A 115343-nucleotide genomic window follows, 5' to 3' on the forward strand; every position below is an offset into this window, starting at 1 on the left:
GCCGAGCAACAAGCTCGCCGACTCAAGCCCCACGCCCTGCTCGACCTGCGCGAGCAAGCCGTTTCCAGTGACCGCGCCGATTACTTCTCGCCGAACCTCGACCAGCCCTTCCCGTCCCTGAGCGATTGCTACCAGCTGCTCGGCGCCGAATCCGCGGCCGTGCCCAAGGACGAGCGACTGGTGAACTGGCAGGTGAGCATCGGCATTACTGACGTCGAGCAGATCTACCTCAACAGCGCCGGCGCCGAACTGCGTCAGGCACAGCGTTTTGTCTATCCGAGCCTGGAAGTCACTGCCTACGACGGCAGCGACAGCCAGACCCGCACCCTCGGCCGCGAGAACTTCGGCCAACAGGGTGGGTTTGATGTGATCAGCCGCTGCGGCCTGGTGGGTGCCGGCCCGAAAATCGCCGACCAGGCGCTGCAATTGTTGCTGGCGCCGAACACGCCACAAGGCCCGCGCGACCTGTTGTTGATGCCGGATCAGATGATGCTGCAGATCCACGAGTCGATCGGTCACCCCCTGGAACTGGACCGCATCCTCGGCGACGAGCGCAATTACGCCGGCACCAGTTTCGTCAAGGCACAAGACTTCGGCAGCCTGCAATATGGCTCCGAACTGCTGAACGTGACCTTCGATCCGGACATCCCTGAACAGCTCGCCAGCTACGGTCATGACGACGACGGTACCGCCGCCAGCAAGCAATTCCTGATTAAAGAAGGTTTGCTGCTACGGCCACTGGGCGGCGCACTGTCGCAATTCCGTGCCGGCATGAACGGCGTCGCCAACAGCCGCGCCTGCGGCTGGAACCGTCCGCCGATCGACCGCATGGCCAACCTGAACATCGAGCCTGGGGATCAACCGCTGGCGCAACTGATCGGCGGGATCGAGAACGGCATCCTGATGAGCACCAACCGTTCCTGGTCCATCGACGATGCGCGCAACAAGTTCCAGTTCGGTTGTGAGTGGGGCCAGTTGATCGAAAACGGCGAACTCAAGGGCGTGGTGAAAAACCCCAACTACCGGGCGATTTCCGCGCAATTCTGGAAAAACCTCAGCGCCGTCGGCGACGCCAGCACCGTCAAGGTCCTCGGCACTCCGAACTGCGGCAAGGGTGAACCGAATCAGGTGATCCGCGTCGGTCATGCGTCGCCGGCCTGCGTGTTCAGCAAAGTTGATGTGTTTGGGGGAGACGCCTGATGAGTACGTCCAACAATCAGGCCGAAGCGTTCAAGGCCTTGGTCCACTGGTTGCGCGATGCGGTGCGCGAACCGGAACAATTCACCCTCAGCTACGCCGCCGAGTCGTCGGCCTTCGTGCGATTCAACCACGCGAAGGTGCGCCAGGCCGGCCAGGTGCAGCAAGCAAGCATCGGCTTCAAGCTGATCGACGATGGGCGCCATGCCGACCTGAACATTACCCTCTCCGGTGATGCGCAGGTCGATGTTCAGCGCCTGGCCGAAGGGTTGCAGCAGCTGCGCGATACCTTACCGCTGCTGCCGCAGGACCCGTACCTGCTGCTCAACTATACCGGCTGGCAGAGCACCAATGTGCAGGAGCATCCGCTGCCGGACACCGCGCAAGTGGTCGCGCAAATCACCCAGGCAGCCGAAGGGTTGGACTTGGTGGGCTTCTACGCCGCCGGCCCGATCAGTCGGGGTTTTGCCAGTTCTTCGGGCGCGTTTGGCTGGCATCAGGCCAACAGCTTCAACTTCGATTTCAGCCTGTTCCATGACAATGGCCAGGCCGTCAAAGCCAGCTACGCCGGGCACGACTGGGACAGCGAAGGGTTCGCCAGACGTTTTGCGCAAGCGCGCGAGCAGCTGGCGTTCCTGGGCAGGCCGCAACGCACCCTGGCGCCGGGTCAGTACCGCGCCTACCTGGCGCCGGCAGCCATGGGTGAAATCATGGATATGCTGGGTTGGGGCGGTTTCTCGGCGCAGTCGATTGCCAGCAAGAACAGTCCGCTGCAAAAGCTTTACGCGGGGGACAGTTCGTTCAGTGCGCTGGTGTCGCTCGAGGAAAAGGTCAGCGGTTCGTTGAGCCCGGCGTTCTCCGGCGAAGGCTATCCGCGCAGCGATCTTGAGTTGATCGTCAAGGGCAAGGCCGGCGCGCAGATGGTCAGCTCCCGCAGCGCTGCCGAATATGGCCTGACGGCCAATGGCGCCAGCGGCGGTGAAATGCCGAACGCGTTGAACATGGCGGCCGGAGAGTTGCCTGATGCAGAGATTCTCAAGCAGCTGGGCACCGGGTTGTACATCAGCAACCTCTGGTACCTGAACTACTCGGACCAGCCGGCGGCACGCCTGACCGGCATGACGCGGTTTGCGACCTTCTGGGTCGAGAACGGCGAGATCCAGGCGCCGGTGAGCACCATGCGCTTTGATGACAGTGCTTACAGTTTGCTCGGTTCGCAGCTAGAAGCGTTGACCGAAGAGCGCGAGTTGCTGCTGTCGGCCAGTACCTACAGTCAGCGGGCCACGGCCTCGGCGTTGTTGCCGGGGGCGCTGGTCAGCCGCCTGACGCTAACCCTGTAACCCCGCAAAACCCTTGTAGGAGCTGGCTTGCCAGCGAAGGGGCCGGCACATTCAACATCATTGTTGCCTGACAGCCCGCCTTCGCTGGCAAGCCAGCTCCTACAGGGAGTCGGTGTAACGCAGACACTCCCTGACAAGAGGCCCCATGCCCAACCGCCAACCTCTCGATGCTGTCACTGCCCGCTGGCTGCCCTGGGTGGTTGCCATCGCCTTCTTCATGCAGTCCCTCGACGGGACCATCCTCAATACCGCCCTGCCCGCCATGGCCCGAGATCTGGCCGAAGATCCGCTGCGCATGCAAGGCGTAATCATCGCCTACATGCTCACCGTTGCCTTGTTGATCCCGGCCTCGGGCTGGATCGCCGACCGCTTCGGTACCAAGAAAATCTTCTTTGGCGCGATCCTGCTGTTCAGCTTCGGCTCCTTGCTCTGCGCCCTGTCGAACACCTTGAGCATGCTGATCGGCGCCCGGGTGATTCAGGGCCTGGGCGGTGCGCTGATGCTGCCGGTCGGACGCCTGGTGGTGCTGCGCGCGTACCCGCGCTCGGAGCTGGTGCGGATCATGGGCTTTATCACCATTCCCGGTCTGCTCGGCCCCTTGCTCGGCCCGACCATGGGCGGCTGGATGGTGGAATACCTGACCTGGCACTGGATCTTCCTGATCAACCTACCGGTGGGCGCCATCGGTTGCTACGCCGTGTGGAAGTTCATCCCTGATCTGCGCGGCACCGAGCGCACCCGTTTCGACAGCCTGGGCTTTTTGCTGTTTGGCGCGGCGATGGTGCTGATCACCATTGCCATGGAAGGACTCGGCGAACTGCACCTGCCGCACCTGCGTGTGATGTTGCTGCTGTTCGGCGGCATGGCGTGCCTGGCTGCGTACTGGCTGCGGGCCGGACACATCGAGAATCCGCTGTTCGCGCCCTCGCTGTTCAAGACCCGGACGTTTGCCGTGGGCATTCTCGGCAACCTGTTCGCCCGCCTGGGCAGCGGCGCGCTGCCATTCCTCGTGCCGTTGCTGCTGCAAGTGGCGCTGGGTTATTCGCCCTCCCAGGCCGGGATGAGCATGTTGCCGCTGGCGGCCGCGGCGATGGTCGCCAAGTCGGTGGCGCGGCCACTGATCGAGCGCCTGGGTTATCGCATCGTGCTGACCGGCAACACCCTGGCCCTGGGCATGATGCTGGCGAGCATGGGCCTGGTCAGCGAGCAGACACCCTATTGGCTGTTGCTGGGGATGCTGGCGATTCTCGGGGCCATCAACTCGCTGCAGTTCACCGCGATGAACACCGTGACCCTGATCGACCTCGACGACGCCAGCGCCAGCAGCGGTAACAGCTTGCTGTCGGTGGTCGCGCAATTGTCCCTGAGCCTGGGTGTTGCCTGCGCCGGTGCCTTGCTCGGCGGGTTCACTGCGGAGGCCGGAAACGACGGCGTAGACACGGTGCTCGGGGCGTTCCAGCTGACCTTCGTGACGGTAGGAATCATGGCGATGCTGGCCGCGACTATCTTCTCCCAGCTTTCAAAGGAAGACGGACGGCGCGTCAAGCGTCCGGAAGAACACATCGAGCCTTAGGGTGAACGGCCCCGGGACTGATACACTGCGCGACATTTTGTTTTGCAGGCCAGTCCCGTGACCACCATCGCCACCGCTTTTAATACTTTGCCGCTGTCCGCCGCCATGCTGGCTAACCTCGACTCCCTCGGTTATGCCCAGATGACGCCGATCCAGGCGCAAAGCTTGCCGGTGATCCTCAAGGGGATGGACCTGATCGCGCAAGCCAAGACCGGCAGCGGCAAGACCGCCGCCTTCGGCATCGGCCTGCTGAACCCGATCAATCCGCGCTTCTTCGGTTGCCAGGCACTGGTGATCTGTCCGACCCGTGAGCTGGCCGACCAGGTCGCCAAGGAAATCCGTCGCCTGGCCCGCGCTGAAGACAACATCAAGGTCCTGACCCTGTGCGGCGGCGTGTCGTTCGGTCCGCAGATCGGCTCCCTGGAGCACGGCGCGCACATCATCGTCGGTACCCCGGGCCGTCTGCAGCAGCATTTGCGTAAAGGTTCGCTGGTGCTGCATGGCCTGAACACCCTGATCCTCGACGAAGCCGACCGCATGCTCGACATGGGTTTCTACGATTCCATCGAAGAAATCATCGCCCAGACCCCGGAACGCCGCCAGACACTGCTGTTCTCCGCCACGTACCCGACGGGTATCAAGCAGTTGGCGGCGAAATTCATGCGCACTCCTCAGATAGTGAAGGCCGAGGCGTTCCACGACGATACCCAGATCGAGCAGCGCTTCTACGAGATTTCCCCGGAAGAGCGCATGAGCGCCGTGACCAAAGTCCTCGGCCACTTCCGCCCGGCATCTACCGTGGCCTTTTGCTTCACCAAGCAGCAGGTGCAGGAAACCGTTGATCACCTGACCTCCAAAGGCATCTCTGCCGTCGGCCTGCACGGCGATCTGGAACAGCGCGATCGTGACCAGGTGCTGGCCATGTTCGCCAACCGCAGTACCTCGGTACTGGTCGCCACCGACGTCGCTGCACGCGGCCTGGACATCGATGCGCTGGACATGGTGATCAACGTCGAACTGGCCCGTGACTCGGAAATCCACATCCACCGTGTTGGCCGTACCGGCCGCGCCGGTGAGAAAGGCATCGCGATCAGCCTGGTCGCGCCGTCCGAAGCGCACCGCGCCCAGGCCATCGAGCAACTGCAGAAGTCACCGTTGAGCTGGGATCAGCTGGACAACCTCACCTCCCAGGGCGGCGCACCGCTGCTGCCGGTGATGAGCACGCTGTGCATCGGCGCGGGCCGTAAAGACAAGGTGCGTCCGGGTGACATTCTGGGTGCGCTGACGGGCGATGCCGGGATCCCGGGTGCCCAGGTGGGCAAGATTGCGATCTTCGATTTCCAGGCATTTGTAGCCGTGGAGCGCGGGATCGCCAAGCAGGCCCTGCAGCGCCTGAACGACGGTAAAATCAAAGGCCGTTCGCTGCGCGTGCGTATCCTGTAAGAACACCGCCACCCACTTGTAGGAGCGAGCTTGCTCGCGAAAAACCCGAGCTCATCGCGTTCAGCCAGGCTGCCAGCGTTATCGTTGACGTCCTTCGCGAGCAAGCTCGCTCCTACAAGGTCCGGGTTAGCCCTGAGATTTGTAAGAGGACACCGTTTTGCGCTCTACCGAAGTCGTGATCATTGGCGCTGGCGCCGCAGGATTGATGTGTGCGCTGACCGCCGCCGGGCGTGGGCGCAAGGTGATGTTGCTCGATCATGCGAACAAGGCCGGCAAGAAAATCCTGATGTCGGGCGGTGGCCGTTGCAATTTCACCAACATGTACAGCGAACCGGGCAATTTTCTCTCGCAAAACGAGCACTTCTGCAAATCCGCCCTGGCACGTTACACCCAGTGGGATTTCATCGGAATGGTCGCCAAACACGGCGTGCCGTACCACGAGAAAAAACTCGGCCAGCTGTTCTGCGATAACAAATCCAGTGACATCCTCGAGATGCTGCTCAACGAGTGCGAGCAGGTCGGCGTGAGCCTGCACCTGGACACTTCGATCCAGACCATCGAGAAACTCGAACGGGGTTACCTGCTGGACACCACCCTCGGCCAAATCACCTGCGAATCGCTGGTGATCGCCACCGGCGGCTTGTCGATCCCGACCCTGGGCGCCACCGGTTTCGGTTATCAAGTGGCCAAGCAGTTCGGCCACGACTTGTTACCCACCCGCGCCGGCCTGGTGCCGTTCACCATCACCGACCAGCTCAAAGAACTGTGCACCGAGCTGTCCGGCACATCGGTGGATTGCCTGGTGAGCTGCAACGACCAGAGCTTTCGCGAGAACATCCTGTTCACCCACCGCGGCCTCAGCGGCCCGGCGATTTTGCAGATCTCCTCGTTCTGGGAGTCCGGCGACACGGTGCAGATCAACCTGCTGCCGGATCACGACGTGCCAAGCTGGTTGCAACAGCAACAAGCCGAACGCCCGAACAGCGAACTGAAAACCCTGCTCGGTGAACTCTTCACCAAGAAGATGGCCAACCTGCTGGCGGACAACTGGTTCGTCTCCAAGCCGATGAAACAGTACACCCACGCGGAAATTGCCGACATCGCAGAAAAACTGGCGAACTGGGAAGTCGTGCCGGCCGGCACCGAAGGGTATCGCACGGCGGAAGTGACCCTGGGCGGCGTCGACACCCGTGAGGTTTCGTCCAAGACCATGGAATCGCTGAAAAACCCTGGCCTGTACTTCATCGGCGAAGTGCTCGACGTGACCGGGCATCTGGGCGGTTTCAACTTCCAGTGGGCGTGGGCCTCCGGGTACGCGGCCGCGCAATTCGTCTAACCACATCGCCCCCTGTAGGAGCTGGCTTGCCAGCGAAGGGGCCGGCAAATTCACATCGTTGTTGCCTGACAGTCCGCCTTCGCTGGCAAGCCAGCTCCTACAGGGGATCGCATTTCAAATGAGGGGATGGTTCGCACGGAGAAGGAACAGATTTTGCTGTCAGATGTGATCGGCGCCATTGCGTCGACGTCATTACTGGCTCAATTTAGCGTCATTGCCTCGGAAGGCCTTCGCACTTCATGTCATCGACCCCGTTCAGTCAGTCACTGCGGCGCCTCTGGGCGCTGGATAAATTCAGCTACAGCGTGCGGGTGTTCATCGCCCTGACCGGCAGCATGGCGCTGTGTTGGTATCAGGATGAAATGGCGCTGCTGATCCCGTTGTTCCTGGGCATCATCGCCAGCGCCCTGGCCGAGACCGACGACAGTTGGCAAGGCCGTCTCAACGCCCTGGCCGTGACGCTGGTGTGTTTCAGCGTCGCCGCCCTATCCGTCGAACTGCTCTTCCCCTACCCCATCGTCTTTGTCATTGCCCTCGCGTTGGCCAGTTTCGGCTTGACCATGCTGGGCGCCTTGGGCGAACGCTATGGTGCGATTGCGTCGGCAACGCTGATCCTGTCGGTCTACACCATGATCGGTGTCGACCAGCGCGGCGGAGCGGTGACCGACTTCTGGCACGAACCGTTGCTGCTGGTGGCCGGTGCGGCCTGGTACGGCTTGCTCTCGGTGCTGTGGCAGGCGATGTTTTCCAACCAGCCGGTGCAGCAGAGCCTGGCGCGATTGTTCCGTGAATTGGGTTATTACCTGAAGCTGAAATCGTCGCTGTTCGAGCCGATCCGGCAGATGGACGTCGAAGCACAGCGCCTGGAACTGGCCCAGCAGAACGGCCGAGTGGTGGCCGCATTGAACGCCGCCAAGGAAATCATCCTGCACCGGGTCGGCAATGGTCGACCAGGGTCGAAAGTCAGCCGTTACCTGAAATTGTACTTCCTCGCCCAGGACATCCACGAGCGCGCCAGTTCCTCGCACTACCCTTACAACGCCCTGGCCGATGCCTTCTTCCACAGCGACGTGCTGTTCCGCTGCCAGCGCCTGCTGCGCCAGCAAGGCAAAGCCTGCCGCGCGCTGGCCGAGTCGATCCAGATGCGCCAGCCATTCATTTATGACGCCAGTTTTGCCCAGGCCCTGAGCGACCTGCACGCCTCCCTCGAACACCTGCGCAACCAGAGCAACCCGGCCTGGCGCGGCCTGTTGCGGTCATTGCGCGCACTGGCGGCCAACCTCGGCACCCTGGACCGCTTGCTCAGCGATGCCAGCAACCCCGACGCGCTGGCCGATGCCACCGACAGCAGCCTGCTCGACCGTTCGCCACACAGCCTCAAGGATGTGTGGATACGCTTGCGCACCCAACTGACACCGACCTCGCTGCTGTTCCGCCACGCCCTGCGATTGCCCCTGGCCTTGAGCATCGGTTACGGCATGGTGCATTTGATCCACCCGTCCCAGGGGTACTGGATCATCCTCACCACGCTCTTTGTCTGTCAGCCAAACTACGGCGCCACAAGACTCAAGCTGGGTCAGCGGATCATCGGCACCGGCATCGGCCTGACTGTGGCCTGGGCGTTATTCGATCTGTTCCCCAACCCCTTGATCCAGTCGTGCTTCGCGATCGCGGCCGGGGTGGTGTTCTTTATCAGCCGCACCACCCGCTACACCCTGGCGACGGCTGCGATCACCCTGCTGGTGTTGTTCTGCTTCAATCAGGTCGGGGACGGCTACGGGCTGTTCCTGCCGCGACTGTTCGATACCTTGCTCGGCAGCCTGATCGCCGGGCTGGCGGTGTTCCTGTTCCTGCCGGACTGGCAGGGTCGACGCCTGAACAAAGTGCTGGCCAACACACTGACCTGCAACAGCGTTTATCTGCGCCAGATCATGCAGCAATACGCCGTCGGCAAAAGCGACGACCTGGCGTATCGCCTGGCCCGACGCAACGCCCACAACGCCGACGCCGCGCTGTCGACCACCTTGGCGAACATGCTGATGGAGCCGGGGCATTTCCGTAAGGAGGCGGATGTCGGGTTTCGGTTTCTGGTGCTGTCGCACACCTTGCTCAGCTATTTGTCAGGTCTGGGCGCGCATCGCGAAACCCGGCTACCGCCGGAGGTGCGCGAGCATTTGATCGAGGGTGCAGGGGTGAGACTGGCGGCCAGTATCGATGAGATCGCCCAAGGGCTGGCGAGCAAACTGCCGATTGCGATTCAGAGCGATGAGGAAGAGGCGCTGGCCAATGAGCTGGAACACATGCCGGATGAGATCGATGAAGGGCAGCGGCTGGTGCAGACACAGCTGGGCTTGATCTGCCGGCAACTGGGACCGTTACGCACGTTGGCGGCGCATTTGATCAAGGATACGAACGAGGCGTGAGAGGTACGAAATGCCCAGTGACATTTAGCCCCTTTGTCACTGATTTGTTCGCCATAAAGACATCTTTGGCCTGGGCGCTTAGTATCGGAGCGAGTTGATCAAGGAATGTGAAGATGACAATCGATTGGGTCTGCAAACACCACAGTGACTTGGGCAAAGAGCAGCTGTACGCCATTCTGCAGTTGCGTGCGCAGGTGTTCGTTGTCGAGCAGAAATGCGTCTACCAGGACGTGGACGGCCAGGATCTGGAAGGCGACACCTGCCATTTGATGGCGTGGGACGGTGATCGGCTGGTGGCGTACCTGCGGTTGCTTGACCCGGAGCTACAGGGTGGCGATGTAGTGATCGGACGGGTGATTACCGCACCAGAGGCACGAGGCCAGGGACTGGGTCACGAGTTGATCAATCAGGCATTGAAGCAAGCTGAAAAGCGCTGGCCTGAAGTACCGATCTATCTGTCGGCCCAGTCGCACTTGCAGGGTTACTACGGGCGGTACGGGTTTGTGGTGGCGGGGGAGGAATTTCTGGAAGATGACATTCCGCATATCGGGATGCGTCGTTCCTGAGGGCCCCTTCGCTGGCAAGCCAGCTCCCACAGGTTCCGGGCGGGATTACAAATTTGTATTCCATCCGCGATCCCTGTAGGAGCTGGATTGCCAGCGAAGGCGACAAATCAAACGCCGCAGAAGCTAGGGGTAATCCAACACCGCCTTGATCTGCCGCAAATGACGCTCGATCCACCCCCGGTCAATCGCCCCCCACTCGCGAATCCGGTAACGCCCGGCATGATTGCGCGCGCCTTCTTCCTGTTCGAACTCGCAAACAATATCCAGATCCGCCAGCGCCGCGATGGTGTCCTGCGCGGTGCGCCGGGGCATTCCGGTCACGTCGGTCAACGCCGGGACGCTGCTCGCCAGGCCACTGTCGATCAGGTACGCCACGTACAACCGGCGGTAGAAGCTGCTTTTAGTCTTGCTGACATCCATCCCTGCGCTCCGCATTACAGAAGATCAAAAGATCGCAGCCCGCAGGAGCTGCCGAAGGCTGCGATCTTTTGATCTTGATCTTTATTGCATATCCCGCCAAGTCAGGTACACCCGCAAGTCAAACTCCACCTGGTGATACCCCGGCAACATGTGTTCGCACAACTGGTAGAACGCCTTGTTGTGATCCGACTCTTTGAAATGCGCCAGCTCATGCACCACGATCATTTTCAAAAACTCCGATGGTGCCTCCTTGAACAACGAGGCCACGCGAATTTCTTTCTTGGCCTTGAGCTTGCCGCCCTGCACCCGGGAGATCGTGGTGTGCAGGCCGAGGGCACGATGGGTCAGATCCAGGCGATTGTCGAACAAGACCTTGTCGATGGCCGGGGCGTTACGCAAGAACGCCTGCTTCAATTCCAGCGCGTACGTATACAGCGCCTTGTCGCTCTGCACGTCGTGCTTCTGCGGGTAACGCTGGCTCAGATAGGCATCCAGACGACCTTCGGCGATCAGCTGGCGCACCTGGTCCTGCAATGCAGCAGGATAGGCCTGGAGGTATTTCAACACGGTCATCGGGACGGACAACATCAGAACGAACAGGCCGCCAGTGTAGCGAATTCAGCGGACCAGCGTGCTCCAGTCGAACGGCTGCACAAAATCGCCGACGTCCTCGGCCATCATCGGCCGAGCGACCAAAAACCCCTGTACGTACTCGCAGCCATTGGCGTGCAGCCACTCATATTGCGCAACGGTTTCTACGCCCTCGGCAACTACCAGCATTCCGTATTGCCTGCACAGGTCGATCACATTGCGCACCAGCGCCGCATCCCGTGAAGACGCCGGCAGCCGAGAGATCAAGTGCCGGTCGAGCTTGAGTGTGTCCAGTTCCAGGTCGCGCAGATGAGACAGCGAACACGGCCCGGTGCCAAAGTCATCCAGGGCCACCCGCACCCCCAGGTTGCGCAGCAAGCGCAGCTGTTTGCGGGTTTCGTCGGGATTGTGCATCAAGGACTCTTCGGTGATCTCGACTTCCAGATGGCGTGCCTGCAAACCGTTGCGCTCCAGCACCTGGCGCAACTCGGCGACCAGATTGGGCATGCCGAACTGCGTGCCGCTCAAACTGACACCCAGCACCAGGTCCTCGGCAAACAAGGTTTCCCAGGCCTTGCGCTGGCCTGCCCCGCGCTGGTAGATCCAGCTGCCCAACCGACTGATCAACCGCGCCTCTTCCAGCAACGGCAAAAACAACCCTGGCGGCACATCGCCGACACTCGGATGGTGCCAGCGCAGCAGCGCTTCAAAGCCACGAATCTGTCCGCTGGCAATGGCCACCTGAGGTTGATACACCAGATTGAAATCACGGTTATCGATGGCCGTGCGCACACTTTCTTCGAGCATCAACCGCGAGCGTGCCCGGCCATTCATTTCGTGATCGTAGAAGCGATACTGCTGGCGGCCGGCACGCTTGGCTTCATACATGGCGATGTCCGACGCTCGCAGCAAGCCGTCGAGATTGGCCCCGCAATCCGGGAAAGTGGCAATACCGATGCTCGCGCCCAAGGCAATATCCAGGCCGTCGATCTGTTGACGGATCGACACACGCTCAATCAGCTTCTCGGCGATCTTTGCCGCCTGCTCGGGGAATTCCAGGTCCAGTAACGCCGTGAACTCGTCGCCGCCCATGCGCGCCAGAATGTCGAAAGATCGCAGGCAGGCTTTCAACTGTTCGGAGACCCAACGCAGTGCCCGGTCACCGGCATCGTGACCGAGGGAGTCATTGACCCGTTTGAAGCCGTCGAGGTCCAGATACAGCAATACCCAGACACTGTCAGTACGTTCGCCCCGCAGCAGAAGGTTTTCCACCGTCTGGTAGAAACCCCGACGATTGAGCAGCCCGGTCAGCGGGTCGGTGACCGCTTGATACTCCAGCTGTTGGTGCAAATGACGCACGACCGACATGTCCAGCACCGTCACCACCATGGCCTGTTGCTCGGCGGGTAAAGGTGCGCAGGACAGCGCGACCGGCACTTGTTGGCCGGGCGCCGTGCGCAGCAATGCATCATGCAGGCGCAGGGTCTCACCGCGCCTGTAACCGCGGAGCAATTCGGAATCGGCCCAGACCGGGATGTGTGGCTTTTGCAGGAAATCCAGGAACTCCTTGCCCTGCAGGTCTTGCACCGTGGCATTGAGCAGCCGCGACATCGCTGGATTGGCAAAGCGGATCAGCCCCTCCTCACCCACCACCAGGATGCCTTCGGCGGCGTTGTCCAAAACCGAGGCATTAAACGCGCGAGCGAGTTCCAGATCATGGCTCAGGCGCTGCAATACGCGGCGATTGCGCTGATGTTCAAGCAGCGCCTGGATTTTCGGCTTGAGGATTTGCGGGTCGAACGGTTTGAACAGGTAATCCACCGCGCCACTGGCATAGCCCTTGATCACGGCGGCCTGCGACTGTTCGTTGGCGGTGAGGAAAATGATCGGCGTGTGGCAGGTACGCTGACTGCCGCGCATCAGTCGCGCGACTTCAAAGCCGTCCATCCCTGGCATCTGCACATCCAGCAGCACCAGGTCGACATCGTATTCGAGCAACAGGTCGAGGGCTTCGAAGCCCGAGGCGGCGGTCAAGATCTGCCAGTCCTGGCGCTGGAGCAACGCGCGCATGCTGATCAGGCTTTCGGGGTAGTCATCGACGATTAAAAGAATTGAGCTGGCTTCGGCTGGCGTCGCTTGCGCGCATTCCATGCTGCTTCTCTTTTTTGGGGCGGCAGGCCGGCTTCTGATGAAAGCCGGACCGGTACTAAGCCTTCACTCTAGACCGGGATCTGTGAAAGCAGAAGGTGTCAGTACGCCATCATTTAACCATTGCGTACATTTGCCGACTAACGGTCGCCCCTACAGGCCCCTGAAACCGGGAAAGATGGCATTTCGACAGGATGTTGACGCCAATCATCTGCCCGACGGGCATTAACAAATCAGCCTGCTGCGATTATAAAGACCGCCCTCCAAGGCGCGTACTAGAGCATCTGGCACGTGCGTGCAGCAAAAAAATCGTGGAAGCTTTTTGACTATGATCGATCTCGCAACCTGGAACCTGAGTGTTCCCGTCGGCAATCCGCCGTACACCGTCGACACTCCAAAACTGGTGAACGGCTTCAAGGATCAATACTTCCACTCCAATACCGGCACCCTTTTTTTCTGGTCGCCGGTGACGGGTACGCGCACTGAAAACGCAAAATATCCTCGCACTGAATTGCGCGAAACCTATAGCAACGGAACCCTGCGCAACTGGCTCTACCCGGACGCCGACAACTCCCTGCGTGCCACGCTGGCCGTCAACCAGGTACCCAGTTCCGGCAAGATCGTCATCGGCCAGATTCACGCTTATAAAAGCCAGAAGCCCATGGTGAAGGTCGAGTACCAGTACAAGACCAGCACGAAGACAGGCAACATTGTCGCCAAAGTGCGCATGCGCCCCGATGACGGCGAGGGTCGGGTGATCACCATTGCCACCGGCGTGAAACTGGATCAGCAATTCTCCTACATGATTCACCTGAGCCCTCGCGGCGCATTGGGCATCAGTGCCGCCGGTTACCAGTGGGACACCGACATCAGCAAGACCTGGAGCGTCAAGCCGCTGTACTTCAAGGCCGGGGTGTATGTGCAGGACCACACCGGGTACACCAGTGAAGGCGGGAAGGTAACGTTCACCAAGCTGGATATTGATCACGATAAGTAACTGGATCGCACAATCCAAAATAATAAAAAACCCGCATTAATGCGGGTTTTTTAATACTGCTAAAACGCTGAGGACTTAGTTGACCTTGGCGTTCAACTCACCCTTCAGGTAACGCTGATACATCCCTTCCAGCGAGATCGGCTTGATCTTCGAAGCATTGCCAGCCGTACCGAAGGCTTCGTAACGAGCGATGCACACGTCGCGCATTGCAGTCACGGTCGCGCCGAAGAACTTGCGCGGGTCGAATTCGCTAGGGTTGGTGGCCATCAGGCGACGCATCGCACCGGTGGACGCCAGGCGCAGGTCGGTGTCGATGTTGACCTTGCGCACGCCGTGCTTGATGCCTTCGACGATTTCTTCAACCGGCACGCCGTAGGTTTCTTTGATGTCGCCGCCGTACTGGTTGATGATCGCCAGCCAGTCTTGCGGTACCGAAGACGAACCGTGCATCACCAGGTGAGTGTTCGGGATGCGCTTGTGGATTTCCTTGATGCGGTCGATGGCCAGCACGTCACCGGTCGGTGGTTTGGTGAACTTGTAGGCGCCGTGGCTGGTGCCGATGGCGATGGCCAGGGCGTCGACCTGCGTGCGCTTGACGAAGTCGGCGGCTTCTTCCGGGTCGGTCAGCATCTGGCTGTGATCCAGAACGCCTTCGGCGCCGATGCCGTCTTCTTCACCGGCCATGCCGGTTTCCAGCGAACCCAGGCAGCCCAGCTCGCCTTCTACCGAGACGCCGCAGGCGTGAGCCATGGCCACGGTTTGCTGGGTAACGCGGATGTTGTAGTCGTAGTCGGTCGGCGTCTTGCCGTCTTCGCCCAGGGAGCCGTCCATCATCACCGAGCTGAAGCCCAGTTGGATGGAGCGCTGGCAGACGTCAGGGCTGGTGCCATGGTCCTGGTGCATGCACACCGGGATGTGCGGGAACTCTTCGATTGCCGCCAGGATCAGGTGACGCAGGAACGGGGCGCCAGCATATTTGCGAGCACCCGCCGAAGCCTGGACGATCACCGGGGAGTCAGTCTTGTCAGCGGCTTCCATGATGGCGCGCATCTGCTCAAGGTTGTTGACGTTGAAGGCTGGAACGCCGTAGCCGAATTCGGCTGCGTGGTCCAGCATCTGGCGCATGCTGATAAGTGCCATTGTGCGTGTCTCTCCCGGTTTGGGTCGTTAATCGTGCCAGCCTGCCGGAGCGGCGGCGGCTATTCAAGTTTTTGCAGATCGGGGGTTGGTCCGGGCTGCGAATTCGGATGTTGCATCACTCTAAACGTCAGCCCTTCTGTAGGAGCGAGCTTGCTCGCGATGGTGGCCCAGACAACGCGGACACTCTGGTATCCAGCGTCATCGTTAACGACCATCGCGAGCAAGCTCGCTCCTACAAGTGGCAACCGCGGCCAATCAGATCATTGGTGGCGACCCAGTACACCAGGCCTTCCTCACCTTTTATGTGAAACGCCAGCATGTCGTTGCTGTACAGCGAGCCTTCGGCGCCCGGTTCAAGCTTCAAACGGTAGACCTGATCGGCACCTCCCAGGCGAACGTCGACGTCCTTGCGGGCGGCGTCGGTGTAGCGCCAAAGCACCTTGGCCTGGCTGTCGCAGGTCCAGGTGGTCCAGCTGTCCGTCGATTCGGCAGGCTTGAACAGGTTCAGACTGGAGCAACCTGCCAGCAGGGCCAGCGCCGTAATGGCGATAAAACCTTTCATCCATGTTCCTCGACTGACGGCGCACGCCGCCAGTCCTGAGTAAAGTGTCAGACCCGTCAAGGGCAACCATGTTCCTTGGCCGGGGTCTGGGTCTCGTATTTTTCCAGGCCATCAGGCCCGGAACGCTTGTTGATCACCGGGTTGGTTTCGGCCTGCCAGTCGGCCTGGTAGCAGCCTTTGTCCTGTTCAGGCGTCTCGGGCACCGACGGGGCTTTCGGGTTACTCCCGCAAGCCGCCAGCATCCCCGCAGCGATCAACAGCGCTAACGTCTTGACCATGTGAACACTCCTTTGCCTGGTCAGATCGGCAGTCTCAGGCCTTGGCCCGGCTTTCAAGCACTTCAACGGCCGGCAGTACCTTGCCTTCGACGAATTCGAGGAACGCGCCGCCACCGGTGGAAATGTAGGAGATCTGATCAGCTACGCCATATTTATCGATGGCTGCCAGTGTATCGCCGCCACCCGCGATGGAGAACGCCGAGCTTTCTGCGATGGCCTGGGCCAGGACCTTGGTGCCGTTACCAAACTGATCGAATTCGAATACGCCCACCGGGCCGTTCCACAGGATGGTCTTGGACGACTTCAGCAGCTCGGCGAAATTCGCCGCGGTCTGTGGGCCGATGTCCAGGATCATGTCGTCTGCGGCCACGTCGGCAATCAGCTTGACGGTAGCGGTGGCGCTTTCAGCGAATTCCTTGGCCACGACAACGTCCACCGGCAGTGGCACGCTGACTTTGGCGGCGATTTCGCGCGCGGTGTCGAGCAGGTCCGGCTCGTACAGGGACTTGCCGACCGGGTGACCGGCAGCGGCCAGGAAGGTGTTGGCAATGCCGCCGCCGACGATCAGTTGATTGCAGATCTGGCTCAGGCTGTTGAGTACGTCGAGTTTGGTCGAGACCTTGGAGCCGGCAACGATGGCCGCCATTGGCTGAGCCGGGGCACCCAGGGCCTTGCCCAGTGCATCCAGTTCGGCCGCCAGCAGAGGGCCGGCAGCGGCGACTTTGGCGAACTTGGCCACGCCGTGGGTCGAACCCTCGGCACGGTGAGCGGTGCCGAAAGCGTCCATCACGAACACGTCGCACAGGGCGGCGTATTGCTTGGCCAGTTCGTCGGCGTTCTTTTTCTCGCCCTTGTTGAAGCGCACGTTTTCAAACAGCACGATGTCGCCGGCCTGCACGTCAACGCCGCCCAGGTAATCGGCCACCAGCGGCACTTCACGACCCAGCGCCTTGCTCAGGTAGTCAGCGACTGGCTTGAGGCTGTTCTCGGCCGAGAACTCGCCTTCGGTCGGACGGCCAAGGTGCGAGCAGACCATCACCGCCGCGCCTTTTTCCAGGGCCAGCTTGATGGTCGGCAGCGAGGCCAGGATTCGCGCATCGCTGGTGACAACACCGTCCTTGACTGGGACGTTGAGGTCTTCGCGGATCAGTACGCGCTTACCTTGCAGATCGAGGTCGGTCATCTTCAACACGGTCATGGGTCGCATTTCCTGGGTTACTGTTTTTAAGAAACTGAAAGCTTGGTAGCTGTTTGCAGATAGTGCTCGGCAACGTCCAGCATTCGGTTGGCAAAACCCCATTCGTTGTCGAACCAGGCCAGGATGTTCACCAGCCGTGGGCCGGAAACTCGGGTCTGACTGGCATCGACGATGGCCGAATGGGGGTCATGATTGAAATCACAGCTTGCGTGAGGCAACTCGGTGTAGGCCAGCAGGCCTTTGAGCGGGCCATGGGTGGCGGCCTCGCGCAGAATCCGGTTGACCTCGGTGGCGTCGGTGTCGCTGACGGTCTGCATCGTAATATCGAGGCAAGACACGTTAACCGTCGGCACCCGTACGGCTTTGGCCTGAATTCGCCCGGCAAGTTCCGGCAACAGGCGTTCGATGCCACGCGCCAGACCAGTGGACACCGGAATCACCGACTGGAACGCCGATCGGGTGCGGCGCAGGTCTTCGTGATGATAGGCATCGATCACCGGCTGGTCGTTCATCGCCGAATGGATGGTGGTGATCGATACATATTCCAGACCAATGGCCTGATCCAGCAGGCGCAACAGCGGCACGCCGCAGTTGGTGGTGCAGGATGCATTGGACACCAGCAACTCGTCGCCGGTCAGGCAATCCTGGTTCACGCCATAGACGATGGTGGCGTCGACATCCGCCTCGCTGGCCATCGGCTGGGAAAACAGCACCCGCGGTGCGCCCGCGTCGAGGAAACGCTGGCCATCTTCACGGGTGTGGTAAGCGCCGGAGCACTCCAGCACCAGATCGACGCCGAGCGACGCCCAATCGATGCCTTCGGGGGTGGCACTGCGCAGGACTTTCACGCAGTCGCCATTAATATGCAGACAATCGCCATCGACCTTCACTTCGCCGGGAAAGCGCCCGTGGGTGGAGTCGAAGCGTGTCAGGTATTCGATGCTGGCCATGTCAGCCAGATCGTTGATCGCGACAATTTCAAACCCGGCCGTCGAGCCTCGCTCAAACAACGCACGCAAGACGCAACGACCAATCCGGCCGTAGCCGTTGAGTGCAACTTTGTAGGGACGCGGTTGAGGCATGGGGTTCTCGATAATGCGCAGCCAGACGAAATTCTCATGTGCAACACAACCCTCTGTAGGAGCTGGCTTGCCAGCGAAGGGGCCGGTACATCCATCACATATTCTGTGACAGAAACACCGCCTTCGCTGGCAAGCCAGCTCCTACACAGGGACCGCGGCAGCCTGGGCAACCGCGTCGTGCTTTAGTCTTCCAGCAGCTCTTCAGCCTGACCAAGGATGTTTTCCAGGGTAAAGCCGAACTCTTCGAACAAGGCTGGCGCAGGCGCCGACTCGCCGTAGGTGGTCATGCCGATCACGCGACCTTCCAGGCCCACGTACTTGTACCAGTAGTCCGCATGCGCGGCTTCGATCGCGATACGGGCGCTGACCTGCAATGGCAGGACCGCTTGCTTGTAGCCGGCGTCCTGGGCATCGAACACGCTGGTGCACGGCATCGAAACAACACGCACCTTGCGACCTTGCTCGGTCAGCTTGTCGTATGCCTGAACCGCCAGGCCGACTTCCGAACCGGTGGAGATCAGGATCAGCTCCGGCTCGCCGGCGCAGTCCTTCAACACGTAACCGCCACGCGCGATCTCTTCGATCTGAATCGCATTGCGGGTCTGGTGCTGCAGGTTCTGCCGGGAGAAGATCAACGCCGACGGACCGTCGTTACGCTCCAGGGCGAGCTTCCAGGCCACGGCCGATTCAACGGCATCGGCTGGACGCCAGGTGTCGAGGTTCGGCGTGCTGCGCAGGCTGGTCAGTTGCTCGATCGGCTGGTGAGTCGGGCCGTCTTCGCCCAGGCCGATGGAGTCGTGGGTGTAGACGAACACCACGCGCTTCTTCATCAGCGAAGCCATGCGTACCGCGTTGCGCGCATATTCCATGAACATCAGGAAGGTCGCGCCGTACGGCACCAGACCGCCGTGCAGGGTCACGCCGTTCATGATCGCGCTCATGCCGAATTCGCGAACGCCGTAGTACATGTAGTTGCCGCTGGCATCTTCCGCCGTGACACCTTTGCAACCTTTCCACAGGGTCAGGTTGGAACCGGCCAGGTCAGCCGAACCGCCCAGCAGTTCCGGCAACAGCGGGCCGTAGGCATTCAATGCGTTCTGGCTGGCTTTACGGCTGGCGATGGTTTCGCCCTTGGCCGCCACTTCAGCGATGTAGGCATCGGCCTTCTCGGAGAAGTCAGCCGGCAGTTCGCCGCTCAGACGACGCACCAGCTCGTTGGCCAGCTCAGGGAAGGCGGCGGAGTAGTCCGCGAAACGCTGATCCCATTCGGCTTCGGCCGCGTGACCGGCTTCCTTGGCGTCCCACTCGGCGTAGATGTCGGCCGGGATTTCGAATGGACCGTGGTTCCAGTTCAGTGCCTTGCGGGTCAGGGCGATTTCCGCGTCACCCAATGGGGCGCCGTGGCAATCTTCCTTGCCTTGCTTGTTCGGCGAACCGAAACCGATGGTGGTCTTGCAGCAGATCAGGGTCGGTTGCTCGCTTTTGCGTGCAGTCTCGATCGCGGTCTTGATTTCTTCCGGGTCGTGACCGTCGACGTTGCGGATCACCTGCCAGTTGTAGGCTTCGAAACGCTTGGGCGTGTCGTCGGTGAACCAGCCTTCGACTTCGCCGTCGATGGAGATGCCGTTGTCGTCATAGAACGCGATCAGCTTGCCCAGGCCCAAAGTCCCGGCCAGGGAGCCGACTTCGTGGGAAATGCCTTCCATCATGCAGCCATCACCGAGGAACACGTAGGTGTGGTGATCGACAACGTTATGGCCAGGACGGTTGAACTGCGCCGCCAGGACTTTTTCTGCCAGGGCGAAACCCACGGCATTGGCCAGACCCTGGCCCAGTGGACCGGTGGTGGTTTCCACGCCCGGGGTGTAGCCGAATTCCGGGTGACCCGGGGTGCGGCTGTGCAGCTGGCGGAAGTTTTTCAGGTCATCGATCGACAGGTCGTAGCCGGTCAGGTGCAGCAGCGAGTAGATCAACATCGAGCCGTGACCGTTGGACAGCACGAAGCGGTCACGGTCGGCGAACGATGGATTGCTCGGGTTGTGCTTGAGGTAGTCACGCCAAAGTACTTCGGCGATATCCGCCATACCCATAGGGGCACCGGGATGGCCGCTGTTGGCTTTTTGCACGGCATCCATGCTGAGGGCACGAATGGCGTTGGCACGCTCACGACGGCTGGGCATCGCTGTTCTCCTGCGGGTTCTGAATCGAGAGTGAATAAAACGAAACGGAAAAAAGGCGAGCATTTTCCCTCACCGACACGCCTCGGGGCAATGACAGATAATCATCTGAGAAGGTTTTTCCAATGGATAACCGCGTATTCGCCTGATGAAACCTTTCCGCTATCCGTCTATTGAGTGAACCTGGGCCTGAGAAGTGCCATCTATCGAGCAATATCAAAACTTTTTGATATTGCCCTTGCGATGCTATCTGAGCGTCACTAGACTGCCGGCCTATGAACTTACGCGCGCGCTCCATTCGACATGACCCTTGCGATGAGCTGTCGGCCCTGTGCAAGGCCGGTGGCGATCCTCTGCGCCTGACGGTATTGCGCGCGTTGGCCAATGACTCGTTTGGCGTACTGGAACTGGCGCAGATCTTCGGCATCGGCCAATCGGGCATGAGTCATCACCTCAAGGTGCTGGCCCAGGCCGACCTGGTGGCCACCCGCCGTGAAGGCAATGCGATTTTTTACCGTCGCGCCCTGCCCCACACCGACCTGCCGGGCGGCAAGCTGCATGCCGCGCTGCTGGATGAGGTGGATAACCTGAGCTTGCCTGCCGACGTGCAGTCGCGCATCGCTCAGGTCCATGGACAACGAGCCGCGGCCAGCCAGGACTTTTTTTCACGGGTAGCGGAGAAGTTTCGCGCCCAGCAAGACTTGATCGCCGGCCTGTCGCAATACCGCGAAAGCGTGGTGGCATTGCTCGACAAGCTGAGTTTCAACCCAGGCGCCACGGCCATTGAAGTCGGCCCCGGCGACGGCGCCTTTCTGCCGGAACTGGCGCGCCGCTTCACTGGGGTCACGGCGCTGGACAACAGCCCGGCCATGCTCGAACTGGCGCGCCAGGTCTGCGAGCGCGAGTCCCTGCTCAACGTCAGCCTGCAACTGGCCGATGCATTGAATGGTGTGAGCCTCAAGGCCGATTGCGTTGTACTGAACATGGTGCTGCACCACTTTGCCGCGCCGGCCGATGCGCTCAAGCACATGGCCAGCCTGCTGCACCCCGGCGGCAGCCTGTTAGTGACCGAGTTATGTAGCCACAACCAGAGTTGGGCCAGGGAGGCCTGCGGTGATCTCTGGTTGGGGTTTGAACAGGACGATCTCGCCCGTTGGGCCACCGCCGCGGGACTCGTTCCCGGGGAAAGCCTCTATGTAGGCTTACGTAATGGTTTCCAGATTCAGGTCCGCCACTTTCAGCGACCGACTGGCGACACTCACCATCGGTAAATTCAGGAAAAAATCGAGATGAGCGAATACTCCCTCTTCACCTCCGAGTCCGTGTCTGAAGGGCATCCGGACAAAATCGCCGACCAGATTTCCGATGCAGTGCTGGACGCCATCATTGCTGAAGACAAGTTCGCCCGCGTGGCGTGCGAAACCCTGGTGAAAACCGGCGTGGCAATCATTGCCGGAGAAGTCACCACCTCGGCCTGGGTTGACCTTGAGCAGATCGTTCGTGACGTCATCACCGACATCGGCTACACCAGCTCCGACGTCGGGTTCGACGGTGCGACCTGCGGCGTGATGAACATCATCGGCAAGCAGTCTCCCGACATCAACCAGGGCGTCGACCGTGCCAAGCCTGAAGATCAGGGCGCCGGTGACCAGGGCCTGATGTTCGGCTACGCCAGCAACGAAACCGACGTGCTGATGCCCGCACCGATCACCTTCTCTCACCAGTTGGTACAGCGCCAGGCCGAAGCCCGTAAATCCGGCCTGTTGCCGTGGTTGCGTCCGGACGCCAAGTCCCAGGTCACCTGCCGTTACGAAAACGGCAAGGTGGTGGGCATCGACGCGGTCGTGCTGTCGACCCAGCACAACCCTGAAGTGTCGTACAAAGACCTGCGCGAAGGCGTGATGGAGCTGATCGTCAAGCACGTGTTGCCTGCTGAACTGCTGCACAAGGACACCCAGTTCCACATCAACCCGACCGGCCAATTCATCATCGGTGGCCCGGTAGGCGACTGCGGCCTGACCGGCCGCAAGATCATCGTCGACACCTACGGCGGCATGGCTCGCCACGGTGGCGGTGCGTTCTCCGGCAAAGACCCGTCGAAGGTTGACCGCTCGGCCGCCTACGCCGGTCGTTACGTGGCCAAGAACATCGTTGCTGCCGGCCTGGCCGAGCGTTGCGAGATTCAGGTGTCCTACGCCATCGGAGTGGCCCAGCCAACGTCGATCTCGTTGAACACCTTCGGCACCGGCAAGATCAGCGATGAGAAAATCATCAACCTGGTCCGCGAAGTGTTCGACCTGCGTCCCTACGCAATCACCACCATGCTCGACCTGCTGCACCCGATGTATCAGGAAACCGCTGCGTACGGCCACTTCGGTCGCACGCCGGCGACCAAGACCGTGGGTGACGATACGTTCACCACCTTCACCTGGGAAAAAACCGATCGCGTCGACGCCCTGCGTTCGGCTGCCGGCCTGTAAGACTTTCCTGGCAGTACAAAAAGCCTCGCCCGGTTCGCCGTGCGGGGCTTTTTATTGTCTTGCACTTTAGACTGCGTCGCCGCTTTCGCCGGCAAGCCGGTCTCGCTCCCACAGTGAATCTGCGTCGTTCACAAATCCCCTGTGGGAGCGGGCTTGCTCGCGAAGAGGCCAGCCCGATCACCACAGAAACACCAGGCAAAACACCCACCCTGCTCGCCAGACAATATTGACTAACCTTCGAGCATCCCCAACGAGCAAGGACGCTCTCGATGCTCCCCGACCTGCGTGCATTACTCGGTTTCGTACTGAGCTTTCTCTGTCTGACCACCCACGCCACCGAATGCCCGGATTGGCCGCCGACTCGCGCCCAGGCCGAAATCAGCGCACTGCAAAAACAGATCGACCTCTGGGACGACAGCTATCATCGCGACGGTCGCTCATTGGTCGCCGACGAACTCTACGACCAGGCCCGTGTTCGACTGGACGAATGGCGAGAATGCTTCGCCGCCGGCTCCTCCCCCGAACCGTTGCGCACGGCAGGTGGCCCCGTTGCTCACCCCATCGCCCAGACCGGCCTGGGGAAACTGCATGACAGTCGCGCCGTCGAAGCCTGGCTGCAAGGTCGCAACGATGTCTGGATTCAGCCCAAGGTCGACGGTGTGGCGGTGACACTGATCTACCGCAAAGGCCTGCTGGCCCAGGCGATCAGTCGCGGCGACGGACTCACTGGCCAGGACTGGACCACCCCGGCACGCCAGATTGCCGGCATCCCCCAGCAATTGACACAACCACTGGATCTGCTGGTGCAAGGCGAACTCTATTTGCGCGTGACCGACCACGTACAAGCGCAGGCTGGCAGCCTCAGTGCCCGCGGCACCGTGGCCGGCCTGATGGCCCGCAAGGTACTGAGTGCCGAGCACGCTGCCGGGGTCGGCCTGTTTGTCTGGGACTGGCCCCAAGGGCCGGCCAGTTTGACCGCACGCACGGCAGCACTGGATGAATTGGGGTTCTCGAGCACTGCGCCCTACAGTCAACCGATCAAGACATTCGCCGATGCTGAACGCTGGCGCGATCACTGGTACCGCTCCCCCCTGCCCTTTGCCAGCGATGGCATCGTCCTGCGCCAGGAGCAACGTCCACCCGCCGAACGCTGGCAGGCCAAGGCACCTTACTGGATCGTTGCCTGGAAATACCCCTTTGCCCAGGCGCTGGCCGAGGTGCGCAGGGTCGACTTCAAGATCGGCCGGACCGGGCGCATCACGCCGGTGCTGGAACTGACGCCGCTGAGGCTCGATGACCGGCAGGTCAAGCGAGTCAGTGTGAGCTCTCTGCAACGCTGGGAAGCAATGGACATCCGGCCAGGCGATCAGGTCGCCATCAGCCTGGCGGGCCTGACCATTCCCAGGCTCGATGGTGTGGTCCTGCGCAGCACCGAACGCACTGAGTTGAAGGTGCCGCTGGCAGCGGACTTTCATCCGCTCAGTTGTTGGCAGCCGACTCCGGGGTGCGAAAGTCAATTTCTTGCACGCCTGGCCTGGCTCAGTGGCAACCAGGGGCTGGCCTTGCCCCATGTCGGTACGGGCACTTGGGAGAAACTTCTCGAAACAGGCCACCTGAACGGACTGCTGGATTGGTTAACCCTCGATGCCCAAGAGCTTGCTAACATTGACGGCTTCGGCGAGCGCAGCAGTGCGCGCCTGTTGAACAGTTTCAGCATCGCCCGGCAACGACCGTTCGTGCGCTGGCTCAAAGCCCTGGGCATGCCGCCGACCGGCCAGGCACGCCTCGCCGACTCATGGCAGGTACTGGCGCAACGCAACACCGAACAATGGCAGGCCGAAACCGGTATCGGTCCGGGACGCGCGGCGCAATTGAGCGCATTTTTCCGCGATCCGCAGGTCCTGGCCTTGAGTGAAACATTACGTGTGGCGGGGATTGACGGGTTCTAGCGGCCGTTGATGCCCGCCACACCTGGAACCCAATGGTGTCGGCGGGCTCAAACATCCCATCGCCACATCGACCCGATTGCCTTCACATGGAGCTTTTATGAAATTTCTTTCACCCCTCGCCCTGTTGACCCTATGCAGTGTGATGGCCGCTCCGCTGATGGCCGCCGAAGAAGCTCCGGGCCTGACCGGGTGCGCCGCCAAGAAACAGGGCATCATCAACCAGATCGAACTGGCCAAGTCTCGCGGCAACGCCGATCAACAGGCTGGCCTTGAAACGGCCCTGAGCGAAGTCACCGCCCATTGCACCGAGGCATCCCTGAAGAAAGAGCGGGAGAACAAAGTGCTCGACGCCAAGCACGAAGTGAGCAAGCGCCAGGCCGACCTCGACAAGGCGATGAAGAAGGGCGATGCCGAGAAAATCAACAAGCGCAAAGACAAACTCGCCGAGTCCCGCAAGGAACTGCAGGAAGCGCTCGACGAACTGGACAAGTGACCCTGTCGGCGCCGGGCTTGCCCCGTAGGAGCTGGCTTGCCAGCGAAGGCGGCCTTGAGCCTTGCAGCGCCTATGTAAACGCCTTCGCGGGCAAGCCGGATCGCCGCACCGCAGCTCCTACAGTTGACCGCATTCTCTGTGGGAGCGGCGGTGCGGCGATCCGACTTGCCAGCGATTACGTCAGTTAGAGCACCGCAACTCAGTGATCCCGAAATTCTTTATGGCAAGCACTGCAGGCATCTTCGACTTTCTGCACGGCCGGTCCCAGGTTACTGGCCTTGTAGGGCTGGACCTTGCTGGCAATCACCAGGTCACCGGTGGCGGCTTCAAGGCTGCGGGCCAATTCCTGGAAGCGTGCCTGCTGCTGCCAGACATCGTCCTTGGCGCTGGTGTGATCTTCTTCGCGCACCTGCGGAAAATGTTTCCACGGCTCGCGGGACAGCGCATCAAGTTTCACCGCCCCGTCAGCGAATCGCCCGCCGTCGAACGCAATACGGCCACGCAACATGCCGCCAAGGTCTTCACTGGTCTTGAGCATTTGCTTGAAGATCGCCTTGCGCTGGCCCAGCGGCGAGTTGGGGTCCACACCGCCGCACGCGGACAAGGTCAGACAGGCCAGCAATACAATGGAAAGTCTTTTGAAAGTCATGGTGGCTTCAGGTCACTGGAAACGGCCGCCAGTATCCCCGTGTCACCCGCAAACACCAATAGCCCTATTATCAATACGGGTTGCATGAGCGCAGCGAGCACTCGGGCAACCGGCAAAGGAATTACTTCATGAACAGCCGTTACAAGGCATGGCGTCACAGCCTGGCCTGGACCCTTCCAATGATTGCCGTGCTGGCGGGCTGCACCGGCGGCGAACCCGACAAACCGAAAACCCACGCCCTGGCGACCTACTCCAGCGCCACCTGGGAAGCGCTTCCCGTGGTGTCCGACACTGACCTGGTGGCCGGCTTCGGTTCGTGGCGCAGCGCATGTACCCGACTCAAGGCCGACCCGGTCTGGGGTTCGACCTGCGCCGCTGCCGCCAACGTGCCACAAACCGCCGGCGAGATTCGCGGGTTCCTCAAGCAGAACCTGGATGTCTATGGCCTGCGTGCGGCCAATGACAACCCCAACGGCCTGATCACCGGCTACTACGAACCGGTCTATCCAGGCAGCCTGACCCAGACCGACGTGGCGAATATCCCGGTGTACGGCGTACCCGAAGACATGATCATCGTCTCCCTGGACAGCCTCTACCCGGAACTGAAGGGTAAACGCCTGCGCGGCCGGCTCGAAGGACGCGTGCTCAAGCCCTACGACGATGCGGCCACGATCGAGACCAACGGGGTCAAGGCACCGGTCGTCGCCTGGCTGACTGACCCGATGAACCTGCAATTCCTGCAGATCCAGGGTTCGGGACGCATCCAGCTCGACAGTGGCCGGCAGTTGCGCATTGCGTATGCCGACCAGAATGGTCATCCCTATCGGCCCATCGGCCGTTGGCTGGTCGAACAGGGCGAGCTGAAGAAAGAAGACGTGACCATGGGCGCCATCAGCACCTGGGCCAAGGCCAACCCGACGCGCATTCCCGAACTGCTCGCCAGCAACCCCAGCTACGTGTTCTTCACCCGCAACCCGGACAGCAATGAAGGGCCTCGCGGCTCGCTGAACGTACCGCTGACCGCCGGCTACAGTGCGGCAGTGGATCGTAAAGTGATTCCGTTGGGCAGTCTGTTGTGGTTATCGACCACCAAACCGGACGGTTCGGCACTGGTTCGTCCGGTGGCGGCTCAGGACACCGGCGGCGCGATCGCGGGTGAAGTCCGGGCGGACCTGTTCTGGGGCACCGGCGAGGCGGCCGGGCAGCTGGCGGGCGACATGAAACAGCAGGGGCAGATCTGGATGCTGTGGCCCAAAGGCGCGGCACTACCGCAAGTGCCGCAGGTTGCCGACAAGCTTTAAAAGCAAAGATCGCAGCCTTCGGCAACGCCTACACTTGAACGCATTCACCGCTATATCGCGGATGGATTACGGCATCTGCAGGCGCTGCCGCAGGCTGCGGTCTTTTGATCTTGCCTCTAAGCCGACACCACAAACAAACTGACGATCAACCCCATCCCCACAAACCACACCAACGATCGCAAAATCGCCCAGTCCGCCAGGTAGCAAATGATGTACAGCAGCCGGCTGGTGATGAACAACACAGCCAGCACATCGATCGTCACCAGTTCGGCATTTTCGGCCAGGTACGCCACGATCACGGCCGCGGCGAACGCCGGGGTCACTTCAAAACCGTTCAGTTGCGCCGCATGGGCACGCCGGCCCAATCCGTTTAGCGACTCGAGAAAATCCCGGGGATCATGGTTGTCGTTCAACCCGAACCCGCCACTGATCTTGGCCACGCCCGTGCACAGGTAAGGCAGGAAAATCGCGATCAAAATGCACCAAAAAGCAACCGTCATAAAGCCATCCCTTCTTCAAGTTTCGTGCGTCGATGTTTTCGTCGACAGTGAACCAGTCAAAACTTCATCACCAGCATGCCGATCAATACCAGCCCACAGGCTAAGAGCCGCGGCCCGCCGAAAGGTTCTTTCAGGTAACGCATGCCGAACAGCACCACCAGAATCACACTGATCTCGCGCAATGCCGCCGCTTCGGCAATCGAGCCCAGCTGCATCGCCCACAGCACCAGAGCGTAGCTGAACAACACGCAAAACCCGACCGACAGCCCCAGTCGCCACTGTTCCCGCCAGAACAACATGAACGCCGGCCGCTTGCGCACCAACGCCAGCAATGGGAATGGCCAGGCGCTGAGTAACGTCACCCAGACCAGGTAGTCCAGTGGATGGGACCAGCGCCGCAACGCCTGGCCATCGATGAAGGTGTAGCAGCCGATGCACAGGCCGATCAACGCCACCACCGGCAGCATCGACCACGGCAGCCGTGCGCCGCCACCCCCCTGCCATAGCAGACAAAGCATGCCGAGCGGGATCAGCAGGATTCCGAAAATCTGCTGGTTCGTCAGCACTTCGCCGGCAAAGATCAGCGTCAGCGCCAGCACCACCAAGGGCGACAAACCACGCATCAACGGATAAACCAGCCCGAGATCGCCCACCCGATAAGCCTGGATCAGCAAGTAGCGATAGAGCAGTTCGAACGCCGCCGATGCCAGGATCCACGGCCAGAGCTCCATGGGTGGCAACGCTACGAACGGCAGCATCACCGCGACGAAGAGCATCGCCACACTGTCCATGCAGGCGACCACCAGCAGGCGTTCAGCACTGAATTTGATCAGGGTATTCCACGCCGCATGCAACAGTGCCGCCACTAACACCAAAGCCGTTGCTAGCACGGCACACTCCTTTTGTTGTCTCCGCCCCTCCTGTAGGAGCTGGCTTGCCAGCGAAAAAACGCCAGGACACCGCGTTTAAGCAGAAAAACACGCGTTATCGTTGACGACCTTCGCTGGCAAGCCAGCTCCTACAGGGTCCCGGTAGAGAATTGATTCGCCATATGTCCGCAGCTGTTTATACTGCAAGCGACCACGCCGCACTCAGTTGCGCACAGACTAATTCCAATAATTCCTGCCACCGCCCGCTCTCGTCGAGAACGGTCATCGGCATGCGTATGCCTGATCAAAGCGTCAAGACTACCGACAGAGACCTTGCGCATGCCACTCGCCTTGCTTGCCCTCGCTGTTGCCGCGTTCGGCATCGGCACCACTGAATTCGTCATCATGGGCTTGCTGCCCGACGTCGCCCGGGACCTTGCCGTGAGCATTCCCCACGCCGGCCTGCTGATCACCGGCTATGCCCTGGGCGTGGTGTTCGGCGCACCGATCCTCGCGGTCGGTACCGCCAATATGCCGCGCAAAGCGACGCTGCTGGGCATGACGCTGATGTTCATCCTGGGCAATATCCTCTGCGCCCTGGCCCCGAACTATGCCACGCTGATGGCCGCGCGCGTAATCACTGCGCTGTGCCATGGCGCCTTCTTCGGCATCGGCTCGGTCGTTGCGGCGGGGCTGGTGGCACCGAACAAACGCGCCCAGGCGATCGCCATGATGTTTACCGGCCTGACCCTGGCCAACGTGCTCGGCGTGCCCTTGGGCACCGCGCTCGGACAATACGCCGGCTGGCGTTCGACCTTCTGGGCAGTGTCGGTGATCGGCGTGATTGCGGCGATCGCACAGTGGGCCTGGCTGCCGAAAGACATCACGATGGACAAGGCCAACCTGGCCAGTGAGTTCAAAGTGCTGGGCAAGGTCAATGTGTTGCTGGCGCTGGGCATGAGTGTGCTGGCGTCGACCAGCCTGTTCAGCGTGTTTACTTATATCGCCCCCATTCTTCAGGACATCACCGGCGTCAGCCCTCACGGGGTGACGATCATGCTGCTGTTGTTCGGGGTCGGTCTGACGGCGGGCAGCATGCTCGGTGGGCGGCTGGCGGACAGTCGCTTGCTGCCATCACTGGTGGGTATGGCGCTGGCGGTAGTCGTGGTCCTGGCGGCTTTCACCCAGACCAGCCATTCAGTCATTCCTGCGGCGATCACGCTGGTGTTGTGGGGGATTTTCGCGTTTGCGCTGTGCCCGATCCTGCAACTGCTGATCATCGACCAGGCGCATGAGGCGCCGAATCTTGGATCGACGCTGAATCAGAGTGCATTCAATCTGGGTAATGCGGCTGGCGCATGGATTGGCGGGCTGGTGGTGGCCAGCGGTGCGGATCTGGCGGACTTGGCGTGGACCGGCGCGCTGGTCAGTGGGTTGACGGTGCTGACGGCGCTTTTCTTTATCTATCTGCAACGTCGCGGTGTCGCTGCGGTCAATGTGTCCGGCTGATGGTGCGTCGCCAGTGACATTGCTTTCGCGGGCAAGTCGGATCGCCGCACCGCTCGCTCCTACGGTTTTGGGGTCGGTCATACATTACGTGTTCGACGCTAACCCTATAGGAGCGAGGCTTGCCCGCGAAGAAGCTCACACGGTGCAACTGCCAAAAAAACCAATCCACCTCCCATCCAAGGACCCCGGATGCTTGAACTCGTCGCTGCGTTTATCTGCCTCACCACACTGCTCACCTACGTGAATTTCCGCTTCATCGGCCTGCCCCCGACCATCGGCGTCATGGTCACGGCGCTGATGTTCTCCCTGCTGCTGCAAGGCCTGAGCTTTATCGGCTATCCGGGCCTGGAGGAACGAGTGCAACAGTTGATCGGCCAGATCGACTTCGGCGATCTGCTGATGAACTGGATGCTGTCATTCCTGCTGTTCGCCGGCGCCCTGCACGTCAACCTGAATGACCTGCGCAGCTACCGCTGGCCGATCGGCCTGCTGGCGACGTTCGGTGTGTTGATTGCCACCGCCGTGATCGGCAGCCTGGCGTATTACATTTTTGCCCTGTTCGGCTGGCACGTCAGCTTTCTCTATTGCCTGTTGTTCGGTGCGCTGATTTCCCCCACCGATCCGATCGCGGTGCTCGGTGTGCTACGGACCGCCAATGCGTCCAAGCCACTGAAAACCACCATCGTCGGCGAGTCGCTATTCAACGATGGCACCGCCGTCGTGGTGTTCACCGTGCTGCTCGGTATCGCACAACTGGGCGAAACCCCGACCCTGGGCGCCACCGCCATGTTGTTCGCCCACGAGGCGCTGGGCGGCGTGCTGTTCGGCGGGCTGATCGGTTATCTGGTGTACCTGATGATCAAGAGCATCGAGCAGCACCAGATCGAGGTCATGCTGACCCTGGCGCTGGTGATCGGTGGCTCGGCCATGGCTTCGGAGCTGCACGTTTCGGCACCGATCGCGATGGTCGTCGCCGGCCTGATCATCGGTAACCTGGGCCGCAACCTGGCGATGAACGACATGACCCGCAAGTACCTGGACGGTTTCTGGGAGCTGCTCGACGACATGCTCAACGCGCTGCTGTTCGCCCTGATCGGTTTGGAGCTGTTGCTGCTGCCGTTCAACTGGCTGCACGTGCTGGCGGCGAGTTTGCTCGCGTTGGCGATTCTGCTGTCGCGCCTGCTGACCGTGGCGCCGGCCATCGTCTTGCTGCGACGCTGGCGCACCGTGCCGCGCGGAACGATCCGGATCCTGACCTGGGGTGGTTTGCGTGGCGGTGTTTCGGTGGCGCTGGCCCTGGCCCTGCCGCTGGGTCCTGAGCGCGATTTGCTGCTGAGCATCACTTACATCGTGGTGCTGTCGTCGATCCTGTTGCAGGGCTTGAGCATCGGCAAGCTGGTCAAACATGTCACCCGTGATGAGCCTGCGCCAGAGGCACAGGCCGGGCATCACTGATTACTTCCTGCTCTTCTGCGGGTCAGGGTCAGGGTCCTGGCCTTGATCTGCAGATTCCTTCGGCGGCCCGCTTTCACTGCGGATCTGCGCGTGGCTGATCAGCGCGAAGATAAAGCTGCCGCCGATGATATTGCCCGCCAATGTCGGCCCGGCGAATATCAGCCAGAAATCCTTCCACGGCAACTCGCCGGCAAACACCAGATACGACACCTCGGCCGAACCGACCACGATGTGGGTGAAGTCGCCCAGCGCCATCAGGTAGGTGATGAGGATGATGATCCACATCTTGGCGCTCTCCATGGACGGAATCATCCAGACCATGGTCGCGATCATCCAGCCTGACACGATGCCCTTGGCGAACATCTGGCTGGCGTCGTTTTCCATGATCTTGCGGCCGATATCGAGGAAGGCCAGGTCGGTCTTGCTGTCGAAAATCGGCAGGTGCAGCATCACATACGCCACCAGTATCGTGCCGCACAGGTTGCCCACCAGCACCACCGACCACAGACGCAGCAATCGCCCGAAATTGTTCAATGAGGGTTTGGTCATGACCGGCAGCACAGCCGTCAGGGTGTTCTCGGTGAACAATTGCTGACGAGCGAGAATCACCGCCAGGAAGCCCGCGCAGTAACCGAAACTGGCAATCACCTTGAAGCCTTCGCCGTCCGGCAGGCGGGAGTTGAGCAAGCCCATGGCCATCAGTGACAGCCCCATGGTCAGGCCGGCAGCCAGGGCCGACCACCACAAGGCGGCGACACTGCGCTCGAGCTCCAGGTCGCCCTGGGTGCGGATGATTTCGTGCAGTACCGCGGCGCGCGGTGGCTGGCTCTTGTCGACTTCCTTCTTCTCTTGCGCCGACAGGTTCGGGGTCTTGCCGTCTTTTTGCGTGTCCATATAGCTCCGGAACCGGTGGCGTGTCATGTAGATACGACACGCGGGGGGCGGAGCTGTTCACTGCTCGTATAAACAAACCGGCTGTAGGAGCCGGCTTGCTGGCGAAGGGGGCGACTCGGTTTTTGGGATTCTTAGGGTTCTGGGGTTTCTGGGGTTTCTGGGGTTTCTGGGGTTTCTGGGGTTTCTGGGGTTTCTGGGGTTTCTGTAGTGATGCTGAGGGCGCCTTCGCTGGCAAGCCAGCTCCTACGGACTCGCATTACTCGTCCTTGTCCATGTCCCTGAACTGATCTTTAACGTACTTGATCTCGGTCTGGCCGTGGGGTGCGGGCAAGCCGTCTTCGCCCAGGTTGACGAAGACAATCTTGTCCACCGTCAGGATGCTTTTGCGGGTGATCTTGTTCCGCACTTCGCATTTGAGGGTGATCGAGGTGCGACCGAACTCGGTGGCGGTGATGCCCAGCTCGATGATGTCGCCCTGGCGCGAGGCGCTGACGAAGTTGATTTCGGAAATGTACTTGGTGACCACGCGCTGATTGCCCAGCTGGACGATCGCGTAGATCGCCGCTTCTTCGTCGAGCCAGCGCAACAGGCTGCCGCCGAACAGCGTGCCATTGGGGTTGAGGTCTTCGGGTTTTACCCATTTGCGGGTGTGGAAATTCATATTCACTCCTGAGCGTCTTGCCGAATGATGCTGGACATCATGGCAGAGCCCGACCTGGAGCTCTATTAAGCTTCAACTATGGTCTCGATTACCGTTCAGACATTGATCAACAGAAACACTTTGGAAGTATCGCTCACACGGCTATAATCGCCACCGTTTCAAAACGGTAACGTTCCATTGATACCGTTTTCCCGCCACCTGTCCGAGGGGCGCTGCAGCAGGTTCGACCTGTCAGGCTCGGATGGGGCGTTGCCTGGCCACGGCCAGACACTAAACGCACAACGGCGCCCATTCGCATACATTACGAATGGAGGCTCATCATGAGCGCTGTTATCACGCCTGCAGATTTTAACGATTACAAAGTCGCCGACATGTCCCTGGCGGCCTGGGGTCGTCGCGAAACCATCATCGCCGAATCCGAAATGCCAGCCCTGATGGGTCTGCGCCGCAAGTACGCCGGTGAGCAGCCGCTCAAAGGCGCGAAGATTCTCGGCTGCATCCACATGACCATTCAGACTGCCGTGCTGATCGAAACCCTGGTTGCCCTGGGTGCCGAAGTGCGTTGGTCGTCCTGCAACATTTTCTCGACTCAAGACCAGGCCGCTGCCGCTATCGCCGCTGCCGGTATCGCGGTTTATGCCTGGAAAGGCGAAACCGAAGAAGAGTACGAGTGGTGCCTGGAGCAAACCATCCTGAAAGATGGCGCGCCATGGGATGCCAACATGATCCTCGACGACGGCGGCGACCTGACCGAGCTGCTGCACAAGAAATACCCGGCGATCCTGGACCGCGTCCACGGCGTGACCGAAGAAACCACCACCGGCGTTCACCGCCTGCTGGACATGCTGGCCAAGGGCGAGCTGAAAATCCCGGCCATCAACGTCAACGACTCGGTGACCAAGAGCAAGAACGACAACAAGTACGGCTGCCGTCACAGCCTGAACGACGCGATCAAGCGCGGTACCGACCACCTGTTGTCCGGCAAGCAAGCGCTGGTCATCGGTTACGGTGACGTGGGCAAGGGCTCCGCTCAGTCCCTGCGTCAGGAAGGCATGATCGTCAAGGTCTCCGAAGTCGACCCGATCTGTGCCATGCAAGCCTGCATGGACGGTTACGAGCTGGTTTCGCCGTTCATCGACGGCATCAACAACGGCACCGAAGAAAGCATCGACAAAGCGCTGCTGGGCAAGATCGACCTGATCGTGACCACCACCGGCAACGTCAATGTTTGCGACTCGAACATGCTCAAAGCCCTGAAGAAGCGCGCCGTTGTCTGCAATATCGGCCACTTCGACAACGAAATCGACACCGCTTTCATGCGCAAGAACTGGGCATGGGAAGAAGTGAAGCCACAGGTTCACAAGATCCACCGTACCGGTCCTGGCGCATTCGATGCCCAGAACGACGACTACCTGATCCTGCTGGCCGAAGGCCGTCTGGTTAACCTGGGTAACGCTACCGGCCACCCAAGCCGCATCATGGACGGTTCGTTCGCCAACCAGGTGCTGGCACAGATCTTCCTGTTCGGCCAGAAGTACGCCGACCTGTCGCCAGCCCAGAAAGCCGAGCGCCTGACTGTTGAAGTACTGCCGAAGAAGCTCGACGAAGAAGTGGCCCTGGAAATGGTCCGCGGTTTCGGCGGCGTCGTGACTCAATTGACCAAGACCCAGGCCGACTACATCGGTGTGACGGTCGAAGGCCCGTTCAAGCCGCACGCTTACCGTTACTGATAGGTCGGCTCTACTGTGGGAGCGAGCTTGCTCGCGATGGACGTTAACGATAACGCGTGCTGTCTGGAATAACGCGTTGCCCTGACGTTTTTCGCGAGCAAGCTCGCTCCTACAGGGGGGCCAGCGTCCGCCTCATGCGTTTCCAAGGATATGACCATGTCCCAAGACCGTCGCTACAGCTTCGAGTTCTTCCCTACGAAGACCGATGCTGGGCATGAAAAGCTGCTCGCCACTGCTCGTCAGCTGGCCAAGTACAACCCTGATTTCTTCTCCTGCACCTACGGCGCTGGCGGTTCGACCCGTGATCGAACGCTCAACACCGTGTTGCAGCTCGAAAGCGAAGTCAAAGTGCCTGCCGCACCGCACCTGTCCTGCGTTGGCGACAGCAAGGACGACCTGCGCGGCCTGCTGACGCAATACAAGGCCGCCGGCATCACCCGAATCGTCGCCCTGCGCGGTGACCTGCCTTCGGGCATGGGCATGGCCAGTGGCGAAATGCGCCACGCCAATGACCTGGTTGAATTCATTCGTGAAGAAACCGGCGATCACTTCCACATCGAAGTCGCCGCTTACCCGGAAATGCACCCGCAAGCGCGCAATTTCGAAGACGATATCGCCAACTTCGTGCGCAAGGCCAAGGCTGGCGCCGACAGTGCGATCACCCAGTATTTCTTCAACGCCGACAGCTACTTCTACTTCGTCGAGCGTGTACGGGCGCTGGGCGTGGACATCCCGATCGTGCCGGGCATCATGCCGATCACCAACTACAGCAAGCTCGCACGCTTCTCCGACGCCTGCGGTGCGGAAATCCCGCGCTGGATCCGCAAGCAGCTGGAAGCCTATGGTGACGACACCGCCAGCATTCAGCGTTTCGGCGAGCAGGTCATTACTGAAATGTGTGAACGTTTATTGCAGGGCGGCGCACCGGGGCTGCATTTCTATACCCTTAACCAGGCCGAGGCGAGCCTGGCCGTGTGGAACAACTTAAAGCTACCGCGCTGACAGTGACCACGCCGTACCCAAAGGCCCTCTTCTGAGGGTCTTTTACATTCAACAGCCCATGGAAAGTTGTTCCCCATGACTGAGCTATCCCCATCGCGCCCGCAACTGGTTTACCTGGCTTTCGGCGCCGAGACCTACCACCAGGAAGCACTGTTCAGCATCGCCAGTGCCCTGACCTGGCTGCGTGAGACACCCCAGGCAGAACTCGACATCCAGGTGTTCTGCGACAATCCCCAGCCCTACGCGCGCCTGCCGGTCCGCGTGCGCATACTCGACGAGGCTACTCGCCAACGCTGGAACGCACCCCACGGTTATCATTTTCGAGCCAAGCATGTCGCCTTGCGCAAGGTGCTCGAGGAGTCGCCAGTCGCTTTGCTGATCGACACCGACACCTTCTTTCATCGCTCACCGGTCGAATTGTTCGATCGCGTGCAACCCGGCACCCTGCTGTGCAACGACTACTACACCCGATTCGGCACCAATAAAGAAAATATGCTCTACAGTGCGCTGTCGACAACGCTCAGGGACAGAGGCCTGGCGGACGATCAGATGATGCTGCTCAACTCCGGCGTGATCGGCCTGCATCAGCAGGACGCTCAAGTGCTTGACCACTCCATTGCTCTGATCGACGAACTGTTTCCCATGGCACGCGGGGCATATACCCTTGAGGAGTTCTGCCTGTCGGTCGCGGCCTATCGCAGCATGCAGGTCAAAAAGTGCCCGGACCTGATCCATCACTACTGGAGCCGCAAGCAACTGTTCAGGGCCAAAGTCAAAGCCTGGGTTGCCAAACACGCCAGGAACCCGACCAGTCAGGCGGCACTGGATGACACTCGCCGGGTGACGATGCACCTGCCGCGACCGCCCCGGACCCAGCGATTGCTCTACAAGCTCATCACCCTGGCGCTGCCCGCCCATCTGCGTCAGTTCATCCGCGAAATCCTCTACGGCTGTTATGAACACCCCAACGAGTTCGACCAGGCGTGTGGACCGGTATGGTGGGAAAAAGCGTTGCAGAACCAGGAGGAACGCCTTGGCAAGCCGGTCACTCAGCGCTTGCTCGAACGCTGGTTCGACAGGGAACTGGTGCAGCTGATCCTGGGCAGCCGATGCAAAGCCATTCACGACCATTTGCTCAATTCGTCCTGCAAATAGAGGCCTGGCGCACAATTCCCTGACAGTCCGCGTGAAACAGGCATGCCAGCGCTTCTCATTAAGCCTTGAGAGTACTAACCTCAGGCCATGCCCCTTATCTCCCAGTTGCTGACAGCCGTGCTTTTTACTTGCCTGAGCTTCGCTGCCCGGGGCGAGAAACTGCGCATTGTCACCGAACCCTGGGCGCCTTATGTGTATGAAGAAAACGGCAAAGCCCAAGGCCTGGACTACGAAACCACGGCCATTGTCTTCAAGCGCCTGGGGATAGAAGTCGACTGGCAGTTCCTGCCGTGGAAACGCTGCCTGTCGATGCTCGAACAAGGTCAGGCGGACGGCGCGCTGGATATCTTCCACAGCGATGAACGCGACGCGACCCTTCTCTACCCCAGCGAACCTCTCTCGGAAGTCGAGTTCGTGATGTTCTATGCCAACGCACGGCCCCATCCGTTTCGGACCCTGGAAGAATTGCGCGGCCTGACCGTCGGCACCTCGCCGGGTTATCTGTACAGCAAGGATTTTCGCGAATCATCGCTATTTACCCGGGAGCCGGCGCCGAGTCATGAAGCCAACTTCGGCAAACTGGTGCGCGGGCGGATCGATCTGCTGATTACTGATCGCCGGGTCGGCCAGCATTTGCTTGACGAGTTGAAGATTCGCGACAAGATCACCGAAAACCCGGTCGTCATCAGCCAGCAAAGCCAGTTCCTGGCGGTGCGGCGCAACGCGGGCATGGACTTGCTGATACAGCGCTTCGGCGCCGAGCTCAAGCGCTTCAAGCGCGAACCCGCCTACGCTGAATTGAGCGCCCGCTATGGTGCCAGCCCGGCAACGGGCGCAAAGGCCGCCGGGGCCGCGGTCACGACCCGCAAAACCGTTGAGCAGCAGGAAAGCGGCGCGCAGTGATTGCTCTGTTATACTCCGGCCTTCCCGCCAGGCTCACGCCCGGACGCTCGGACTCGTTCAAGGCATCTCGATCCCGCTACAGCGCAGCTTTCAGCCCGCGCGAGCGCTCCAGATGAGCCTTCGAGGCCCAGCAGGACCGGACGGGATTGCGTCCCCTTAAACGCCATTCGCGCCAGGCAAGACTCCCATTGGGCCAAGCCCTAACTAGAACAGGATTACTCATGTCCTTTGCTTCCCTCGGTCTCTCCGAGGCTTTAGTCCGCGCCATCGAGGCAGCGGGCTATACCGAGCCTACTCCGGTGCAACAGCGGGCCATTCCCGCCGTGTTGCAAGGTCGCGACCTGATGGTTGCGGCACAGACAGGTACTGGTAAAACCGGTGGCTTCGCCCTTCCGATCCTGGAGCGGTTGTTCCCTAACGGTCACCCGGACAAGTCCCAGCGCCACGGCCCGCGCCAACCGCGCGTCCTGGTCCTGACCCCTACTCGCGAACTCGCGGCTCAAGTGCATGAAAGCTTCAAGGTCTATGCCCGTGACCTGAAGTTCGTCAGCGCCTGCATCTTCGGCGGCGTTGGCATGAACCCGCAGGTTCAGGCCATGTCCCGCGGTGTCGACGTGCTGGTGGCGTGCCCCGGCCGCCTGCTCGACCTCGCCGGCCAAGGCAGCGTCGACCTGTCCCACGTGGAAATCCTCGTGCTGGACGAAGCCGACCGCATGCTCGACATGGGCTTTGTCCATGACGTGAAAAAGGTCCTGGCCCGTCTGCCGAGCAAACGTCAGAACCTGTTGTTCTCGGCGACCTTCTCCAAAGACATCACCGACCTCGCCGGCAAGCTGCTGCACAACCCGGAACGCATCGAAGTCACGCCGCCGAACACCACGGTCGAGCGTATCGAACAGCGCGTATTCCGCCTGCCTGCCAACCACAAGCGTTCGCTGCTGGCGCACCTGATCACCGCCGGTGCCTGGGAACAGGTGCTGGTGTTCACCCGCACCAAGCACGGCGCCAACCGCCTGGCCGAATACCTGGACAAACACGGTCTCAGCGCCGTCGCGATCCACGGTAACAAGAGCCAGAACGCCCGCACCAAAGCCCTGGCCGACTTCAAGGCCGGTGAAGTGCGCATCCTGGTCGCCACCGACATCGCCGCTCGCGGCCTGGACATCGACCAGTTGCCCCACGTGGTCAACTTCGAACTGCCGAACGTCGACGAAGACTATGTGCACCGTATCGGCCGTACTGGCCGTGCCGGTCGTTCGGGCGAGGCGATCTCCCTGGTCGCCCCGGACGAAGAAAAACTGCTGAAAAGCATCGAGCGCATGACCCGCCAGAAAATCGCCGACGGCGACTTGATGGGCTTCGATTCCAGCGCAGTGGAAGCCGAAAAACCTGAAGTTCGCGAGCGTCCGGATGTGCGTAACCCGCGCAACCCACGTGGCCCGCGCGGCGACGGTCCGAACGGCACTGGCGGTGGCGGCGGTCGTAAAGACAAAGGCAAGGACAAGGGCGGCAAGGAAAAACCTGCGGCCGCTGGCCGTGGCGAGCGTCCGGCCCGTGAACAGAAGCCACGCGAAGGCACCCCGGCCCGCGAACAGCAGCGCCCGGCCCCTCGCGCCGCCGCTGATCGTGCGCCGGACGAGTTCCTGGACGACGATATCGATAACTTCGGTAACCGCGTCGACTACGTGCCTCAAGCCAAACCGGCTCAAGGCCGCGGTCGTCGTCCGGGTGCTCCGGCACCAGGCGCGGCAGCTGGCGCAGGCGCAGCAGGCGCTCCGCGCGGCGGCAAGCCACAGGGTCGTCAGAGCGGTCCGCGCAGCAGTGACGGCGCCACCACCGGCACGCCACCGGCCAAGCGCAGCGGCCCGCGCAATGGTGCTCCACGTGACGGCCAGGCCCGTCGCGAAGAGTCCCGCAACCGCCGCCCGGCCCGTAGCGACGACAAGCCGCTCTCGGAACCGGCCGTGCAAAACCCTCGCGGCCCGGCACCGAAGATCATTCACAAGGAGTCGAAAACCGATCGTTTCCCGACACCTGAACAACTTGATCAACTGCCAGGCCGTCCGCGCGGTGAAAAACCAGCGTTGCTGACTCGCAACCGCTGATTTAGCACTGCCATAAAAAATGCCCCGGATCTCGCGATCCGGGGCATTTTTTTTATGTATTACCTGTAGGAGCCGGCTTGCTGGCGAAGGGGGCAACTCGGTTTCTGCGGTGCCGCAGATGTCGCAGATGTCGCATTCGCTGGCAAGCCAGCTCCTACAGTCTCAGCATTACTTCGCTTTCACACCTTCAAACGTAACGTACAGCTCGACCGCATCGGACGCTGGGCCCAGGTCTTTCTGCTTGCCAAAGTCCGAACGCTTGATGCTGGTGGTGCCTTCGAAGCCGGCACGGTAGCCGCCCCATGGATCCTTGCCTTCACCCAGGAAAGTGGCCTTGACCACGACTGGCTTGGTCACGCCAAGGATTGTCAGGTCGCCGGTCACGTCGGCAGTGTCTTTGCCATCGGCGTTTTTGCCGGTGGATTTGACGCTGGTGGAGACGAACTTCGCTTTAGACCCGTTCAGGAAGTCTTTGCTGGCGATGTGCTTGTCGCGCTCGGCATGGTTGGTGAACACGCTGGCGGTATTCACGTTGAACTCGATCTTGCTGTCTTCCGGCTTGGCAGCGTCGAAGCTGAACTTGCCGTCGATATCCTTGAAGGTACCGGTGATGTAGCTGTAGCCCAGGTGGCTGATCTTGAAGTCGACGAAGGCGTGCTGGCCTTCCTTGTCGACAACGTAGTCAGCCGCCATTACGTTTGCGGACAGCAGAGCGGAACCGATTGCCAGAGCGGCGAGCGTCTTTTTCAACATGCTTTCTATTCCTTTGGAGTCGAGGTTGAACTTCAAGCTTTGCGACCCAGCATTCGTGTCAGGGTCGCATCACGATCGATAAAGTGGTGCTTCAATGCTGCCAACGCATGGAGGCCGGAAAAAATTACCAGCACCCACGCCAGATAGAAATGAATCACACCGGCGGTGTCTGCCTGGTCCGGTAGTCCGGACACCAGCGCAGGAACTTCGAACAGGCCAAACACCGGAATCCCGACACCGTCTGCGGTGGAAATCAGGTAACCGGCAATCATCACGACAAACAGGCTGAGGTAGAGGAACGCATGGCCGAACGTGGCGCCAATGCGCGTCATGCGGCTGTAGCTTTGCAGCGCCGGCGGCGGTGGGCTGATAAAACGCCACAGCACCCGTAGCAGCATGACGGCGAACAGCACCAGACCAATGCTCTTGTGCAGGTCCGGCGCGTCTTTGCGCCAGGTGCTGTAGTAGTCGAGACCGACCATCCACAAGCCCAACGCAAACAGACCGAAGACTGCCAGCGCCACACCCCAGTGCATGAACACGCTGATCCAACCGTAGCGCGAAGAAGAGTTACGTAGCTGCATTGCCCAAATCCCGTGAGAACTGCGACCAAGACTATCGAGTTATCTATCGATTTAAAGCGGAAAATTTCGCTTTGAAATATCGAGAAATACGATCAAGAGTCTGAGGTAGCTGAGTTAAGGAAGGATTAAAGGCGAGTTTGTGGCGGGATGTTAGTGGTAGTCGAGGAAAAACTGGTGTTCGAGAACCCCTTCGCCGGCAGCCGGTCTCGTTCCCAAAGTGGATCAGCGTGAACCCAAGACAGGTGTCTACCACAGAACCCTGTAGGAACCGCATTCGCTTCACTGAATGGCATCAGCCAATGAACCGCACTTTTGTTCACGCCAAAGCCTCACTGCGCCATGCCTCAGCGGCTAAAGCCTTCTGACCGGCTTGGCCGTCACCGCATCCTAATTATGGAAGACCGGAGGGGGCTGCAAGCAATCAGGCTTATACGGGTCCATCTGGCATTTGTGGCTCAGTTCTACGCTGTGTCCTTCAAGAACTGGACGGCCATCTATACAGCCAGATACGGCTATCAATATTATTATTGCTACCAGTGCTTTCATGATGCTCTCCAGTTTTTGAAGAACATAGAGTTTAAGGTCAGGCGCTGTCTATCATCTCGATCTGATTCCTTTGTGGGAAGCATCTGATATATCGCCGAGGCGTGTAGGACCGGGACCAGTTTTTCCGCCGGCGATAGGCCGGCGCTTTCTTGGCAGGCTCAGTCTTCATCGATCCAGAGCACTTGATGGCTGCCGATTCCATTCTGTTACACGCAAACCTGCGATGAATATTGTTAAGACATGCGATAAATATGTATGGCCATTTCCATATTTAAACTTGATTCAATGAGCGCTCAATCCTTCATTGATTAAGGTAAAAACATGGCTATTTCTTATACCCCATTTCAAGCAAGTGGCACCTCGGTTCTGCCTCCCAATCAAACGATGTCACCGGGACAGTATCTTATGTCCGAAAACGGGCGATTCCAGTTGGTATTGCAGGCTGATGGAAATTTGGTCATTACGGATGGCGGCGCGGTAGTCTGGGTTGCAGATGAAAACCAGATTTATAGCAAAACTTTGTACCCGAAAAAATGCGCGAGCCTTTGCAGTTTGTGATAAGCAACAGTGGTTTTCTTTATGATCCGTCAAGAAGGCGTTTATGGATTGCTGAAAGCACTCACAGTAGGGACAAATCGCTTTGGTACAACACTTGTATGACAATGCAAGATGATGGGAATGTAGTCATTTACGATCAGCGCACGGGAAACCTGTGTTGGGCCCGCTTTGGCTTCGTGCCTGGTCGGTTTGCAAAGGCAACGAATAAACTGCTTAAAGAACTACCAAACGGCATGAAGATTTATACATGGGATTTTTCACTCTAATTATGGAAAACTGAAGGGGGCTGCAAGCAATCATGGTGGTACGGATCTATCTGGCATTTGTGCGCTAGTTCAGTGCCATTTGTTGTCATTTGACGACCATCTACACAGCCAGATACGGCTATCAATATTATTATTGCCGCCAGTGCTTTCATGATGCTCTCCAGTTTTTTGAAGAACATAGAATTTAAGGTCAGGCGCTATCTATCATTTCGATCCGATTTCTTTGTGGGAAGCATCCGATATATCGCTGAGGCGTGTAGGACCCGGATCGTGGATTGGCGACTCCAGGGCGCCGCGCAGGCAAAACCGGGGTGCTACATGCTTGATAAATGAGCAAAAAAAAGCGCGGCCCTTGAGCCGCGCTTTTTTTACCCCTGAACGTTACTGAGCCTTGGTCTCAGTGGTCGCCGCCGGTTTGGCCGCTGGCTTTTTCACCGTTTCAGCTTTCTTTGCCGGAGCCTTTTTAGCCTCGGTTTTGGCCGCAGGCTTCTTCACCGGTGCCTTGGCCGGCGCTTTTTTCGCCGGTTCGGCCTTCACCGGTGCCGCCGGTTTTGGTGCTTCAACAGCCGCTGGCGCAGGGGCCGGAACTGGCGCTGGAGCCGGTGCCGGTGCAACCGGAGCGACTGGTTCAGGCGCCTTGACCGGTGCTGGCTTGTCATCCGAACCACCAAACAGATTGCTGAAGAAGTTGCCCTTCTTCGCCGCCACCGCGCCGGCTGCCACAGCGGCCGCCGCCGGAACAACCTTCGCAGGCTCGAAGGATTTGCCCGCCGCCAGGTCTTCCACCTGGCTGGCCGCCCGCTGCCCCGTGCGCAAGGCACCTTCCAGGGTGCCCGGGTACAAGGTGTCCGTGTGTTCACCAGCGAACGCTACTCGCTGAATCGGACGCTCCCACAGGCGCCAGTACTTGCTGATCTGTCCCGGACCAAAGGCCAGGTAAGCGCCACCCATCGACGGGTCGGTGCTGTAGCGGCGGATTTCATAACCGGTGAACGAACCGCGCGCCTGTGGATAAAAAGCGTGCAGGCGGATCAATACCTGATCGGCCATCTGCTTGTCGCCGAAGGCCTGCATGACGCGAGCGTTATCGCCGGACAGGTTGATCACCACGTTGGCGCCGCCCTTCAGTGCAGGTTCGACCCACAACATGCCCAGGCCGGTGTTGCTGTAGATTTCGCCGGACATGCGCGCTTTGCTTTCCCACACTGGCGTCTTGAACTTCAGCAGGATCTGGTCGCGCCAGCCGTAGTTGGTGCCTTTGATCGCGGCCAGGTGCTGGGCATCCAGCGCCGGGGTCATCTGGATCTTGTTCAGTGCGCGCAACGGCACGGCCACGACGACGTAGTCGGCCTGATAACCGACGCTGCCGACTTTGACGGTCACGCCGTCCTTGTCCTGGATAATCGCCGAGACCGGGGCGCTGGTCTTGATGGTTTTCAGTTGCTTGACGAAAGCCTGGGCCAATACCGGGCTACCGCCGAGCAGGCGCGAGGCACGCAGGTCACGGTCGGAAACGCCGCGGTACACCCGGCTCTGCTGGGCGAAGTACAGCAGCGACAGGCGCGATGGTTCGTCATAGCGGGTACGGATCTGCTGGTTCACCAGCTGGCGGGCGGTCGCTGGCAACGTCAGCCGGTCGAGCCAGTTGGAAACGTTTATCTGATCCAGCGCATGCAGCGTGCTGTTTGCCGAGGGGTTCTGCGGGTCTTCGATCGAGCGCGCCAGGTCGTCCAGGGTCTTCTCGTAGCGCTTGAGCGCTTCGGCCGTGGTCGGGTCCTTGGTGGCCAGATCGGCCGCGGAGTAATACACGCCGTCGATCAAATAGCCCGGCGTGCGCACGAACTCGGGGGCCGGCGTGGTGCCCAGCTTGAACGTCGACACGTATTTGTTCAGCACCGGCTGAGTCTTGTCGTTGCCGATCCACTCGCTGGTGGCCATGCCGGAGCGGCCGCCCAGGCTCGGCTTGGCTTCCAGCAACGTGACCTGCCAGCCCTTGTTCTGCAGCTCATACGCAGCCGTGAGGCCCGCCAGGCCGCCGCCGATCACGATCGCCGTTTTATCCTTGGCCAGCGCAGACACGCTGAACAGCCCCAACATCACCAGCGCACAGGCGCGCAGCCAACCAGCAGACATTCAGAGAACTCCGAAAATACACAAGGAAATAGCGGTTTTACGAGTCAGACGACCCAAAGAACCGCGAAGAATACGTTAGCTATCAAAAGGCCGCCAGTGACGTCTTTCGTCCTATATAAAGTAGCTCAAACGGCGCAATGGGTTGTTCCGGGGACGCGCATTGCATAGGCTTGCGCGATTGTATGTCCGCAGATGTCACGGACCGCCTCGAGGAGACTGAACATGGGCCTTAATAATCAGTGGATGCAACGCGATCTCGCGGTGTTGTGGCATCCCTGCACCCAGATGAAAGATCACGAGCAACTGCCGCTGATACCGATCAAGCGCGGTGAAGGCGTGTGGCTGGAAGACTTCGAGGGCAAACGTTACCTCGACGCTGTCAGCTCCTGGTGGGTCAACGTATTCGGCCACGCCAACCCGCGAATCAACCAGCGCATCAAGGATCAGGTCGATCAGCTGGAACACGTGATCCTCGCCGGTTTCAGCCATCAGCCAGTGATCGAGCTGTCCGAGCGCCTGGTAAAGATGACGCCCGAGGGACTGACCCGGTGCTTCTACGCCGACAACGGCTCATCGTGCATCGAAGTCGCGCTGAAAATGAGCTTTCACTACTGGCTCAACCGCGGCCAGCCTGACAAGAAGCGCTTTGTCACCCTGACCAACAGCTACCACGGCGAAACCATGGCGGCGATGTCGGTGGGCGATGTGCCGCTGTTCACCGAGACCTACAAGGCGCTGCTGCTGGACACCATCAAGGTGCCGAGCCCGGATTGCTACCTTCGGCCGGAGGGCATGAGCTGGGAAGAACACTCGCGTAACATGTTTGCCGCGATGGAGCAGACCCTGGCCGAGAACCACGACACTGTCGCTGCGGTGATCGTCGAACCGCTGATCCAGGGCGCCGGCGGCATGCGCATGTACCACCCGGTGTACCTCAAATTGCTGCGCGAAGCCTGCGATCGTTATGGCGTGCACCTGATCCATGACGAAATCGCCGTCGGCTTCGGCCGCACCGGGACAATGTTCGCCTGCGAACAGGCCGGCATCCGTCCGGACTTCCTGTGCCTGTCCAAGGCCCTGACCGGCGGTTACCTGCCGCTGGCGGCCTGCGTGACCACTGAAGATGTCTACAGCGCGTTCTACGACGACTACCCGACCCTGCGCGCCTTCCTGCATTCCCACAGCTACACCGGCAACCCGCTGGCGTGTGCGGCGGCATTGGCGACGCTGGATATCTTCGAAGAAGACAACGTCATCGAGAACAACAAGGCGTTGGCCCAGCGCATGGCCTCCGCCACCGCTCACCTGGCTGACCACCCGAACGTCTCGGAAGTGCGCCAGACCGGCATGGTGCTGGCGATCGAGATGGTCAAGGACAAGGCCACCAAGGAAGCTTATCCGTGGCAGGAACGTCGCGGCTTGAAGGTGTTCCAGCATGCGCTGGAGCGTGGTGCCTTGCTTCGACCGTTGGGCAGCGTGGTGTATTTCCTGCCGCCCTACGTGATCACGCCGGAGCAGATCGATTTCCTGGCGGAAGTGGCCAGTGAAGGCATCGACATTGCGACCCGTGATAGCGTCAGTGTTTCGGTGCCCAAGGACTTTCATCCGGGTTTCCGTGATCCGGGTTGATTGATTTCACTTGAGCTTGTGGGTGCCTGGACTGCCGCCTTCGCTGGCAAGCCAGCTCCTACAGGTTAGATGTCGTGCACAAAAATTGCGGTAACCACAAATCCTGTAGGAGCTGGCTTGCCAGCGATAAGGTCGACACGACCTTCAGACGATTACACCTTTTCTCCAGAGAACCCGCATGAGACTGTCCCGCTTCTTTATCGACGCCCCCCTGAGCACCGGCGAGCACGAACTGCCCGAAGCCCAGGCCCATTACATCAGCCGCGTACTGCGCATGGCCGAGGGTGACGCGCTGCAATTGTTCGACGGCTCGGGCCACGAGTTTCGCGCCACGCTGGTAGAGGTCGGCAAAAAGCGCGTCGTGGTGCGGATCGATGAAAGCTTCAGCGGACAAGTCGAGTCATCGCTGCAGATCCATCTCGGCCAAGGCCTGTCCCGTGGCGAGCGTATGGACTGGGCAATCCAGAAAGCCACCGAACTGGGCGTGACTGAAATCACCCCGATCTTCAGTGACCGCTGCGAAGTCCGGCTCAAGGACGAGCGCGCCGACAAGCGCCTGATGCATTGGCGCCAGGTTGCGATCAGCGCGTGCGAGCAGTGCGGACGTTCACGGGTGCCGGTGATTCATCCGCCGCTGCTATTGGCCGATTGGTTGAAGCAGACTCAAGCAGAGTTGAAGCTGGTGCTGCATCCGGTGGCCGAACCGATGGTCAGTCATGCCAGACCTGCGACGCTGGCGTTTCTGATCGGGCCGGAGGGTGGATTGTCGGATGCGGAGGTTGATCAGGCGCAATCTGCCGGGTTTCATGCCGCCCGCCTCGGCCCTCGGGTGTTGCGCACAGAGACTGCGCCGGTGGTGGCATTGGCGGTGGCCCAGCAGCTTTGGGGCGATTTCTAGGGCCCCTTCGCGAGCAAGCCCGCTCCCACAGGGGATTTGTGGTGATTCACAAATCTTCAGCAACATACCGATCTAATGTGGGAGCGGGCTTGCTCGCGAATGGCAGCGACGCGGTCTACAAGACATAAAACATAATCGCCACGAAGTGCAGCAAACTCCCGGCGATCACGAACAGATGCCAGATCCCGTGCGCATGGCGCAAACGACTATCCAGCGCAAAAAAAACAATGCCCACGGTGTACAGCACGCCGCCAGATGCCAGCCAGGCGAAACCTGTACTGCCTAATGCCGCCAGTAACGGCTTGACCGCCACCAGCACGATCCAGCCCATCACCGCGTAAATCACGATCGACAAGACCCGCGCTTCCGAACGCGGCTTGATCTCTTGCAGGATGCCGATCAGCGCCAGCCCCCAGACAATCCCGAACAACGTCCAACCCCAGGGCCCGCGCAGGGTCACCAGGCAGAACGGTGTGTAACTGCCGGCAATGAGCAAGTAGATCGAAAAGTGATCGACCTTCTGCATGATCTCTTTCTTGCGGCCGCGAACGCTGTGGTAAACGGTCGACGCACTGTAGAGCACCAGCAAGGTGAATCCGTAGATCGCCACGCTGACGATTTTCCACGGACTGCCGTCCATGCCGGCGATCACCAGCATCCACACCACCCCGACGCACGCCGCTACCGCCCCGACCAGATGCGTCCAGGCGTTCAATCTTTCCCCGTGATACATGTGTTGCTCACCTCGAAATTCGTTGCAACATCGCGCAAGGCTCAGGCCTTGAGACTAAAAGCGCAATGTTTCAGCACGCAAATCCCCCCTGTAGGAGCCGGCTTGCTGGCGAAAGGACCTCGAGACTGGTGGTGTTCTTCAGGACGCCTTCGCTGGCAAGCCAGCTCCTACGAAGGGCAGCAAGCGTGAGCCTCGGGAATTGGGCACAATCGAGCCATTCGAATAAGAGTCTGCATCATGCTGATCGACGAAGAGTTGACCCTGAAAAAACTCGAGGTGTTCCTGGCCTTCATGCGCACCGGCAATCTGGCCCGGGCCGCGGCCGAGTTGCAGACCAGCAATGTCAGCGTGCACCGGGCGATCCACTCCCTGGAAAGCGCCCTGCGCTGCCCGCTGTTCAAGCACGAAGGCCGCAACCTGACACCGCTGGAAAGCGCTTATGTGCTGGAAGAACGGGCGCAGAAGCTGATTCAGGACGTGGTCGAAACCGTGCGCCTGACCCGTGAAGCGGCCGGTTTTTCCGCCGAGCGCTTCAAGCTCGGCTCGTTGTATTCACTAACGGTGAAAACGGTGCCGCAGCTGATCATGGGCCTGAAGATCCGGCGCAGCGAGCTCAACATCGACCTGATCCTCGGCTCGAACTTCGACCTGTTGTACAAGCTCAAGAACATGGAGGTCGATGCGATCCTGGTGTCACTGGACGAAAGCATCAACGACCCGGATTGCGAGCAGATCCCACTGTTTTCCGACGATATCTTCCTGGCTACGCCGGCGGACTCGAAGTTCGCCCAACGAACCGAAGTGGATCTGGCCGAAGTGCGCGACGAGACGTTCATTACCCTGACCCAAGGCTTCGCCACGCATCAGGACGGCAAACGGGTATTCGAGCAGGCAGGGTTCGAGCCCAAGGTGGCGATGCAGGTCAACGATATCTTCACCTTGCTGAGCATGGTCAGTTCGGGGGTGGGTTATGCGTTGCTGCCGGGGCGGATCGCGGCGGTGTACGAGAACCGGGTGAAGCTGATTCCGTTGCAGGAAAAGTATCGGTTGCAGCAACACATTGGCGTGGTGTTCTTGAAGGCCAAGGAGCGGGATCCGAATTTGCTGGCGTTGCTGGCGGAGTGTCGGATGTATGCCAATCGCCAGGCTTGATAGCGCAGCGTCCCTTCGCGAGCAAACCTCGCGCCTGCAGGGGTTATGCAACCCCTGCAGGCGCGAGGCTTACCCTCGACGACATCAGCCCATTATTCCGCGCATGATCAGAAACAGCACCGAAGGCCCAAGCAAACAGCCCAGCGCCGTATAGAACGCGGCGGTCAGGCAACCATAAGGCACCAGTTTCGGATCCGTGGCCGCCAACCCGCCCGCCACACCGCTGGAGGTCCCCATCAAGCCCCCGAAGATCACCGCACTGCGTGGGTTGTTCAGACCAATCATTGGCGCCACGAACGGCGTCATGACCATCACCAGAATGGCCTTGATCAACCCTGCCGCAATCGACAGCGCCATGACCTCAGAACTGGCACCGATGGCAGCCCCGGTGACCGGACCGACGATATACGTCACGGCCCCGGCGCCAATGGTGGTCAGGCTTACCGCATCGGTGTATCCAAAGGCCATAGCCACGGCGACACCGGCGATGAACGACGTCCCGACGCCGACGAACAACGCCAGTACTCCGACAAAACCGGCACGTTTGAGCTCATCGACACTGACGCCGAACGCCGTGGCCACAATGGCGAAATCCCGCAACATGGCACCGCCCAGCAGACCGATCCCGGACAGCAACGGGATGTCCACCACGCCTTTCTGGCCACCGGTCAACGCACCACCGAAATACGACAACAACAGACCGAGCAAAATGGCGATGGCCGAGCCGTGCAAGCGGCCTTTGGTGAACGTATTGGAAATCCAGTAGGATATCCACATTGTCACGCCGACAATCGCAAAGCCACTGATCAGGCTGTAACCGGTAATCACCTTCATCATCGATTCGTACATGGCGATCACCCTATAGTCTTGGGAGGAATGACCGAGGCCGGTTCTTTGTTGCCGATACGAACCAGGACCGGCACCAAGGCAAAAGCGATGGTGACTGCAGCCACACCCGCCAGAATCGCCATTGGACCACCCTTGAGCGCGCCATAAACGTTCTGCTGTGCCGCCATGGCAACGACAATCGGAATGTAAATTGCGCTCCAGAACTCTACGCCCTGTTCGGTTTTACCTTTGAACCAGCCGCTTTTGTTGAGGTAACTGCCGAGCCCGATCAACAGCAGCATCGCAATACCGACACCGCCGACATTGGCCGGGATGCCTATCAGCTTGCCGAGCAGCTCGCCGATAAAAATACCCGTCAGGGTACAAAAGGCGAGAAACGCCACACCGTAAATAATCATTATTGTCGTCCTCAAAATGCATCGTCGAATGTTGTTTTTGTTGTTCGAAGGCCTGAGTCGTGATCTAGGGTTGGCGGTGACCCTCCTCACGCAACAGCGCCTGCAAGGTATCGAGCCGTGCACCGTCGAAGGCAATCACCGTGCCCTGCTCGAACACCCGGCGCGCCAGCCCGGTCAGCACCGCACCGGGCGGCAGTTCGATCTGTAGCCGTACGCCGCGCTCGTAGGCGCTTTGTACCGTGCCGCGCCAATCCACCACGCGGCACATGTTGAAAGCCAGGTCGTCGCGCAAGGCTTCGGTATCGATCACGGGCCGGGCGCGACTGCCGCTCAGGTAGCCCAGCGTCGGTGTTTTCAGCTGCACCCTGGCGAAGGCTTCGGCCAGGGTTTTCGCAGAGGTTTCCAGCAGCGGGCAGTGGGACGGCACGCTGACGGCCAGACGCTTGGCCAGACCTGCACCGTGACTTTTCGCCAACTCGGCCACCACTTTCATCGCGCCATCGCTGCCGGCAATGACCACCTGGGTATCGGCGTTGATATTGGCCAGGTAAACCGGCGTGGCATCGCTGTGAACTTTTGCCAGCAAACTTTCCACCGTGGCCAGATCCAGACCGATGATTGCCGTCATGCCAAAGCCTTGTGGATAAGCCTGTTGCATCAGCTCACCGCGCAGGCTGACCAGATGCAGCGCATCGCTGAAACTCAAAGCACCGGCAACCACTGCCGCCGGGTAAGCACCGATAGACAATCCCGCCACGTAATCCGCCGTCATTAACAACTGGCGTGAAGCCGCGACGCCGGCGATCAGCAGGCAGAGCTGAACCGCTCTTGTCGACTTCAGCGCTTCGGCTGAATCCAGAAGAAAAGCGTCTTCCGCGAGGACTTCACTCGCCTCGATCACTGTTTCCCGAGGCAAACGATGAAGCATGCCCGGCTGCTGCGCGCCCTGGCCTGGGAACACCAGCAAACTGCTCACGCTGCTTGCTCCTGCGGGTTCCAGGGATTGGTTACCAAACAGGCTTCACTGGCGTTTTTTAGCAGGACCCGTTTCGAGGGACCGGCCCATTCGCGCAGGGCGACAGCGCCGTTTGGCGTTTGCAGTTGCATATCCACCAAGCACTCCGCCGCATCGAGAAGCTTCACCAACTCCTGCGCCTGAGTTCGCTCCAAAGGTTGCGGTGTACGCAGGATAAGGTCGAGGTCGCTGTGCTCGTGCAAGGCGGTAAACCCGCTGGCCAATTCAAACCCGGCGCTGCCGCTGACACCCCACACCCACTCACAGGAATCGAGCATCCGCCGCAGTTGATTGAGAGCGCGCACTGCCGGCAAATCCCGATCAATCGAGACATTGCAAAGCGCTTCCGGCCGTACCTGACGCTGAATCGCATGGACCGACATCACCGTTGCATACCGCTGCTCACGCAACCGCCCACGCACGCCGACTGCGATGTGATCCGCCGCGCTCAACGCACGCCGAACCACCACCGGTTGACCCGCACGGATCGACTCGATCACCCACGAAGGCGCATCCGCAGGCAACTGCTCCGGGGTCATCCCCCAGAGCAGGTCGTGGGCCAGTAGCGTGTTCACCACTGCTCTCTCAGCAATTGGCGAACCTTGCTCGACGCCGCGCGGCTGGTCGCACCCAAGCGGCTGCTCAGGTCTCGGCCACTGGTGGCGACATCGCCAATCGCCTGGGTCAGGCATTCAGTCACCCGCGTCAGATCCGCCGCGGTCGGTTGCTCGATCTGTTCCACCGACAAGGTTTCCCAGAGCAACCCAAGGCTCGCGTAACTGTCGATGTCATACGCCATCGGCGGCACGCTGGCGGCCAGTGCTTCGAGTTCTTCGACGCTGCGCAACGTCACCCGCGCCGCCGAAGCCTTGCCCATCGCATGCACCATCACCCCCGGATCCCGCAGGGCGATCAGCCGGTTGGCCTGATAACCATGCGCCAGAAACGCCCCGGACATGGCCTTGCCCACCAGCAAGCCGATCACGGCGTGGCCGGCCAGGCGCGCACGGGCATAACTGTCTGCCGCCCCGGCCAGGGCCTGATGAATGCCGAGCGCTTCCTCGCGTCGACCGTAGGCCTGACTGGGCACATCGACGATGGCGATCAAGGCGCGTTTGTGCGTTTTATCCAGATCGGCTGCGATCGCTTCATCCACAGCCTTGGCCAGGCCCCAACCTTCCAGCAGACCCACCTCGCCATTACGGGCGCGGACGAAGCGGTTGTCGGGGTCGGCGACTACGGCGATGAATCGAACGCAACGATCACCCAGAACACCATCGGCAACCTTCAACGAAGCCGGTAAACCCTCAACCGGTTTAGCGCCTGCACTCAAGGCATTGAACCAGTGCAAGCCTCTCAGGGAATACGAACTCATGAGCGCTCTCCTTGATACAGATCGCGAACCGTCGCCGGCTCGATTTGCGGCTCGGCATCCAGGCGGGCCAGCCGTTGCAGGAACAGCTCGGCCTGACGGCTGCGTTGTTGCTCAGGCAAGCCCTTTTGCAGCAACCGGCTGACTTGCTCCTGAATCTGCGCCACATCGTCAGCGACAAAACCATCTGCCAAGCCACTGGCAAAACGCTGCTCGCCACCGGTCAGGCTCCAGATGAAGGGCCGGTCACGGGAGTTGTATTCCTCAAGCCCGGCTTCCTGTTCGATCACTTGCGGGCCGTTCAGGCCGAGCCGCGCTTCCTGGGTCACCAGCAAATAACTGCACAACCCGGCGGCAATCGACATCCCGCCGAAGCAACCGACACTGCCGGCTACGACGCCGATCACCGGCTGGTACTGGCGCAGATCGACAATCGCGGCATGAATATCGGCAATCGCCGCCAACCCGAGGTTGGCTTCCTGCAAGCGCACGCCGCCGGTCTCCAGGAGCAACACGGCGCGGGTGGGAATGCCATTGCGGTTGTCTTCGGCGGCCAGTTCCAGTGCACCGGCAATCTTCGCTCCGCCGACTTCACCGAGGCTGCCGCCCTGGAATGCGCCTTCGATGGCCGCGATCACCACCGGCAGACCGGCGATGCTGCCCTTGGCGATCACCACGCCGTCATCGGCCTGCGGCACCACGCCCTGGCGCGACAGCCAGGGCGACATGACGCGCTGGAACGGGTCGAGCAATTCACGGAAGGTGCCGGCATCGAGCAAGACTTTCGCCCGTTGCCGGGCACCGAGTTCGATGAAGCTGCGTCTTTGCAGGTATGGCTTAAGGAGGGCTGCACTGTCAGTCATGGCCAATCTCCTCGAAGCCTTGTTCCAGACGCAGGCGCACCACGCCAGGGGTCGCGCCGAAATCATGGATATCAATCGCCATCGCCAGTGGGTTCTGGCCGTCGAACATCCGCGCGAACAGATGCTGCCAGCGCTGTTCGGCGCCATTGACCGAGGTCTGCACCTTGATCGTCAGCGTGCCGGCCTGACCCGGTTCGATCAGCACTTCCAGATCGCCCGAGCCGACACAACCCACCAGCGTGCGACCGCGTGGCGGCTGCCCAGCGGGGAATTCAAAAGATAAGGTTTCCATCAGAAGGCTCCCTGGTTGACGCCGTGGCCCGACTCGATACGGTCGATGAACAGGCAGGCGGCGAGCAAGTCCGCAGCGCCGCCGGGCGAGGCGTTCAATGCGATTAATTGGTGGTCCAGCTCATGCAAACGGCGGCGGCCGTCGAGGCTGGCGCTGCCACCCGCCTCGAGCACCGCTTGGGCGCCGAGCTGCATGGTCTGCAGGCCCGTTTCGCCTGCGCGGTAGAGCACGCAGGTGTCGGCCAGGATGCTCATGATCGCCAGCAAGGCATCGAGCCGGGCGTTCTGCTCGCCATGGCCGGCAGCACGGCTGTGTTTGAGTTGCGGCAACGCCCGTTGAATCACCGCCGGGAATCCCAGCTGCGCTTCTTCACGAGCGCCACGAGCACCGTAACGCTGGGCGACTTGTGCGCCGTGGCTGAGCGGATGCGGCGCGTAACGGTCATCGAGTAACGCCAGGCGTGCGGCGCGCAAAGCAATCGCGCCTGGGGTCGTGGATTCAGGTTCCAGCGCGGCGGCAGTGACCAACAAACCCAAGGCCCAGATCGCTCCGCGATGAGTATTGACGCCTTTGGTGGTGGCGAGCATCGCTTGCTCCCCTTCCCGACCGATCCGCCCGATGGCTTCGCGCAGCGGCAAACCGACCTCGCCAAACTCGCTGGCCGCTTGCGCCATTTCCTTGAACGCCGGCCACAGCGACAGCGCCGAAGCGTGCATCAGTCCCAGGTGCAAATCGGTATGAGCGCCATTGCCGCGACGGTCGACCAGCGCCGGTTTTGGCGACAGGTCGGCTTCGTCGATCAGCGCGTCCACCGCCAGGTCCGCCAGGCTTTCGGCCAGTGACAGCGGTTTGGGTTGCAGGTTGAATGCATGCATTACCAGCTCCTGAATTTGGCGGGCGGGTTGTACAGGCCACCGGACCACTCGACCAGGTCGGCCACGCTTTTGGCGGCGAGCAATTCGCGGGTGGCGTCGGTGCGGCGGATGCCGAGGTCTTCAGGCAAGGCGATCAGGCCTTCACGGCGCATGCGCGCAGTGTCTTTCGGGTTGTGGCGCAGGCCGATGACCGTCACCCCGGCGACAGCGGCAATCATTGCCTGGCGTTCTTCAAGGGACCGAGCCTTGTATAGATAGGCGATGCCTTCTTCGGTCAGCAGGTGCGTGACGTCATCGCCGTAGATCATGATCGGCGCCAGCGGCATGCCGCTTTTCCTCGCCACCTCGACGGCGTCGAGGGTTTCGACGAAGGTCGGTTTGCCACCCTCCTGGAAGGTCTCGACCATTTGCACCACCAGCTTTTTGCCGCGTTCGAGCAACGCTTCGGGCGCATCGTCGTGACGCATGTCGAGCCAGGCCGGCGTGCCGTGGCGACGACCGCGCGGGTCGTGGCCCATGTTCGGCGCACCACCGAAACCGGCCAGGCGGCCGCGGGTCACGGTAGAGGAATGCCCGTCGCCATCGACTTGCAGGGTCGCGCCGATGAACAGGTCCACCGCGTATTGCCCCGCCAGTTGGCAGAACATGCGGTTGGAACGCAGGGAGCCATCGCGACCGGTGAAGAACACATCTGGCCTGGCGGCGATGTAGTTTTCCATGCCCAGTTCGGTGCCGAAGCAATGCACGCTTTCGACCCAGCCGCTTTCGATCGCGGGGATCAAGGTCGGGTGCGGATTGAGGGTCCAGTTGCGGCAGATCTTGCCCTTCAGGCCGAGGGATTCACCGTAGGTCGGCAGGATCAGTTCGATGGCGGCGGTGTTGAAACCGATGCCGTGGTTGAGGGACTGGACGTTGTGCTTTTCGTAGATCCCGCGGATCGCCATCATCGCCATCAGCACGTGAACGGGCTTGATGTGCCGTGGATCACGGGTAAACAGCGGTTCGATGTAGAACGGTTTGTCGGCCACCACCACGAAGTCCACCCAGGAGGCCGGGATGTCGACCCGCGGCAGGTCACTGACATCGTCCACCAACTGATTGACCTGGACGATGACAATACCGTCGCTGAAGGCGGCGGGTTCGATCAATGCTGGAGTGTCTTCGGTGCTCGGGCCGGTGTAGATATTGCCGGCGCGGTCGGCCATGAAACCGGCCGAGAGCACGACGTTGGGAATCAGGTCCACCACCAGTCGCGCATAGAGTTCGATGTAGGTGTGGATCGCGCCGATTTCCAGCAGGCCGTCTTCGAGCAACTGGCTGATGCGCAGGCTCTGGGTGCCGGCAAAGGAGAAGTCGAGCTTGCGGGCGATGCCGCGTTCGAACAGGTCCAGATGCTCGGCGCGACCGACGCTGGGCATGATCATGTGCAGGTCATACAGCTTGCCCGGGTCAGCCTTGGCCAGGGAGCGCGAGAGGAAATCCGCCTGCTTCTGGTTATTGCCTTCCAGCACCACACGGTCGCCGGGCAGGATCAAGGCCTCCAGCGCCGCCACGATTTTGTCGGTGGGCAACACCACACCGTCGGCGAGATCTCGCACCAGCGCGAGACGCCGCTGCTTTTCGCTGCGCCGCCGCGTCCATCGCGAGTCGGGGGATATTGTTGTTGTCATGACCACTCCACGGGTTCGCTGTCGTGGGAGTCACATTAGGAGTGTTGGGTGGGGGCATCAATCAAGCAGGGAGACGGATCGTTACGGTCAGAGTAATGATCGACAGGAGATCTCTGTAGCCGGTACTGCCATCATCGCGGGCAAGCCCGGCTCCCACAGTGTCCGTGCAGCGACTCAATTTTTTGGCCAGACACAAAAACCTGTGGGAGCCGGCTTGCCGGCGAAGGCGTCCTTTCAGCCAACAATGATGTCGACTGGAAGGGCCTCTTCGCTGGCAAGCCAGCTCCTGCATGACCACCTGCGTACCGATCAATTGTGGTCAACACAAACCCCTGTAGGAGCCGGCTTGCCGGCGAAGGCGTCCTTTCAGCCAACAATGATGTCGACTGGAAGGGCCTCTTCGCGGGCAAGCCAGCTCCTGCATGACCACCTGCGTGCCGATCAATTGTGGTCAACACAAAACCCTGTAGGAGCCGGCTTGCCGGCGAAGGCGCCCTTTCAGCCAACAATGATGTCGACTGGAAGGGCCTCTTCGCTGGCAAGCCAGCTCCTACATGACCACCTGCGTACCGATCAATTGTGGTCAACACAAACCCCTGTAGGAGCCGGCTTGCCGGCGAAGGCGTCCTTTCAGCCAACAATGATGTCGACTGGAAGGGCCTCTTCGCTGGCAAGCCAGCTCCTGCATGACCACCTGCGTACCGATCAATTGTGGTCAACACAAACCCCTGTAGGAGCCGGCTTGCCGGCGAAGGCGTCCGGTCATATGAGCCCGGCACTCACCAACAACGCCTCCAGCGCCAGCAAATCCGGCACCTTCGCCACCTGCTCCCCTATTTGCACGGCCGCCTGTTCCAGCGAACACAACGGCACATCCACATAGCTCAACTGACTGTCGAGCTTGTACGAGCGCGGAATCCCCTGCACCAGCAGCGCAATGAACTTCAGCTCCGGCAGCCCCCCAAGGGCATTGAGGATGACAATCCGCGCCCGCTCACCGATGACGATCTTGTTGCCACAGGCCGACTCAAAACTGAGCAATGGAATCTGCCGGTTACGCCACGCGACCCGCCCGAGACACCAGGGTGGCGCATCGAGATCGAAGGTGCCCGGTTGGTAATCGATCAGCTCGGCGACGGCGACGTTGGGCAAAATCAGGTGACGGTCGGCCAGGGGCAACAGCAGTCCGGTGAGGTTGCTGGTGCGATGCTCAAGCATGGGTCTTGCTCCATAGGGCGATGCTGTCGAGCAGCACCGATTCCTGGTACGGCTTGCCGAGGTAGTCGTTGACGCCGATGGCCATGGCGCGGTCGCGGTGTTTCTGGCCGGTGCGCGAGGTGATCATGATGATTGGCAGGTGCCGCAAGCGTTCGTCCGCGCGCACCCGGGTCGCCACTTCGAAGCCGTCCATGCGCGGCATTTCGATGTCCAGCAGCATCAGGTCCGGCAGGTGTTCTTCGAGCAGCAACATGGCGTCGACACCGTCCTTGGCGGTCAGCACGTTCATGCCGTGGCGTTCGAGCAAACGGCTGGTGACCTTGCGCACGGTGACCGAATCGTCGACCACCAGCACCAGCAACGGTTTGTGCGGCTCGGGTTCCGCGTCGTGAGCCAATGCTCGCTGCGGCACACGTGCCTGCATGGCGCGGATCGGTGCCAGCAGATCGACAATCAGCACCACCCGGCCATCACCCAGGATCGTGGCCCCGGACAACCCCTGTACCGCCGCGAACTGCGGACCGAGGCTTTTCACCACGATCTCGCGGGTGCCAGCCATGGCATCGACCTGCACGGCAACATGTCGCTCGTTGCACTGCACCAGCAACACCGGCAGCGGCAGGCTCTGGCCCAGCAATTTGGGACGGGCGCTGGTCTTGAGCAATTCACCGAGGTAACACAGTTCATAGTGTTGCCCGGCGTAGTTGTAGGTCGGCGGATCGAGCCGGTAATGCCCTTCGAGTTCGTTGGGCAACACACGCACGATACCGTCGATGGTGTTCAGCGGGATCGCGTATTGATCCTCCCCGCACTGCACCATCAGCGCGCGGTTGACCGAGACGGTGAACGGCAGGCGAATCCGGAAGTGCACGCCCTGCCCGGGCACGGAGTCGATGCTCATCGTGCCGCCGAGTTGCCGGACTTCTTCGTGAACCACGTCCATGCCGACGCCCCGCCCGGAAATCTGGGTGATTTTCTCGGCGGTGGAGAACCCCGGTTGCAGGATGAACTGCAGCACGTCGCGGTCGCTGATGTGGCTGTCCGGCGCCAGCAGGCCGCGCTTGATCGCCTTGCGCCGGACCGCGTCCAGCGGCACGCCGGCCCCGTCGTCGCGGATGTCGAAAATGATGTCGCCGCCCTCTCGCGACAGGTCGAGGGTAATCCGCCCCTGAGCCGGTTTACCGGCCGCGATACGCACCTCGGCGGACTCCAGCCCGTGGTCCACGGCATTGCGCAGCATGTGCTCCAGCGGCGCCGCCATGCGTTCGAGCACGTTACGGTCCATCTCGCCTTCAGCGTTGCCGACGATGAACTCCACGTCCTTGCCCAGTTCGCTGGAGACCTGGCGGACGATGCGTTTCAAGCGCGGCAGCATGCGCTCGAACGGGACCATGCGCGTGCGCATCAGGCCTTCCTGCAATTCGGTGTTGATGCGGCCCTGCTGTTGCAGCAGGTTTTCCGCGTCCTGATTGCGCCGGTCGAGCGTTTCCTTGAGGTCGAGCAGGTCGGAGGCGGATTCGAACAGCGCCCGCGACAGCTGCTGCAACTGCGAATGACGGTCCATTTCCAGCGGATCGAATTCTTCGTAGCCCAGGCGTTCGGCATCGACCTGCTGACGGCTGAGAATCCGCCCCTGGGTTTCGGTATCGAGGCGGCGCAACTGATCACGCATGCGCTCAATAGTGGTTTCCATTTCGCTCAGGGCCACGCGCGCATCATTGACCTGTTGCTCGATCCGCCCCCGGAAGATCGAGGTTTCGCCGGCCAGGTTGACCAGGTCGTCGAGCAGTTCAGCCGAGACCTTGACCATGTCGGCGCCGGCGTCAGGTGGCAGCACGAGTGGCTCGGGCTTGTGCGTTGCGAGTGTGACAGCCGGCGTTTCAGGCACCGCTGGGTGGCTGAAATTCCTGATCGCGTCGATCAGTTGATCGGCCGCTGGCAACGGGTCCCCGGCGCGGGTCGCGTCGAGCATTTGCGCCAGGCGGTCATGGCTGCTTTGCAGCAGCGCGAACAACGCGGGGGTGGCTTGCAGCACGCCAGCGGACAGGCCCTCGTAGAGAAATTCGAGCTCATGGGCGAGGTCGCCGATCGGGACGATCTCGACCATCCGCGCGCCCCCCTTGAGGGTGTGCAGATCGCGCAACAGGGTTTCCACTTCCTGACGATTGGTCGGTTCGGCTTGCCAGCGCACCAATGCCGCGCCAGAGTTTTCAATGATGTCGAAACCTTCCTCGAGGAAGATGTCCTGCAACTCGGGATCATGGGCGGCCGTGTCGTTGGCCGGCGCGGGCTCGACCCGCTCAAGGGTACGGGCATTGTCCTGACGGTAGTGGCGAATGACGTCGATCAACTCCCCCGGATCGGTCAATGGCTGCTGGTGTTGCAGTTGCTCAAGCAACTCGGCGAGTCGGTCATGGCTGTGTTGCAGCAGCTGCGCCAAGGCTTCGCCGTGACTGAAACGGCGATCGACCAGGCCTTCGTAAAGGCTTTCCAACTCATGGGCCAGGTCACCGACGGGGTCGACGTCGGCCATCCGCGCACCACCCTTGAGGGTGTGCAGGTCACGCTGCAAGGACAACAGCGGCGCGGCGTTGTCCGGGTCGCCCAGCCAGCGTTGCAGGGCCTGGCCGGCGCTGTCGAGGATATCCACCGCTTCTTCGAGGAAGATCGCGACGATCTCATCGTCCAGCCCGACACGGCCCCCTGCAGGAGCTGGCTTGCCAGCGAAGGTCGTTAACGATGACGCGTTTTCCATGGATAAACGCGGCGCCTGTGAGTCCTTCGCTGGCAAGCCAGCTCCTACATCAGGGGATTGCGGGAGGCCGAATTCGGTTGCGGTCTGTGCCAGTTCAGCCGTAGCGCTGCCCAGCTCGCGAATGCTCAGGGTTCGGCTGCCGTCGCTACGGATCAGGCCCATGGCCGAGGGATCGAGGCCCTCATCGAGCAAGCCGCGCAAGGCCTGGATCCGCTCCGGTTGCGGGCTGACTTCCTGGCCAGCGGCCAGTTCGTCGAGCATGTTGATCAATGCTTCGTGGGCACTTTGCGCCTCGTGAAAAAACCGCTCGCTGACCGCCAGGCTGCTTTCCTCCACTGCGCCATAGAGGTCGAGCAAGGCTTCGCAGAGCTCATCCACCGGATGCAGATCGGCCAGGTGCGCGCCTTCGCCCAGGGTGGTCAATTCGTCCAGCAGTGCACTGAGTTCCTGCCGCTCGCCGGGATGTTCCTGCCAACGCCGCAACAGGCTTTCGGCATCCAGCAGAATGTCCATGCCCTGGGCGAGAAAGTTGTTGATCAACTGCGGATCGCGCTTGATGCGCAGCCCGGTATTGGGTGCACTCAGTAGACTTTGCAGACGCTCGGCCAGCAACGCCTGGGTGCGCTCGATCAACGAGCGGGCACCGGGAATCCCGGCCAGCGGGTCGCGCTTGAGTTGCCGCAGCCCGAGGCGGAACAGGCCTTCGGCCTCCAGCAACAGTTCGACTTCATCCAGATCCAGCGCCAGCAGGTGGGCCTTGTATTCCCGGGTCAATTGATCCAGCGGCGCTGCCAGCTCGGCAATCGGCAAAACGCCCGCCATGGAGGCGCTGCCCTTGAGAGTGTGCAAGGCCCGCTGCAACTCGTCGCTGGCCTGCAACGGCAGCTGCTCGGCAGCCCGGTCGAGGAAGCGGTTGAGACTGCCCAGATGGGTTTCGGCTTCGTTGCGAAAAATCTCCAGCAACACCGGATCAAGCGCCGCAACATCCTGCGTCACCTCATCCGCCGGCGGGTTGTCGGCAGCGACGGGATTGCCCAGCACATCGGCCAGGGTCTGCAGGAGGGCCGGATCGTCCAGTTCCTGATGATCGCGCATCACCTGTGCCTGCGTCGGGCTGAGCACCTCTTCAAGCACCGGCACCTGTTGCTCGCTGGGGAAAAAGCCGAGGGCGGCCAGGCTCTTTTGCGCGACGTCGAGCAGATGTTCGCCCGGCGCTTCGGGATCGTCGCCAAGGCGCTCCAGGTAGTACTCGATGCTGGTCACGATGTCGGCCAGGCTGTCGAGTTCCTGCCAGCCGGGGTGATCCGGATCCAGCAACAGATGCTCGTGGATAAACTGGTTGCAGGTTTCGATCAGGCTCGCCGCGCGGCTCAACGGAATCATCGCCAGCGCGCCGCGCACCTGGGTCAGCAGCGCCGGCAGTGGCTGCAGGTGCTGGCGATCCCAGTCGGCGTCGATGTAGTCGACGATCATGTCCTTGGCCTGTTGCAGGCAAATGCGGGCTTCCTTCATCACGATCTGGTGGATCTGCGTCAGGTCCGTGGTCGGTAGACGGCTTTCTTCCTGGCTTTGCGGCTCGACGGTGCCGACCATGCCGGCCAGGGTCGCTTCGACATAGAGCAAGGCGCCGGCGACATCCATCAGGATTGCGTCATTGGGCTCGCGCTGGCCTTGGGCTAGGCTCAGTACCACCGCCAACTGGTCGATGATGACCTTGCGTGGCTGGCCGAAACCGAGCACCGCCAGGGTGTCGGCGATTTGCCGCAGCGGCGCCAGCAAGCTCTCGAGGTCCGAGGTGTGCTGGCGATCGCTGCGCACGAACAGGTCCAGGCGCTCCTTGACCCGCACCAGTTCTTCGCACAGCGCTGAAAGCACCGAGCGCATGGCGTCGCGGTCGGGGCCGGCCAGCCGTGCCCGTTCTTCATCGACCATCGCACTGTCAGGCAGCGCATCGTCCAGTCCGTAGCGATCTTTCATGGTCAGCATCTGCCCGGTGGGGTGTTCGGCCTTGGCAATGTAAAACAGTAAACGCTTGAGCAGCATCGGTGGCGCCGGCTGATTGATGCCGGGCATGCCCCGTTCGAGCAGCCGTTTGAGTTCCTGATCGGCCTCCTTGAACAGGCTTCGCAAGGCCGGGCTGTTGGCGATCGCGCCGCTGCGCATGCCTTCGACCAGCGCCGAGGCGACTTGCCACAACGGCCCCAGTGGCGCAGGGCCACACAGCCCTTCCAGGCGCGAAAACACCTGGGCCAGATACCCGAGATTAGCCTCCTCATCCTGTTCGCGCAGCAAACCGGCCAGGGCCATCTGCAACATCTGCCGCAGCTTGCGTAGCACATCAGGCAAATCCGCCGGCTCCAGCAACGCCAGGGATTGCTCATCCAGTGGCGGCAGGTCCGGCAATTGCGGGATGAACAGGCTGGTTTCCGACAACAGGCTTTCGCCGCGGACGGTGCGCAGATCGTTGATCAACGGCAACATGACCAGCGGCAGGTCCCGACGGACGCTTTGCACCCGGTCGAGGTAGATCGGCAGTTGCCCGAGGGCCTGCAGCAACAGATGGATCGCCTCCTCGCGAAGGCTGACACGGTGGCGCAGCAGGGCGCGGGTCAGTTGCTCCATTTCTTCGGCGAACAGCGCCGCGCCGTAGAATTCGACCATCTGCAGGCTGCCATGAACCTGATGGATGCACGCCAGGCACTCGCTCAGGGCGTGCGTCGCCTGCGGGTCATCCAGCAAGGTGACGATCGCCTGATGCGCCACTTTCAACGTTTCGGCAATCTCGCCCTTGACCCACTCGAGGGCCACATAGTCGTGCCGATCACCCATAACCACTCCAGTCCGCACCCCAATCAGGAATCATACGCCCCAGGGCGCTTCACACTTTATCAGCAGCCTGCGCCCGGGTGGCCGGCAAGGTGAACCCGGACACCGAACGTCGCAGCTGACTGGCCATTTTCGCCAGGTTGCCGATGCTTTCGGCGGTGGCCGTGGAACCGGACGAGGTTTGCGTGGTGATCTGCTGGATCACGTTCATCGTCAGGGAAATCTGCCCGGCCGAGGACGTCTGTTGCTGCGCGGCGTTGGAAATACTCTGGATCAGCGCCGCCAGGGTCTTCGACACCCCTTCGATTTCTTCCAGGGCCACCCCGGCATCCTGCGCCAGACGCGCGCCGCGCACCACTTCGGTGGTGGTCTGCTCCATGGAAATCACCGCTTCGTTGGTGTCGGTCTGGATCGCCCGCACCAGGGTTTCGATCTGTCGCGTCGCAGCGGACGAACGCTCGGCCAGTCGTTGCACTTCGTCGGCCACCACGGCAAAACCGCGTCCGGCGTCACCGGCCAGGGATGCCTGGATCGCCGCATTCAGGGCGAGGATATTGGTCTGGTCGGCAATGTCATCGATCAGGCTGACTATATCGCCGATTTCCTGGGAAGACTCACCCAGTCGCTTGATGCGCTTGGCGGTGTCCTGAATCTGCTCGCGAATATTGTCCATGCCGCGGATCGTGTTATGCACCACTTCGTTGCCCTTGTTGGCGATTTCCACCGAACGCTCGGCCACCGCCGAAGATTCGGCCGCGTTGGCCGAGACCTGATCGATGGACTCGGCCATGTCGTTGATCGCCGTGGACGCTTCGGCAATCTGCTGGGCCTGATGCTCCGAGGCCTGCGCCAGGTGCATGGCGGTGGCCTGGGTTTCCTGCACGGCGGCGGCAACCTGGCCTGCCGTGAGGTTGATCGTCGCCACCAGGTCGCGCAACTGATCGACGGAGTAGTTGATCGAATCGGCGATGGTGCCGGTGAAGTCTTCGGTCACCGTGGCGGTCACGGTCAGGTCGCCGTCGGCCAGGTCCTCGATTTCGTCCAGCAGCCGCATGATTGCGTTCTGGTTGCGCTCGTTCTTCTCGGCCGTCTCGCGCAACTGACGATTGGTTTCGCGCACCATCACCAGCCCGATGAGGATGATCGACATCAGTGCCGCGAGGCCCAGAACATAGCCGCCAATGGTGTCGGTGTTGCGCCCGCCGGCGAGGTTTTCGAACCCGGTGGCCAGGAGCGAGGCTTCGTCGAGCAGGGTTTGCGACAAGGTAAAAATGTGGCTGGCCGATTCCCGGACCTTGAACAGCTCTGGCGACGTTTCGAGGATTTCGTCCACCGAACCCGAGACGAATTCGAACAGTTCGGAAATCTCGATCAACCGGGCGCGGGCATCGCGGTCTTCGACCTGGCTCACCTTCAGCGCCGGGTTACCCTGGAGCATGCCAGTGAGCACCTGGCCGAATCGCGCGGCGTCGCGCCCAAACGCGTCGGCGGCCTGTTGCGAGCTTTCGTCTCCGGACAGCACGGTGTTCACCGCGCCGAGGATACGTTCAGCCAGCAGCGTCTGACGCTGGGCCATCGCCACCTGTGCGGCCGGCGCACCGCGCTGCAGGAGGATTTCGACGACCTTTTCGTATTCGACCTGCAGCTGCGGCACGGTTTCGGCCAGGGTGGCGGCAACCTGATGCAGGGACAGGACGGTCTGTTCGCTTGCGAGGATGGTGTCGGTGTTTTTCAGCAGACGCTCCCAATCCAGCTGCACGGCGCGCATCTCCGGGCGCACGGTAGACGGCGCCGGCGGCAGGCCGGTGGCAGGGTCGCCGTTCTTCAAATAGCCCCAACGCCGGGCAAAATCATTGCGCGCGTCGCTGAGCAGCTTGAACGCCGCCGCCTTGCCCGCCGCGGCTTCGGTGGCGTTCTTGGCAATGCGTTGGGACAGCACGCGCAGTTCGCCGGCGTGACCGATGTACTGCTTGTCGTACGTGGCCTGGGTATTGAGGTAAGCGAAGTGGGCGAACAGCAGCATGATGAAGACGATCAGCGCGATGAACAGCGCGACAATCTGCGAGCGGCTACGCGACCCTTCCGGCTTGCCTGTTTTTGCTTTTGTCATCGGTCCTCGCCTTTAACCCAACCTGTGATCCTTGCCGAGAACTCCTGTAGGAGCGAGCTTGCTCCGGGCGGCGCTCCGACGATGAACCTGAGAACACCGCGGGGTGTCAGGCTTGCACCGTTATCGTTGACGACCATCGCGAGCAAGCTCGCTCCTACAGGGGTCCAGCGCGACGTTCAGGAAACTTTGCGACTGCACCAACGCAAACGGGCTGAACACCTGCCAATTATGCTCACGCTGAAACCGGCCTTTGACGAAGGCTCCGATCGGGCCGTTCAGCTCGCTCGGTGGCACTGGCTCCAGGCTGTCCTGGGCGAAGTGCTGCAAGCCGAAGACTTCATCGACCATCAACCCGGTGAACATATCGCCATGCTCCACCACCAACACCCGCCGCTGCTTGCGCAGAGGCGACAGTTCATGACCGAAGAAGCCACACACATCCATGATCGGCAGCAATCGCCCACGCAAGTTGGCAACGCCCCTGACCCAGGGCTTGACGCCCGGCAGCTGAGTGCACCGCGGTTCGTGCAACACTTCGCTGATTTCGCCCATGGGCGCGACGTACCAGCGCTCGCCCAGGCGAAAACCGATACCGCTCCAGCTGTCCTGTCGGAACGGCTGGGACGGCAGGTCCGCCGCCAGCAGACGACAACGCCGATCGATCTGCAGCAGCAGTTCGAAGGCGGTCAGCGACTCGGTCATGGCGGGGATATCAACCGGCCAGTACGTTGTTCAGGGTCTTGATCAGGGTGTCTTCGTCGACCGGTTTGGTCAGGTAGTCCTTGGCCCCCTGACGCGTGCCCCAGACCTTGTCGGTTTCCTGATCCTTGGTGGTGATGATGATTACCGGAATGTGTCCGGTTTCCGGGTCTTTGGTCAGCTGGCGGGTCGCCTGAAAACCGTTGAGGCCGGGCATGACGATGTCCATCAGCACCGCGTCGGGTTTTTCCTGGCGGGCCAGGGCCACGCCGTCGGCGCCGTTTTCGGCTTTCAACACTTCATGACCGTGCTTTTCCAGCATGCCGGTCAGTTTGTACATTTCGGTCGGCGAATCATCGACGATCAGAATACGTGCCATGGTCTTCCCCATTCTTGTCGACACCGGGCCCGCTGGCCGAGCGTCACTGTGGTGTCTTACTGCGGCAAAACGGCGGCGAAGCCCGGTACATGGGCCTGGATCGCGTTCAGCAGTTCTTCCTTGCTGAAAGGCTTGGTCAAAAACTGGTCCGAGCCGACGATGCGCCCCTTGGCCTTGTCGAACAGCCCGTCCTTGGACGACAGCATAATCACCGGTGTGGATTTGAACGCGCTGTTGTTCTTGATCAAGGCGCAGGTCTGATAACCGTCCAGACGCGGCATCATGATGTCGACAAAGATGATGCCGGGGTGATTATCGACAATCTTGGCCAGGGCATCGAAACCATCGATGGCCGTGATGACCTCACAACCCACGTTCCTCAACAGCGTTTCGGCGGTGCGGCGAATCGTCTTCGAATCGTCGATCACCATGACCTTCAAGGCGCTGGAATGCTGTTCCATAAGTGCTCTACCGTCGCCTTTGCGAATCAAATTGTCCATGCGCGCCCACCGGAGGCTTGAAACCCTTGATGTTCAAGGCCCCACACGATATGGCAGCCTTTTTAGCACAGTCTCCAAATCCAATCTATCGGGGGACCGGCGCGGCGGTTTTTCCTTGACCCGGAACACACTCAGCGCCACTCTGACGCCACTTTTATACGGTCCTGTGGATTGATTTTTTGTGTAGGAGCGAGCTTGCTCGCGATGAACCTGAGAACCCCGCGGGGTGTCAGGCTACCAGCGTTATCGTTGACGGCCATCACGAGCAAGCTTGCTCCTACAGCAGATCGCCATAGCCCCCCCAAATCTTGAGGAAACACCCATGAGCGTTCGCGTCGGGATTGTCATGGATCCTATTGCCGGCATCTCCTATAAAAAGGATAGCTCGCTGGCCATGCTGCTGGCCGCGCAGAAGCGCGGTTGGGAACTGTTCTATATGGAACAGCGGGATTTGTACCAGGCCGAAGGCGAAGCGCGGGCGCGGATGCGTCCGTTGAAAGTCTTCGCCAACCCGGAAAAATGGTTCGAACTGGACGCCGAGCAGGATTCGCTGCTGAGCGACCTGGACGTGATCCTGATGCGCAAGGACCCGCCGTTCGACATGGAGTTCGTCTACTCCACGTACCTGCTGGAGCAGGCCGAGCGCGCTGGCGTACTGGTGGTCAACAAGCCGCAAAGCCTGCGCGACTGCAACGAGAAACTGTTCGCCACGCTGTTCCCGCAGTGCACGCCGCCGACCATCGTCAGCCGTCGCCCGGACGTATTGCGTGAGTTCGCCGATCACCACGGCGACGTGATCCTCAAGCCGCTGGACGGCATGGGCGGATCGTCGATCTTCCGCCACACCGCCGGCCACCCGAACCTGTCGGTGATCCTCGAAACCCTGACCCTGCACGGCAATCAGCAGATCATGATCCAGGGTTACCTGCCGGCGATCGTCGATGGCGACAAGCGCATCCTGATGATCGATGGCGAACCGGTGGATTACTGCCTGGCGCGCATCCCGGCAGCGGGCGAAACCCGCGGCAACCTGGCCGCCGGTGGGCGTGGCGAAGCGCGTCCGCTGACCGAGAAAGACCGCTGGATCGCCGCCCAGGTCGGCCCGACCCTGCGCGAGAAAGGCCTGCTGTTCGTCGGCCTCGATGTAATCGGCGAGCACCTGACGGAAATCAACGTCACCAGCCCGACCTGCATTCGCGAGATTGATAATGCGTTCGGCACCGACATCGGTGGCCTGCTGATGGATGCCATCGAGAAGAAGCTGCAAGCTGCAAGCCTCAAGCCGCAAGCTTGAAGCACGCGGCATACAGCTTGTCGCTCGAAGCTTGTCGCTTGAAGCTAAAAACCAACATTGCGTTATCATGCCGGGCCCGTAAAAACGCGATGTTGGTTTTTTTGTCATGACGCTTCCGTCCGATCTGCCCGTTGAACTCGCCCATCGTGGCGTGCGCCCGGTCGATCGCCTCGGTTTTACCCTGTTCCTGGCGGCGCTGATTCACCTGGCCTTGCTCTTGGGTGTCGGCTTTACGATGGTCGAACCCAAGCAGATCAGCAAAACCCTGGAAATCACCCTCGCCACCTTCAAAAGCGAAAAAAAGCCGGAAAAAGCCGATTTCCTTGCCCAGGAAAACCAGCAAGGCAGCGGCACCCTGGAAAAGAAGGCGATCCCCAAGACCACCGAGGTCGCGCCGTTCCAGGACAACAAGGTAAAGAAAGTCACACCACCACCGGCAGCCAAGCCTGAAGTACGGGAAGCCCCGCCCAAGGCAGCCGTGACCACCGTCGCGCCCAAACCGAAAAAAGCCCCGGCCAAGACCGCAGAGCCCAAGACCGACACCAAACCCAAGGTGGCGGCGCCGACGTTCGACAGTGAACAGCTGTCCAGCGACATCGCCAGCCTCGAAGCGGAGCTGGCCAACGAACAACAGCTGTACGCCAAGCGCCCGCGTATCCACCGCCTGAGCGCCGCCTCGACCATGCGCGACAAGGGCGCCTGGTACAAGGATGAATGGCGCAAGAAGGTCGAGCGCATCGGCAACCTCAATTACCCGGACGAGGCCCGGCGCAAACAGATCTACGGCAACTTGCGCCTGATGGTCTCCATCAACCGCGACGGCTCGCTGTATGAAGTGCTGGTGCTGGAGTCGTCCGGGCAACCGCTGCTGGACCAGGCGGCGCAGCGCATCGTGCGGCTTGCGGCGCCGTTTTCGCCGTTTACCGGGGACTTGTCGGACATCGACCGGCTGGAAATCATCCGTACCTGGAAATTCGCCCGTGGGGACCGGCTCTCCAGTAACTGACGCCCCCTGTAGGAGCCGGCTTGCCGGCGAAAGCGTCCTCAAGCCTTGCATCGCCTATGAAGACGCCTTCGCCGGCAAGCCGGCTCCTACAGGTGATCAATCTCGAGCAAACATTGATTCCCCGGCTTGTCAGTTTGCCCCTCCAACGCCACACTAGCGCTCATGAAGAACGTCAGCCCAAGCTACCTCAAGCATCACTTCCTGATCGCCATGCCTCACATGGCCGACCCGAACTTTGCGCACACCTTGACCTACATCGTCGAGCACACGGCCAATGGTGCCATGGGGCTGGTGGTCAACCGTCCGCAAGACCTGAACCTGGCCGATATCCTCGAGCAATTGCGCCCCGACATCGAACCGCCGGCCCTCTGCCAGCATGTGCCGATCTTTATCGGCGGGCCGGTGCAGACCGATCGCGGTTTTGTCCTGCACCCGTCGGGAAAAACCTTTCAGGCGACCGTTGATCTGGAAGGCGAGTTGTCGCTGTCGACCTCCCAGGACGTGCTGTTCGCCATCGCCGACGGCGTCGGCCCCGCGAAAAGCGTGATCACCCTGGGCTACGCCGGATGGGAAGCCGGGCAACTGGAGGCCGAACTGGCCGACAATGCCTGGCTGACCTGCCCGTTCGACGCCGACATCCTGTTCAACACCAGCAGTGAATTGCGCCTGGAAGCGGCGGCCAGGCACCTGGGCGTCAACCTCAGCCTGCTGACCAGCCAGGCGGGGCACGCCTGATGGCCCTGCGGTTGATTCTGGGTTTCGATTACGGCACCAAACAGATCGGCGTCGCGGTCGGCCAGGTGATTACCGGCCAGGCGCGCGAGCTGTGCACCTTGAAGGCACAGAACGGCATTCCCGACTGGAATCAGGTCGAAGCGCTGATCAAGGAGTGGAAACCCGATGCCGTGGTGGTCGGCCTGCCATTGAACATGGACGGCACACCGAGCGACATGTGCCTGCGGGCGGAAAAATTCGCCCGGCGCCTGAACGGCCGCTACAACCTGCCCTTCTATACCCACGACGAACGCCTGACCACCTTTGAAGCCAAGGGCGAGCGGCGTGATCGCGGCGGGCAAAAGGGCAGTTACCGCGACAACCCGGTCGACGCCATCGCCGCCGCCCTGCTGCTGCAAGGCTGGCTCGACGAAAACACCGCACTGTTCGAATCCTGACCGCAACCGATCCTGTTGAGCCGCTGCGCGTCTCTTTTAGCTACAACCCGAGCCCTGCCCAAGCGCTATACCGCAAAAGCCCGGCTCGGGCCGAAGAAGGAGCAAACCATGAGCCTGCCTAATCCCGGCGAACTGATCAGCCAGATGGCGATTCGCCTCAAGGACCACCTGGAACACCGCGGCATCAGCGAACCGCGCTACATCGGCATTCGTACCGGCGGCATCTGGGTCGCCCAGGCGCTGCTCGACGAACTGGGCAGCGACTCGCCCTTGGGCACGCTGGACGTTTCCTTCTACCGTGACGACTTCAGCCAGAACGGCCTGCACCCGCAAGTGCGCCCGTCCGCCCTGCCCTTCGAGATCGAAGGCCAGCATCTGGTGCTGATCGACGACGTGCTGATGAGTGGCCGGACCATCCGCGCCGCCCTGAATGAACTCTTCGACTATGGCCGCCCGGCCAGCGTGACGCTGGTCTGCCTGCTGGACCTGGACGCCGGCGAGTTGCCGATTCGCCCGGACGTAGTGGGCGCGACCCTGTCGCTGGCCGCCCACGAGCGCGTGAAACTGTCCGGTCCGGAGCTCAAGCTCGAACTGCAAGACCTCGCCTTTTAATTCGCCCTATTGAGAGTCCCCCTCGCGATGACGCCTCTAGAAACCAAGCGCCCGCTGCAGCTCAATGATCAGGGCCAGCTGCGCCACTTCCTCTCGCTCGACGGTCTGCGCCGCGAGTTGCTGACGGAAATCCTCGACACCGCGGACTCGTTCCTCGAAGTCGGCGCCCGGGCGGTGAAGAAAGTCCCGTTGCTGCGGGGCAAGACCGTGTGCAACGTGTTCTTCGAGAACTCCACCCGCACCCGCACCACCTTTGAACTGGCGGCCCAGCGGCTGTCGGCCGACGTGATCACCCTCAACGTGTCCACATCGTCGGCGAGCAAGGGGGAAACCCTGCTCGATACCCTGCGCAACCTGGAAGCCATGGCCGCCGACATGTTCGTCGTGCGTCACGGTGACTCCGGCGCGGCCCACTTCATTGCCGAGCACGTCTGCCCGCAAGTGGCGATCATCAATGGCGGCGACGGCCGACATGCCCACCCGACCCAGGGCATGCTCGACATGCTCACCATCCGTCGGCACAAAGGCAGCTTCGAAAACCTCTCGGTGGCCATCGTCGGCGACATCCTGCATTCGCGGGTCGCGCGTTCGAACATGCTGGCCCTGAAAACCCTCGGCTGCCCGGACATTCGCGTGATCGCGCCGAAAACCCTGCTGCCGATCGGCGTCGAGCAATACGGGGTCAAGGTCTACACCGACATGACCGAAGGCCTGAAAGATGTCGACGTGGTGATCATGCTGCGCCTGCAGCGCGAGCGCATGGCCGGCGGCCTGCTGCCGAGCGAAGGCGAGTTCTACCGCCTGTTCGGCCTGACCACCGCGCGCCTGGCCGGCGCCAAACCGGATGCCATCGTCATGCACCCGGGGCCGATCAACCGTGGGGTGGAGATCGAGTCCGCCGTGGCGGACGGCCCGCACTCGGTGATCCTCAACCAGGTGACCTATGGCATCGCCATTCGTATGGCCGTGCTGTCCATGGCCATGAGCGGGCAGACTGCGCAACGTCAATTCGAGCAAGGCCAATTCGAGCAGGAGAACGCCCAGTGAAGCTCAGCATTCTCGGCGCCCGCGTTATCGATCCAAGCAGCGGCCTGGATCAAGTGACTGATATCCACGTTGAAGCCTGCAAGATCGTCGCCATTGGCGCCGCCCCGGCCGGTTTTGTCGCCGTCGACACCATCGACGCCCAAGGCCTGGTGGCCGCGCCTGGCCTGGTTGACCTGAACGTCGCCCTGCGCGAACCGGGTTACAGCCGCAAAGGTTCGATCATCAGCGAAACCCGCGCTGCCGCAGCCGGCGGCGTGACCAGCCTGTGCTGCCCACCGCAGACCAAACCGGTGCTGGACACCTCGGCCGTGGCCGAACTGATCCTCGATCGCGCCCGCGAGGCCGGCAACACCAAGGTGTTTCCGATTGGCGCCCTGAGCAAAGGCCTGGACGGCGAACAGCTGGCAGAGCTCGTGGCATTGCGCGATGCCGGCTGCGTGGCTTTCGGCAATGGCCTGGAGAGCTTCCGCAACACCCGCACCTTGTGCCGGGCGCTGGAATACGCCGCGACCTTCGACCTGACGGTGATTTTCAACTCCCAGGACCATGATCTGGCCGAAGGTGGCCTGGCCCATGATGGCCCGACCGCCAGTTTTCTCGGTTTGCCGGGCATTCCGGAAACGGCCGAGACCGTGGCCCTGGCTCGGGACCTGTTGCTGGTCGAGCAAAGCGGCGTGCGAGCGCACTTCAGCCAGCTCACCAGCGCACGCGGCGTCGCCCTGATCGCCCAGGCCCAGGCGCGCGGCCTGCCGGTAACGGCCGATGTCGCGCTGTACCAGCTGATTCTGACGGATGAAGCGCTGATCGACTTCAGCAGCCTCTATCACGTCCAGCCGCCGCTGCGCACCCGTACCGACCGCGATGGCCTGCGCGAGGCGGTGAAGTCCGGTGTGATATCAGCGATTTCCAGCCATCATCAGCCCCATGAGCGGGATGCGAAACTGGCGCCGTTCGGTGCCACCGAACCGGGCATCAGTAGCGTCGAGTTGTTGCTGCCACTGGCGATGACGTTGCTGGAAGACGGTTTGCTGGATCTGCCAACGTTATTGGCGCGCCTCAGCGCCGGACCTGCCGAGGCCTTGCGCCTGCCGGCGGGCAAGTTGGCGGTAGGTGGGGCGGCGGATATCGTGCTGTTCGACCCTGCAACCTCGACCGTGGCCGGCGAAACCTGGCGGTCCAAGGGTGAGAACTGCCCGTTCATGGGGCACAGTTTGCCGGGTGTGGTGCGGTACACCCTGGTGGATGGGCGCATCACTCACCAGGCTTAAGACCGCGTCGCCTGCATTCGCGAGCAAGCCCGCTCCCACATTTGATCGGTGGTGTACACAATTTTTGTGTTCACTAAAGATCCACTGTGGGAACGGGCTTGCTCACGAAGACTTACTGGAAGGCACCTCTGTTCTGCGCATTGCGAATCGACACCTGGTCGTTCAACGTCCAGAAGTCATACAGCACCCCCAGAAAGAACAACCCGCCCGTCACCAGGTACAGCAACCCGCTGATCCATTTGCCCTGATACATCCGGTGCAGGCCGAATACCCCAAGAAACGTCAGCAGAATCCAGGCAACGTTGTATTCGATAGGCCCGGCGGTAAATCGCAAGTCCGCTTCACGGTCCATGGCCGGGATCAGAAACAGATCGATCAGCCAGCCGATACCCAGCAAACCGAGGGTGAAGAACCAGATCGTCCCGGTCACCGGCTTGCCGTAATAGAAGCGGTGAGCCCCGGTAAAACCGAAAATCCACAGCAGGTAGCCGATCACTTTGCTGTGGGTGTCCTGATGTGGAACGGGGTGTTGATAGGTGTTCATGGAGGACCTCGATTCACACGATAGATAAATATTCTTTAAAACTTTGTGACTTTTTTACAGGTGGCCGACGCATGGCATCCGGCCACGTCAATCTGCGCCAAAGCCTTGTTCGCAAAAGACTTATTGCCAAAACCCGCGTCAACTTTTTGCTTATTTGGTTCCTTTGCGACCAGGCGGAATCGACCAACGGACTTAAAAAAGACCAAAAAGCTGTTATAAAGTTGCGCGTTCACCCATATGAGCCTTGCCTAATGCGTCCATTTTTCAAGACATGGCTAACCATTTGCCTATTATTGCCCCTGGCCGCCCACGCCACCAACCGTGAGCAACGTCTTCCAAACGTTAATGGTTACACCCCCAAATCCCATGTATCTGTTCCTTCGAGCAAGTACAAGAAAGCAGGACCACGTTCCCCTTACCTGAACAGCAGCAATACCAGCACCAGCAAGAACAAGAGCAGCCTGGTTCCGCCAATGGCGAGCAAGGAAAGCAGCAATGTGCTGAGCCGCGCCGTCAACGTGCTCGGCACTCCGTACCGTTGGGGCGGCAGCAGCCCAAGCAAAGGTTTCGATTGCAGCGGCCTGGTGAAATACGCGTTCAACGACGCCACGTTTGACCTGCCGCGCACGTCGAACGCCATGGCCAGCGGTCATGGCGAGAAAGTCGATCGCAAGGATCTGAAGCCTGGCGACCTGATTTTCTTCAACATCAAGAGTCGCAGGGTCAATCATGTTGCCATCTACCTGGGCAACGACCGCTTTATCCACGCACCTCGCCGTGGCAAATCGGTCAGCATCGATACCCTGAACAAACCGTATTGGGAAAAACACTATGTGGTTGCCAAGCGGGTTCTGCCGATAGAGCAGAACACCCTACAGGTTGTTCAGCGCTGATTTGAATCTCTTGTTCTGATCCGGAACATGCTCCGATCATGACGGCCTCTTCGCGGGCAAGCCCGCTCCCACAAGGACTGCATTGATCCTGTGGGAGCGGGCTTGCCCGCGAAGAGGCCCTTGAAAGCGCCACAAATCCCCTCAAAAACTATCCGGTGACCGCGCTTTCTCCCGCGCATGCTCCCGGCTGATCAAGCCCTTGTTCACCAGATCCTTCAAGCACATGTCCAGCGTCTGCATCCCGATCGATCCCCCGGTCTGAATCGACGAGTACATCTGTGCCACCTTGTCTTCGCGGATCAGGTTACGAATCGCCGATGTGCCCAGCATGATTTCGTGGGCGGCTATTCGCCCGCCACCGATCTTTTTCACCAGGGCCTGGGAAACCACCGCCAGCAGCGACTCGGACAGCATCGAACGCACCATCGATTTCTCATCCCCCGGAAACACATCCACAATCCTGTCGATGGTTTTCGCCGCCGAAGTGGTGTGCAGCGTGCCAAACACCAGGTGACCGGTCTCGGCGGCCGTCAGCGCGAGGCGGATGGTTTCCAGATCACGCATCTCCCCCACCAGAATCACATCCGGATCCTCCCGTAGCGCCGAGCGCAGGGCTGTGGCGAAGCTGCGGGTATCGCGATGGACTTCGCGCTGGTTGATCAGGCATTTGCGCGATTCGTGGACGAACTCGATCGGGTCTTCGACGGTAAGAATGTGATGGTGGCGATGGTTGTTCAGGTAATCGATCATGGCCGCCAGGGTGGTGGACTTGCCGGAGCCGGTCGGACCGGTCACCAGCACCAGGCCGCGGGAGGATTCTGTAATCTTGCGAAACACTTCCCCCATCCCCAGGTCCTCCATGCTCAGCACCTTGGACGGGATGGTCCGAAACACCGCGCCAGCACCGCGGTTCTGATTGAACACATTGACCCGAAAACGCGCGACACCGGGCACCTCAAAGGAAAAATCGGCCTCCAGGTGTTTTTCAAACTCCACCCGCTGAACATCGTTCATGACGTCGTAGATCAACTCATGGACCTGCTTGGCGTCCAGTGCCGGCAGATTGATGCGCCGCACATCGCCATCGACGCGAATCATCGGTGGCAGGCCGGCAGACAGGTGCAGGTCGGACGCACCTTGTTTGGCGCTGAAGGCCAGCAGCTCAGTGATATCCATAGCGTTCCTCAATTCCAGTAGAATGCCGCGACCCTCAGACCCGCTGGCGCCTTTCGAATGTCCACGATAGCAGACAACGTCACTCAGGTTAGTTCACGCATCCACGCCGCGGCTGTTGCCGCCCATCGTGACGAAAACAGCGTCCAGCTGCTGGCTGTGAGCAAAACCAAGCCCGCTGCAGCACTGCGCGAAGCCTATGCCGCCGGGATCCGCGACTTTGGCGAAAATTACCTGCAGGAAGCCCTGGGCAAACAGCTCGAATTGGCCGACCTGCCCTTGATCTGGCACTTCATCGGCCCCATTCAATCGAACAAGACTCGCGCTATCGCCGAGCACTTCGCCTGGGTGCACTCCGTGGATCGATTGAAAATCGCACAACGCCTGTCCGAACAACGTCCCGCCGATTTGCCCCCCCTGAACATCTGCATCCAGGTCAATGTCAGCGGTGAAGCGAGTAAATCCGGCTGTACCCCGGCCGATCTGCCGGCCCTGGCCAATGCCATCAGCGCCCTGCCGAATCTCGAGTTGCGCGGACTGATGGCGATTCCCGAGCCGACTGAAGACCGCGCCGAACAGGATGCAGCCTTTGCTGCCGTGCAGAGTCTGCAAGCCAGCCTGAACCTGCCGCTCGACACACTTTCCATGGGCATGAGCCACGACCTGGAGTCGGCCATTGCCCAAGGTGCCACTTGGGTCCGTATCGGAACGGCGCTCTTTGGTGCCCGCGACTATAGCCAGCCTTGAAACCATGGCTGACACCTCTCTCTATAAGGACCTGACATGAGCAACATTCGTATTGCCTTTATCGGTGCCGGCAACATGGCCGCCAGCCTGATCGGCGGCTTGCGCGCCAAGGGTCTGGACGCTGCGCAGATCCGCGCCAGCGATCCGGGCGCCGACACCCGCGCCCGTGTGAACGCCGAGCACGGCATCGAAGTATTCGCCGACAACGCCCAAGCCATCCAGGACGCCGATGTGGTCGTGCTGGCAGTCAAACCCCAGGCGATGAAAGCCGTCTGCGAAGCCATTCGCCCAAGCCTCAAGCCGAATCAACTGGTGGTGTCGATCGCCGCCGGTATCACCTGCGCCAGCATGAACAGCTGGCTCGGCGCCCAACCGATCGTGCGTTGCATGCCCAACACCCCGGCGCTGCTGCGTCAGGGCGTAAGCGGTTTGTACGCAACGGCCGAAGTGAACGCCGAACAACGCCAGCAGGCGCAAACGTTGTTATCCGCCGTCGGCATCGCGCTGTGGCTGGACGAAGAGCAGCAACTGGACGCAGTCACCGCCGTCTCTGGCAGCGGCCCGGCGTACTTCTTCCTGCTGATCGAGGCCATGACCGCTGCCGGCGTAAAGCTCGGCCTGCCAGCGGATATCGCCGCACAACTGACCCTGCAAACTGCATTGGGCGCCGCGCACATGGCAGTCGCCAGTGACGTCGATGCCGCCGAACTGCGTCGTCGCGTGACATCGCCTGCGGGCACTACGGAAGCTGCGATCAAGTCGTTCCAGGCCGGGGGCTTCGAAGCCCTGGTAGAAAAAGCACTCGGCGCCGCTGCTCACCGCTCGGCCGAGATGGCTGAGCAACTCGGTCGCTAATCAGCTCTTACAAAGGAATCAAAGATGCTCGGACTCAATGACGCTGCCATTTTCATCATTAAAACCCTAGGCAGCCTGTACCTGCTGATTGTGCTGATGCGCTTCATCCTGCAACTGGTCAGGGCGAACTTCTATAACCCACTCTGCCAGTTCATCGTCAAAGCCACGCAACCGCTGCTCAAGCCTCTGCGCCGGGTGATCCCGAGCATGTTCGGGCTGGACATGTCGTCGCTGGTACTGGCGTTGATCATTCAGATGCTGTTGATTGCAGTCATCCTGCTGCTCAAAGGCTTCATGGTCGACTGGCTGCTTCTGGTGCCATGGGCACTGATCGCGCTCTTCTCGCTGTTTTTGAATATTATTTTCTACGCGATGATCATCAGCGTGATCCTGTCCTGGGTTGCACCGGGCAGCCACAATCCGGGCGCTGAACTGGTCGCACAGATCACAGAACCGGTACTCGCTCCGTTCCGCCGGATCATTCCGAGCCTGGGTGGTCTGGATATCTCGCCGATCTTCGCGTTTATCGTGATCCAGCTGCTGCAAAGCTGGCTGATCCCACGCCTTGCGTACTTCGCCCTCATGCCCAACGGGCTGCTCGGGCTGATCTGATCCGGTGAGCTTGATCAGTGGCGAGTTGAACCGGCAGAAGCGGATGCGGATTTGTTCGCCGAAGAAGCTGCCGGATTTGCCTGATCTGCTGCGTAAGGCAGGCTGACCGCGTCATCGTTCTTCGCGGGCAAGCCTCGCGCCTACGGGATTTATGCGATCCCTTTGGAGCGAGGCTTGCCCGCGAAGGCCGCGCCTCGATTTGACATGAAACAATCAGGCCCGGCCTTTGCTTGCCGCTAACCCCCCCGGTCTTTAGACTTACGCCTCATTTCAACGAGAGCAGGGTCGATGCCAACTGCCTTCCCCCCCGATTCTGTTGGTCTGGTGACGCCGCAAGTGGCGCACTTCAGCGAACCCCTGGCCCTGGCCTGTGGCCGTTCGCTCCCAGCTTATGACCTGATCTACGAGACCTACGGCACGCTGAACGCCACGGCGAGCAATGCCGTGCTGATCTGCCACGCCTTGTCCGGCCACCATCATGCCGCCGGCTTCCATAGCCCCGACGACCGCAAACCCGGTTGGTGGGACAGCTGCATCGGCCCCGGCAAACCGATCGACACCAACACGTTCTTCGTGGTCAGCCTGAACAACCTCGGCGGCTGCAACGGCTCTACCGGCCCGAGCAGCATCAACCCGGAGACCGGCAAGCCGTTCGGTGCCGACTTCCCGGTACTGACCGTGGAAGATTGGGTGCACAGCCAGGCACGCTTGTCCGACCTGCTCGGCATCCGCCAGTGGGCGGCCGTGATTGGCGGCAGCCTCGGCGGCATGCAGGCGCTGCAGTGGACCATCACTTATCCGGACCGCGTGCGGCACTGCCTGGCCATCGCCTCGGCACCCAAGCTGTCGGCGCAGAACATCGCGTTCAACGAAGTGGCGCGCCAGGCGATCCTCACCGACCCCGAATTCCACGGCGGCTCCTTCCAGGAAGCGGGTGTGATCCCCAAGCGCGGGTTGATGCTGGCGCGGATGGTCGGGCACATCACCTACCTGTCCGACGACTCCATGGGCGAGAAATTCGGCCGCGGCCTGAAGAGCGAAAAGCTCAACTACGACTTCCATAGCGTCGAGTTCCAGGTCGAAAGCTACCTGCGTTATCAGGGCGAAGAGTTCTCCGGGCGTTTCGACGCCAACACTTACCTGCTGATGACCAAGGCGCTGGACTACTTCGACCCGGCGGCGAACTTCGACGATGACCTGGCGAAAACCTTCGCCGGCGCCACCGCCAAATTCTGCGTGATGTCCTTCACCACCGACTGGCGCTTCTCTCCGGCCCGCTCGCGGGAACTGGTGGATGCGCTGATGGCGGCGAAAAAAGACGTCTGCTACCTGGAAATCGACGCTCCGCAAGGTCATGACGCCTTCCTGATTCCGATCCCGCGTTATCTGCAGGCGTTCAGCAACTACATGAAACGTATATCGCTTTGAGGAAGACATGAGAGCCGATCTGGAAATCATCCAGGAATGGATCCCCGCCGGCAGCCGCGTGCTCGACCTCGGCTGCGGTGATGGCGAGTTGCTGACCTGGCTGCGGGACAACAAGCAGGTCACCGGCTATGGCCTGGAAAACGACCCGGACAACATCGCCGAATGCGTGGCCAAGGGCATCAACGTCATCGAGCAGGACCTGGACAAGGGCCTCGGCAACTTCGCCAGCGACAGCTTCGACATCGTGGTCATGACCCAGGCGCTGCAAGCGGTGCATTACCCGGACAGGATTCTCGACGAAATGCTGCGGGTCGGTCGCCAATGCATCATCACGTTCCCCAACTTCGGCCACTGGCGCTGCCGCTGGTACCTGGCGAGCAAGGGGCGGATGCCGGTTTCCGAGTTTCTGCCCTACACCTGGTACAACACGCCGAACATCCACTTCTGCACCTTCGCCGACTTTGAAGCCTTGTGCCGCGAACGTGAAGCCAAGGTCATTGATCGGCTGGCCGTGGATCAACAGCATCGGCACGGGTGGGCCAGTAAGCTATGGCCTAATCTGTTAGGTGAGATCGGTATTTACCGCGTCAGCAGCCCGGGGCTGCAAGACCACAAGGTCGCGGTCTGAACAGCGACACTACGAGGAGAACATCATGGGTCGTCTAGCGCTGTTTTTACTCACTGCCTGCCTGAGCGTCACGGCCATGGCCGCCGACGTCATCAAGGGCGAGCGCAAAGAAACCTTTGGCGACGTGACGGTGCATTACAACACGTTCAATTCCACCTTCCTGACACCCGATATCGCCAAAGCGGCCGGGCTGACGCGAAGCAAGAACCAGGGTGTGATCAACGTCTCCGTGCTCAAGGATGGCAAGCCTCTGACCGCTGAAGTCAGCGGATCGGTGAAAGACCTGACCAGCCAGACCGTGCCGTTGAAGTTCAAACAGATCACTGAACAAGGCGCGATCTACTACATCGCCCAGTTCCCGGTCGATCAGCAAGAAATCCGGACCTTCAACATCAAGGTGCAGAACGGCGATAAAATCAACACCATCAATTTCAACCAAGAGCTCTTCCCCGGCGAATGATCAATTTCACGCAACTCGTACTGGCCAGCCATAACGCCGGCAAACTCAAGGAACTCCAGGCCATGCTCGGCGAATCGGTGCACTTGCGCTCGATCGGCGAGTTCAGCAGCGTCGAGCCTGAAGAAACCGGCCTGTCGTTCGTCGAAAACGCCATCCTCAAGGCCCGCAATGCCGCGCGCATCTCCGGTTTACCGGCGCTGGCCGACGATTCGGGGCTGGCGGTGGACTTCCTCGGCGGTGCGCCAGGGATCTATTCGGCGCGTTATGCCGACGGTCTGGGCGATGCGGCGAACAACGCCAAACTGCTCGACGCCTTGAAAGACGTGCCTGAAGCCGAGCGTGGCGCACAGTTCGTCTGCGTGCTGGCGTTGGTGCGGCATGCCGAGGATCCGTTGCCGATCCTCTGCGAAGGCCTGTGGCACGGGCGTATCCTGCCTGCGGCCAGTGGCGAACACGGCTTTGGCTACGATCCGCTGTTCTGGGTGCCGGAGCGCGATTGCTCCAGTGCAGAACTGAGCCCGAGCGAAAAAAACCTCATCAGCCACCGCGCCCGTGCAATGGATCTGCTGCGCCAGCGTTTGGGCTTGAAATGACCCATGACTCGTCCGCGTCGCCGCTGATCTTCGGCGGTGCCGCACAATCGCCACGGGCTGCGCTCCCCATGCTGCCGCCCCTGGCGTTGTACATCCACATCCCGTGGTGTGTGCGCAAATGCCCCTATTGCGACTTCAACTCCCATACCGCCAGCCCGGTGCTGCCGGAAGAAGAGTATGTGGACGCCTTGCTGGCCGACCTCGATCAGGACCTGCACGCCGTCTACGGCCGTGAGCTGAGCTCGATCTTTTTTGGTGGCGGTACGCCAAGCCTGTTCAGCGCCGAGGCGTTGGGCCGCTTGCTCAAAGGCGTCGAGCAACGCATAGCGTTTGCCAGCGACATTGAAATCACCCTGGAAGCCAATCCAGGAACGTTCGAGCAGGAAAAGTTCGTCGCCTACCGAAAACTGGGGATCAATCGCCTGTCGATCGGCATCCAGAGCTTTCAGGAAGAAAAACTCAAGGCCCTGGGGCGGATTCACAACGGCGATGAAGCCGTGCGTGCCGCCGGCATGGCCCGCCAGGCAGGCTTCGACAACTTCAACATGGACTTGATGCACGGGCTGCCCGATCAGTCCCTGGACGACGCCCTGGGCGACCTGCGCCAGGCCATTGCCCTGAAGCCGACCCACTTGTCCTGGTACCAGCTGACGCTGGAGCCGAACACAGTGTTCTGGAACCAGCCACCGACGCTGCCGGAAGACGACACCTTGTGGGACATCCAGGAAGCCGGTCAGGCCCTGCTGGCCGAGCACGGTTATGCGCAATACGAAGTCTCGGCCTATGCCCAACCGGGGCGTGCGGCGCGGCACAACCTCAATTACTGGAGTTTCGGCGATTTCATCGGCATCGGCGCCGGCGCCCACGGCAAGCTCAGCCATCCGGACGGACGCATCGTGCGTACCTGGAAGACGCGCCTGCCGAAGGACTACCTCAATCCCGCCAAAAGCTTCCAGGCCGGGGAGAAAGCCCTGACCAACGAAGAGATGCCGTTCGAATTCCTGATGAACGCCCTGCGCCTGACCGAAGGCGTCGAATCGCGACTGTACCCCGAGCGCACCGGCATGACCCTGGAAAGCCTCGCCGAAGGCCGTCGCGAGGCCGAACAAAGTGGCTTGTTGCAGGTCGAACCGTCACGTCTGGCAGCCACGATGCGCGGACAACTGTTTCTCAATGACTTGTTGCAGACATTTCTGACATAAGGAAATCGAATGGATTTGGTACTCGACCTGCTCGCCACAGCGTCCCGCTGGAGTCGCAGCAATCTCTCGGAAATCGCCCTGGCCCTGGTGGGTTGTCTGCTGGTGCTGTTTGGCGCGGATATAAAAGGCTGGGTCGATCAACGCCTGGGCAGCATCGCCGGCGCCTTGCGCGTGCCGCTGATGGCCCTGGTGTGCATGGTCGGCAGCGGCGTGGCGCTGATCTACGCCACACCGTGGATCATCAAAGGCCTGAGTCAGTTCAACAACTACAGCCTGGCGCCGGTGTTGTTGGTGGTGCTGGTGTTGATCGGCGTGGTAGCCGACCGCCGCTGACTCAAACACAACACAAAACGACTGTGGGAGCGGGCTTGCTCGCGAAGAGGGAGTGTCAGTCGACATTAATATCGACTGATACACCGCCTTCGCGAGCAAGCCCGCTCCCACAGTTGGTATGGCGTATGATTTAAGACTGTTTTTCGAACTTCAGATCCCAAACCCCATGCCCAAGCCGTTCGCCGCGGCGTTCGAACTTGGTGATCGGACGCTCGGTCGGGCGCGGGACGCACTTGCCGTCTTCGGCCAGGTTGCGATAACCCGGCGCGACGTTCATCACTTCCAGCATGTACTCGGCATACGGTTCCCAGTCGGTGGCCATGTGCAGCACCCCGCCGACCTTCAACTTGCTGCGCACCAGCTCCGCGAACGAGGCCTGAACGATACGGCGCTTGTGGTGGCGGCTCTTGTGCCACGGGTCCGGAAAAAACAGCATCAGGCGATCGAGGCTGTTGTCGGCCACGCAACGGTTGAGCACTTCGATCGCATCGCAATCGTAGACCCGCAGGTTGGTCAGGCCCTGGGTCAGCACGCCATTGAGCAGCGCGCCAACACCCGGACGGTGCACTTCCACGCCAATGAAATCCTGTTCCGGCGAGGCTGCAGCCATTTCCAGCAGCGAATGGCCCATGCCGAAACCGATTTCCAGCGAGCGCGGCGCCGAACGGCCGAACACTTGATCGAAGTCCACCGGCGCATCGGCCAACGGCAGCACGAACAGCGGCGCGCCCTGGTCCAGACCGCGCTGCTGGCCTTCGGTCATGCGCCCGGCGCGCATCACGAAACTCTTGATGCGGCGGTGTTGGCGCTCGTCGCCTTCTTCCGTCTGGATAGGCGTGTCGTTTGATTCAGTCATCAATGGCTCTTACTTGATCAGACCATCCAGCGGCGAGGACGCGCTGGCATAGAGTTTTTTCGGCATGCGGCCGGCGAGGTAGGCCAGGCGGCCCGCGACGATCGCGTGTTTCATGGCTTCAGCCATCATGATCGGCTGCTGGGCATGGGCAATGGCCGAGTTCATCAGCACCGCTTCGCAGCCCAGTTCCATGGCGATGGTGGCGTCAGAGGCGGTACCGACACCGGCATCCACCAGCACAGGGATCTTGGCTTCTTCGAGGATGATCTGCAGGTTGTACGGGTTGCAGATCCCCAGGCCTGTGCCAATCAGACCGGCCAGCGGCATGACCGCGATAACGCCGATTTCCGCCAGTTGACGGGCGATGATCGGGTCATCGCTGGTGTAGACCATCACGTCGAAACCTTCCTTGACCAGCACTTCGGCGGCCTTGAGGGTTTCGATCACGTTGGGGAACAGGGTTTTCTGGTCGGCCAGTACTTCCAGCTTCACCAGGTTGTGGCCGCCGAGCAGCTCACGGGCCAGGCGGCAAGTGCGCACAGCCTCGGTCGCGTCGAAGCAACCGGCGGTGTTCGGCAGGAAGGTGTAGCGGTCCGGCGACAGGACTTCGAGCAGGTTCGGTTCGCCCGGGTTCTGGCCGAGGTTGGTGCGGCGCACGGCGAAGGTGACGATCTCGGCACCCGAGGCTTCGATGGCCAGGCGGGTTTCTTCCATGTCGCGGTACTTGCCGGTGCCTACCAGCAAACGCGACTGGTAGGTACGACCGGCCAGGACGAAGGGCTTGTCGCTACGAACGATGCTCATGGGAAATCCTCTGTTGGGGTGAGGTTCTTGCAGAATTCTGTGCCCTTGCGGGCCCGACGGCTAGCCGCCGCCGATGGCGTGGACCACTTCGACCGAATCGCCGTCGTTCAGCGTGGTTTCAGCATGCTGGCTGCGCGGGACGATATCCAGATTGAGTTCGACCGCCACCCGGCGTCCGGTCAGCTCCAGACGGGTCAGCAGGGCCGCAACGGTTTCACCGTCGGGCAGTTCAAGGGATTCGCCGTTCAATTGAATGCGCATACCGAAGGGCCGCCATCATTTTTAGGGGCTGGCATTCTAGCCCGATCAGTCTTGGCGACCCAAGCCATTCGTCATGATTTGGACAGACGCGCCTTGCCCCCTGTAGGAGCTGGCTTGCCAGCGAAGAGGCCCTTACAGTCGACATCATTGTTGTCTGAAAGTACGCCTTCGCTGGCAAGCCAGCTCCTACAGGGGGGGGGATCAGGCCAACCGCCAGGCGGCGAGGCCCAGGCAGAACCAGCCAACCAGGAATGCCAGGCCGCCGAAGGGCGTGATGATGCCCAGCTTGCTGATGCCGGTCATGGTCAACACGTACAAACTGCCGGAAAACAGCAGGATGCCGATGGCAAAGGACGCCCCGGCCCAGCCGATCAAGCGACCGGGGATCTGCGTGGCCAGCAGCGCCACGCCCAATAATGCCAAGGTGTGCACCAACTGGTAGGTGACGCCGGTGTGGAAGATCGCCAGGTATTCGGGCGTCAGACGGCTTTTCAAGCCGTGAGCGGCGAACGCGCCAAGGGCAACGCCGGTGAAGCCGAAGAAAGCGGCCAGCATCAGAAAGCCACGCAGCATGAAGAACTCCAGTCAGACTCGATCCACAGGGTCTGTATAATGGCCCGCTCGACGGGTTCGGCCAAGCCATCTCTATGCTGCGTTTATTCTTACGACGATTCATGAAGGCCCTGCTCTGGTTCGCGGGCGGCAGCGTAGTGCTGGTGTTGATTTTTCGCGTGGTGCCACCGCCAGGGACCACGCTGATGGTCGAGCGCAAGATCGAATCCTGGATCGACGGCGAGCCGATTGACCTGCAACGCACCTGGAAGCCCTGGGATGAAATCTCCGACGACCTGAAAGTCGCGGTGATTGCGGGTGAGGATCAGAAATTCCCGGAGCACTGGGGTTTTGACTTCGGTGCGATCCAGAAAGCATTGGCCCACAACGAGCTCGGCGGCACGATCCGGGGTGCCAGCACCCTGAGCCAGCAGGTCTCGAAAAACCTGTTCCTGTGGTCCGGCCGCAGCTGGCTGCGCAAAGGCCTGGAAGCCTGGTTTACCGGGCTGATCGAAGTTCTGTGGCCCAAGCAGCGGATTCTTGAGGTGTACCTCAACAGCGTGGAGTGGGATGAAGGGGTGTTTGGCGCTGAAGCGGCGGCCAGGCATCATTTTGGCGTAAGCGCCAAGGGGCTGAGCCGACAGCAATCAAGTTTGCTGGCGGCCGTACTGCCCAACCCGCGCGTGTGGAGCGCCAGTCATCCGACCAACTACGTAGCCCGGCGGGCGGGGTGGATTCGGCAACAGATGAGCCAGCTGGGTGGCGACAGTTATCTGGTGGGCATCAACGATTCGCGCCGGGCGCCTTGGTCAAATTAACGCCGCGCCCCTTGCAGGAGCTGGCTTGCCAGCGAAGGCGGTATGCCTGACACACCGAGTCGCCTGATTCGCCGGCAAGCCAGCTCCTACAAGAGCCGCGCCAGGCTTAAGATTCTGGGCACCAACAAAAACGCCCCGATCAATGAACGGGGCGTTTTTTATTGCCGGTGTGCAGGTTATGCAGCAATCGACAACTTGAGCTTGTTCATCGCGCTCTTCTCGAGCTGACGAATACGCTCGGCCGACACGTTGTACTTCTGCGCCAGGTCGTGCAGCGTGGCTTTTTCTTCTGCCAGCCAGCGCTGGTAGAGGATGTCACGGCTGCGGTCGTCCAGCACTTCCAGCGCTTCGTGCAGGTTGTGGCTGGAGTTGTCGCTCCAGTCGGCATCTTCCAGTTGACGGGCCGGGTCGTACCGGTGGTCTTCCAGATAGTTGGCCGGCGATTGGAATGCACTGTCGTCGTCCGCTTCCGCGGCTGGGTCGAAGGCCATGTCATGGCCGGTCAGGCGACTTTCCATCTCGCGCACTTCCCGCGGCTCTACGCCAAGGCTTTCCGCCACACGGTGGACTTCCTCGTTGTTCAGCCACGCCAGACGTTTTTTCTGGCTGCGCAGGTTGAAGAACAGCTTGCGCTGGGCCTTGGTGGTCGCGACTTTCACGATGCGCCAGTTGCGCAGGATGAACTCGTGGATTTCCGCCTTGATCCAGTGCACAGCGAACGAAACCAGACGCACACCCATTTCCGGGTTGAAGCGCTTCACGGCCTTCATCAGGCCGACGTTGCCTTCCTGAATCAGGTCAGCCTGAGCCAGGCCGTAGCCGGAATAGCTACGGGCGATATGTACGACAAAACGCAGGTGGGCGAGCACCATCTGCCGAGCCGCCCCCAAATCCTGCTCATAATAGAGACTCTCGGCCAGTTCACGCTCCTGCTCCGGCGTCAGCAATGGAATGCTGTTGACGGTGTGCACATAGGCCTCCAGGTTCGCACCCGGGACCAGAGCATATGCAGGTTGCAAAGAATTGGTCATACGAAAAAACCTCCGACTTACAAACTCGTGCAGTTCAGCACTGCGAAAATTGACCGGAAACCAAAGAACAAGTTCCCTAAACCCATAAAAGCTGAAAGGTCAATACGAGCAAAATGATACTACTTAGGCGCAAGCTCCCTCAGGTGGCGTGCGACTGCAATCCATGCACCGATATACCCTAACAGCACCGCGCCAAGCAAGAGCGACAGACCGTCGGCAACCGGCACGCCGGCCAGCGCGAAATCACTGCCGTACAAACCGGCCAGCCCGACTACCGCGTCGTTCAGCCAGTCCAGGCCGAACGCCAGTACGCCCCATGAAAGAATCCCCGCACCAAAGCCATACAGCGCACCCATATACAGAAAAGGCCTGCGCACATAGCTGTCAGTGCCGCCCACGAGTTTAATCACTTCTATCTCTGTGCGGCGGTTTTCAATATGAAGACGAATGGTATTGCCTATCACCAAAAGTAATGCAGAAACCAGAAGCACGGTCAGACCGAAGACAAAACGGTCGCCCAGCTTGAGGATGGCTGCCAGACGCTCGACCCAGACTAGATCAAGTTGTGCCTGTTGTACCTTCGGCAGCTCGGAAAGTTTTTGTCTCAATGCTTCAAGAGCAGGCTTGTCGACTTCGTTCGGGGTCACCAGCACCACGCCTGGCAACGGGTTTTCCGGCAATTCCTTCAGGGCCTCGCCCAGTCCGGACTGTTGCTGGAACTCTTCGAGCGCCTGATCGCGGCCGACATAGTCGGCCTCCGCGACCCCGGGCATGCCCTTGATCTGCTCGCGCAACGCCTCGCCCTCGGTCGGGCTGGCGTCGATTTGCAGATAAAGGGAAATCTGCGCCGCACGCTGCCAGGAACCGCCGAGGCGTTCGACGTTACCTAGCAAAAGTGACAGGCCCATGGGCAGACTGAGAGCAACCGCCATCACCATGCAGGTGAAAAAGCTGCCGACCGGCTGCTTGCCCAGGCGCCGCAAACTATCCACCAGGCTGGCACGATGGCTTTCGATCCAGGCGCGCAGCAGCGTGGCGAAATCCGGCCCATCGTCATCGTCGCGTTTTTTCTTCTGCGGTTGCGGATCGGCACCCTTGGGCGCTACGCGCTCGGACACCTTGGGGCTGCGTGTCGCGCTCATACCGCGGCCTCCCCGTCGCCGATCAATCGGCCGCGTTGCAAGGTCAGCATGCGGTGACGCATGCGAGCGATCAGCGCCAGGTCGTGACTGGCGATCAGTACGCTGGTGCCCAGGCGGTTGATGTCTTCGAAGACGCCCATGATTTCGGCTGCCAGGCGCGGGTCGAGGTTACCGGTCGGTTCGTCCGCCAGCAGCAGGGCCGGGCGGTGGACGATTGCACGGGCGATGCCGACGCGCTGTTGCTGACCGGTAGACAGATCGCCCGGGTACAGATCGGTCTTGTCCGACAGCGCCACGCGCTCCAGGGCCGAGTCCACACGCTTGACAATCTCGGCCTTGGACAGGCCAAGAATCTGCAACGGCAATGCGACGTTGTTGAACACCGTGCGATCGAACAACAACTGGTGGTTCTGGAACACCACGCCGATCTGCCGACGCAGGAAAGGTATCTGCGCGTTGCTGATGGTGGCCAGGTCTTGCCCGGCCAGCAGCAATTTGCCCGTGGTCGGGCGTTCCATGGCCAACAGCAGCCGCAACAGGGTGCTTTTACCGGCGCCGGAATGGCCGGTGACAAACAAGAATTCGCCCCGACGGACTCGAAAGCTCAGCTCATGCAAGCCGACGTGACCGTTCGGGTAGCGTTTACCGACCTGTTCGAAACGAATCATGAACGCTCCCGCTCGGCAAACAGTGCCTGGACAAAGGGTTCTGCTTCAAAAGTACGCAAATCATCGATGCCTTCACCGACGCCAATGTAGCGAATCGGCAGGCCAAACTGCTTGGCCAGGGCGAAAATCACCCCGCCCTTGGCGGTGCCGTCGAGTTTGGTCAGTGCCAGGCCGGTCAATTCGACGGTCTGGTTGAACTGTTTGGCCTGGTTGATGGCGTTCTGGCCGGTGCCGGCATCCAGAACCAGCAACACTTCGTGGGGCGCGTCGGCATCGAGCTTGCTGATCACCCGGCGCACCTTCTTCAGCTCTTCCATCAAGTTGTCTTTGGTGTGCAGGCGACCGGCGGTGTCGGCAATCAGGACGTCGATGCCACGGGCCTTGGCGGCCTGCACGGCGTCGAAGATCACCGATGCCGAGTCGGCGCCGGTGTGCTGGGCAATCACCGGGATCTTGTTGCGCTCGCCCCAGACCTGCAACTGCTCGACCGCTGCGGCGCGGAACGTGTCACCCGCCGCCAGCATGACCTTCTTGCCTTCGAGCTGCAGCTTCTTCGCCAGCTTGCCGATGGTAGTGGTCTTGCCGGCACCGTTGACACCGACCACCAGAATCACGAACGGCTTGTTCTGCGAGGTGATCTTCAGCGGCTGCTCGACGGGCTTGAGCATTGCCGCCAGCTCGGCCTGCAGGGACTTGTAGAGCGCATCCGCATCGGCCAGCTCCTTGCGCGCGACCTTCTGGGTCAGGCGCTGGATGATCACCGAAGTGGCTTCGACGCCCACATCGGCGGTCAACAGACGGGTCTCGATGTCTTCGAGCAGCTCGTCATCGATGATCTTCTTGCCCAGGAACAGGCTGGCCATGCCTTCGCCGATGCTGGCACTGGTCTTGGACAGGCCTTGCTTGAGACGGGCGAAGAAACCGGCCTTGGTTTCCTCAGTACGCACAGGCGCTGCGGGTGCTTCGACGGGGACGGCAGGTGCCGGAGCAACGGGGGCAGTAACAGGAACGGGTGCCGGAACAACCGGAACAACGACAGGCGCGGGGGCTGGGACAACCGGAGCCGCAACGGGAACAGGAGCTGGAGCTGGAGCAACCGGAGCCGCAACGGGAACGGGTTCTCGAGCAACCGGAGCAATAAACGCTGGAGCCACAGGCTCCGGGATCACTGGAACAGGCTCGGCCACCACAACGGGAACGACCACCGGTGGCTGAACCGGCTCGGGAGCAAAGGCAGTCGGGGCTGGAATCGGTGGCGCAATATGCGGCGCCAGTTCATCTTCGACCAATGCCACCGGCTCCTCCGCCACAGGCAATGTCAGCCAGGGCTCGGCGGTGGGGGTCAACGGATACTGGGGTACGGTGTCGGCCACGACCCGGGGTTCAGGCTCGGTGACCGGTTGCAACACCGGCTCGGCGATCGGCAAGACCACCGGCGCGGGCTGTTCATCGATGACCGGCGCAGGCGTTGGCTCAGGCAGCTCGGGAAGTGGCTGTGGCTGTGGCTGTTCGACGACGGGTTCCTGCGGCTTTTTGCGCAGCCATCCGAACAGGCTTTTCTTCTCGCCAGCCGCAGCTGGGGCTTTCTTGTCGTCGTTGGAACCAAACATGGAGGACGGCTATCTCACAGTAGCGACGCGCCAAAGGGCGCCTCGGCAAATGAATATTCGATGCTGAACAGACTGCGATTGATCCAGCTTGTTCACGCGCAACATTTTATCGAGGTGCAAACGGCACCTTACAAAATCGATTTCACGAAGGACTGAAGCGGCAAAATCGGCGAAAAAGCAAAGTCTAGTCGATAAACCACAGCCTTTTGCCGCAAACCCATACAACCTGATCAAACACAAAGGCCTGATAGGCGTGGCCGCCAGTAAAACGGATCAGTATCCTAGCACCCTCTCGCCCGCTGACGCTAAGAACAAGCGGGCAGCCCCAAAGGTTTAAAAACGAATGAATGCTCTAGCCCGCCGCGCTGCAGGCCTGCTGCTCAGCACAGTTTGCCTGCCCCTTTCGGCCCTGGCTGCCGATCCACAACCCACCCACGAATTCACCCTCGATAACGGCCTGAAGGTCGTCGTGCGCGAGGACCATCGTGCGCCGGTGGTGGTTTCCCAGGTCTGGTACAAGGTCGGCTCCAGCTACGAGACGCCGGGTCAGACCGGTTTGTCCCACGCCCTGGAACACATGATGTTCAAGGGCAGCGAGAAAGTCGGCCCCGGCGAGGCCTCCCTGATCCTGCGCGACCTCGGTGCCGAAGAGAACGCCTTTACCAGCGACGACTTCACCGCCTATTACCAGGTCCTGGCCCGCGACCGCCTGGGCGTGGCCTTCGAGCTGGAAGCCGACCGCATGGCCACCCTGCGCCTGCCGGCGGACGAGTTCGCCCGCGAGATCGAGGTCATTAAAGAGGAACGTCGCCTGCGCACCGACGACAAGCCGATGTCCAAGGCCTACGAACGTTTCAAGGCCATGGCCTACCCGGCCAGCGGCTACCACACGCCGACCATCGGCTGGATGGCGGACCTGGACCGCATGAAGGTCGAAGAGCTGCGCCACTGGTACCAGTCCTGGTACGTGCCGAACAACGCCACCCTGGTGGTGGTGGGCGACGTGACGCCGGATGAAGTCAAAACCCTGGCCCAACGCTACTTCGGCCCGATCGCCAAGCGTGACGTGCCGGCGGCGAAAATCCCGCTGGAGCTGGCCGAACCCGGCGAACGCCAGATCACCTTGCACGTGCAGACCCAACTGCCAAGCCTGATGCTGGGCTTCAACGTGCCCAGCATCGCCACCGCCGAAGACAAACGCCCGGTGAACGCCTTGCGCCTGATTTCCGCCCTGCTCGATGGCGGCTACAGCGGCCGCATCCCGACGCAACTGGAACGCGGCGAAGAACTGGTGTCGGGCGGTTCGTCGAGCTACGACGCCTATACCCGTGGCGACAGCCTGTTTACCCTGTCGGCAACACCGAACACCCAGAAAAACAAAACCATGGCCCAGGTCGAAGCCGGCCTGTGGAAGCTGCTTGAACAGCTGAAAACCACGGCGCCGTCCACCGAAGAACTGGAACGCGTCCGCGCGCAGGTCATTGCCGGCCTGGTCTACGAGCGTGACTCGATCACCAGCCAGGCCACCGCAATCGGCCAACTGGAAACCGTGGGCCTGTCCTGGAAGTTGATGGACACCGAACTGGCCGACCTGGAAAGCGTCACTCCGCAAGATATCCAGAACGCCGCCAAGCTGTACTTCACCCGCGAACGTCTCAGCGTCGCCCATGTCCTGCCACAGGAGACGACTCATGAGTGAGCGTAAAAAAACCCGCCTGGCCCTGGCCGGCCTGATCGTCGCCGCACTGGTCGGGTCTGCCGTGTTTTACTTTGCAAAGACCGACGAATCAAAGGCCAGCGAAGCCCTGGACAAGGCCAAGGCCAGCCAGAAACTGCAATCGCTGGCCGAGCTCGATGGCAAGGCACCCAGCCGCCGCAGTCTGGATGTGCAGACCTGGAACACCGCCGAAGGCGCCAAGGTACTGTTCGTCGAGGCTCGCGAATTGCCGATGTTCGACATGCGCCTGATCTTTTCCGCCGGCAGCAGCCAGGACGCAGACGCGCCGGGCCTGGCCGTACTGACCAACGCCATGCTCAACGAAGGCGTGGCCGGTAAAGATGTCGGCGCCATCGCCCAGGGCTTCGAAGGCCTGGGCGCGGACTTTGGCAACGGCGCATTCAAGGACATGGCACTGGCCTCCCTGCGCAGCCTCAGCGCCGCGGACAAACGCGAACCCGCGCTGAAACTGTTCTCGGAAGTGGTCGGCAAACCGACCTTCCCTGCCGATTCGTTCGCGCGCATCAAGAACCAGATGCTGGCCGGTTTCGAATACCAGAAGCAGAACCCTGGCAAATTGGCGAGTATGGAGCTGATGAACCGCCTGTACGGTGATCATCCTTACGCGCATTCCAGCGATGGCACGGAGAAAACCATACCGGCGATCACCCTGGCGCAACTGAAGGCGTTCCATGAAAAAGCCTACGCCTCCGGCAACGTGGTCATTGCGCTGGTAGGCGACCTGTCCCGCGCCGAAGCCGAGGCGATTGCCGCACAGGTATCCGGTGCGCTGCCCAAAGGACCGGCCCTGGCGAAGATCCCGCAACCGGCAGAACCCAAAGCCAGCATTGGCCATATCGAGTTTCCGTCCAAGCAGACCAACCTGATGCTCGCGCAATTGGGCATCGACCGTGACGATCCGGACTACGCGGCACTGTCCATGGGCAACCAGATCCTTGGCGGCGGTGGTTTTGGCACCCGGCTGATGAGCGAAGTGCGCGAGAAGCGTGGCCTGGCCTACGGCGTCTATTCGGGCTTCACCCCGATGCAGGCGCGCGGGCCGTTCATGATCAACCTGCAAACCCGCGCCGAAATGAGCGAAGGCACACTTAAACTGGTGCAGGATGTACTCGCCGACTACCTCAAGACCGGCCCGACGGCAAAAGAACTCGACGACGCCAAGCGTGAACTGGCCGGCAGCTTTCCGCTGTCTACCGCCAGCAACGCCGATATCGTCGGTCAGCTCGGCGCCATGGGTTTCTACAACCTGCCGTTGAGCTATCTGGAAGATTTCATGCAGCAATCCCAGAGCCTGACCGTCGAACAGGTCAAAACCGCACTGAACAAACACTTGAGCACGGACAAACTGGTCATCGTCAGCGCTGGCCCGACCGTGCCACAAAAGCCGTTACCGGCCCCTTCTGATAAACCTGCCGAGCAACCGCTCGGGGTTCCGGAGCATTGATGGCCACTCGTCCTAAAAAACCCGTACACAACGTGCATAACGGCGTGAACCAACTGCGTATCATCGGCGGTGAATGGGGCAGCCGAAAGCTGAGCTTCCCCGATGCACCGGGCCTGCGCCCGACCCCGGACCGGGTGCGCGAAACCCTGTTCAACTGGCTCGCACCCTATGTCGCCGGGGCAAAAGTATTTGATCCATTCGCCGGCAGCGGCGCGTTGTTTCTCGAGGCTTTATCCCGTGGCGCAGCGATGGGCCAGGCGCTGGATGCGAGCAACATCGCGGTAGCGAGCATCAAGGAACATCTGGGTACCCTGCGCTGCTCGACCGGCCAGATTCAGACGGCCGATGCCTTGCGCTACCTGGAAACCCAGCCAGCGGTTGCCTACGACCTGGTGTTCCTCGACCCGCCGTTCAATCAGAATCTGTTGCCTGCCGTGTGCGCGCTGCTTGAAGAACGCCAATGGCTGGCCGATGACGCCTGGGTGTACACCGAAAGCGAAACCGCGCCTTCGAAGCTTGGCCTGCCGGAGAACTGGCGCCTGCACCGCGAACAGAAATCCGGGCGCGTGTACTACTCGTTGTGGCAACGTATGGCAGAGATCGCCGGTTAACCGACCGGCCTGAAAAGGTGCGCACAGGTTGCGCACCGCTGCATCGAGAGCCACCGTGTCCCTTCCGTCAGAACGCTTCATCCCCGCCTTCGGCCTGGGCAACCCGCACTTGCAAACCTTGTGGGGACCCCTTTGGCGCAAAACCACCCATATCGAACGCGAGCGCGAACGCCTGTGGCTCGAGGATGGTGACTTCCTCGACCTGGACTGGCACGGCCCGCACAGCGCCAATGCGCCACTGGTGCTGGTGTTGCACGGACTGACCGGTTCGGCGAACTCGCCTTACGTGGCCGGATTGCAAAAGGCGCTGGCGATCCAGGGCTGGGCCAGCGTCGCGCTGAACTGGCGCGGCTGTTCGGGCGAACCCAATCTGCTCCCGCGCAGCTACCATTCCGGCGCCAGCGAAGACCTGGCCGAAACCATCAGGCACCTGCGGGCCAAACGGCCGCTCGCCCCCCTGTACGCGGTCGGTTATTCCTTGGGTGGCAACGTCTTGCTCAAGCATTTGGGCGAGACCGGCAAGGACAGCGGCGTGCTCGGCGCAGTCGCGGTGTCCGTGCCGTTTCGGCTGGACCAATGTGCCGATCGTATTGGCCAAGGTTTTTCGAAAATTTATCAGGCGCATTTCATGCGCGAGATGGTGGCCTACATCAAGAATAAGCAGCGGCAGTTCCAGCACGACGGACGCGAGGACGGGCTGGCGGCATTGGCGGCCCTGGGTTCGCTGGAGAACATGCGTACCTTCTGGGATTTCGATGGTCGGGTGACAGCGCCGTTGCACGGATTCGCCGATGCCGAAGATTATTATCGTCGCGCTTCGAGCCGATATTTCCTGGGGGAGATTTGCACGCCGACCCTGATCATTCAGGCGGCTGACGACCCTTTTGTCTTCCCGCATAGCCTGCCGCACGCAGCAGAATTATCCGCCTGCACCCAATTCGAGCTACAAGCCAAGGGCGGGCATGTCGGCTTCGTCGATGGCTCGTTCAGGCAACCGGGCTACTACCTGGAACGGCGCATTCCTCAGTGGCTGACCGCTGTGGGTCGCGAGTAAGCCGATGGATACGGATCAAGGCGAGTCGATTCATTTTTGGCAAACGGCGCCGCTGGCCGGGGTCGAATTGTTGTCTGCGCGCTACATCGAGCACCGCTTCGCGCCCCACGTGCATGACGGCTATGTGATCGGCATGATCATGGCGGGTGCCCAGCGTTATCGCTACCGTGGCGCCGAGCATCTGGCGGGTAGCGGCACACTGGTGTTGATCAATCCGGATGAACTGCACACCGGCCATAAAGGCACGGAAGACGGCTGGTTGTATCGGGCGTTTTATCCCGACAGCGCTCAGATTCTCTCGCTGCTGGCCGAGCTCGAACTGCCGACCGACACCTTGCCGCCGCACACCTGGCTGATGCAGCAGCGCATCGCCCGGGCGCGGGCGTTGCTACAGGGCGGTTGCCTGCCTTTGGAAGTGGCCACGCAGTTGGGTTTCGCCGACCAGAGTCACCTGAGTCGGCAGTTCAAGCAGGTGTACGGCGTCGGGCCCGGCGCATATCGCAGTGCGTTTACTCGCCGGTGGCGATGCCCCGCGCCGGATCGTTGATCCACTCGCTCCACGACCCCGCATACAACGCCCCCAGCGGATAACCCGCCAGGCACAAGGCGAACAGGTTGTGACAAGCCGTTACCCCGGAGCCGCAATACGCTACCAGATCAGTCGGCGAACGATCGCCTAGTTTCGCGGCAAACCGCTGCTTGAGCTGATCGGCCGGCAGGAAACGCCCGTCGCTGCCCAGGTTGTCGGTGAACGCCGCACATTGCGCGCCCGGGATGTGCCCGGCAACCGGGTCGATCGGCTCCACTTCGCCCTTGAAGCGCGGCAAGGCCCGGGCGTCGAGCAAGGTCAATGCTGGCTGGCCGAGACGTTGCGCAAGAGCATTGGCGCCCAGGATGAGCGAGTTGTCCGGCACCCCGGTAAAGCTCCCACGCTCGATATCGGGCGCATCCAGACTCAGCGGCAACCCTGCCGCATGCCAGGCCTTGAGCCCGCCATCCAGAATAAACACGCCGTCGCGCTTGCCCAGCCAGGCCAGCAACCACCAGGCGCGAGCCGCAAAGGCACCGGGACCGTCGTCGTATAAAACCACATCGCTGTCGGCGTTGATGCCCCAGGCTTGCAGGCGTTCGATCAAGTCGTCGGGTTCAGGCAACGGATGGCGACCCGTCACCCCCTTGACCACCGTCCCGCTCAAATCACGCTCGAGATCGGCAAAGCTCGACCCGGCAATATGCCCTTCGGCATAGCTGCGCTGGCCGTAGTCCAAGTCTTCCAGGGCAAAACGACAATCCAGAATCACCAGTCCTGGCGCCTCCTTTTTCAGGTCCAACGCTTGCGGGCTGATCAGTTGCGCAATGGGCATAACGGGCTCCTGTGATGGCGGTAGTCGATCGTGTTGCTGTTTCTATCCCACTTCTTCCAGTGCCTGGGCGAGTGGCACATAAAACTCCTCGAACAGCGCGTTGACCGCGTCGCGGGACTGATCCGTGACGAAGCCGGCTTCCAGTACCAGCACCTGGTAAACACCACGTTTAATCGCTTGTTCGCTCAAGTGATTGGAATTTTCTCGCGTGGTACACAGAAAACGCACCCAGGATGTGAGGATGATCCAGGCGTTGAGGGTCAGCGACTCGATCTGCACCCGGTCCATCTTCAAAATGCCGGCCTCGACGAATCCCTTGTAGATGGCCGATCCCTGAATCACGCAGCGCTGGGAAAAACGGCGGTAACGGGCGGCCAGTTCCGGATCGCTGTCGAGCAAATGCTCGAGGTCTCGATGCAAAAACCGATAGCGCCACATGGCTGCCAGCAACTCCTGGAGGTAGTAACGCTTGTCCTCGACTGTCGCGGCACGGCCCTGGGGCGGGCGCAGGAAACTGTCCACCAGACTTTCGTACTCGCTGAACAGCACGGCGATGATCGCCTGCTTGTTAGGGAAGTGGTAGTACAGGTTGCCGGGGGAAATTTCCATGTGGGCGGCAATGTGGTTGGTGCTGATACTGCGCTCGCCCTGCTGATTGAACAGCTCCAGGCTGTTCTGCACGATGCGCTCGCTGGTTTTGATCCTGGGGGCCATGGCTTGAGCTTAAATTCAGAGTGCGGTGGCGGGCATCTTACGACCTATCCGGACGCGGATAAAACAAAGCTGCGTCAGATGCCATTTGACTTTATAGAGTATAGACTCTAAAAAGTTCCTAATAAAAAATAATCCGGAGCCGACAATGACTGCTGACATCGCCTACATGCAGAACCTACAGCAGCCACTGGAAGAACTCCAAGCCTTGTTCAACGCCCAACGTGCGGCGTATGCCGGCAACCCCATGCCGCCAGCGGCGCAACGCCAGCAATGGCTCAAGGCGCTGCGGGACCTGCTGAACAATGAGCGCCAGGCCTTGATCGACGCGATCGACCAGGACTTCAGCCATCGCAGCGCCGATGAAACCCTGCTTGCCGAACTGATGCCCAGCCTGCACGGCATCCATTACGCCAGCCAGCACCTCAAACACTGGATGAAAGCGTCACGGCGCAAAGTCGGCGTTGCCTTTCAACCTGCCTCGGCCAAAGTCGTTTATCAACCCTTGGGCGTGGTCGGCGTGATCGTGCCGTGGAACTACCCGTTGTACCTGGCTATCGGTCCGCTGGTGGGCGCGTTGTCGGCGGGCAATCGGGTGATGCTCAAGCTCAGCGAGTCGACGCCGGCCACCGGTCTGCTGCTCAAGGAGCTGCTGGCTCGAATCTTTCCCCAGGACCTGGTTTGCGTGGTGCTGGGGGAAGCCGATATCGGCGTGGCTTTCTCCCGGCTGCGCTTCGATCACCTGCTGTTCACCGGCGCTACCAGCGTCGGCAAACAGGTGATGCGCGCGGCTGCCGAGAACCTGACTCCGGTGACCCTGGAGCTGGGCGGAAAGTCGCCCGCCATCGTCTCCCGCGATGTGCCGCTCAAGGATGCCGCTGAACGGATCGCTTTCGGCAAGACGCTCAACGCCGGGCAAACCTGCGTGGCACCAGACTACGTGCTGGTGCCGGAAGATCGCGTGGGAGCCTTCGTCGAAGCCTATCGCCAGGCAGTTCGCGGGTTTTATCCGACCCTGGCGGACAACCCGGACTACACCGCGATCATCAATGACCGACAACTGCAGCGGCTCAATGGCTACCTGAGTGATGCCACCAGCAAAGGCGCGCTGCTGATTCCTTTGTTCGACCAGGGCCAGGGCCAGGGCCAGGGCCGACGCATGAGCCACAGCCTGCTGCTCAACGTCACTGACGAGATGCTGGTGATGCAGGACGAGATCTTCGGCCCGCTGCTGCCGATCGTGCCTTATAAGGATCTGGACCAGGCGTTTGCCTACATCAATCAACGACCTCGTCCGCTGGCCCTGTATTACTTCGGCTACGACAAGCGCGAGCAAAACCGCGTGCTTCACGAAACCCATTCGGGTGGCGTGTGCCTGAACGACACCTTGCTGCACGTCGCTCAGGACGATATGCCGTTCGGCGGTATTGGCGCCTCCGGCATGGGCCATTACCACGGCCACGAAGGCTTCCTGACCTTCAGCAAGGCCAAGGGCGTGCTGATCAAACAGCGTTTCAACGCAGCGAAACTGATCTACCCGCCGTATGGCAAACCTCTTCAAAAACTGATTCAGAAGCTGTTTATTCGCTAACGATCATCAGCGCCGGACACTCACAATAATGAGCCTCAGCCTGTCCGATACACCTGCGTTGTCACGGCGCGGTTTGCTTAAATTCAGCCTGGGGGCGAGTGCCTTCCTGGCCACGGTCGGGCTTGGTGCCAGCCTCAGCGGCTGTTCCGCCAGCACCTCGGCCAGTGGTTTCACGATTCTGCGCAGCGGTGACCTGCTGTTTCTGCGGGCGTTGATTCCGGTGATGCTCGACGGTGCCATAACGCTCGAGAACATGCCGGCGGCGGTCGACCAGACCCTGCACTGCCTGGATAACGGCCTCAATCACCTGTCTCCGGAAATGCTCAAGCTGACCCGACAGTTGTTCGATGTGCTGGGGATAACCGTGACCCGCGGGCCGCTCACCGGGATCTGGGGGAGTTGGGAAAATGCCAGCGGCGAGGACATCCGCGAATTTCTCGATCGTTGGGAAAACAGCGCCTTGAGTTTGCTGCGCATGGGGCATAGCTCGTTGCAGCAGCTGGTGATGATGGCTTGGTACAGCCGGGCGGAATCGTGGGCGCATTGCGGGTATCCGGGGCCGCCCAAGGTCTGAGATCGAGTCGACCCCATCGCGGGCAAGCTACGCTCCCACAGGGTTTGAGTCGTTTGCAAAAGGGTCGTCCACCCCTTCAAGTCTAAACATACAAGCGAGCCTGCTCGCGAAGACGTCAGCCGCATCACCACCGAATCCAAAACAAATAAGAGAGCCAGTACATGCCCGTACCCGATCCCTTCCGCGAAGGCCTGGCCCGTGGCTGGAAAACCTGTAACGGTTCACAACTGACCCAGGACCTGACCCTCGAAGCGGACGTGGCCATCATCGGCAGCGGCGCTGGTGGCGGGACCACGGCAGAGATTCTCAGCGCCGCCGGCTACAAGGTGCTGCTGATCGAAGAAGGCCCGCTCAAGACCAGCAGCGATTTCAAGATGCTCGAAGACCAGGCGTATACCAGCCTCTACCAGGAAGGCATCGGCCGCATGAGCAAGGACGGCGCGATTACCATTCTTCAGGGCCGGGCGGTGGGCGGCACCACGCTGATCAACTGGACCTCAAGCTTTCGCACGCCAGACCCGACACTCGAGCACTGGGCCAGGGAACATGAGGTCAAAGGTCATAGCCCGGCGGAGATGGCGCCCTGGTTCGAAAAAATGGAACAACGCCTGGGCGTAGCGCCTTGGATGGTTCCGCCGAATGCTAACAACGACGTGATCCGCAAGGGCTGCGAAAAGCTTGGCTACGCCTGGCATGTCATCCCGCGCAACGTGCGCGGGTGCTGGAACCTCGGCTATTGCGGCATGGGCTGCCCGACCAACGCCAAGCAATCGATGCTGGTGACGACCATTCCCGCCACCCTGGAAAAAGGTGGCGAACTGCTCTACCTCGCCCGCGCCGAAAAACTCTCGATCAAGGACGGCAAGGTCACTGGCCTGCAATGCGTGGCGATGGACGCGCGTTGCGTCGCCCCCACGGGCAGGACTATCACGATCAAGGCCCGGCATTACGTGTTGGCCGGCGGCGGCATCAACAGTCCCGCACTGCTGTTGCGCTCCGATGCGCCCGATCCGCACAAGCGCCTGGGCCAACGGACGTTCCTGCACCTGGTCAACATGTCCGCGGGTCTGTTCGAAGAGGTGATCAATCCGTTCTATGGCGCGCCGCAGTCAATCTACTCCGACCATTTCCAGTGGCAGGACGGCACCGCCGGCAAGATGTCCTACAAACTGGAAGTGCCACCGCTGCATCCTGCGCTGGCCACGACCCTGCTCGGCGGTTTCGGCAAGGAAAACGCCCGGCACATGGAGCACCTGCCCCACACTCATGCGATGTTGGCGTTACTGCGAGACGGCTTTCACCCGGACAGCCCCGGCGGCAGCGTCGAATTGCGCGGTGACGGTACGCCAGTGCTCGACTATCAGGTTTCACCCTACGCCTGGGACGGTTTGCGCCGCGCTTTCCACAGCATGGCCGAGATCCAGTTCGCCGGTGGCGCCAATGCCGTGATGCCAATGCACGCCGACGCTCGTTATGTGAAGACCCTGGCCGAAGCCCGCACGCTGATCGACGGTTTGAGCCTTGAGCTGTATCGCACACGGCTGGGCAGTGCGCATGTGATGGGCGGTTGTGCCCTGGGTGAAGACCCGAAAAACGCCGTGACCGATAGCCTTGGCCGACATCATCAGCTAGGCAATCTGTCGATCCATGACGGCTCGCTGTTCCCCACCAGCATTGGCGCAAACCCGCAACTGTCGGTCTATGGGCTGACGGCGCAACTGGCCACTTCCTTGGCCGAACGTTTGAAAAACCCATGAAAAAGGAGAATATTGCGATCGTCTATAGTGCTTTCTTACCCAACAGCCGACTTGGCCGAGCGGGAAGGCTGCGATACCATCCGAGTCCCCAACGGACTTCCGCCAGGACGACGCGATGAACCGAGTGTTGTACCCAGGTACCTTCGACCCTATTACCAAGGGCCATGGCGATCTGGTCGAACGCGCCGCGCGCCTGTTCGATCATGTGATCATTGCCGTCGCCGCCAGCCCCAAGAAAAACCCGTTGTTCCCTCTGGAACAGCGTGTGGCACTGGCACGCGAGGTCACTCAACATTTGCCCAACGTGGAAGTGGTCGGCTTCTCATCGCTGCTGGCACACTTCGCCAAAGAGAAGAACGCCAACGTGTTCCTGCGTGGTTTGCGTGCGGTCTCGGACTTCGAATACGAATTCCAGCTGGCCAACATGAACCGCCAGCTGGCACCGGAAGTGGAAAGTCTGTTTCTGACCCCGTCCGAGCGGTATTCGTACATTTCCTCGACGCTGGTGCGTGAAATCGCCGCCTTGGGCGGTGATATCACCAAATTCGTCCACCCCGCGGTGGCGGACGCGCTGACCGAACGCTTCAAGAAGTAACCTGCACACCTGTAGGAGCGAGCTTGCTCGCGAAGGACATTAACGATGACGAAGGCTGCCTGGATGATCGCGGCACCCTTACGTCCATCGCCAGCAAGCTGGCTCCTACAGCGCCAATGCGGCACAATTGCGCATTGATTTATTGCGCCTGGGTATTCCGCCCTGGCTGGAGTTAGCATGTCCCTGATCATCACCGACGATTGCATCAACTGCGACGTCTGCGAACCTGAGTGCCCGAACGCCGCCATCTCCCAGGGCGAAGAGATCTACGTGATCGACCCGAACCTGTGCACGCAGTGCGTCGGCCACTATGACGAACCTCAATGCCAGCAGGTTTGCCCGGTGGATTGCATTCCGCTGGACGAAGCGCATCCGGAGACTGAAGAGCAGTTGATGGAGAAGTACCACAAGATTACCGGCAAGGCGTGAGCCTGAGGTTTTTGTAGCGTTTGTGCGGGCCCCTTCGCGGGCAAGCCCGCTCCCACAGTGGATCTGTGTTGTTAATCCGACAGTGTGAACACAACACATCCACTGTGGGAGCGGGCTTGCTCCGGGCGGCGTTCCGACGAAGAGGCCATCCGCCACACCAAAGATGCAACTGACCTCACTCCCGCTGCTCAAACCCCTCCCCGATACACCCCAGGCATCGCACAAACGCTGCTTTCGCCGGGTCGACCACCAACGCCTGGCCCGCATCGCCAATACCGCCCCCCAGCGCGGTGAACGGCAACGACACCACAAACACCCCGGCACCGATCACCGTCGCCGCGACCAGCAAGGGCCGGGCGATCAGCAAATCGCCGATCATGGCGTACGCCGGGGGATTCTGGATGGTGTAACGCGGGTCGCCGCTACCGGTGTTCGCTGCCAGCACGGGCGTACCGAGACTCAGCAGCAGAACGACGACAAGGGTTCGAAACAGGTTCATGGCACGGTCCTTCGGCTAGGCAGTGAGTACTGACTATAGCCCCAAGGACCTGTCAGCTTTGACAACGCGGGCAAAACACACTGGCACGCTGCCCGAGTTTGACTTCCCGCAATTGCGTTGCGCAGATCTTACAATGCTCGTTACCGCGGCCGTAAACGAACAATTCCTGCTGGAAGTAACCGGGCTGGCCGTCACCGCCGATAAAGTCGCGCAATGTGGTGCCGCCGCGCTCGATGGCGTGTGCAAGGATGCGTTTGATCTCTATCGCCAACTTCAGATAGCGCGCCCGGGAAATGCTCTTCGCCTCCCGGCGCGGATCGATACCGGCGGCGAACAGCGCTTCGGTGGCGTAGATATTGCCGACACCGACCACGACCGCGTTGTCCATGATGAACGGTTTGATCGCCATGGAGCGCGCGCGCGACAGCTGAAACAAGCGCTCGCCGTCGAACAGGTCGGTCAATGGCTCCGGCCCCAGGCGAATCAGCAATTCGTGGTTGAGCGGGTCGAGACTCCAGAGCATCGCGCCAAACCGGCGCGGGTCGGTATAGCGCAGGGCCAGCCCCGATTCCAGCTCGATGTCCACGTGTTCATGCTTGGCGGCCGGCATGCCGGCTTCCACCAGTCGCAAATTGCCCGACATCCCCAAATGACTGATGAGCGTGCCCACTTCGGCATTGATCAGCAGGTACTTGGCCCGCCGTTCCACCAACACGATGCGCTGGCCGGACAGCCGCACATCGAGATCTTCGGGGATCGGCCAGCGCAGACGACGCTCCCGCACGATGACCCGGCTGACGCGCTGGCCTTCAAGGTGTGGCGCAATCCCGCGGCGGGTGGTTTCGACTTCCGGCAGTTCAGGCATGGGGCTCTCGAATCAGGCTGTCGCTCAGCGGTGCGCGCCGAGGTCGCGAATCGTTTGTTTGAGGGTCTCGAAGTCGTAGTCCGAGAGGCCGACGTAATCCAGCACCAACGGCCCTATGCTGTTCCACTCGTGGTCCTCGGCCTGGTTGCCCAGCACCCGATAGGACGCACAGATGTGCTCGGCCATTTTCAGGATCCCCAGCAGGCTTTTCAGCTGGCTGTTGCGCGACGACTCATCGGTGAAGATCGCCAAGGCATTGTGGTGATTGGCGATGGCAGCGGTCACGTGCTCCGGCAGGCGCCAGGACTTGGCTGTGTAATAACCGACCACTGCGTGGTTAGTGTTGAACATCCGGTTCTCGGTGTCCACCACCCGGCATTCGGCACCGGCGCTGGCGTAGGCCTCTTCCAGAACCCTCATGTAGTCGGGAAAGCGCTGGAGCATCAGGGGTACGCCACAATCGTGGAACAGGCCCAGGGCGTACGCTTCATCGCCCGCCTGGGCACCGATGCGCTTGGCCAGGGTCAGGCAGGTCATCGCCACGTCCTGGGCGGTGTCCCAGAAACGGTTCAGGGTGACGATGGTGTCGTCGTTCATTTCGCCTTTGATCGACTGCGCGTTGATCAGGTTGATGATCGAACGGCTGCCCAGCAGATTCACCGCCCGCTGGATCGAGGCGATCTTGTTGCTCAAGCCGTAATACGGCGAGTTGACGATTTTCAGCAACGAGCCGGAGAGGCCCGGGTCTTGGGAGATCAACCTGGCGATCACGTCCAGATCCGGGTCGGGCATGTACTGCTCCATCTGCAAATCCACCATGATTTGCGGTTGGGCCGGCACGCTGATGCCTTGCAGGGACTGTCGAATCTGTTCGGTGGTCAGCTCTTGGAACATATATATGCACTCAGGGTCAGGCGGCGATTCTAACCTTTATGAAGTTGGATCCGACATACCGGAGGGCCAATCGCAGGAACTTACAGTCGGCGTAGCGCCTGAAATCGCTTCGCTGGCAAGCCAGCTCCTACATGATCGCCGGCGTACCGATGAATTGTGGTCAACACAAAACCCTGTAGGAGCTGGCTTGCCAGCGAAGCCGTCTTCCGCGTTTCATCGCCACCCAGCCCGCCATCACCCTCAACACGCTATACTCCCGCTCTTTTTTCCGGAGCGACGTCATGTCCCTGCCTAGCCTGCGCCTCAAAGCCAACGCCGACCGTCGCCTGCGAAACGGCCACCTGTGGGTCTACAGCAACGAAATCGATGTCGCCGCGACGCCGTTGCACGGCTTCAAGCCCGGTGACCAGGCAATCCTCGAAGCCGCCAGCGGCAAGCCGCTGGGCATCGTTGCCATGAGCCCGAACAACCTGATCTGCGCCCGCCTGCTGTCGCGCGACATCAAGTTGCCGCTGGACAAATCGCTGCTGGTGCACCGCCTGAACGTGGCCCTGTCCCTGCGCGAGCGCCTGTTCGACAAGCCGTTCTACCGCCTGGTCTACGGCGATTCCGACCTGCTGCCGGGCCTGGTGGTCGACCGTTTCGGCGACATCCTGGTGGTCCAGATCGCCTCGGCGACCATGGAAGCCCATAAAGAAGACGTGATCGCGGCGCTGACTCAAGTCATCAAGCCAAGCGGCATCCTGTTCAAGAACGATTCCGCCGCGCGCGATGCCGAAGGCCTCAACCGCTACGTCGAAACCGTGTTCGGCCTGGTGCCGGAGTGGGTCGCGCTGGAAGAGAACGGCGTGAAATTCGAAGCGCCGGTCATTCAAGGTCAGAAAACCGGCTGGTTCTACGACCACCGCATGAACCGTGCACGCCTGGCACCCTATGCCAAAGGCAAACGCGTACTGGACCTGTACAGCTACATCGGTGGCTGGGGCGTGCAAGCCGCCGCGTTCGGTGCCAGTGAAGTGTTCTGCGTAGACGCCTCGGCCTTCGCCCTCGACGGCGTCGAGCGCAACGCCGCGCTGAACGGCTTCGCCGAGAAAATGACCTGCATCGAAGGCGACGTGTTCGAAGCCCTGAAAGAACTGAAAGCCAGCGAAGAACGCTTCGACGTGATCGTCGCCGACCCGCCGGCCTTCATCAAACGCAAGAAAGACATGAAGAACGGCGAAGGCGCCTACCGTCGCCTGAACGAGCAAGCCATGCGCCTGCTCAGCAAGGACGGCATCCTGATCAGCGCTTCGTGCTCGATGCACCTGCCGGAAGACGATCTGCAGAACATCCTGCTGACCAGCGCCCGCCACCTGGATCGCAACATCCAGATGCTCGAACGCGGCGGCCAGGGCCCGGATCACCCGGTTCACCCGGCGATTGCTGAAACGCGTTACATCAAGAGCATTACTTGCCGGTTGTTGCCCAATAGCTGATCGTTAAATTCACTGTAGGAGCGAGCTTGCTCGCGAAAAACGGATAGGCGACACGGGCTGCCTGGTAGCGCTGCGTTATCGTTGACGTTTTTCGCGAGCAAGAGCTCGCTCCTACAGAGGCAAGCCACATCAATACGGGAAGCCTCCTACAACGCTTTTGATTGAATTCCCTCGTTCGCAGACTAGTATCGGTTTCTGGATTTACTCCGGAAAATAACAACAATGTCTGAGTCCTCCTTTTCCCCCGCCCTCAGTGGCGACGTAAAGCGTCAACAACTCTCCCGATTCATCCTCATCACCTGCATTTCGCTGATCAGCTTCTTCCCGATCAATATTCTCCTGCCCTCATTCCCCGCCCTGGCCGCAAGGTTCAACACGCCCACCGCAGACGTCGCACTCTCCATCAGTTTGTTCACCCTGGTCTTTTCACTTTCCCAACTGGTCGCCGGCCCGCTCTCGGATAAATGGGGACGCAAGGAAGTCCTGCTGGGCTGCATCACGCTGTCAATCCTGGGTGCGATGGGTTGCGCCCTGGCGTCGGATTACCTGACCTTCCTGATGTTTCGCTCGGTGCAAGCCATGGGCTGTGGTTTCTTCGTACTGGGTCATGCGCTGGTGGAAGACCTGTTCGATGAACAGGATAGAGCCCGAGTGAGGCTCTACTACATGACCTTGAGCGGTTCCTTTGTCGCGCTGTCGCCGTTGATAGGTTCATGGTTGCAAACCACATTTGGCTGGCAGGGAAGCTTCTACGGGTTTGCGCTGATGGCGCTCGGAATGTTGATCCATGCGTTCTGCATTCTGCCTTCCAAGGCGGCCAGCCCGCCCCGAGCCGGCCTATCAATCATCGACACGCTGAAAGCCGTCGCCGGCAATCGAGACTTCCTGCGCTACTGGTGGATCGCCGCGTTGGTATTCACCTGTTATTTCGCCTTGATCAGTGTGACGCCGCTGATTTTCATGGACGCGTTGAAGCTGTCCGAATACCAGTACGCGCTGGTGCTGATGGTGTACGGGGCGGCCTATCTCCTTGGCGGCGTTGCTGCCTCGTTTTTGCAGAAACACATCCCGCTGTCCCGGCAAATCAACATTGGCCTCGGACTGCTCGGCGTCGCAGGCGTGCTGCTAACGCTGGTCGTCAGCTATGAGGCCATCACCACCTTGACCTTGCTCATACCGATGCTGATCAGCGCCCTGGCCGTCACCCTGGTTCGGCCAGCCGCCATTTCTGCAGCAATGCTGTTGTTTTCAAGCAGCGCAGGTACTGCAGCATCAGCGGGCAACAGCATCATGTTCCTGACCGCCGCCGTCAGTAGCGCCGCCCTTGCGCAAGCCGGTAGCCATTTGCTGATGACGATTGCTGTCAGCTTCATCGTTTTCGGCCTCTGGGGTTGGCTGACGAATGGCAGGATATCTTCACCGTAGGAGCAATCGAGCGTCGACCACTGCTCCTACAGGTATACGGGCATTCCCTCCTGACGCCAGCCGTGTAGAATCGCGACATTCATCGCCAGTCATCCCCCGGCGGGTTTATGAGCTCAAGCTGAAGCGCGCGGCGATCCCGCAAAGTTATCGGCAACTTCCGGACACACGGCCATTTCTGAGTGTTCCAGACGTCAATAGAAGCTCACTTCCCTTTTGATACCTGATTAGCCGCCCGGAGTGCTTCATGCCTGATTACCGCTCGAAAACATCCACCCACGGCCGTAACATGGCCGGTGCCCGCGCATTGTGGCGCGCCACGGGGATGAAAGATGACGACTTCAAAAAGCCGATCATCGCCATTTCCAACTCCTTCACCCAGTTCGTCCCGGGCCATGTGCACCTCAAGGACCTGGGCCAGCTGGTCGCCCGCGAGATCGAACGCGCTGGCGGTGTGGCAAAAGAATTCAACACCATCGCCGTGGATGACGGCATCGCCATGGGTCACGACGGCATGCTGTATTCGCTGCCGAGCCGCGAGATCATCGCCGACTCCGTCGAATACATGGTCAACGCCCACTGCGCCGATGCGATCGTCTGCATCTCCAACTGCGACAAGATCACCCCTGGCATGCTGATGGCTGCGTTGCGCCTGAACATCCCGGTGATCTTCGTCTCCGGCGGCCCGATGGAAGCCGGCAAGACCAAACTGGCCAGCCACGGTCTCGACCTGGTCGACGCCATGGTGATCGCCGCCGACTCCAGCGCTTCTGACGAGAAAGTCGCTGAGTACGAGCGCAGCGCCTGTCCGACCTGCGGCTCGTGCTCCGGCATGTTCACCGCCAACTCGATGAACTGCCTGGTTGAAGCCCTGGGCCTGGCATTGCCGGGCAACGGTTCCACCCTGGCCACCCACAGCGACCGCGAACAGTTGTTCCTGCAGGCCGGCCGCACCATCGTCGAGCTGTGCAAGCGTTACTACAACGACAACGACGAGTCGGTATTGCCGCGCAACATCGCCAACTTCAAGGCGTTCGAAAACGCCATGACCCTGGATATCGCCATGGGCGGTTCCACCAACACCATTCTGCACTTGCTGGCCGCGGCCCAGGAAGCCGAGATCGATTTCGACCTGCGCGACATCGACCGCCTCTCCCGTCACGTGCCGCAATTGTGCAAAGTTGCGCCGAACATCCAGAAGTACCACATGGAAGACGTGCACCGTGCCGGCGGGATCTTCAGCATCCTCGGTTCGCTGGCCCGTGGCGGCCTGCTGCACACCGACCTGCCGACCGTGCACAGCAAGACCCTGGCCGAAGGCATCGCCAAGTGGGACATCACCCAGACCGACGACGAAGCGGTGCATCACTTCTTCAAGGCCGGCCCTGCGGGCATCCCGACGCAAACTGCGTTCAGCCAGTCGACCCGTTGGGAAACTTTGGACGACGACCGTGAAAACGGCTGCATCCGCAGTGTCGAACACGCTTACTCGAAAGAAGGCGGCCTGGCCGTTCTCTACGGCAACATCGCGCTCGACGGCTGCGTGGTGAAAACCGCCGGCGTCGACGAGTCGATCCATGTCTTCGAAGGCAACGCGAAGATCTTCGAAAGCCAGGACAGCGCCGTACGCGGCATCCTCGCCGATGAAGTGAAGGCCGGCGACATCGTGATCATCCGTTACGAAGGCCCGAAAGGCGGCCCGGGCATGCAGGAAATGCTGTACCCGACGTCCTACCTGAAATCCAAAGGCCTGGGCAAAGCCTGCGCCCTGCTCACCGATGGCCGTTTCTCCGGCGGCACCTCGGGCCTGTCCATCGGCCATGCTTCGCCGGAAGCGGCTGCTGGCGGCGCGATAGGTCTGGTGCAGGACGGCGACAAGGTTTTGATCGACATTCCGAACCGTTCGATCAACCTGCTGATCAGCGATGAAGAGATGGCTGGGCGTCGTGCCGAGCAGGATCAGAAGGGCTGGAAGCCGGTGGAGAAGCGTCCGCGTAAGGTGACTACCGCATTGAAGGCCTATGCCTTGCTGGCGACCAGTGCCGACAAGGGTGCTGTGCGTAACAAGGCGATGCTTGATGGGCTGTAAGCGTCAGTTATCGCAATAAAAATGCCCCGCCAAGTGCGGGGTATTTTTTTGGGCGCAATTATTATTCAACTACCTCCGCCGTTAATTCTTCTAACTTACCAACGTAAAGCAAACTCCAGAGGGCAAATTCAGGGCTAAGCGTCATCACTTGTCGGAGCTGGAAATAAACGCAGCCTGCCCGAGATATAGAAATGCCAATAATGTCGGTCCCAGAATTGCCGCATCAAACCAAACCTTGTCGCTGGGGTGCTATAACGAAGTAAACAATACAGGGGACATAACTATCAACCCCATTATTAACATTACCGAAACAATACGCCTGCGACGTAACCCGGTAGCTCTGGGCGTATTTAGCGCCGCCAAACCGAGACCAGCGGTCCCTGACCATATGAATGTACTCATTATTATGCCAAAGGCTTCCCCAGACATCATAAGGAACGAGGTTAGCAGAGCCAATCCAAAGGCAGGGAGGGCACCTCCAACTATGTAAATAGTTGCCCAAAGAATGCGTATCACCATCTACTTCTGCTCCATAAAGACACTTTGCTTAGATGAGTAATCTCTCGGCCAGACGAACGTTTCACGTCTCGGATAAACCGAAAATTTATTTTGGCCGGAATCAATGCTGCGACTATTTATGAGGCGCAGTCTCATGGACTTCCCCATGGAGTGGCAAGTTGTAACGTAATGAGGTAACGCTCTTCTGTGGGACGCTTATCGTCCCTGAAGCGATTAACTCCCAGCATTACCTGATACTTGTCGTCAGCTCGCCAGTAAGCAGTGCCGCCAATGTTCACGTCTCGTAATCTGGCACGCCATTGAGGAGTATCGGCAAACGACGGAAAGTCATTGAGCCGGATTGGCATCCAACCCCCTTGGCGCCATTGGTCCTGCAGATCCAACAGAACCTTGAGCGTGTCGTCGAGCAGGAGAGGCTCGATCTGTGGGGACATACGGAGACTGCTGACTAACCCGTCACTATCGAAACTAACCGTGAAAAAGCGAGCTAACGGAGTCACAAACCCGTATTGCGGCTCCAGGAAACGAAGACGAGAATCCGACTTTGGTAATCTTCCCCAAAAATGGCCGGGAATGGCCGGATCGATCACAGCGCTCGAGCGCTGTCGCATCGCTTCCCAAGGCTCGCCAATCATCAGCGCAATCTCAGGTTCGCCCGAAAGCGCTCGAACCATCGAGAAGATCAACAGAGCTGCGCCGGCGAGTAACAAAATCCCACGTCGCCAACCAACGCGTCGCCGCAAAATCATCGCACGCCTCGACCTGCGGCAATGTCCAGAATCGCCTCTTCGATTAAATGGCGATCAGAACGCCGCAGTAGCTGATCAAACTGCGATGCGGCCTTAAGCACAAACGACATGCGCTGATCAATATCGGCCAAATTGGCGAAATGCTCACTGCTGAAACCCACGGTGCGACCGTCTTCGCTGGGATAGCACTGGCTGGCCAAGGTAAGTTCGACAGCGGCTGCAGCACCAGGTGGAATGCCTGTGACAAAAGCGAACTGATTTCTGCGCAGTAGAGTTACCAGTAGTTCGTCGCTGTACATTACCGGTTGCAGGATGTTTTGCTGTTCGTGCCAAGCCAGATGCACAACACTTTCGGTGATATTACCAACCTCAATGGCTTGGAAAGCTTGCAGGATTTCCTTGTAGTCATAGCCGAACTTCAACTTCTCCTGCTCAATCGGCCACAGGACCGGATACTGATCATGCCCATAAATTTTTTGACGTGATTCCAGGCAAGTCTTAAGCGCCTGCAGCCCACGCTCCTTGTAAAAAGCATGCAACGGAAATACATCCAGAAACAGCGTGGTATTGCCCAGCGCCAGCATGTCGTGAACAAACAGGAGTTGCTTCTGCACGAGCGACAACGGTTCGTTCGGGCTCCGCACGTCGAGCCACCACGTCGGGTTGTTGCGGCGGGCTTGCTCGTAATCCCGTTCAGCCTGCTCAAGCTCCCGCGCTCTCGCCTGCTGCTGACTCTTACTGGCCCATCCGAACAAGCCAGCGGGCCGTCTCCTAAGCGCCTCCACCCGGCGTAGTTTCGCTTCCTGTTCCGCATCGATCTTTTCGATCGAATCAGCGGCATGCAACAAACCACATCCCACCTGCTTGGAGGCGAACGCCGCGAGGCCCGCCCATTGGAAACGCTGATCCTCAACCCACATATTGGCGTACGCCGCATTGATCGCGCGATTACGCGCCTTTGGGTCGGCAATCAGAATGCCACCTGGCGCCACGACGGCCTCGGCTCTTTGCTGGTAGCTACGCCACAGGTTCTGGCAGATGACCCCCGGCAACTCGCTGAAAGACGGTGTTGCGGGGCTCTTGGCAGGTGCAAATCCGGTGGGGGGCGATTTGACTGTCGGTTGTCGCGCTTGGGCCGGCGACGCGAGTTGAGCGCCGGCTCGGGCAGTCGGCGCAGCGTTGCCTACGTCGATCTGTTGGCTCCTCATGGTCTGATTGGCAATCAACTTGGGCGGTGGATCGCACTTGCACTTGCAGAGGTCGCCATCCAGGGCGGGCTTGAGTCCATCCCACTCCTCCGACAGGCGTGGGCCGACGCACATGATTGTCCCCGTGCTGTCGCATTCCGGGCATTTGACTTCATCGCCTTCGCGGGCAATGGCCTGGCCATTGATGCTGCCACGACGCCAACCGCTGACGACCGTGCCGCCGACGGTGGTTTTGGCCCCGACGGTGATGTTGTAGCGCTTCATGCGAAATGTGTCCTTGTCAGATCGAAAGGACGCAAGTTAGAAGAGGCGAAGTGGAGGAAGAATCAGATGCTTCTTTGATTGATGTAGGGCATTTCTGAAAATGAGGCTGGATGGTCGTCGGTATGCTGGCGATAAAGCGAGGGAATGCCCCGCCAAGTGCGGGGCATTTTTTTTGCCCGGGTTATTCCTGCGGGTCGAGGTTATCCAGCGCCTGATTCACCGCCAGCTCGCCCAACATGATGACCTGGGCAATCCCCAGCATCGTGCTGCGTTGAGAGCCTTCCAGCAGGCCGGCGAAATCGCTGGCCATGACATTGGCCGAGGCGAGGGATTCGCAGGCGTGCGCCAACAGGGTTTCGGTGTCGAGGCCCGGTGCGATGACGAATGTTCGGCTGGGTTTGCGCGGGGTGGCGTTGATGTGGGCTGACAGGTTTTCGGTGTCCGGCGGATCAGGGGTAATTTTCAGCATCGATGATTCTCCTGGAAGTAAGGAGCTATCACCTTCGCTACCAAACGAAAGGTGGCAGCCATACGCAGGTTGGTAGACCGGTCCAGGGAGCCGGCGCGCTCGAAAGCGCCCTACGCATGACCACCATAAAAGCAGGAACGAAAAAAACCTGCCAAGGTGCAGTCATGCGCCTGGAAGAACCGGGCTACCAAACCCGATCGCTGATGGGCAGCGACGCTGAGAAGATAAAACCCGCCAAACAGGCGCACAAGTCGGCGAATTCTGAAGTAGTCGTAGTCCCTTACGCAAGAACGTGCAGGTTGCGACTGTAGGAAGAAGTTGATCAAGCAGAGGCTTTCATTGCACCGACTGGCCCTTTCGCGAGCAAGCCCGCTCCCACAATGGGTCTTCAGTGCACATGCTATGTGTGAATAACCGGGATCAACTGTAGGAGCGAGCTTGCTCGCGATGAACGCAACGACGCCGCGTTAAATCAGACAGTACGCGTTATCGTTAACGACCATCGCGAGCAAGCTCGCTCCTACAGTGAAATCTAAACCCTTACTGGATCTCTTGCGGCGTCACGATCACCCAGTTCTTGTCCGCCGTCACCGGCAACCCTTCCTTGGCCTGGGCCGCGGCGTTCTTGGCCATCATGCCTTGGATCTGGGTCATGTACTTGTCCTTGCGGTTGACCCACAAGTGGATGCCACCCTTGGCCACGTCGACGCCGTGGAACAGCATGTAGCCGTCGCTGGTTGGGGTATCGCCGCCGACCAGGACCGGTTTTTTCCACTCGTCGATGTAGGTCAGGATCGCTGCGTGCTTGCCGGCCATCCAGGTTGCCGGGGTCCACAGGTACGGGGTCAGTTCCAGGCCGAGGTTGGCTTGCTCGTCATACTTGCCGGCAGTGATCTGCTTGCGCGCCGTGGTCAATTCACCGGTCTTGGGGTCCTTGAGCAGCATCGACACGCCGATCACGTTTTGCGGTTTGACGTTGTAGCCGTACTTCGGATCGGCCGCGACCATGCGCACCAGCTCTTCGGAGGCGGCGGTCATCACGTAGACCTCGATGCCGTTCTCCATCAGTTTGCTGTAGAGCTCTTGCTGGCCGGTGAAAATCTTCGGCGGGTTGACGTCGAGTTTCTTGACCACGTCGCCTTCGTAATAGGTCGCTGGCACCGGTTTGCCGGAGGCCATCAATTCATCGACGTAGCCCTTGAGTTCCTGGAGCGTGAAGCCGGAGAACACTTGGGCGACCCATGGGTAGCAGACCATGTCGTCAAGTTCGCAGAGGCGATAGTAGTAGCTGAACAGACTTTCCTTGTGCTCGGCGGTGTCCTTGAACGGAATCAGTTTCAGAGAGGGATCGAGTTTGTCGCGGGTGATCAGGCCCTTGTTTTCCATGAACGGCAGCAACGACTCTTCAAGGTCGTAGCGGTAACTGGTGTTGTCCATGTCGAACACCGCGTAGTTACCCTTGTTGGCGTTGGCGGCGATCATCGCGTCCAGCGCCTTGGCCTGATCAGCTGGCCAGTGTTTCAGATCCGTGGCGAGTACCTGGCCGGCAAGGCCCAGGCAAAGTGCTGCAACCAGAAATTTCGGTGCAAATCTCATCGTCAAATCTCCCTGATTCAAAGAGATCGACGCTAACAAATAAGTGTGACGTTCCTCGCCTGTCAGCGACCGCCAACGTGCCTATCGCGCCAGCTGCATCCCCAAGAGCGACATGCGCTTATTCCCAAAACGACAGTTAACAGACATTTTTGATATTAATTCATTGGAAATCAAGCTGTTAGGCTTGCCGGTTCGCAGCTGCCCCGGAAGGTGGCTGGCACAAGTCTTTATCGGAGTTCTCATGAATCTGCCGCTGATCCTCAATCTGCTGGTGTTCCTCGTATTACTTTTTGGCTTGGCACAAACCCGCCACACCACTTGGAGCCTGGCGAAAAAAGTCCTGTTGGCGCTGACGCTGGGTGTGGGTTTCGGTGTCGCTCTGCACGCGATTTACGGTGCCGGCAACCCTGTGCTGAAGGCCTCGATCAGCTGGTTCGATCTGGTGGGCAACGGTTATGTGCAGTTGCTGCAAATGATCGTGATCCCGCTGGTGTTCGCCTCGATCCTCAGTGCCGTGGCCCGTCTGCACAACGCATCGTCCCTGGGCAAGATCAGTTTCCTGACCATCGGCACGCTGTTGTTCACCACGGCCATCGCCGCGCTGATCGGTATCGG

At 60.6% G+C, this 115343-nt stretch carries 108 protein-coding genes, 1 pseudogene and 1 riboswitch (2 of these 110 cut by a window edge); of the genes and pseudogenes, 57 read left to right on the forward strand and 52 right to left on the reverse strand.

Annotation, left to right across the window (positions count from 1 at the left end; genetic code table 11):
• From ELQ88_RS32725 to ELQ88_RS32755, 7 genes are all read left to right on the forward strand, one after another.
• Positions 1-1200, forward strand: partial view of a TldD/PmbA family protein gene (locus tag ELQ88_RS32725; RefSeq protein WP_138969366.1) — the 3' portion only. It extends 243 nt beyond the left edge of the window; 1200 of the gene's 1443 nt are visible here — the last part of the coding sequence; the start codon falls outside the window, past its left edge; the stop codon is at positions 1198-1200.
• Entirely contained in the window at positions 1200-2537 is a 1338-nt protein-coding gene (locus ELQ88_RS32730; RefSeq protein WP_138969367.1) for a TldD/PmbA family protein, read from the forward strand. The genes ELQ88_RS32725 and ELQ88_RS32730 overlap by 1 nt, the downstream gene beginning before the upstream one ends.
• A 145-nt stretch (positions 2538-2682) precedes the next feature.
• Positions 2683-4110, forward strand: coding sequence for a multidrug transporter subunit MdtD (gene mdtD, locus ELQ88_RS32735; RefSeq protein ID WP_138969368.1), 1428 nt, complete (start codon positions 2683-2685; stop codon positions 4108-4110).
• Between the two features lie 57 nt (positions 4111-4167).
• Positions 4168-5553, forward strand: a complete 1386-nt coding sequence (gene dbpA / locus ELQ88_RS32740) for an ATP-dependent RNA helicase DbpA (RefSeq protein WP_128874074.1) — start codon at positions 4168-4170, stop codon at positions 5551-5553.
• Positions 5554-5710: 157 nt separating this feature from the next.
• Complete coding sequence (locus ELQ88_RS32745) at positions 5711-6889, forward strand: NAD(P)/FAD-dependent oxidoreductase (RefSeq protein WP_138969369.1); 1179 nt, start codon at positions 5711-5713, stop codon at positions 6887-6889.
• A gap of 239 nt (positions 6890-7128) precedes the next feature.
• Positions 7129-9312: a YccS family putative transporter gene (yccS, locus tag ELQ88_RS32750; protein WP_138969370.1), complete on the forward strand. Its 2184-nt coding sequence runs from the start codon at positions 7129-7131 to the stop codon at positions 9310-9312.
• Positions 9313-9425: 113 nt separating this feature from the next.
• Positions 9426-9878, forward strand: coding sequence for a GNAT family N-acetyltransferase (locus ELQ88_RS32755; RefSeq protein WP_128874077.1), 453 nt, complete (start codon positions 9426-9428; stop codon positions 9876-9878).
• Between the two features lie 123 nt (positions 9879-10001).
• Here the strand turns inward: ELQ88_RS32755 and ELQ88_RS32760 are convergent, their stop codons facing one another.
• The 3 genes from ELQ88_RS32760 to ELQ88_RS32770 form a co-directional block, all read right to left on the reverse strand.
• Positions 10002-10298, reverse strand: a complete 297-nt coding sequence (locus ELQ88_RS32760; RefSeq protein WP_128874078.1) for a winged helix-turn-helix domain-containing protein — start codon at positions 10296-10298, stop codon at positions 10002-10004.
• A gap of 81 nt (positions 10299-10379) precedes the next feature.
• Entirely contained in the window at positions 10380-10871 is a 492-nt protein-coding gene (locus tag ELQ88_RS32765; RefSeq protein WP_138969371.1) for a M48 family metallopeptidase, read from the reverse strand.
• 45 nt (positions 10872-10916) lie between these two features.
• Entirely contained in the window at positions 10917-13040 is a 2124-nt protein-coding gene (locus ELQ88_RS32770) for an EAL domain-containing protein (protein WP_138969372.1), read from the reverse strand.
• Between the two features lie 325 nt (positions 13041-13365).
• Here ELQ88_RS32770 and ELQ88_RS32775 point away from each other — a divergent pair, with 325 nt between their 5' ends.
• Positions 13366-14034, forward strand: a complete 669-nt coding sequence (locus ELQ88_RS32775; protein ID WP_138969373.1) for a polysaccharide lyase family 7 protein — start codon at positions 13366-13368, stop codon at positions 14032-14034.
• Positions 14035-14109: 75 nt separating this feature from the next.
• On the opposite strand, the gene fba is transcribed toward ELQ88_RS32775, so the two are convergent.
• From fba to tkt, 6 genes are all read right to left on the reverse strand, one after another.
• Entirely contained in the window at positions 14110-15174 is a 1065-nt protein-coding gene (gene fba, locus ELQ88_RS32780; protein ID WP_008151974.1) for a class II fructose-bisphosphate aldolase, read from the reverse strand.
• A 232-nt stretch (positions 15175-15406) separates the two neighbouring features.
• Complete coding sequence (locus ELQ88_RS32785) at positions 15407-15736, reverse strand: MliC family protein (RefSeq protein ID WP_128874082.1); 330 nt, start codon at positions 15734-15736, stop codon at positions 15407-15409.
• A gap of 56 nt (positions 15737-15792) precedes the next feature.
• Positions 15793-16014 carry a hypothetical protein gene (locus tag ELQ88_RS32790; protein WP_128874083.1) on the reverse strand — a complete coding sequence of 74 codons (222 nt, stop codon included), beginning with the start codon at positions 16012-16014 and terminating at the stop codon, positions 15793-15795.
• A gap of 34 nt (positions 16015-16048) precedes the next feature.
• Positions 16049-17212 (reverse strand): phosphoglycerate kinase, encoded by a 1164-nt coding sequence (locus ELQ88_RS32795; protein WP_128874084.1) that lies wholly within the window; start codon positions 17210-17212, stop codon positions 16049-16051.
• Positions 17213-17238: 26 nt separating this feature from the next.
• Positions 17239-18294 (reverse strand): erythrose-4-phosphate dehydrogenase, encoded by a 1056-nt coding sequence (gene epd, locus ELQ88_RS32800; protein WP_128874085.1) that lies wholly within the window; start codon positions 18292-18294, stop codon positions 17239-17241.
• Positions 18295-18476: 182 nt separating this feature from the next.
• A complete protein-coding gene (gene tkt / locus ELQ88_RS32805; RefSeq protein ID WP_138969374.1) occupies positions 18477-20474 on the reverse strand; it encodes a transketolase in 1998 nt (665 codons plus the stop codon).
• A gap of 272 nt (positions 20475-20746) precedes the next feature.
• On the opposite strand from tkt, the gene ELQ88_RS32810 reads away from it, so the two are divergent.
• The 4 genes from ELQ88_RS32810 to ELQ88_RS32825 all read left to right on the forward strand — a co-directional run bounded on the left by ELQ88_RS32810 (position 20747) and on the right by ELQ88_RS32825 (position 25393).
• The gene (locus ELQ88_RS32810; RefSeq protein WP_138969375.1) at positions 20747-21742 is read left to right on the forward strand and encodes a metalloregulator ArsR/SmtB family transcription factor; all 996 of its coding nucleotides are present in this window, start codon (positions 20747-20749) and stop codon (positions 21740-21742) included.
• An 18-nt stretch (positions 21743-21760) separates the two neighbouring features.
• Positions 21761-22951 carry a methionine adenosyltransferase gene (gene metK, locus ELQ88_RS32815; protein WP_128874087.1) on the forward strand — a complete coding sequence of 397 codons (1191 nt, stop codon included), beginning with the start codon at positions 21761-21763 and terminating at the stop codon, positions 22949-22951.
• A 269-nt stretch (positions 22952-23220) separates the two neighbouring features.
• Positions 23221-24900 (forward strand): NAD-dependent DNA ligase LigB, encoded by a 1680-nt coding sequence (ligB, locus tag ELQ88_RS32820; protein ID WP_128874088.1) that lies wholly within the window; start codon positions 23221-23223, stop codon positions 24898-24900.
• A 97-nt stretch (positions 24901-24997) separates the two neighbouring features.
• A complete protein-coding gene (locus ELQ88_RS32825) occupies positions 24998-25393 on the forward strand; it encodes a DUF1090 domain-containing protein (RefSeq protein ID WP_128874089.1) in 396 nt (131 codons plus the stop codon).
• A 199-nt stretch (positions 25394-25592) separates the two neighbouring features.
• Here ELQ88_RS32825 and ELQ88_RS32830 read toward each other — a convergent pair whose 3' ends face one another.
• Positions 25593-26042 (reverse strand): cytochrome c, encoded by a 450-nt coding sequence (locus tag ELQ88_RS32830; protein ID WP_128874090.1) that lies wholly within the window; start codon positions 26040-26042, stop codon positions 25593-25595.
• 128 nt (positions 26043-26170) lie between these two features.
• On the opposite strand from ELQ88_RS32830, the gene ELQ88_RS32835 reads away from it, so the two are divergent.
• Positions 26171-27343 (forward strand): MltA domain-containing protein, encoded by a 1173-nt coding sequence (locus ELQ88_RS32835; RefSeq protein ID WP_128874091.1) that lies wholly within the window; start codon positions 26171-26173, stop codon positions 27341-27343.
• 116 nt (positions 27344-27459) lie between these two features.
• On the opposite strand, the gene ELQ88_RS32840 is transcribed toward ELQ88_RS32835, so the two are convergent.
• Positions 27460-27843 (reverse strand): MAPEG family protein, encoded by a 384-nt coding sequence (locus tag ELQ88_RS32840; protein ID WP_128874092.1) that lies wholly within the window; start codon positions 27841-27843, stop codon positions 27460-27462.
• Between the two features lie 56 nt (positions 27844-27899).
• Complete coding sequence (locus ELQ88_RS32845) at positions 27900-28733, reverse strand: EamA family transporter (protein WP_128874093.1); 834 nt, start codon at positions 28731-28733, stop codon at positions 27900-27902.
• 318 nt (positions 28734-29051) lie between these two features.
• Between ELQ88_RS32845 and ELQ88_RS32850 the strand changes: the two genes are divergently transcribed.
• Complete coding sequence (locus tag ELQ88_RS32850; RefSeq protein ID WP_138969376.1) at positions 29052-30221, forward strand: MFS transporter; 1170 nt, start codon at positions 29052-29054, stop codon at positions 30219-30221.
• 189 nt (positions 30222-30410) lie between these two features.
• A complete protein-coding gene (locus tag ELQ88_RS32855) occupies positions 30411-31676 on the forward strand; it encodes a sodium:proton antiporter (RefSeq protein ID WP_138969377.1) in 1266 nt (421 codons plus the stop codon).
• On the opposite strand, the gene ELQ88_RS32860 is transcribed toward ELQ88_RS32855, so the two are convergent.
• Positions 31677-32570, reverse strand: a complete 894-nt coding sequence (locus ELQ88_RS32860; protein WP_128874096.1) for a formate/nitrite transporter family protein — start codon at positions 32568-32570, stop codon at positions 31677-31679.
• A gap of 256 nt (positions 32571-32826) precedes the next feature.
• On the reverse strand, positions 32827-33231 hold the full coding sequence (locus ELQ88_RS32865; protein ID WP_138969378.1) for a hotdog domain-containing protein: 405 nt from the start codon (positions 33229-33231) through the stop codon (positions 32827-32829).
• A 198-nt stretch (positions 33232-33429) separates the two neighbouring features.
• A riboswitch (S-adenosyl-L-homocysteine riboswitch) is annotated at positions 33430-33528 on the forward strand.
• 23 nt (positions 33529-33551) lie between these two features.
• Here ELQ88_RS32865 and ahcY point away from each other — a divergent pair.
• The 5 genes from ahcY to ELQ88_RS32890 all read left to right on the forward strand — a co-directional run bounded on the left by ahcY (position 33552) and on the right by ELQ88_RS32890 (position 40126).
• Entirely contained in the window at positions 33552-34961 is a 1410-nt protein-coding gene (gene ahcY / locus ELQ88_RS32870) for an adenosylhomocysteinase (RefSeq protein ID WP_128870677.1), read from the forward strand.
• Between the two features lie 156 nt (positions 34962-35117).
• The gene (gene metF / locus ELQ88_RS32875) at positions 35118-35963 is read left to right on the forward strand and encodes a methylenetetrahydrofolate reductase [NAD(P)H] (protein ID WP_128870678.1); all 846 of its coding nucleotides are present in this window, start codon (positions 35118-35120) and stop codon (positions 35961-35963) included.
• A 75-nt stretch (positions 35964-36038) separates the two neighbouring features.
• On the forward strand, positions 36039-37118 hold the full coding sequence (locus tag ELQ88_RS32880) for a hypothetical protein (RefSeq protein WP_138969379.1): 1080 nt from the start codon (positions 36039-36041) through the stop codon (positions 37116-37118).
• Between the two features lie 87 nt (positions 37119-37205).
• Positions 37206-38021, forward strand: a complete 816-nt coding sequence (locus tag ELQ88_RS32885; RefSeq protein ID WP_128870680.1) for a transporter substrate-binding domain-containing protein — start codon at positions 37206-37208, stop codon at positions 38019-38021.
• 221 nt (positions 38022-38242) lie between these two features.
• Positions 38243-40126 carry a DEAD/DEAH box helicase gene (locus ELQ88_RS32890; RefSeq protein ID WP_138969380.1) on the forward strand — a complete coding sequence of 628 codons (1884 nt, stop codon included), beginning with the start codon at positions 38243-38245 and terminating at the stop codon, positions 40124-40126.
• Positions 40127-40294: 168 nt separating this feature from the next.
• Here ELQ88_RS32890 and ELQ88_RS32895 read toward each other — a convergent pair whose 3' ends face one another.
• Both ELQ88_RS32895 and ELQ88_RS32900 read right to left on the reverse strand, forming a co-directional pair.
• Positions 40295-40879 (reverse strand): YceI family protein, encoded by a 585-nt coding sequence (locus tag ELQ88_RS32895; RefSeq protein ID WP_138969381.1) that lies wholly within the window; start codon positions 40877-40879, stop codon positions 40295-40297.
• Positions 40880-40911: 32 nt separating this feature from the next.
• Entirely contained in the window at positions 40912-41463 is a 552-nt protein-coding gene (locus tag ELQ88_RS32900; protein ID WP_128870682.1) for a cytochrome b, read from the reverse strand.
• Between the two features lie 867 nt (positions 41464-42330).
• Between ELQ88_RS32900 and ELQ88_RS34925 the strand changes: the two genes are divergently transcribed.
• Positions 42331-42567, forward strand: coding sequence for a hypothetical protein (locus ELQ88_RS34925; protein ID WP_228761582.1), 237 nt, complete (start codon positions 42331-42333; stop codon positions 42565-42567).
• A 647-nt stretch (positions 42568-43214) separates the two neighbouring features.
• Here ELQ88_RS34925 and ELQ88_RS32910 read toward each other — a convergent pair.
• Entirely contained in the window at positions 43215-44966 is a 1752-nt protein-coding gene (locus ELQ88_RS32910; protein WP_138969382.1) for a flavin monoamine oxidase family protein, read from the reverse strand.
• 222 nt (positions 44967-45188) lie between these two features.
• Here ELQ88_RS32910 and ELQ88_RS32915 point away from each other — a divergent pair, with 222 nt between their 5' ends.
• Both ELQ88_RS32915 and ELQ88_RS32920 read left to right on the forward strand, forming a co-directional pair.
• Positions 45189-46595, forward strand: a complete 1407-nt coding sequence (locus tag ELQ88_RS32915) for an adenosylmethionine--8-amino-7-oxononanoate transaminase (RefSeq protein WP_138969383.1) — start codon at positions 45189-45191, stop codon at positions 46593-46595.
• Between the two features lie 178 nt (positions 46596-46773).
• Positions 46774-47493, forward strand: coding sequence for a 16S rRNA (uracil(1498)-N(3))-methyltransferase (locus ELQ88_RS32920; protein WP_128870684.1), 720 nt, complete (start codon positions 46774-46776; stop codon positions 47491-47493).
• Between the two features lie 115 nt (positions 47494-47608).
• Here the strand turns inward: ELQ88_RS32920 and ELQ88_RS32925 are convergent, their stop codons facing one another.
• Positions 47609-48226, reverse strand: coding sequence for a hemolysin III family protein (locus ELQ88_RS32925; RefSeq protein ID WP_138969384.1), 618 nt, complete (start codon positions 48224-48226; stop codon positions 47609-47611).
• A gap of 237 nt (positions 48227-48463) precedes the next feature.
• Here ELQ88_RS32925 and ELQ88_RS32930 point away from each other — a divergent pair, with 237 nt between their 5' ends.
• Positions 48464-49378 (forward strand): LysR substrate-binding domain-containing protein, encoded by a 915-nt coding sequence (locus tag ELQ88_RS32930; RefSeq protein ID WP_128870686.1) that lies wholly within the window; start codon positions 48464-48466, stop codon positions 49376-49378.
• An 84-nt stretch (positions 49379-49462) separates the two neighbouring features.
• On the opposite strand, the gene madM is transcribed toward ELQ88_RS32930, so the two are convergent.
• The 15 genes from madM to pilG form a co-directional block, all read right to left on the reverse strand.
• Positions 49463-50227 (reverse strand): malonate transporter subunit MadM, encoded by a 765-nt coding sequence (gene madM, locus ELQ88_RS32935; protein WP_138969385.1) that lies wholly within the window; start codon positions 50225-50227, stop codon positions 49463-49465.
• A gap of 5 nt (positions 50228-50232) precedes the next feature.
• Entirely contained in the window at positions 50233-50625 is a 393-nt protein-coding gene (madL, locus tag ELQ88_RS32940) for a malonate transporter subunit MadL (RefSeq protein WP_138969386.1), read from the reverse strand.
• A 64-nt stretch (positions 50626-50689) separates the two neighbouring features.
• A complete protein-coding gene (gene mdcH, locus ELQ88_RS32945) occupies positions 50690-51601 on the reverse strand; it encodes a malonate decarboxylase subunit epsilon (protein WP_138969387.1) in 912 nt (303 codons plus the stop codon).
• On the reverse strand, positions 51598-52218 hold the full coding sequence (locus ELQ88_RS32950; protein ID WP_138969388.1) for a malonate decarboxylase holo-ACP synthase: 621 nt from the start codon (positions 52216-52218) through the stop codon (positions 51598-51600). Before ELQ88_RS32950 ends, mdcH begins: the two co-directional genes overlap by 4 nt.
• Entirely contained in the window at positions 52212-53015 is an 804-nt protein-coding gene (gene mdcE, locus ELQ88_RS32955) for a biotin-independent malonate decarboxylase subunit gamma (RefSeq protein ID WP_138969389.1), read from the reverse strand. The genes ELQ88_RS32950 and mdcE overlap by 7 nt, the downstream gene beginning before the upstream one ends.
• Positions 53012-53875 carry a biotin-independent malonate decarboxylase subunit beta gene (locus ELQ88_RS32960; RefSeq protein WP_138969390.1) on the reverse strand — a complete coding sequence of 288 codons (864 nt, stop codon included), beginning with the start codon at positions 53873-53875 and terminating at the stop codon, positions 53012-53014. Before ELQ88_RS32960 ends, mdcE begins: the two co-directional genes overlap by 4 nt.
• The gene (locus ELQ88_RS32965) at positions 53868-54167 is read right to left on the reverse strand and encodes a malonate decarboxylase subunit delta (RefSeq protein WP_138969391.1); all 300 of its coding nucleotides are present in this window, start codon (positions 54165-54167) and stop codon (positions 53868-53870) included. The genes ELQ88_RS32960 and ELQ88_RS32965 overlap by 8 nt, the downstream gene beginning before the upstream one ends.
• Entirely contained in the window at positions 54167-55042 is an 876-nt protein-coding gene (locus tag ELQ88_RS32970; RefSeq protein ID WP_138969392.1) for a triphosphoribosyl-dephospho-CoA synthase, read from the reverse strand. The genes ELQ88_RS32965 and ELQ88_RS32970 overlap by 1 nt, the downstream gene beginning before the upstream one ends.
• Positions 55042-56712 (reverse strand): malonate decarboxylase subunit alpha, encoded by a 1671-nt coding sequence (gene mdcA, locus ELQ88_RS32975; protein ID WP_138969393.1) that lies wholly within the window; start codon positions 56710-56712, stop codon positions 55042-55044. The genes ELQ88_RS32970 and mdcA overlap by 1 nt, the downstream gene beginning before the upstream one ends.
• A gap of 762 nt (positions 56713-57474) precedes the next feature.
• Entirely contained in the window at positions 57475-57930 is a 456-nt protein-coding gene (locus ELQ88_RS32980) for a chemotaxis protein CheW (RefSeq protein ID WP_138969394.1), read from the reverse strand.
• Positions 57923-63514 carry an Hpt domain-containing protein gene (locus tag ELQ88_RS32985; RefSeq protein ID WP_138969395.1) on the reverse strand — a complete coding sequence of 1864 codons (5592 nt, stop codon included), beginning with the start codon at positions 63512-63514 and terminating at the stop codon, positions 57923-57925. Before ELQ88_RS32985 ends, ELQ88_RS32980 begins: the two co-directional genes overlap by 8 nt.
• Positions 63515-63563: 49 nt before the next feature.
• Complete coding sequence (locus tag ELQ88_RS32990; protein WP_128870696.1) at positions 63564-65621, reverse strand: methyl-accepting chemotaxis protein; 2058 nt, start codon at positions 65619-65621, stop codon at positions 63564-63566.
• Between the two features lie 120 nt (positions 65622-65741).
• Positions 65742-66323 (reverse strand): chemotaxis protein CheW, encoded by a 582-nt coding sequence (locus ELQ88_RS33000; RefSeq protein WP_128870697.1) that lies wholly within the window; start codon positions 66321-66323, stop codon positions 65742-65744.
• Positions 66324-66333: 10 nt separating this feature from the next.
• Positions 66334-66699 (reverse strand): twitching motility response regulator PilH, encoded by a 366-nt coding sequence (gene pilH / locus ELQ88_RS33005; protein WP_007897961.1) that lies wholly within the window; start codon positions 66697-66699, stop codon positions 66334-66336.
• A gap of 56 nt (positions 66700-66755) precedes the next feature.
• Positions 66756-67160, reverse strand: a complete 405-nt coding sequence (pilG, locus tag ELQ88_RS33010; protein ID WP_128870706.1) for a twitching motility response regulator PilG — start codon at positions 67158-67160, stop codon at positions 66756-66758.
• A gap of 361 nt (positions 67161-67521) precedes the next feature.
• On the opposite strand from pilG, the gene gshB reads away from it, so the two are divergent.
• From gshB to ELQ88_RS33045, 7 genes are all read left to right on the forward strand, one after another.
• Complete coding sequence (gene gshB / locus ELQ88_RS33015) at positions 67522-68493, forward strand: glutathione synthase (protein ID WP_128870699.1); 972 nt, start codon at positions 67522-67524, stop codon at positions 68491-68493.
• A gap of 106 nt (positions 68494-68599) precedes the next feature.
• A complete protein-coding gene (locus ELQ88_RS33020; protein ID WP_128870700.1) occupies positions 68600-69499 on the forward strand; it encodes an energy transducer TonB in 900 nt (299 codons plus the stop codon).
• 162 nt (positions 69500-69661) lie between these two features.
• On the forward strand, positions 69662-70234 hold the full coding sequence (locus tag ELQ88_RS33025; RefSeq protein WP_128870707.1) for a YqgE/AlgH family protein: 573 nt from the start codon (positions 69662-69664) through the stop codon (positions 70232-70234).
• A complete protein-coding gene (gene ruvX, locus ELQ88_RS33030; RefSeq protein WP_005792259.1) occupies positions 70234-70671 on the forward strand; it encodes a Holliday junction resolvase RuvX in 438 nt (145 codons plus the stop codon). Before ELQ88_RS33025 ends, ruvX begins: the two co-directional genes overlap by 1 nt.
• Before the next feature lie 108 nt (positions 70672-70779).
• Positions 70780-71283, forward strand: coding sequence for a bifunctional pyr operon transcriptional regulator/uracil phosphoribosyltransferase PyrR (gene pyrR / locus ELQ88_RS33035; RefSeq protein WP_128870702.1), 504 nt, complete (start codon positions 70780-70782; stop codon positions 71281-71283).
• A gap of 27 nt (positions 71284-71310) precedes the next feature.
• Complete coding sequence (locus ELQ88_RS33040; RefSeq protein WP_128870703.1) at positions 71311-72330, forward strand: aspartate carbamoyltransferase catalytic subunit; 1020 nt, start codon at positions 71311-71313, stop codon at positions 72328-72330.
• A complete protein-coding gene (locus ELQ88_RS33045) occupies positions 72327-73598 on the forward strand; it encodes a dihydroorotase (protein WP_138969396.1) in 1272 nt (423 codons plus the stop codon). The genes ELQ88_RS33040 and ELQ88_RS33045 overlap by 4 nt, the downstream gene beginning before the upstream one ends.
• Positions 73599-73710: 112 nt before the next feature.
• Here ELQ88_RS33045 and ELQ88_RS33050 read toward each other — a convergent pair whose 3' ends face one another.
• On the reverse strand, positions 73711-74142 hold the full coding sequence (locus ELQ88_RS33050; RefSeq protein ID WP_138969397.1) for a TM2 domain-containing protein: 432 nt from the start codon (positions 74140-74142) through the stop codon (positions 73711-73713).
• Between the two features lie 251 nt (positions 74143-74393).
• On the opposite strand from ELQ88_RS33050, the gene ELQ88_RS33055 reads away from it, so the two are divergent.
• Positions 74394-75035: a C40 family peptidase gene (locus ELQ88_RS33055; RefSeq protein WP_138969613.1), complete on the forward strand. Its 642-nt coding sequence runs from the start codon at positions 74394-74396 to the stop codon at positions 75033-75035.
• A gap of 141 nt (positions 75036-75176) precedes the next feature.
• Here ELQ88_RS33055 and ELQ88_RS33060 read toward each other — a convergent pair whose 3' ends face one another.
• On the reverse strand, positions 75177-76211 hold the full coding sequence (locus tag ELQ88_RS33060) for a type IV pilus twitching motility protein PilT (protein WP_128873521.1): 1035 nt from the start codon (positions 76209-76211) through the stop codon (positions 75177-75179).
• A 57-nt stretch (positions 76212-76268) separates the two neighbouring features.
• Here ELQ88_RS33060 and ELQ88_RS33065 point away from each other — a divergent pair, with 57 nt between their 5' ends.
• From ELQ88_RS33065 to ELQ88_RS33110, 10 genes and pseudogenes are all read left to right on the forward strand, one after another.
• Positions 76269-76955, forward strand: coding sequence for a YggS family pyridoxal phosphate-dependent enzyme (locus ELQ88_RS33065; RefSeq protein ID WP_128873522.1), 687 nt, complete (start codon positions 76269-76271; stop codon positions 76953-76955).
• Between the two features lie 36 nt (positions 76956-76991).
• Positions 76992-77810 carry a pyrroline-5-carboxylate reductase gene (gene proC / locus ELQ88_RS33070; protein ID WP_128873523.1) on the forward strand — a complete coding sequence of 273 codons (819 nt, stop codon included), beginning with the start codon at positions 76992-76994 and terminating at the stop codon, positions 77808-77810.
• A 24-nt stretch (positions 77811-77834) separates the two neighbouring features.
• Positions 77835-78422, forward strand: coding sequence for a YggT family protein (locus ELQ88_RS33075; protein WP_128873524.1), 588 nt, complete (start codon positions 77835-77837; stop codon positions 78420-78422).
• A gap of 4 nt (positions 78423-78426) precedes the next feature.
• Positions 78427-78528: pseudogene (locus tag ELQ88_RS34930) on the forward strand (YggU family protein); the annotation flags it as partial.
• 182 nt (positions 78529-78710) lie between these two features.
• Positions 78711-79850 carry a homoserine O-acetyltransferase gene (locus tag ELQ88_RS33085; protein WP_128873525.1) on the forward strand — a complete coding sequence of 380 codons (1140 nt, stop codon included), beginning with the start codon at positions 78711-78713 and terminating at the stop codon, positions 79848-79850.
• Positions 79851-79857: 7 nt separating this feature from the next.
• Positions 79858-80478, forward strand: a complete 621-nt coding sequence (gene metW / locus ELQ88_RS33090; protein WP_138969398.1) for a methionine biosynthesis protein MetW — start codon at positions 79858-79860, stop codon at positions 80476-80478.
• Positions 80479-80503: 25 nt separating this feature from the next.
• Positions 80504-80938, forward strand: a complete 435-nt coding sequence (locus tag ELQ88_RS33095) for a DUF4426 domain-containing protein (RefSeq protein ID WP_128873527.1) — start codon at positions 80504-80506, stop codon at positions 80936-80938.
• Positions 80935-81531, forward strand: a complete 597-nt coding sequence (rdgB, locus tag ELQ88_RS33100; protein ID WP_128873528.1) for an RdgB/HAM1 family non-canonical purine NTP pyrophosphatase — start codon at positions 80935-80937, stop codon at positions 81529-81531. Before ELQ88_RS33095 ends, rdgB begins: the two co-directional genes overlap by 4 nt.
• A 68-nt stretch (positions 81532-81599) precedes the next feature.
• A complete protein-coding gene (gene hemW / locus ELQ88_RS33105) occupies positions 81600-82733 on the forward strand; it encodes a radical SAM family heme chaperone HemW (RefSeq protein ID WP_218190533.1) in 1134 nt (377 codons plus the stop codon).
• A gap of 9 nt (positions 82734-82742) precedes the next feature.
• Positions 82743-83066 (forward strand): DUF3392 domain-containing protein, encoded by a 324-nt coding sequence (locus ELQ88_RS33110; protein ID WP_128873530.1) that lies wholly within the window; start codon positions 82743-82745, stop codon positions 83064-83066.
• Between the two features lie 130 nt (positions 83067-83196).
• Here ELQ88_RS33110 and trmB read toward each other — a convergent pair whose 3' ends face one another.
• The 4 genes from trmB to ELQ88_RS33130 form a co-directional block, all read right to left on the reverse strand.
• Complete coding sequence (trmB, locus tag ELQ88_RS33115) at positions 83197-83922, reverse strand: tRNA (guanosine(46)-N7)-methyltransferase TrmB (RefSeq protein ID WP_138969399.1); 726 nt, start codon at positions 83920-83922, stop codon at positions 83197-83199.
• A gap of 9 nt (positions 83923-83931) precedes the next feature.
• The gene (locus ELQ88_RS33120; protein ID WP_008068101.1) at positions 83932-84726 is read right to left on the reverse strand and encodes a thiazole synthase; all 795 of its coding nucleotides are present in this window, start codon (positions 84724-84726) and stop codon (positions 83932-83934) included.
• A gap of 60 nt (positions 84727-84786) precedes the next feature.
• Complete coding sequence (thiS, locus tag ELQ88_RS33125) at positions 84787-84987, reverse strand: sulfur carrier protein ThiS (RefSeq protein ID WP_007897898.1); 201 nt, start codon at positions 84985-84987, stop codon at positions 84787-84789.
• Positions 84988-85188: 201 nt separating this feature from the next.
• Positions 85189-85560 (reverse strand): DUF423 domain-containing protein, encoded by a 372-nt coding sequence (locus tag ELQ88_RS33130; protein ID WP_128873532.1) that lies wholly within the window; start codon positions 85558-85560, stop codon positions 85189-85191.
• A gap of 74 nt (positions 85561-85634) precedes the next feature.
• Here ELQ88_RS33130 and mtgA point away from each other — a divergent pair, with 74 nt between their 5' ends.
• Complete coding sequence (gene mtgA / locus ELQ88_RS33135) at positions 85635-86357, forward strand: monofunctional biosynthetic peptidoglycan transglycosylase (protein WP_128873533.1); 723 nt, start codon at positions 85635-85637, stop codon at positions 86355-86357.
• A gap of 176 nt (positions 86358-86533) precedes the next feature.
• Here mtgA and rpoH read toward each other — a convergent pair whose 3' ends face one another.
• From rpoH to ftsY, 4 genes are all read right to left on the reverse strand, one after another.
• On the reverse strand, positions 86534-87388 hold the full coding sequence (gene rpoH, locus ELQ88_RS33140) for an RNA polymerase sigma factor RpoH (protein WP_138969400.1): 855 nt from the start codon (positions 87386-87388) through the stop codon (positions 86534-86536).
• Between the two features lie 119 nt (positions 87389-87507).
• Positions 87508-88530 carry a permease-like cell division protein FtsX gene (gene ftsX / locus ELQ88_RS33145; protein ID WP_138969401.1) on the reverse strand — a complete coding sequence of 341 codons (1023 nt, stop codon included), beginning with the start codon at positions 88528-88530 and terminating at the stop codon, positions 87508-87510.
• The gene (gene ftsE / locus ELQ88_RS33150) at positions 88527-89198 is read right to left on the reverse strand and encodes a cell division ATP-binding protein FtsE (protein ID WP_064680267.1); all 672 of its coding nucleotides are present in this window, start codon (positions 89196-89198) and stop codon (positions 88527-88529) included. The genes ftsX and ftsE overlap by 4 nt, the downstream gene beginning before the upstream one ends.
• Positions 89195-90808 carry a signal recognition particle-docking protein FtsY gene (ftsY, locus tag ELQ88_RS33155; RefSeq protein WP_138969402.1) on the reverse strand — a complete coding sequence of 538 codons (1614 nt, stop codon included), beginning with the start codon at positions 90806-90808 and terminating at the stop codon, positions 89195-89197. Before ftsY ends, ftsE begins: the two co-directional genes overlap by 4 nt.
• A gap of 343 nt (positions 90809-91151) precedes the next feature.
• Between ftsY and ELQ88_RS33160 the strand changes: the two genes are divergently transcribed.
• The 5 genes from ELQ88_RS33160 to ELQ88_RS33180 are packed head-to-tail and all read left to right on the forward strand — an operon-like array spanning position 91152 to position 96202.
• Positions 91152-92507 (forward strand): pitrilysin family protein, encoded by a 1356-nt coding sequence (locus tag ELQ88_RS33160; protein ID WP_138969403.1) that lies wholly within the window; start codon positions 91152-91154, stop codon positions 92505-92507.
• Positions 92500-93990: a pitrilysin family protein gene (locus ELQ88_RS33165; RefSeq protein WP_138969404.1), complete on the forward strand. Its 1491-nt coding sequence runs from the start codon at positions 92500-92502 to the stop codon at positions 93988-93990. The genes ELQ88_RS33160 and ELQ88_RS33165 overlap by 8 nt, the downstream gene beginning before the upstream one ends.
• Entirely contained in the window at positions 93990-94601 is a 612-nt protein-coding gene (rsmD, locus tag ELQ88_RS33170) for a 16S rRNA (guanine(966)-N(2))-methyltransferase RsmD (protein ID WP_138969405.1), read from the forward strand. The genes ELQ88_RS33165 and rsmD overlap by 1 nt, the downstream gene beginning before the upstream one ends.
• 55 nt (positions 94602-94656) lie before the next feature.
• Entirely contained in the window at positions 94657-95655 is a 999-nt protein-coding gene (locus ELQ88_RS33175; protein WP_138969406.1) for a hydrolase, read from the forward strand.
• Between the two features lie 4 nt (positions 95656-95659).
• Positions 95660-96202 (forward strand): AraC family transcriptional regulator, encoded by a 543-nt coding sequence (locus ELQ88_RS33180; protein ID WP_128873540.1) that lies wholly within the window; start codon positions 95660-95662, stop codon positions 96200-96202.
• Here the strand turns inward: ELQ88_RS33180 and ELQ88_RS33185 are convergent.
• Positions 96165-97019, reverse strand: coding sequence for a sulfurtransferase (locus ELQ88_RS33185; protein WP_138969407.1), 855 nt, complete (start codon positions 97017-97019; stop codon positions 96165-96167). The genes ELQ88_RS33180 and ELQ88_RS33185 overlap by 38 nt on opposite strands.
• A gap of 42 nt (positions 97020-97061) precedes the next feature.
• Positions 97062-97733, reverse strand: a complete 672-nt coding sequence (locus tag ELQ88_RS33190) for a TetR/AcrR family transcriptional regulator (RefSeq protein WP_128873542.1) — start codon at positions 97731-97733, stop codon at positions 97062-97064.
• Positions 97734-97878: 145 nt separating this feature from the next.
• On the opposite strand from ELQ88_RS33190, the gene ELQ88_RS33195 reads away from it, so the two are divergent.
• The 5 genes from ELQ88_RS33195 (at position 97879) to ELQ88_RS33215 (ending at position 102676) form a co-directional block, all read left to right on the forward strand.
• On the forward strand, positions 97879-99321 hold the full coding sequence (locus ELQ88_RS33195; protein WP_138969408.1) for a coniferyl aldehyde dehydrogenase: 1443 nt from the start codon (positions 97879-97881) through the stop codon (positions 99319-99321).
• 28 nt (positions 99322-99349) lie between these two features.
• Positions 99350-99895: a twin-arginine translocation pathway signal protein gene (locus ELQ88_RS33200; protein ID WP_138969409.1), complete on the forward strand. Its 546-nt coding sequence runs from the start codon at positions 99350-99352 to the stop codon at positions 99893-99895.
• A 161-nt stretch (positions 99896-100056) separates the two neighbouring features.
• Positions 100057-101652 carry a GMC family oxidoreductase gene (locus ELQ88_RS33205; protein ID WP_138969410.1) on the forward strand — a complete coding sequence of 532 codons (1596 nt, stop codon included), beginning with the start codon at positions 100057-100059 and terminating at the stop codon, positions 101650-101652.
• 115 nt (positions 101653-101767) lie between these two features.
• Positions 101768-102247, forward strand: coding sequence for a pantetheine-phosphate adenylyltransferase (gene coaD, locus ELQ88_RS33210; protein ID WP_128873546.1), 480 nt, complete (start codon positions 101768-101770; stop codon positions 102245-102247).
• A 177-nt stretch (positions 102248-102424) separates the two neighbouring features.
• Positions 102425-102676: a YfhL family 4Fe-4S dicluster ferredoxin gene (locus ELQ88_RS33215; RefSeq protein ID WP_128873547.1), complete on the forward strand. Its 252-nt coding sequence runs from the start codon at positions 102425-102427 to the stop codon at positions 102674-102676.
• A 175-nt stretch (positions 102677-102851) separates the two neighbouring features.
• Here ELQ88_RS33215 and ELQ88_RS33220 read toward each other — a convergent pair whose 3' ends face one another.
• Genes ELQ88_RS33220 through ELQ88_RS33230 form a run of 3 tightly spaced genes read right to left on the reverse strand, consistent with a single transcriptional unit; the run spans position 102852 to position 104880 of the window.
• Positions 102852-103175, reverse strand: coding sequence for a multidrug transporter (locus tag ELQ88_RS33220; protein ID WP_128873548.1), 324 nt, complete (start codon positions 103173-103175; stop codon positions 102852-102854).
• A gap of 52 nt (positions 103176-103227) precedes the next feature.
• The gene (gene mutM / locus ELQ88_RS33225; RefSeq protein ID WP_128873549.1) at positions 103228-104040 is read right to left on the reverse strand and encodes a bifunctional DNA-formamidopyrimidine glycosylase/DNA-(apurinic or apyrimidinic site) lyase; all 813 of its coding nucleotides are present in this window, start codon (positions 104038-104040) and stop codon (positions 103228-103230) included.
• A 24-nt stretch (positions 104041-104064) separates the two neighbouring features.
• A complete protein-coding gene (locus ELQ88_RS33230) occupies positions 104065-104880 on the reverse strand; it encodes an HDOD domain-containing protein (RefSeq protein WP_178084778.1) in 816 nt (271 codons plus the stop codon).
• 335 nt (positions 104881-105215) lie between these two features.
• Here ELQ88_RS33230 and ELQ88_RS33235 point away from each other — a divergent pair, with 335 nt between their 5' ends.
• From ELQ88_RS33235 to ilvD, 3 genes are all read left to right on the forward strand, one after another.
• A complete protein-coding gene (locus ELQ88_RS33235) occupies positions 105216-106412 on the forward strand; it encodes a class I SAM-dependent rRNA methyltransferase (RefSeq protein ID WP_064680284.1) in 1197 nt (398 codons plus the stop codon).
• Between the two features lie 222 nt (positions 106413-106634).
• Positions 106635-107837 (forward strand): MFS transporter, encoded by a 1203-nt coding sequence (locus tag ELQ88_RS33240; RefSeq protein WP_138969411.1) that lies wholly within the window; start codon positions 106635-106637, stop codon positions 107835-107837.
• A gap of 244 nt (positions 107838-108081) precedes the next feature.
• Entirely contained in the window at positions 108082-109923 is a 1842-nt protein-coding gene (gene ilvD / locus ELQ88_RS33245; protein ID WP_033060521.1) for a dihydroxy-acid dehydratase, read from the forward strand.
• Positions 109924-110573: 650 nt separating this feature from the next.
• Here ilvD and ELQ88_RS33250 read toward each other — a convergent pair.
• The 4 genes from ELQ88_RS33250 to ELQ88_RS33265 all read right to left on the reverse strand — a co-directional run bounded on the left by ELQ88_RS33250 (position 110574) and on the right by ELQ88_RS33265 (position 114728).
• The gene (locus tag ELQ88_RS33250; RefSeq protein ID WP_128873554.1) at positions 110574-111191 is read right to left on the reverse strand and encodes a hypothetical protein; all 618 of its coding nucleotides are present in this window, start codon (positions 111189-111191) and stop codon (positions 110574-110576) included.
• A complete protein-coding gene (locus ELQ88_RS33255; RefSeq protein WP_138969412.1) occupies positions 111188-112663 on the reverse strand; it encodes a PAAR domain-containing protein in 1476 nt (491 codons plus the stop codon). Before ELQ88_RS33255 ends, ELQ88_RS33250 begins: the two co-directional genes overlap by 4 nt.
• Before the next feature lie 181 nt (positions 112664-112844).
• Complete coding sequence (locus tag ELQ88_RS33260) at positions 112845-113132, reverse strand: DUF6124 family protein (protein ID WP_128873556.1); 288 nt, start codon at positions 113130-113132, stop codon at positions 112845-112847.
• Positions 113133-113672: 540 nt separating this feature from the next.
• Positions 113673-114728 carry a haloacid dehalogenase-like hydrolase gene (locus ELQ88_RS33265; protein ID WP_128873557.1) on the reverse strand — a complete coding sequence of 352 codons (1056 nt, stop codon included), beginning with the start codon at positions 114726-114728 and terminating at the stop codon, positions 113673-113675.
• 241 nt (positions 114729-114969) lie between these two features.
• Here ELQ88_RS33265 and ELQ88_RS33270 point away from each other — a divergent pair, with 241 nt between their 5' ends.
• Positions 114970-115343, forward strand: partial view of an L-cystine transporter gene (locus tag ELQ88_RS33270; RefSeq protein WP_128873558.1) — the 5' end (the start) only. The gene runs 1018 nt beyond the window's last position; only the first 374 of its 1392 coding nucleotides appear in the window; it begins with the start codon at positions 114970-114972; its stop codon lies beyond the right edge, outside the window.

Source organism: Pseudomonas sp. MPC6 (genome assembly GCF_006094435.1).
In the GTDB taxonomy this organism is placed as follows: Bacteria; Pseudomonadota; Gammaproteobacteria; order Pseudomonadales; family Pseudomonadaceae; genus Aquipseudomonas.

Coding starts and splice junctions, on each gene's coding strand:
- ELQ88_RS32960 (WP_138969390.1), bottom strand. CDS start 53,875: ATGACTGACAGTGCAGCCCTCCTTAAGCCATACCTGCAAAGACGCAGC.
- ELQ88_RS33020 (WP_128870700.1), top strand. CDS start 68,600: ATGACGCTTCCGTCCGATCTGCCCGTTGAACTCGCCCATCGTGGCGTG.
- pyrR (WP_128870702.1), top strand. CDS start 70,780: ATGAGCCTGCCTAATCCCGGCGAACTGATCAGCCAGATGGCGATTCGC.
- ELQ88_RS32770 (WP_138969372.1), bottom strand. CDS start 13,040: ATGGAATGCGCGCAAGCGACGCCAGCCGAAGCCAGCTCAATTCTTTTA.
- rdgB (WP_128873528.1), top strand. CDS start 80,935: ATGATCAATTTCACGCAACTCGTACTGGCCAGCCATAACGCCGGCAAA.
- ELQ88_RS32930 (WP_128870686.1), top strand. CDS start 48,464: ATGCTGATCGACGAAGAGTTGACCCTGAAAAAACTCGAGGTGTTCCTG.
- ELQ88_RS32970 (WP_138969392.1), bottom strand. CDS start 55,042: ATGCATGCATTCAACCTGCAACCCAAACCGCTGTCACTGGCCGAAAGC.
- ELQ88_RS32755 (WP_128874077.1), top strand. CDS start 9,426: ATGACAATCGATTGGGTCTGCAAACACCACAGTGACTTGGGCAAAGAG.
- mdcA (WP_138969393.1), bottom strand. CDS start 56,712: ATGACAACAACAATATCCCCCGACTCGCGATGGACGCGGCGGCGCAGC.
- mutM (WP_128873549.1), bottom strand. CDS start 104,040: ATGCCTGAACTGCCGGAAGTCGAAACCACCCGCCGCGGGATTGCGCCA.
- coaD (WP_128873546.1), top strand. CDS start 101,768: ATGAACCGAGTGTTGTACCCAGGTACCTTCGACCCTATTACCAAGGGC.
- ELQ88_RS33205 (WP_138969410.1), top strand. CDS start 100,057: ATGCCCGTACCCGATCCCTTCCGCGAAGGCCTGGCCCGTGGCTGGAAA.
- ELQ88_RS32865 (WP_138969378.1), bottom strand. CDS start 33,231: ATGAATTTCCACACCCGCAAATGGGTAAAACCCGAAGACCTCAACCCC.
- ELQ88_RS32900 (WP_128870682.1), bottom strand. CDS start 41,463: ATGCAGCTACGTAACTCTTCTTCGCGCTACGGTTGGATCAGCGTGTTC.
- ELQ88_RS33000 (WP_128870697.1), bottom strand. CDS start 66,323: ATGACCGAGTCGCTGACCGCCTTCGAACTGCTGCTGCAGATCGATCGG.
- ELQ88_RS33165 (WP_138969404.1), top strand. CDS start 92,500: ATGAGTGAGCGTAAAAAAACCCGCCTGGCCCTGGCCGGCCTGATCGTC.
- ELQ88_RS33055 (WP_138969613.1), top strand. CDS start 74,394: ATGCGTCCATTTTTCAAGACATGGCTAACCATTTGCCTATTATTGCCC.
- ELQ88_RS33085 (WP_128873525.1), top strand. CDS start 78,711: ATGCCAACTGCCTTCCCCCCCGATTCTGTTGGTCTGGTGACGCCGCAA.
- ELQ88_RS33075 (WP_128873524.1), top strand. CDS start 77,835: ATGCTCGGACTCAATGACGCTGCCATTTTCATCATTAAAACCCTAGGC.
- ELQ88_RS32860 (WP_128874096.1), bottom strand. CDS start 32,570: ATGGACACGCAAAAAGACGGCAAGACCCCGAACCTGTCGGCGCAAGAG.
- ELQ88_RS32835 (WP_128874091.1), top strand. CDS start 26,171: ATGAACAGCCGTTACAAGGCATGGCGTCACAGCCTGGCCTGGACCCTT.
- ELQ88_RS32760 (WP_128874078.1), bottom strand. CDS start 10,298: ATGGATGTCAGCAAGACTAAAAGCAGCTTCTACCGCCGGTTGTACGTG.
- metK (WP_128874087.1), top strand. CDS start 21,761: ATGAGCGAATACTCCCTCTTCACCTCCGAGTCCGTGTCTGAAGGGCAT.
- epd (WP_128874085.1), bottom strand. CDS start 18,294: ATGCCTCAACCGCGTCCCTACAAAGTTGCACTCAACGGCTACGGCCGG.
- ilvD (WP_033060521.1), top strand. CDS start 108,082: ATGCCTGATTACCGCTCGAAAACATCCACCCACGGCCGTAACATGGCC.
- ftsY (WP_138969402.1), bottom strand. CDS start 90,808: ATGTTTGGTTCCAACGACGACAAGAAAGCCCCAGCTGCGGCTGGCGAG.
- ELQ88_RS32855 (WP_138969377.1), top strand. CDS start 30,411: ATGCTTGAACTCGTCGCTGCGTTTATCTGCCTCACCACACTGCTCACC.
- ELQ88_RS32730 (WP_138969367.1), top strand. CDS start 1,200: ATGAGTACGTCCAACAATCAGGCCGAAGCGTTCAAGGCCTTGGTCCAC.
- ELQ88_RS33185 (WP_138969407.1), bottom strand. CDS start 97,019: ATGCCCATTGCGCAACTGATCAGCCCGCAAGCGTTGGACCTGAAAAAG.
- ELQ88_RS33025 (WP_128870707.1), top strand. CDS start 69,662: ATGAAGAACGTCAGCCCAAGCTACCTCAAGCATCACTTCCTGATCGCC.
- ELQ88_RS33160 (WP_138969403.1), top strand. CDS start 91,152: ATGAATGCTCTAGCCCGCCGCGCTGCAGGCCTGCTGCTCAGCACAGTT.
- madM (WP_138969385.1), bottom strand. CDS start 50,227: ATGTACGAATCGATGATGAAGGTGATTACCGGTTACAGCCTGATCAGT.
- ELQ88_RS33060 (WP_128873521.1), bottom strand. CDS start 76,211: ATGGATATCACTGAGCTGCTGGCCTTCAGCGCCAAACAAGGTGCGTCC.
- ELQ88_RS33215 (WP_128873547.1), top strand. CDS start 102,425: ATGTCCCTGATCATCACCGACGATTGCATCAACTGCGACGTCTGCGAA.
- ELQ88_RS32895 (WP_138969381.1), bottom strand. CDS start 40,879: ATGTTGAAAAAGACGCTCGCCGCTCTGGCAATCGGTTCCGCTCTGCTG.
- ELQ88_RS32880 (WP_138969379.1), top strand. CDS start 36,039: ATGACTGAGCTATCCCCATCGCGCCCGCAACTGGTTTACCTGGCTTTC.
- ELQ88_RS33050 (WP_138969397.1), bottom strand. CDS start 74,142: ATGAACACCTATCAACACCCCGTTCCACATCAGGACACCCACAGCAAA.
- ligB (WP_128874088.1), top strand. CDS start 23,221: ATGCTCCCCGACCTGCGTGCATTACTCGGTTTCGTACTGAGCTTTCTC.
- mtgA (WP_128873533.1), top strand. CDS start 85,635: ATGCTGCGTTTATTCTTACGACGATTCATGAAGGCCCTGCTCTGGTTC.
- hemW (WP_218190533.1), top strand. CDS start 81,600: ATGCTGCCGCCCCTGGCGTTGTACATCCACATCCCGTGGTGTGTGCGC.
- ELQ88_RS32775 (WP_138969373.1), top strand. CDS start 13,366: ATGATCGATCTCGCAACCTGGAACCTGAGTGTTCCCGTCGGCAATCCG.
- ahcY (WP_128870677.1), top strand. CDS start 33,552: ATGAGCGCTGTTATCACGCCTGCAGATTTTAACGATTACAAAGTCGCC.
- ELQ88_RS33240 (WP_138969411.1), top strand. CDS start 106,635: ATGTCTGAGTCCTCCTTTTCCCCCGCCCTCAGTGGCGACGTAAAGCGT.
- ELQ88_RS32915 (WP_138969383.1), top strand. CDS start 45,189: ATGGGCCTTAATAATCAGTGGATGCAACGCGATCTCGCGGTGTTGTGG.
- rpoH (WP_138969400.1), bottom strand. CDS start 87,388: ATGACCAATTCTTTGCAACCTGCATATGCTCTGGTCCCGGGTGCGAAC.
- pilG (WP_128870706.1), bottom strand. CDS start 67,160: ATGGAACAGCATTCCAGCGCCTTGAAGGTCATGGTGATCGACGATTCG.
- ELQ88_RS32990 (WP_128870696.1), bottom strand. CDS start 65,621: ATGACAAAAGCAAAAACAGGCAAGCCGGAAGGGTCGCGTAGCCGCTCG.
- gshB (WP_128870699.1), top strand. CDS start 67,522: ATGAGCGTTCGCGTCGGGATTGTCATGGATCCTATTGCCGGCATCTCC.
- ELQ88_RS33130 (WP_128873532.1), bottom strand. CDS start 85,560: ATGCTGCGTGGCTTTCTGATGCTGGCCGCTTTCTTCGGCTTCACCGGC.
- ELQ88_RS32790 (WP_128874083.1), bottom strand. CDS start 16,014: ATGGTCAAGACGTTAGCGCTGTTGATCGCTGCGGGGATGCTGGCGGCT.
- ELQ88_RS32925 (WP_138969384.1), bottom strand. CDS start 48,226: ATGTATCACGGGGAAAGATTGAACGCCTGGACGCATCTGGTCGGGGCG.
- ELQ88_RS32980 (WP_138969394.1), bottom strand. CDS start 57,930: ATGCTTGAGCATCGCACCAGCAACCTCACCGGACTGCTGTTGCCCCTG.
- ELQ88_RS33180 (WP_128873540.1), top strand. CDS start 95,660: ATGGATACGGATCAAGGCGAGTCGATTCATTTTTGGCAAACGGCGCCG.
- ELQ88_RS33040 (WP_128870703.1), top strand. CDS start 71,311: ATGACGCCTCTAGAAACCAAGCGCCCGCTGCAGCTCAATGATCAGGGC.
- mdcE (WP_138969389.1), bottom strand. CDS start 53,015: ATGAGTTCGTATTCCCTGAGAGGCTTGCACTGGTTCAATGCCTTGAGT.
- rsmD (WP_138969405.1), top strand. CDS start 93,990: ATGGCCACTCGTCCTAAAAAACCCGTACACAACGTGCATAACGGCGTG.
- ELQ88_RS32910 (WP_138969382.1), bottom strand. CDS start 44,966: ATGTCTGCTGGTTGGCTGCGCGCCTGTGCGCTGGTGATGTTGGGGCTG.
- ELQ88_RS32840 (WP_128874092.1), bottom strand. CDS start 27,843: ATGACGGTTGCTTTTTGGTGCATTTTGATCGCGATTTTCCTGCCTTAC.
- ELQ88_RS33250 (WP_128873554.1), bottom strand. CDS start 111,191: ATGATTTTGCGGCGACGCGTTGGTTGGCGACGTGGGATTTTGTTACTC.
- ELQ88_RS33265 (WP_128873557.1), bottom strand. CDS start 114,728: ATGAGATTTGCACCGAAATTTCTGGTTGCAGCACTTTGCCTGGGCCTT.
- pilH (WP_007897961.1), bottom strand. CDS start 66,699: ATGGCACGTATTCTGATCGTCGATGATTCGCCGACCGAAATGTACAAA.
- ELQ88_RS32965 (WP_138969391.1), bottom strand. CDS start 54,167: ATGGAAACCTTATCTTTTGAATTCCCCGCTGGGCAGCCGCCACGCGGT.
- ftsX (WP_138969401.1), bottom strand. CDS start 88,530: ATGAGCGCGACACGCAGCCCCAAGGTGTCCGAGCGCGTAGCGCCCAAG.
- ELQ88_RS33120 (WP_008068101.1), bottom strand. CDS start 84,726: ATGAGCATCGTTCGTAGCGACAAGCCCTTCGTCCTGGCCGGTCGTACC.
- ELQ88_RS32810 (WP_138969375.1), top strand. CDS start 20,747: ATGAACTTACGCGCGCGCTCCATTCGACATGACCCTTGCGATGAGCTG.
- madL (WP_138969386.1), bottom strand. CDS start 50,625: ATGATTATTTACGGTGTGGCGTTTCTCGCCTTTTGTACCCTGACGGGT.
- ELQ88_RS33235 (WP_064680284.1), top strand. CDS start 105,216: ATGTCCCTGCCTAGCCTGCGCCTCAAAGCCAACGCCGACCGTCGCCTG.
- yccS (WP_138969370.1), top strand. CDS start 7,129: ATGTCATCGACCCCGTTCAGTCAGTCACTGCGGCGCCTCTGGGCGCTG.
- ELQ88_RS32795 (WP_128874084.1), bottom strand. CDS start 17,212: ATGACCGTGTTGAAGATGACCGACCTCGATCTGCAAGGTAAGCGCGTA.
- ELQ88_RS32885 (WP_128870680.1), top strand. CDS start 37,206: ATGCCCCTTATCTCCCAGTTGCTGACAGCCGTGCTTTTTACTTGCCTG.
- ELQ88_RS33255 (WP_138969412.1), bottom strand. CDS start 112,663: ATGAAGCGCTACAACATCACCGTCGGGGCCAAAACCACCGTCGGCGGC.
- ELQ88_RS32920 (WP_128870684.1), top strand. CDS start 46,774: ATGAGACTGTCCCGCTTCTTTATCGACGCCCCCCTGAGCACCGGCGAG.
- mdtD (WP_138969368.1), top strand. CDS start 2,683: ATGCCCAACCGCCAACCTCTCGATGCTGTCACTGCCCGCTGGCTGCCC.
- ELQ88_RS33195 (WP_138969408.1), top strand. CDS start 97,879: ATGACTGCTGACATCGCCTACATGCAGAACCTACAGCAGCCACTGGAA.
- thiS (WP_007897898.1), bottom strand. CDS start 84,987: ATGCGCATTCAATTGAACGGCGAATCCCTTGAACTGCCCGACGGTGAA.
- ELQ88_RS32830 (WP_128874090.1), bottom strand. CDS start 26,042: ATGACTTTCAAAAGACTTTCCATTGTATTGCTGGCCTGTCTGACCTTG.
- proC (WP_128873523.1), top strand. CDS start 76,992: ATGAGCAACATTCGTATTGCCTTTATCGGTGCCGGCAACATGGCCGCC.
- tkt (WP_138969374.1), bottom strand. CDS start 20,474: ATGCCCAGCCGTCGTGAGCGTGCCAACGCCATTCGTGCCCTCAGCATG.
- ELQ88_RS33065 (WP_128873522.1), top strand. CDS start 76,269: ATGTCCACGATAGCAGACAACGTCACTCAGGTTAGTTCACGCATCCAC.
- metF (WP_128870678.1), top strand. CDS start 35,118: ATGTCCCAAGACCGTCGCTACAGCTTCGAGTTCTTCCCTACGAAGACC.
- trmB (WP_138969399.1), bottom strand. CDS start 83,922: ATGACTGAATCAAACGACACGCCTATCCAGACGGAAGAAGGCGACGAG.
- ELQ88_RS32825 (WP_128874089.1), top strand. CDS start 24,998: ATGAAATTTCTTTCACCCCTCGCCCTGTTGACCCTATGCAGTGTGATG.
- ELQ88_RS34925 (WP_228761582.1), top strand. CDS start 42,331: ATGGCTATTTCTTATACCCCATTTCAAGCAAGTGGCACCTCGGTTCTG.
- ELQ88_RS32890 (WP_138969380.1), top strand. CDS start 38,243: ATGTCCTTTGCTTCCCTCGGTCTCTCCGAGGCTTTAGTCCGCGCCATC.
- ELQ88_RS32985 (WP_138969395.1), bottom strand. CDS start 63,514: ATGGGTGATCGGCACGACTATGTGGCCCTCGAGTGGGTCAAGGGCGAG.
- ELQ88_RS33200 (WP_138969409.1), top strand. CDS start 99,350: ATGAGCCTCAGCCTGTCCGATACACCTGCGTTGTCACGGCGCGGTTTG.
- ELQ88_RS33260 (WP_128873556.1), bottom strand. CDS start 113,132: ATGCTGAAAATTACCCCTGATCCGCCGGACACCGAAAACCTGTCAGCC.
- metW (WP_138969398.1), top strand. CDS start 79,858: ATGAGAGCCGATCTGGAAATCATCCAGGAATGGATCCCCGCCGGCAGC.
- ftsE (WP_064680267.1), bottom strand. CDS start 89,198: ATGATTCGTTTCGAACAGGTCGGTAAACGCTACCCGAACGGTCACGTC.
- ELQ88_RS32850 (WP_138969376.1), top strand. CDS start 29,052: ATGCCACTCGCCTTGCTTGCCCTCGCTGTTGCCGCGTTCGGCATCGGC.
- ELQ88_RS32785 (WP_128874082.1), bottom strand. CDS start 15,736: ATGAAAGGTTTTATCGCCATTACGGCGCTGGCCCTGCTGGCAGGTTGC.
- ruvX (WP_005792259.1), top strand. CDS start 70,234: ATGGCCCTGCGGTTGATTCTGGGTTTCGATTACGGCACCAAACAGATC.
- ELQ88_RS33220 (WP_128873548.1), bottom strand. CDS start 103,175: ATGAACCTGTTTCGAACCCTTGTCGTCGTTCTGCTGCTGAGTCTCGGT.
- ELQ88_RS33095 (WP_128873527.1), top strand. CDS start 80,504: ATGGGTCGTCTAGCGCTGTTTTTACTCACTGCCTGCCTGAGCGTCACG.
- ELQ88_RS33110 (WP_128873530.1), top strand. CDS start 82,743: ATGGATTTGGTACTCGACCTGCTCGCCACAGCGTCCCGCTGGAGTCGC.
- ELQ88_RS32765 (WP_138969371.1), bottom strand. CDS start 10,871: ATGACCGTGTTGAAATACCTCCAGGCCTATCCTGCTGCATTGCAGGAC.
- fba (WP_008151974.1), bottom strand. CDS start 15,174: ATGGCACTTATCAGCATGCGCCAGATGCTGGACCACGCAGCCGAATTC.
- ELQ88_RS33190 (WP_128873542.1), bottom strand. CDS start 97,733: ATGGCCCCCAGGATCAAAACCAGCGAGCGCATCGTGCAGAACAGCCTG.